This window comes from Pseudomonas aestuarii (assembly GCF_027988105.1).
Taxonomy (GTDB): Bacteria; Pseudomonadota; Gammaproteobacteria; order Pseudomonadales; family Pseudomonadaceae; genus Aquipseudomonas; species Aquipseudomonas aestuarii.
Genome location: NZ_JAQJZJ010000005.1, coordinates 1 through 115343, shown reverse-complemented (window position 1 = coordinate 115343; position 115343 = coordinate 1). Strand labels below are relative to the sequence as shown.

At 62.3% G+C, this 115343-nt stretch carries 98 protein-coding genes, 2 tRNA genes and 2 pseudogenes (1 of these 102 running past the window's edge); 57 read left to right on the top strand and 45 right to left on the bottom strand.

The window, feature by feature from the left end:
* A protein-coding gene (locus PH586_RS12345; RefSeq protein ID WP_271348061.1) for a YebG family protein crosses the window boundary here: on the top strand, positions 1–69 show its final stretch. It extends 192 nt beyond the left edge of the window; only the last 69 of its 261 coding nucleotides appear in the window; the start codon falls outside the window, past its left edge; the stop codon is at positions 67–69.
* Positions 70–407: 338 nt separating this feature from the next.
* Here the strand turns inward: PH586_RS12345 and phaC are convergent, their stop codons facing one another.
* The 7 genes from phaC to PH586_RS12310 all read right to left on the bottom strand — a co-directional run bounded on the left by phaC (position 408) and on the right by PH586_RS12310 (position 8921).
* Positions 408–2093: a class II poly(R)-hydroxyalkanoic acid synthase gene (phaC, locus tag PH586_RS12340; RefSeq protein ID WP_271348060.1), complete on the bottom strand. Its 1686-nt coding sequence runs from the start codon at positions 2091–2093 to the stop codon at positions 408–410.
* A gap of 122 nt (positions 2094–2215) precedes the next feature.
* Positions 2216–3136 (bottom strand): alpha/beta fold hydrolase, encoded by a 921-nt coding sequence (locus tag PH586_RS12335; RefSeq protein ID WP_271348059.1) that lies wholly within the window; start codon positions 3134–3136, stop codon positions 2216–2218.
* 599 nt (positions 3137–3735) lie between these two features.
* Complete coding sequence (locus PH586_RS12330; RefSeq protein ID WP_271348058.1) at positions 3736–4356, bottom strand: DUF1326 domain-containing protein; 621 nt, start codon at positions 4354–4356, stop codon at positions 3736–3738.
* A 154-nt stretch (positions 4357–4510) separates the two neighbouring features.
* On the bottom strand, positions 4511–5620 hold the full coding sequence (locus tag PH586_RS12325; protein ID WP_271348057.1) for a dihydrolipoamide acetyltransferase family protein: 1110 nt from the start codon (positions 5618–5620) through the stop codon (positions 4511–4513).
* 137 nt (positions 5621–5757) lie between these two features.
* Positions 5758–6744, bottom strand: a complete 987-nt coding sequence (locus tag PH586_RS12320; protein WP_271348056.1) for an alpha-ketoacid dehydrogenase subunit beta — start codon at positions 6742–6744, stop codon at positions 5758–5760.
* On the bottom strand, positions 6737–7834 hold the full coding sequence (pdhA, locus tag PH586_RS12315; protein WP_408636858.1) for a pyruvate dehydrogenase (acetyl-transferring) E1 component subunit alpha: 1098 nt from the start codon (positions 7832–7834) through the stop codon (positions 6737–6739). Before pdhA ends, PH586_RS12320 begins: the two co-directional genes overlap by 8 nt.
* Positions 7835–7901: 67 nt before the next feature.
* A complete protein-coding gene (locus PH586_RS12310) occupies positions 7902–8921 on the bottom strand; it encodes a Leu/Phe/Val dehydrogenase (RefSeq protein WP_271348054.1) in 1020 nt (339 codons plus the stop codon).
* 179 nt (positions 8922–9100) lie between these two features.
* Here PH586_RS12310 and PH586_RS12305 point away from each other — a divergent pair, with 179 nt between their 5' ends.
* Positions 9101–9901, top strand: coding sequence for a SirB1 family protein (locus tag PH586_RS12305; protein ID WP_271348053.1), 801 nt, complete (start codon positions 9101–9103; stop codon positions 9899–9901).
* Positions 9902–10256: 355 nt separating this feature from the next.
* Here the strand turns inward: PH586_RS12305 and PH586_RS12300 are convergent, their stop codons facing one another.
* The 3 genes from PH586_RS12300 to PH586_RS12290 all read right to left on the bottom strand — a co-directional run bounded on the left by PH586_RS12300 (position 10257) and on the right by PH586_RS12290 (position 16100).
* A complete protein-coding gene (locus PH586_RS12300) occupies positions 10257–12779 on the bottom strand; it encodes a helix-turn-helix transcriptional regulator (RefSeq protein WP_271348052.1) in 2523 nt (840 codons plus the stop codon).
* A 155-nt stretch (positions 12780–12934) separates the two neighbouring features.
* Positions 12935–14305 carry a DUF1329 domain-containing protein gene (locus PH586_RS12295; RefSeq protein ID WP_271348051.1) on the bottom strand — a complete coding sequence of 457 codons (1371 nt, stop codon included), beginning with the start codon at positions 14303–14305 and terminating at the stop codon, positions 12935–12937.
* 28 nt (positions 14306–14333) lie between these two features.
* Positions 14334–16100, bottom strand: coding sequence for a DUF1302 domain-containing protein (locus PH586_RS12290; RefSeq protein ID WP_271348050.1), 1767 nt, complete (start codon positions 16098–16100; stop codon positions 14334–14336).
* Positions 16101–16363: 263 nt separating this feature from the next.
* On the opposite strand from PH586_RS12290, the gene PH586_RS12285 reads away from it, so the two are divergent.
* The 7 genes from PH586_RS12285 to gcvT all read left to right on the top strand — a co-directional run bounded on the left by PH586_RS12285 (position 16364) and on the right by gcvT (position 27159).
* Positions 16364–17770 carry an NAD(P)/FAD-dependent oxidoreductase gene (locus PH586_RS12285; protein WP_271348049.1) on the top strand — a complete coding sequence of 469 codons (1407 nt, stop codon included), beginning with the start codon at positions 16364–16366 and terminating at the stop codon, positions 17768–17770.
* 430 nt (positions 17771–18200) lie between these two features.
* On the top strand, positions 18201–18584 hold the full coding sequence (gene gcvH, locus PH586_RS12280; protein ID WP_238042242.1) for a glycine cleavage system protein GcvH: 384 nt from the start codon (positions 18201–18203) through the stop codon (positions 18582–18584).
* Between the two features lie 9 nt (positions 18585–18593).
* On the top strand, positions 18594–21449 hold the full coding sequence (gene gcvP, locus PH586_RS12275) for an aminomethyl-transferring glycine dehydrogenase (RefSeq protein WP_271348048.1): 2856 nt from the start codon (positions 18594–18596) through the stop codon (positions 21447–21449).
* Positions 21450–21712: 263 nt separating this feature from the next.
* Positions 21713–23089 carry an alanine/glycine:cation symporter family protein gene (locus PH586_RS12270; protein WP_271348047.1) on the top strand — a complete coding sequence of 459 codons (1377 nt, stop codon included), beginning with the start codon at positions 21713–21715 and terminating at the stop codon, positions 23087–23089.
* A gap of 60 nt (positions 23090–23149) precedes the next feature.
* A complete protein-coding gene (gene glyA, locus PH586_RS12265; RefSeq protein WP_271348046.1) occupies positions 23150–24403 on the top strand; it encodes a serine hydroxymethyltransferase in 1254 nt (417 codons plus the stop codon).
* Positions 24404–24544: 141 nt separating this feature from the next.
* Positions 24545–25921 carry an L-serine ammonia-lyase gene (locus tag PH586_RS12260; RefSeq protein ID WP_271348045.1) on the top strand — a complete coding sequence of 459 codons (1377 nt, stop codon included), beginning with the start codon at positions 24545–24547 and terminating at the stop codon, positions 25919–25921.
* Positions 25922–26037: 116 nt separating this feature from the next.
* Positions 26038–27159 (top strand): glycine cleavage system aminomethyltransferase GcvT, encoded by a 1122-nt coding sequence (gene gcvT / locus PH586_RS12255; protein WP_271348044.1) that lies wholly within the window; start codon positions 26038–26040, stop codon positions 27157–27159.
* Positions 27160–27210: 51 nt separating this feature from the next.
* Here gcvT and PH586_RS12250 read toward each other — a convergent pair whose 3' ends face one another.
* Positions 27211–27576 carry a glyoxalase superfamily protein gene (locus PH586_RS12250; protein WP_271348043.1) on the bottom strand — a complete coding sequence of 122 codons (366 nt, stop codon included), beginning with the start codon at positions 27574–27576 and terminating at the stop codon, positions 27211–27213.
* A 316-nt stretch (positions 27577–27892) separates the two neighbouring features.
* Between PH586_RS12250 and PH586_RS12245 the strand changes: the two genes are divergently transcribed.
* The 4 genes from PH586_RS12245 (at position 27893) to PH586_RS12230 (ending at position 31705) form a co-directional block, all read left to right on the top strand.
* Positions 27893–29146: an OprD family porin gene (locus PH586_RS12245; protein WP_271348042.1), complete on the top strand. Its 1254-nt coding sequence runs from the start codon at positions 27893–27895 to the stop codon at positions 29144–29146.
* A 146-nt stretch (positions 29147–29292) separates the two neighbouring features.
* The gene (locus PH586_RS12240; RefSeq protein WP_271348041.1) at positions 29293–30402 is read left to right on the top strand and encodes an SMP-30/gluconolactonase/LRE family protein; all 1110 of its coding nucleotides are present in this window, start codon (positions 29293–29295) and stop codon (positions 30400–30402) included.
* A 325-nt stretch (positions 30403–30727) separates the two neighbouring features.
* Positions 30728–31180 carry a DUF302 domain-containing protein gene (locus PH586_RS12235; protein ID WP_271348040.1) on the top strand — a complete coding sequence of 151 codons (453 nt, stop codon included), beginning with the start codon at positions 30728–30730 and terminating at the stop codon, positions 31178–31180.
* A gap of 60 nt (positions 31181–31240) precedes the next feature.
* On the top strand, positions 31241–31705 hold the full coding sequence (locus tag PH586_RS12230; RefSeq protein ID WP_271348039.1) for an LIC_13387 family protein: 465 nt from the start codon (positions 31241–31243) through the stop codon (positions 31703–31705).
* Between the two features lie 63 nt (positions 31706–31768).
* Here PH586_RS12230 and PH586_RS12225 read toward each other — a convergent pair whose 3' ends face one another.
* Positions 31769–32899: a M14 family metallopeptidase gene (locus PH586_RS12225; RefSeq protein ID WP_271348038.1), complete on the bottom strand. Its 1131-nt coding sequence runs from the start codon at positions 32897–32899 to the stop codon at positions 31769–31771.
* A gap of 457 nt (positions 32900–33356) precedes the next feature.
* Between PH586_RS12225 and PH586_RS12220 the strand changes: the two genes are divergently transcribed.
* Positions 33357–33794 carry a tetratricopeptide repeat protein gene (locus PH586_RS12220; RefSeq protein ID WP_408636856.1) on the top strand — a complete coding sequence of 146 codons (438 nt, stop codon included), beginning with the start codon at positions 33357–33359 and terminating at the stop codon, positions 33792–33794.
* A gap of 71 nt (positions 33795–33865) precedes the next feature.
* Here the strand turns inward: PH586_RS12220 and PH586_RS12215 are convergent, their stop codons facing one another.
* The gene (locus tag PH586_RS12215; protein ID WP_271348036.1) at positions 33866–34630 is read right to left on the bottom strand and encodes a 3-oxoacyl-ACP reductase family protein; all 765 of its coding nucleotides are present in this window, start codon (positions 34628–34630) and stop codon (positions 33866–33868) included.
* Between the two features lie 120 nt (positions 34631–34750).
* Between PH586_RS12215 and PH586_RS12210 the strand changes: the two genes are divergently transcribed.
* Entirely contained in the window at positions 34751–35671 is a 921-nt protein-coding gene (locus PH586_RS12210) for a LysR family transcriptional regulator (protein WP_271348035.1), read from the top strand.
* 477 nt (positions 35672–36148) lie between these two features.
* Here PH586_RS12210 and PH586_RS12205 read toward each other — a convergent pair.
* Both PH586_RS12205 and PH586_RS12200 read right to left on the bottom strand, forming a co-directional pair.
* A pseudogene (locus PH586_RS12205) lies at positions 36149–36761 on the bottom strand (transposase); the annotation flags it as partial.
* A 24-nt stretch (positions 36762–36785) separates the two neighbouring features.
* Positions 36786–37541: a FadR/GntR family transcriptional regulator gene (locus PH586_RS12200; protein ID WP_271348034.1), complete on the bottom strand. Its 756-nt coding sequence runs from the start codon at positions 37539–37541 to the stop codon at positions 36786–36788.
* 680 nt (positions 37542–38221) lie between these two features.
* Between PH586_RS12200 and PH586_RS12195 the strand changes: the two genes are divergently transcribed.
* Positions 38222–38434: a hypothetical protein gene (locus PH586_RS12195; RefSeq protein ID WP_238042327.1), complete on the top strand. Its 213-nt coding sequence runs from the start codon at positions 38222–38224 to the stop codon at positions 38432–38434.
* A gap of 65 nt (positions 38435–38499) precedes the next feature.
* Here the strand turns inward: PH586_RS12195 and PH586_RS12190 are convergent, their stop codons facing one another.
* On the bottom strand, positions 38500–39975 hold the full coding sequence (locus PH586_RS12190) for a helicase HerA-like domain-containing protein (RefSeq protein ID WP_271348033.1): 1476 nt from the start codon (positions 39973–39975) through the stop codon (positions 38500–38502).
* A 129-nt stretch (positions 39976–40104) separates the two neighbouring features.
* Between PH586_RS12190 and PH586_RS12185 the strand changes: the two genes are divergently transcribed.
* Positions 40105–41982 carry a methyl-accepting chemotaxis protein gene (locus PH586_RS12185; protein WP_271348032.1) on the top strand — a complete coding sequence of 626 codons (1878 nt, stop codon included), beginning with the start codon at positions 40105–40107 and terminating at the stop codon, positions 41980–41982.
* 23 nt (positions 41983–42005) lie between these two features.
* On the opposite strand, the gene PH586_RS12180 is transcribed toward PH586_RS12185, so the two are convergent.
* Positions 42006–42209, bottom strand: a complete 204-nt coding sequence (locus PH586_RS12180; RefSeq protein ID WP_271348031.1) for a hypothetical protein — start codon at positions 42207–42209, stop codon at positions 42006–42008.
* A 104-nt stretch (positions 42210–42313) separates the two neighbouring features.
* Here PH586_RS12180 and PH586_RS12175 point away from each other — a divergent pair, with 104 nt between their 5' ends.
* On the top strand, positions 42314–43027 hold the full coding sequence (locus PH586_RS12175) for a pirin family protein (RefSeq protein ID WP_271348030.1): 714 nt from the start codon (positions 42314–42316) through the stop codon (positions 43025–43027).
* A 56-nt stretch (positions 43028–43083) separates the two neighbouring features.
* On the opposite strand, the gene PH586_RS12170 is transcribed toward PH586_RS12175, so the two are convergent.
* The gene (locus PH586_RS12170; RefSeq protein WP_271348029.1) at positions 43084–43509 is read right to left on the bottom strand and encodes a CBS domain-containing protein; all 426 of its coding nucleotides are present in this window, start codon (positions 43507–43509) and stop codon (positions 43084–43086) included.
* Between the two features lie 46 nt (positions 43510–43555).
* Positions 43556–44407: a formyltetrahydrofolate deformylase gene (gene purU / locus PH586_RS12165; protein ID WP_271348028.1), complete on the bottom strand. Its 852-nt coding sequence runs from the start codon at positions 44405–44407 to the stop codon at positions 43556–43558.
* 341 nt (positions 44408–44748) lie between these two features.
* On the opposite strand from purU, the gene mvaT reads away from it, so the two are divergent.
* Positions 44749–45126: a histone-like nucleoid-structuring protein MvaT gene (gene mvaT / locus PH586_RS12160; RefSeq protein WP_271348027.1), complete on the top strand. Its 378-nt coding sequence runs from the start codon at positions 44749–44751 to the stop codon at positions 45124–45126.
* A gap of 192 nt (positions 45127–45318) precedes the next feature.
* Here the strand turns inward: mvaT and sbcB are convergent, their stop codons facing one another.
* Positions 45319–46749 carry an exodeoxyribonuclease I gene (sbcB, locus tag PH586_RS12155; protein ID WP_271348026.1) on the bottom strand — a complete coding sequence of 477 codons (1431 nt, stop codon included), beginning with the start codon at positions 46747–46749 and terminating at the stop codon, positions 45319–45321.
* Positions 46750–47051: 302 nt separating this feature from the next.
* On the opposite strand from sbcB, the gene PH586_RS12150 reads away from it, so the two are divergent.
* The 6 genes from PH586_RS12150 to PH586_RS12125 are packed head-to-tail and all read left to right on the top strand — an operon-like array spanning position 47052 to position 53914.
* Positions 47052–47798 carry an RDD family protein gene (locus tag PH586_RS12150; protein ID WP_271348025.1) on the top strand — a complete coding sequence of 249 codons (747 nt, stop codon included), beginning with the start codon at positions 47052–47054 and terminating at the stop codon, positions 47796–47798.
* Entirely contained in the window at positions 47795–48775 is a 981-nt protein-coding gene (locus tag PH586_RS12145) for a stage II sporulation protein M (protein ID WP_271348024.1), read from the top strand. The genes PH586_RS12150 and PH586_RS12145 overlap by 4 nt, the downstream gene beginning before the upstream one ends.
* Positions 48762–50339 carry a DUF4129 domain-containing protein gene (locus PH586_RS12140; protein WP_271348023.1) on the top strand — a complete coding sequence of 526 codons (1578 nt, stop codon included), beginning with the start codon at positions 48762–48764 and terminating at the stop codon, positions 50337–50339. Before PH586_RS12145 ends, PH586_RS12140 begins: the two co-directional genes overlap by 14 nt.
* Positions 50336–51529, top strand: a complete 1194-nt coding sequence (locus PH586_RS12135; RefSeq protein WP_271348022.1) for a DUF4350 domain-containing protein — start codon at positions 50336–50338, stop codon at positions 51527–51529. Before PH586_RS12140 ends, PH586_RS12135 begins: the two co-directional genes overlap by 4 nt.
* Complete coding sequence (locus tag PH586_RS12130) at positions 51526–52557, top strand: AAA family ATPase (RefSeq protein ID WP_271348021.1); 1032 nt, start codon at positions 51526–51528, stop codon at positions 52555–52557. Before PH586_RS12135 ends, PH586_RS12130 begins: the two co-directional genes overlap by 4 nt.
* A gap of 25 nt (positions 52558–52582) precedes the next feature.
* Complete coding sequence (locus PH586_RS12125) at positions 52583–53914, top strand: DUF58 domain-containing protein (protein WP_271348020.1); 1332 nt, start codon at positions 52583–52585, stop codon at positions 53912–53914.
* Between the two features lie 52 nt (positions 53915–53966).
* On the opposite strand, the gene PH586_RS12120 is transcribed toward PH586_RS12125, so the two are convergent.
* The 5 genes from PH586_RS12120 to PH586_RS12100 all read right to left on the bottom strand — a co-directional run bounded on the left by PH586_RS12120 (position 53967) and on the right by PH586_RS12100 (position 57484).
* Complete coding sequence (locus tag PH586_RS12120; RefSeq protein ID WP_271348019.1) at positions 53967–54254, bottom strand: PA4642 family protein; 288 nt, start codon at positions 54252–54254, stop codon at positions 53967–53969.
* Positions 54255–54446: 192 nt separating this feature from the next.
* Positions 54447–55145, bottom strand: a complete 699-nt coding sequence (locus PH586_RS12115; RefSeq protein WP_271348018.1) for an anti-sigma factor — start codon at positions 55143–55145, stop codon at positions 54447–54449.
* Entirely contained in the window at positions 55142–55681 is a 540-nt protein-coding gene (locus tag PH586_RS12110) for a sigma-70 family RNA polymerase sigma factor (RefSeq protein WP_271348017.1), read from the bottom strand. Before PH586_RS12110 ends, PH586_RS12115 begins: the two co-directional genes overlap by 4 nt.
* Before the next feature lie 97 nt (positions 55682–55778).
* Complete coding sequence (locus PH586_RS12105) at positions 55779–56321, bottom strand: DUF3455 domain-containing protein (protein ID WP_271348016.1); 543 nt, start codon at positions 56319–56321, stop codon at positions 55779–55781.
* Between the two features lie 179 nt (positions 56322–56500).
* Positions 56501–57484 (bottom strand): DMT family transporter, encoded by a 984-nt coding sequence (locus PH586_RS12100; RefSeq protein ID WP_271348015.1) that lies wholly within the window; start codon positions 57482–57484, stop codon positions 56501–56503.
* 105 nt (positions 57485–57589) lie between these two features.
* On the opposite strand from PH586_RS12100, the gene PH586_RS12095 reads away from it, so the two are divergent.
* The 5 genes from PH586_RS12095 to PH586_RS12075 all read left to right on the top strand — a co-directional run bounded on the left by PH586_RS12095 (position 57590) and on the right by PH586_RS12075 (position 63446).
* Entirely contained in the window at positions 57590–58489 is a 900-nt protein-coding gene (locus tag PH586_RS12095) for a LysR family transcriptional regulator (RefSeq protein WP_271348014.1), read from the top strand.
* A gap of 368 nt (positions 58490–58857) precedes the next feature.
* On the top strand, positions 58858–59319 hold the full coding sequence (locus tag PH586_RS12090) for a hypothetical protein (protein WP_271348013.1): 462 nt from the start codon (positions 58858–58860) through the stop codon (positions 59317–59319).
* Complete coding sequence (locus PH586_RS12085) at positions 59312–59677, top strand: hypothetical protein (RefSeq protein ID WP_271348012.1); 366 nt, start codon at positions 59312–59314, stop codon at positions 59675–59677. The genes PH586_RS12090 and PH586_RS12085 overlap by 8 nt, the downstream gene beginning before the upstream one ends.
* Before the next feature lie 35 nt (positions 59678–59712).
* Positions 59713–61674: a DEAD/DEAH box helicase family protein gene (locus tag PH586_RS12080; RefSeq protein WP_271348011.1), complete on the top strand. Its 1962-nt coding sequence runs from the start codon at positions 59713–59715 to the stop codon at positions 61672–61674.
* A gap of 455 nt (positions 61675–62129) precedes the next feature.
* Positions 62130–63446: an HNH endonuclease gene (locus PH586_RS12075; RefSeq protein ID WP_271348010.1), complete on the top strand. Its 1317-nt coding sequence runs from the start codon at positions 62130–62132 to the stop codon at positions 63444–63446.
* 409 nt (positions 63447–63855) lie between these two features.
* On the opposite strand, the gene PH586_RS12070 is transcribed toward PH586_RS12075, so the two are convergent.
* The 3 genes and pseudogenes from PH586_RS12070 to PH586_RS12060 form a co-directional block, all read right to left on the bottom strand.
* The gene (locus PH586_RS12070) at positions 63856–65751 is read right to left on the bottom strand and encodes an ABCB family ABC transporter ATP-binding protein/permease (protein WP_271348009.1); all 1896 of its coding nucleotides are present in this window, start codon (positions 65749–65751) and stop codon (positions 63856–63858) included.
* Positions 65752–66044: 293 nt separating this feature from the next.
* Positions 66045–66356: pseudogene (locus tag PH586_RS12065) on the bottom strand (Ldh family oxidoreductase); the annotation flags it as partial.
* A gap of 115 nt (positions 66357–66471) precedes the next feature.
* Complete coding sequence (locus PH586_RS12060; RefSeq protein WP_271348008.1) at positions 66472–67029, bottom strand: hypoxanthine-guanine phosphoribosyltransferase; 558 nt, start codon at positions 67027–67029, stop codon at positions 66472–66474.
* A gap of 250 nt (positions 67030–67279) precedes the next feature.
* Between PH586_RS12060 and upp the strand changes: the two genes are divergently transcribed.
* Positions 67280–67918 carry a uracil phosphoribosyltransferase gene (upp, locus tag PH586_RS12055; protein WP_271348007.1) on the top strand — a complete coding sequence of 213 codons (639 nt, stop codon included), beginning with the start codon at positions 67280–67282 and terminating at the stop codon, positions 67916–67918.
* A 2-nt stretch (positions 67919–67920) separates the two neighbouring features.
* Positions 67921–69189 carry a uracil-xanthine permease family protein gene (locus PH586_RS12050; RefSeq protein WP_271348006.1) on the top strand — a complete coding sequence of 423 codons (1269 nt, stop codon included), beginning with the start codon at positions 67921–67923 and terminating at the stop codon, positions 69187–69189.
* A gap of 186 nt (positions 69190–69375) precedes the next feature.
* Here PH586_RS12050 and PH586_RS12045 read toward each other — a convergent pair whose 3' ends face one another.
* The 3 genes from PH586_RS12045 to PH586_RS12035 form a co-directional block, all read right to left on the bottom strand.
* On the bottom strand, positions 69376–70707 hold the full coding sequence (locus PH586_RS12045; RefSeq protein WP_271348005.1) for a spinster family MFS transporter: 1332 nt from the start codon (positions 70705–70707) through the stop codon (positions 69376–69378).
* Between the two features lie 211 nt (positions 70708–70918).
* Complete coding sequence (gene hemH, locus PH586_RS12040) at positions 70919–71941, bottom strand: ferrochelatase (RefSeq protein ID WP_271348004.1); 1023 nt, start codon at positions 71939–71941, stop codon at positions 70919–70921.
* Positions 71942–71957: 16 nt separating this feature from the next.
* Positions 71958–72860 (bottom strand): TIGR01777 family oxidoreductase, encoded by a 903-nt coding sequence (locus PH586_RS12035; RefSeq protein ID WP_271348003.1) that lies wholly within the window; start codon positions 72858–72860, stop codon positions 71958–71960.
* Positions 72861–73060: 200 nt separating this feature from the next.
* Here PH586_RS12035 and PH586_RS12030 point away from each other — a divergent pair, with 200 nt between their 5' ends.
* Both PH586_RS12030 and PH586_RS12025 read left to right on the top strand, forming a co-directional pair.
* Entirely contained in the window at positions 73061–74047 is a 987-nt protein-coding gene (locus PH586_RS12030) for an NAD(P)/FAD-dependent oxidoreductase (RefSeq protein WP_271348002.1), read from the top strand.
* Positions 74044–74298: a TIGR02450 family Trp-rich protein gene (locus PH586_RS12025; protein WP_271348001.1), complete on the top strand. Its 255-nt coding sequence runs from the start codon at positions 74044–74046 to the stop codon at positions 74296–74298. The genes PH586_RS12030 and PH586_RS12025 overlap by 4 nt, the downstream gene beginning before the upstream one ends.
* Before the next feature lie 10 nt (positions 74299–74308).
* On the opposite strand, the gene PH586_RS12020 is transcribed toward PH586_RS12025, so the two are convergent.
* Both PH586_RS12020 and PH586_RS12015 read right to left on the bottom strand, forming a co-directional pair.
* Positions 74309–75217: a ribose-phosphate pyrophosphokinase gene (locus tag PH586_RS12020; protein ID WP_271348000.1), complete on the bottom strand. Its 909-nt coding sequence runs from the start codon at positions 75215–75217 to the stop codon at positions 74309–74311.
* Entirely contained in the window at positions 75217–76791 is a 1575-nt protein-coding gene (locus PH586_RS12015) for a thymidine phosphorylase family protein (RefSeq protein WP_271347999.1), read from the bottom strand. Before PH586_RS12015 ends, PH586_RS12020 begins: the two co-directional genes overlap by 1 nt.
* Positions 76792–77029: 238 nt before the next feature.
* Here PH586_RS12015 and PH586_RS12010 point away from each other — a divergent pair, with 238 nt between their 5' ends.
* The 10 genes from PH586_RS12010 (at position 77030) to PH586_RS11965 (ending at position 85842) form a co-directional block, all read left to right on the top strand.
* Positions 77030–77998 carry a YbgA family protein gene (locus PH586_RS12010; protein ID WP_271347998.1) on the top strand — a complete coding sequence of 323 codons (969 nt, stop codon included), beginning with the start codon at positions 77030–77032 and terminating at the stop codon, positions 77996–77998.
* A 2-nt stretch (positions 77999–78000) separates the two neighbouring features.
* Positions 78001–78951 (top strand): MerR family transcriptional regulator, encoded by a 951-nt coding sequence (locus tag PH586_RS12005; RefSeq protein ID WP_271347997.1) that lies wholly within the window; start codon positions 78001–78003, stop codon positions 78949–78951.
* Positions 78948–80393, top strand: coding sequence for a deoxyribodipyrimidine photo-lyase (gene phrB, locus PH586_RS12000; RefSeq protein ID WP_271347996.1), 1446 nt, complete (start codon positions 78948–78950; stop codon positions 80391–80393). Before PH586_RS12005 ends, phrB begins: the two co-directional genes overlap by 4 nt.
* Positions 80390–80812 carry a nuclear transport factor 2 family protein gene (locus PH586_RS11995; protein ID WP_271347995.1) on the top strand — a complete coding sequence of 141 codons (423 nt, stop codon included), beginning with the start codon at positions 80390–80392 and terminating at the stop codon, positions 80810–80812. Before phrB ends, PH586_RS11995 begins: the two co-directional genes overlap by 4 nt.
* Positions 80809–81567, top strand: a complete 759-nt coding sequence (locus PH586_RS11990; protein ID WP_271347994.1) for an SDR family NAD(P)-dependent oxidoreductase — start codon at positions 80809–80811, stop codon at positions 81565–81567. The genes PH586_RS11995 and PH586_RS11990 overlap by 4 nt, the downstream gene beginning before the upstream one ends.
* The gene (locus PH586_RS11985; protein WP_271347993.1) at positions 81564–82811 is read left to right on the top strand and encodes an NAD(P)/FAD-dependent oxidoreductase; all 1248 of its coding nucleotides are present in this window, start codon (positions 81564–81566) and stop codon (positions 82809–82811) included. The genes PH586_RS11990 and PH586_RS11985 overlap by 4 nt, the downstream gene beginning before the upstream one ends.
* Positions 82811–83623, top strand: a complete 813-nt coding sequence (locus tag PH586_RS11980) for a DUF1365 domain-containing protein (protein WP_271347992.1) — start codon at positions 82811–82813, stop codon at positions 83621–83623. Before PH586_RS11985 ends, PH586_RS11980 begins: the two co-directional genes overlap by 1 nt.
* Entirely contained in the window at positions 83610–84884 is a 1275-nt protein-coding gene (locus PH586_RS11975; RefSeq protein WP_271347991.1) for an SAM-dependent methyltransferase, read from the top strand. Before PH586_RS11980 ends, PH586_RS11975 begins: the two co-directional genes overlap by 14 nt.
* Complete coding sequence (locus tag PH586_RS11970; RefSeq protein WP_271347990.1) at positions 84877–85404, top strand: DUF2878 domain-containing protein; 528 nt, start codon at positions 84877–84879, stop codon at positions 85402–85404. The genes PH586_RS11975 and PH586_RS11970 overlap by 8 nt, the downstream gene beginning before the upstream one ends.
* 120 nt (positions 85405–85524) lie before the next feature.
* A complete protein-coding gene (locus PH586_RS11965; protein WP_238042328.1) occupies positions 85525–85842 on the top strand; it encodes a YkgJ family cysteine cluster protein in 318 nt (105 codons plus the stop codon).
* A 60-nt stretch (positions 85843–85902) separates the two neighbouring features.
* On the opposite strand, the gene PH586_RS11960 is transcribed toward PH586_RS11965, so the two are convergent.
* The 6 genes from PH586_RS11960 to hemA form a co-directional block, all read right to left on the bottom strand.
* Positions 85903–86418, bottom strand: a complete 516-nt coding sequence (locus PH586_RS11960; protein WP_271347989.1) for an acyloxyacyl hydrolase — start codon at positions 86416–86418, stop codon at positions 85903–85905.
* A 114-nt stretch (positions 86419–86532) separates the two neighbouring features.
* Complete coding sequence (gene murI / locus PH586_RS11955; RefSeq protein WP_271347988.1) at positions 86533–87321, bottom strand: glutamate racemase; 789 nt, start codon at positions 87319–87321, stop codon at positions 86533–86535.
* The gene (locus PH586_RS11950; protein ID WP_271348333.1) at positions 87311–88072 is read right to left on the bottom strand and encodes a molybdopterin-synthase adenylyltransferase MoeB; all 762 of its coding nucleotides are present in this window, start codon (positions 88070–88072) and stop codon (positions 87311–87313) included. Before PH586_RS11950 ends, murI begins: the two co-directional genes overlap by 11 nt.
* 7 nt (positions 88073–88079) lie before the next feature.
* Positions 88080–88913 (bottom strand): peptide chain release factor N(5)-glutamine methyltransferase, encoded by an 834-nt coding sequence (gene prmC, locus PH586_RS11945; RefSeq protein WP_271347987.1) that lies wholly within the window; start codon positions 88911–88913, stop codon positions 88080–88082.
* Positions 88914–88995: 82 nt separating this feature from the next.
* Positions 88996–90078 (bottom strand): peptide chain release factor 1, encoded by a 1083-nt coding sequence (gene prfA, locus PH586_RS11940; protein WP_271347986.1) that lies wholly within the window; start codon positions 90076–90078, stop codon positions 88996–88998.
* The gene (gene hemA / locus PH586_RS11935; RefSeq protein ID WP_271347985.1) at positions 90075–91355 is read right to left on the bottom strand and encodes a glutamyl-tRNA reductase; all 1281 of its coding nucleotides are present in this window, start codon (positions 91353–91355) and stop codon (positions 90075–90077) included. The genes prfA and hemA overlap by 4 nt, the downstream gene beginning before the upstream one ends.
* 175 nt (positions 91356–91530) lie before the next feature.
* Here hemA and PH586_RS11930 point away from each other — a divergent pair, with 175 nt between their 5' ends.
* The 10 genes from PH586_RS11930 to PH586_RS11885 all read left to right on the top strand — a co-directional run bounded on the left by PH586_RS11930 (position 91531) and on the right by PH586_RS11885 (position 99929).
* Positions 91531–93261 (top strand): tetratricopeptide repeat protein, encoded by a 1731-nt coding sequence (locus PH586_RS11930; protein ID WP_271347984.1) that lies wholly within the window; start codon positions 91531–91533, stop codon positions 93259–93261.
* Positions 93261–93878 (top strand): lipoprotein insertase outer membrane protein LolB, encoded by a 618-nt coding sequence (gene lolB / locus PH586_RS11925; RefSeq protein ID WP_271347983.1) that lies wholly within the window; start codon positions 93261–93263, stop codon positions 93876–93878. The genes PH586_RS11930 and lolB overlap by 1 nt, the downstream gene beginning before the upstream one ends.
* The gene (gene ispE, locus PH586_RS11920) at positions 93875–94750 is read left to right on the top strand and encodes a 4-(cytidine 5'-diphospho)-2-C-methyl-D-erythritol kinase (RefSeq protein ID WP_271347982.1); all 876 of its coding nucleotides are present in this window, start codon (positions 93875–93877) and stop codon (positions 94748–94750) included. The genes lolB and ispE overlap by 4 nt, the downstream gene beginning before the upstream one ends.
* An 18-nt stretch (positions 94751–94768) precedes the next feature.
* A tRNA-Gln gene (locus PH586_RS11915) sits at positions 94769–94843 on the top strand.
* 55 nt (positions 94844–94898) lie between these two features.
* Positions 94899–94973: transfer RNA gene (locus tag PH586_RS11910), tRNA-Gln, on the top strand.
* A gap of 46 nt (positions 94974–95019) precedes the next feature.
* Positions 95020–95961 carry a ribose-phosphate pyrophosphokinase gene (locus PH586_RS11905; protein ID WP_079204847.1) on the top strand — a complete coding sequence of 314 codons (942 nt, stop codon included), beginning with the start codon at positions 95020–95022 and terminating at the stop codon, positions 95959–95961.
* A gap of 115 nt (positions 95962–96076) precedes the next feature.
* Positions 96077–96706, top strand: coding sequence for a 50S ribosomal protein L25/general stress protein Ctc (locus PH586_RS11900; RefSeq protein ID WP_271347981.1), 630 nt, complete (start codon positions 96077–96079; stop codon positions 96704–96706).
* A gap of 69 nt (positions 96707–96775) precedes the next feature.
* Entirely contained in the window at positions 96776–97366 is a 591-nt protein-coding gene (gene pth, locus PH586_RS11895; protein ID WP_271347980.1) for an aminoacyl-tRNA hydrolase, read from the top strand.
* A gap of 33 nt (positions 97367–97399) precedes the next feature.
* The gene (ychF, locus tag PH586_RS11890) at positions 97400–98500 is read left to right on the top strand and encodes a redox-regulated ATPase YchF (protein ID WP_271347979.1); all 1101 of its coding nucleotides are present in this window, start codon (positions 97400–97402) and stop codon (positions 98498–98500) included.
* A gap of 193 nt (positions 98501–98693) precedes the next feature.
* On the top strand, positions 98694–99929 hold the full coding sequence (locus PH586_RS11885) for a tyrosine-type recombinase/integrase (RefSeq protein WP_271347978.1): 1236 nt from the start codon (positions 98694–98696) through the stop codon (positions 99927–99929).
* Positions 99930–100123: 194 nt separating this feature from the next.
* Here the strand turns inward: PH586_RS11885 and PH586_RS11880 are convergent, their stop codons facing one another.
* The 5 genes from PH586_RS11880 to PH586_RS11860 all read right to left on the bottom strand — a co-directional run bounded on the left by PH586_RS11880 (position 100124) and on the right by PH586_RS11860 (position 109251).
* Positions 100124–101872, bottom strand: coding sequence for a UvrD-helicase domain-containing protein (locus PH586_RS11880; RefSeq protein WP_271347977.1), 1749 nt, complete (start codon positions 101870–101872; stop codon positions 100124–100126).
* Entirely contained in the window at positions 101869–103791 is a 1923-nt protein-coding gene (locus PH586_RS11875; RefSeq protein WP_271347976.1) for an ATP-dependent nuclease, read from the bottom strand. The genes PH586_RS11880 and PH586_RS11875 overlap by 4 nt, the downstream gene beginning before the upstream one ends.
* Positions 103792–104191: 400 nt before the next feature.
* The gene (locus PH586_RS11870; protein ID WP_271347975.1) at positions 104192–106807 is read right to left on the bottom strand and encodes an AAA family ATPase; all 2616 of its coding nucleotides are present in this window, start codon (positions 106805–106807) and stop codon (positions 104192–104194) included.
* Positions 106808–107555: 748 nt separating this feature from the next.
* A complete protein-coding gene (locus PH586_RS11865) occupies positions 107556–108833 on the bottom strand; it encodes a Y-family DNA polymerase (RefSeq protein WP_271347974.1) in 1278 nt (425 codons plus the stop codon).
* Positions 108820–109251, bottom strand: a complete 432-nt coding sequence (locus tag PH586_RS11860) for a LexA family protein (RefSeq protein ID WP_271347973.1) — start codon at positions 109249–109251, stop codon at positions 108820–108822. The genes PH586_RS11865 and PH586_RS11860 overlap by 14 nt, the downstream gene beginning before the upstream one ends.
* A gap of 99 nt (positions 109252–109350) precedes the next feature.
* Between PH586_RS11860 and PH586_RS11855 the strand changes: the two genes are divergently transcribed.
* The 3 genes from PH586_RS11855 (at position 109351) to PH586_RS11845 (ending at position 112101) form a co-directional block, all read left to right on the top strand.
* Positions 109351–110085, top strand: a complete 735-nt coding sequence (locus PH586_RS11855; RefSeq protein ID WP_271347972.1) for an SOS response-associated peptidase family protein — start codon at positions 109351–109353, stop codon at positions 110083–110085.
* A 138-nt stretch (positions 110086–110223) separates the two neighbouring features.
* A complete protein-coding gene (locus tag PH586_RS11850; protein ID WP_271347971.1) occupies positions 110224–111150 on the top strand; it encodes an HNH endonuclease in 927 nt (308 codons plus the stop codon).
* A 225-nt stretch (positions 111151–111375) separates the two neighbouring features.
* Positions 111376–112101, top strand: coding sequence for a hypothetical protein (locus PH586_RS11845; protein WP_271347970.1), 726 nt, complete (start codon positions 111376–111378; stop codon positions 112099–112101).
* 1343 nt (positions 112102–113444) lie between these two features.
* Here the strand turns inward: PH586_RS11845 and PH586_RS11840 are convergent.
* On the bottom strand, positions 113445–115277 hold the full coding sequence (locus PH586_RS11840; protein WP_271347969.1) for a hypothetical protein: 1833 nt from the start codon (positions 115275–115277) through the stop codon (positions 113445–113447).
* Between the last annotated feature and the right edge of the window lie 66 nt (positions 115278–115343).

Below are 115343 nucleotides of genomic sequence, written 5' to 3'. Positions count from 1 at the left end.
GTATTCGCCAAGGCCTTCAAGAATCAACCGGACGCACTGAACGAGCTGGGTCAAGCCGCGGCCGAATAGCCACGGCTCTCGTCGTAGCAGCGGGCCATGCCCGCGAAGCTTTTATTAGCCAGCTTCGCGAGCATCGGTCTGGGCGGCCCCCCGCGCCTACCAATCAGCCAGACCAATAGGTCGCACTGCGTAACCCGGATGCAATCCGGGGAAATTCATCGTCCGCCATAGCGCTCCCGGATTACGCCAAGGCTCGCCTGGGCGAGCGTCGGGTCAACCCTGGAATGTCGCAGCTCAAGGGTGGCCCGGACCGTGCCGGCCAGGCTCACCGGTCCGGGCCTACAGGGCTTGGCCCGCCGTGGCTCGACCTACGCGGCCCGATTTAGCCGGATTCCCGAACAGTCCGCTTAACCCATATGCACATAGGTCCCCGGCGCGGCGTCCAGCGGCGGGTAGTCCTGGTTGCCGAGGGCCGTCAGGGTCTCGCGTTGCGCGCCGGAGCGGGCCTGAATCCACTCCAGCCATTGCGGCCACCAGCTGCCCTCGTGATTCTGCGCCTCGCTGTGCCAGGCGTGCGGGTCGACACTCAGGGTGGCGTGTTCCACGTAAGTGGCCTTGGGGTTGCCCGGCGGGTTGAGGATGGCCTGGATATGCCCGCTGTTGGACAGGATGAAGCGCTTGTCGCCGCCGAGCAGTTGGGCCGAGCGGTAGGCCGTGTCCCAGGGCGTGATGTGATCGTTGACCCCGGCCACGTGGAAGCTGTCGACCGTGACCTTCTTCAGGTCGATCGGCATACCGCAGACCTGCATGCCGCCGGCATGGCTCAGGGCATTGAGCCGGAAGAAGTCGAGGAAGTCGCCGTGCAGGGCGGCCGGCAGGCGGGTGTTGTCGTTGTTCCAGTAGAGAATGTCGAAGGCCGGCGGCTGCTTGCCGAGCAGGTAGTTGTTGACCCAGTAGTTCCAGATCAGGTCGTTGGGACGCATCCAGGCGAACACCCTGGCCATGTCGCGACCGTCCAGCACGCCCGCCTCGCAGGAGCGGCGCTTGGCCGCCGCCAGGGTCTGTTCGTCGACGAACAGCGCCGCGGGACTCTCCACTTGACTGTCCAGCAGGCTGACCATGTAGGTCGCGCTGGCGACCTTGCGCAACTGCCGCTTGGCCTGCAGATGGCCCTGCAAGACGGCCATGGTCAGGCCGCCGGCGCAGGCGCCCAGCAAGTTGACGTCCTTGCTGGCGGTAATCGCCCGACAGGCATCGATGGCCTCCTCGACCGCCTGTACATAATTCGACAGGCCCCACTCGCGGTGGCGAGCGTCCGGGTTACGCCAGCTCACCACGAACACCTGCAGGCCGTTCTTCAGGGCGTACTGGACGAAGCTCTTGCCCGGCGCCAGATCGAAGATGTAGTACTTGTTGATCTGCGGCGGCACGATCAGCAGCGGCCGCGCGTACTGCTGCTCGCTCATCGGCTTGTACTGGATCAGCTCGAGCAAGTCGTTGCGAAACACCACCGAGCCAGGGGTGATCGCCAGGTTGCGGCCAACCTCGAAGGCCTGCTTGCTCACCTGGCTGGGCATGCCGCCGTTGTGCAGCAGGTCGTCGACCAGGTGGCCGATGCCCTTGAGCAAACTGATGCCGCCGGAGTTGAACAGCTCCTTGAGCGCCAACGGGTTGAGCAGGCTGTTGGACGGCGCCAGGGCATCGCCGAGCTGGGCCAGGACGAAGCGCACGCGGGCTTGCTCGTCGGCCGGCAGATCGCTCTCGTCGACCCAGGCCGCGAGTTGCTGTTGCCAGACCAGATAAGCCTGCAAACCGCGGCGATAGAAGGGGTTGAGCTGCCAGGTGGGATCCTGGAAGCGGGCATCGCGGCTGTTGGGCGCGAGCACGGTGTCGCCACGCAGCACGCGCCCCAGTTGCCGGCCGAGGGCCAGGGCATGACGACTACTATGGATCGGCTGCTTGATGCCCTGCGCAGCCAGGGTTCGTAGAGTGGACAACAGGTTACGGCCGCGCAAGCCGCCCAGGGCGCTTTGCCCGGCATTGGCAAAGGACGCGGGTACGGGCAAGGCGCCCGACGCAGGTTTGTCTCGCATGGAAAATCATCCTTCGGTCATTCCGCTATGGAGTCGAACGGCAAGGGCTGAGCGCCAGACGCGGCTGGATACTTCCGCACTACCGCGCCAGGCCTCAACCCGCAGACAGGTACCGCCAGGGCTCAGCCGGCGACGCGCTGCGCAGGCCTGGAGCCAGCGGCGGTATAACGCTGGCCATCCAGTAGCGGCGCGGACGTCGCCATGGCTGGCACAGCGGTCGCCGGCTGGAGGAACCCGAGCAGGGCCTGGCGGGTGTCGTGCCAGGCCGTCTTGTGCTCCATATCGAGGAAGTGTCCGGCATCGGCGATGGTGCGGAACTGGCACTGGCGGACATGCTCGGCAAACAGCCGGGCATCGGCCGCGGTGGTGTATTCGTCGCGCTCGCCGTTGACGAACAGCAGCGGGATCTCGATGGCTTTGGCGCAGTCGAGGTAGCACTGAGCCTCCTCGGCCAGCACCTCGCGGACATGGAAATGCATCTGCAGGTATTCGTGTTCGGCCAGGCTGCTGATATGCCGCTGATTGAAGCGCTTCAACAGCGGCGGTAGGTGCTTGCCGATGGTGCCGTTGATCAGGCGACCGACATTATCGCGGTCACCGGCCAGGAGCAGGTTGACACCTCGCTCCAGGTAATCGCGCATCGGCTGGTTGACCCGCGCGGCGAACGAGCTGATCACCGCCCTCTCGATCCCCCGTGGCCGCTGGGCCAGGGCCAGCAACGTGGCCGCACCGCCCCAGGAGAAGGACAGCACCTGGTTGGCGCGAAAGTGCTCGATGAGTTCCAGGAGTATCTCGGCTTCGTCTTCCTTGCGAATCGGTCGATCGTGGCAATTGTGCGCTTTCGACTGGCCGGCATAGGGCTGATCGTAGAGCAGCACATTGAAGCGTGGCTGCAGGTAACGCACCGTCTGCGCGAAGAACGCGGTGGTTGCCAGTGAGCCGTTGACCAGAATGATGGTCTTGTCGGCCGCAGGGTTGCGGTAATGCTCCGTGTGGATTTGGTACTTCCCGTGAATTTCAACGATGGCAGTTTCCGGCCTCATATCGTGATCCTCATGGCACAGATTGGGCGCTGCTGACAGTCTGTGCACTGTGCGCAGGGCCATGGCGTGGGCAATAAAAAACACCTGTACCCGAGACTTGAGCAAGTCCCGGGCAGCCCAATAAATGACTTGTTTACTTTCACTTAGTTGCAGTGGTTTATCGGATCGATTCCGCGTACCACGGCCGGGGGATCCTCCCCGCTTCAGCCAAGGCGCACTTCACCGCACAGATAGACAACGCGGACGCCCTGGATGCTCGACCTGACCTCATGGTCACCCGTCGATCAGGACTCAGAGTTTAAGCAGGCGATTCACGGGGGTGCAACAGCCCGGGCGGCCTATTCCGACGAGCGTCGGCGCCGTCAGGCGGACGCCTGAATTGAATGGCACGGCGCGGCTGCCCGGTACTGATCACAGACTGCTGATGGCGCCGCCAGCGCCGGCACCAGGGCCTGGAGAAACGCACCGCCGCGCCAGCGGTGACCACGCGATGGTCGCAGGTCAGCGACAGCGGCAGGCTCGGGTGCTCCCAATAGCGGGTTGGCCCCGGGCTGCCAAGCTTCGATTTGCGCCCATGTCGCCGTGGTGATTCGGCCCTGTCAACCGATGCAGCCCTGCTCGCTGAACCTGACCCGGGCCACCGCACCGTACTTGTTCGCGTAGTGCGCCAGCAACTGGTCGTCGCGCCACCACCAGCGCCGGGCGTTGGTCATCAGGCCGTGCTTGTATTCGATGCCGTGGGGCAGGTCGAGGGTCGGGCGGATCACGCTGCCATCCGGATAGCTGAGCAATTCGCTTTGCGCCTCGGCGAAGCCCTCGATAGCGACCCGCCCCTGGCCGTCGGCGAACTCGAACTCGATCGGCGCCACCTTGGTCGGCAGCCACTGGCTGACCAGTTGCGCACCGAACAGATCGAAGATCCCGCCGCCGGCCTTGCCGGTCCCGATCGCCTCCAGGGCCGCGCGCTGTTCGGGGCTCGCACGGCTGTCGATGTAGGCGCAGGCCTGGCCATTGCCTTCCTCAACTGCCCCTGGGAAGCTGTAGTAGAGGGCGAAGCGCAGGCCATCCAGGCTGACCCGAGCGAACTGCCCGTTGATGATGTTCCAGGCACCCCAACCCATGCAGCGCCCTTCGGTCGGCCGCGCATTGAAGTTGCACGGACAACCCCAATCGCAGTTGCAGGCGGTGAAGTAATCCGCCTCGAAATTCCACTGAGTCATCTTGCCTCCTCTCGCCATGGCGCGAGATACACGACAAGGACGCCTCGCCTTCCCGGATCAGGCGCCTTGCCCGAACCGCACCGCCGACTGTCGCCCTGCGCGCTGGGAGCGGTCCGCATAGCCCCTCGAACAAGTATAGGAAGGCTCGACGCATTCAGCCCTCGGCCTGCTCCAGCGCCTGCACCAGGGCCTTGAGAAAGCGCGCCGCCTCGCCACCGGTGACCGCGCGATGATCGAAGGTCAGCGACAGCGGCAGGATCGGGTGCACCACGACCTTGCCGTCCACCGCCACCGGCTCATCGCGAATGCCGCCGGCACCAATGATCGCCACCTGCGGCGGCACCACCACCGGGTTGGCATAGCGGCCGAACAGGGTGCCGAAGTTCGACAGGGTCAGGGTCGCGCCCATCATTTCCCGGGGCGGAATCGAACGCGACTTGACGTCTGCACGCAGCCGATCGATGCCTTGCTTCAGGTCCTCGGCCGAGCGCGCGCCGACATCGCGCAGCACCGGCACGAACAGACCCTCGGCGGTGTCCACGGCGATACCCAGGTCGAGTTGCGCATGCTGTTTGATCGACAGGTTCTTGCCGTCGAACCAGCTGTTGAGCACCGGCTCGACTTCGCAGGCGGCGGCGATGGCCCTGGCCAGGCGTACCAGCGGATCACGCGCCTGGGCCCAGCGGTGCAGGTCGGCGTCACCGGCGATGAACACCGGCACCACCTCGGCATGGGCCCGGGCCATGTTGATCGCCATGCTGCGCCGCACGCCACGCAGCTTGTCGCCACCAAATTTGTCGCGAGCACTCTGGGTGGCGGCCTCTACATCAGTGCGGGTGATCAGGCCGTCCGCCCCTGAGCCGCTCAGGCTGCTCAGGTCGACGCCCAGGCGGCGCGCCAGCTGACGCACCGCCGGGGTCGCACGAGGCGCCAGGTGTTCGCGGCTCGAGGGCGCCGCGCCGACGCAGAAGCTGTCGGCCTGCTCCTCGCCGCCGCCTTCCAGGCGGCCGACCACGGTGCCGCTGTCGGCCTCGCCTTCATAGCCCAGCAGGGGTTCGCCGACATGCAGGATGTCGCCTTCGCTGCCGAAGGTCTTGGCCACCACGCCGTCGTAGGGCGCGGGGATGTCGACCAGGGCCTTGGCGGTTTCCACCGAGACCAGCAACTGGTCGGCCTTGACCTGGTCGCCGGCCTTGACGTGCCACTCGACGATCTCGGCGTCCTGCAGGCCCTCGCCAAGGTCGGGCAGTTTGAAGTATTTCATCTCCACTCTCCCGTTTCAGTTCCCCGTAGGAGCGGGGGCTGACGCCTAGTTCCATGCCCGCGATCCGCCACCCGCATCGCAGGCATGGAACTAGGCGTCGCCTCCGCGCCTAGATGAGCAGCAGTCATACACCCGATTCAGGCGTAGTCCAGTACCGTCTCGCAGGCGGCGAGGATGTCCTCGACCCCGGGCATGTACAACTGTTCCAGACGGTACAGCGGCGGCGGAATGTCCGGCGCGGTGACCCGCTGGATCGGCGCCTGCAGGTCGAGCAAGACGCGCTCGTAGAGGCTGGCGGCGATCTCCGCGCCCACCGCGCAACTCTTCGGCGCCTCGTGCACGATCACGCAGCGCCCGGTCTTGCGCACTGAGGCTTCGAGGGTGTCCAGATCCAGCGGCTTGACGCAGGCGACGTCGATTACCTCGGCGGACACCCCGCGCTCCTGCAGTTGCGCGGCCGCTTGCAGGGTCTCGTGAACGCTGGCGCCCCAACTGATCAGGGTCAGGTCGCTGCCCTCGCGCAGGGTGAAACAGCTGTCCAGCGGCAGGCGCTTGCCGTCGTCCTGCAGAACCTGCGGGTTCATCCGGTACAGACGGGTGGGCTCGAGGAAGATCACCGGATCGGGGTCATCGATGGCCGCCAGCAACAGGCCATAGGCCCGCGCCGGCGACGAGGGGATGACCACGCGCAGGCCGGGAATCTGCGCGAACAGCGCCTCGGTGCTCTCGCTATGGTGCTCGGGGGCTCGGATGCCGGCGCCCATCGGCGTGCGCAGCACCATCGGGCAGCTCAGGCGACCGCGGGTGCGGTTGCGCATCCGACTGGCATGCGACACCAGCTGATCCAGCGCCGGGTAGATGAAGCCCATGAACTGGATTTCCATCACCGGCTTGAGCCCCTGCGCAGCCATGCCAACCGCCAGGCCGGCGATCATGGTCTCGGCCAGCGGGGTGTCGATCACCCGCTTGAAGCCGAAGGCCTCGCGCAGGCCGGCGGTGGCGCGGAACACTCCGCCATTGACGCCGACATCCTCGCCGAGCACCACCACGTTGTCGTCCTCGGTCATCGCCCGGTGCAGGGCGAGGTTGACCGCCTCGAGCAGGCTGATCTTTTCATTACTCATGGTCACTGCCCTCCCCGCGCCGGGCGGCGCGCTCGAGGAACTGTTCGCGCTGCTCGGCCAGCGCCGCAGGCCACTGCGCATAGACGTAATCGAAGACGCTTTCGAGGGGCTGGTTGCCGGCCGCCTCGAAGGCCTCGACCGCCTGCTGCACCTGGGCCTGGCACTCGCCGATCAGGACCTGCTCGCGGCCTTCGTCCCACACGCCCTGGGCGGCGAGGAAGGTCTGCAGGCGCTTGATCGGTTCTTCCTGCCAGGCCTGCTTAAGCTCTTCGGCGCTGCGGTAGCGGGTCGCATCGTCGGCGGTGGTGTGGTCGCCGAGGCGGTAGCTGAGGCATTCCAGCAACACCGGCCCCTTGCCATGGCGGGCGCGTTCCAGGGCAATTTGCATGCGGTCATACACGGCGATGATGTCATTGCCGTCGACCTGTTCACCATGGAAGCCGGCGCCGGTCGCCTTCTGCGCCAGGGTCGGCGCGCCGCACTGGATGCGCCGCGGCACCGAGATCGCCCACTGGTTGTTGTTGACCACGAAGACCACCGGCAACTGCCAGGCACCGGCGACATTGAGCGCCTCGAGGAAGTCGCCCTTGCTGGTGGCACCATCGCCGCAAGTGGTGACGGCCACCCGGTGCTCACCGCGAATCTTCATCGCCGTGGCCACCCCGCAGGCATGCAGGGCCTGGGTGGCGATCGGCACGCACAGCGGAAAATCCTGCGCCGCCGCCGGATCGGCGAAGGCGCTGCCGCGCTCGTCGCCGCCCCAGTAGAGCAGGATCTCCTCCATCTTCACCCCGCGCATGACCTGCGCGGCGGTGTCGCGGTAGTAGGGCACCAGCACATCATCCGCCCGCATCAGGGCGCCGATGGCCACGCTGATCGCTTCCTGGCCCACCGTCGGCGCGTAGGTGCCGATGCGCCCGGTGCGCTGCAGGGCGACCGCCTTCTGGTCGAACACACGGGCCAGGACCATCTGCCGGTACAGCCGGCAGAGCAGGTCGAAGTCATCGGCCCAGGCCGGCAGATCGGCCAGCAGACGGCCATCCGCGGCGAGATAGCGGGTGAAGGGCAGATCGGGGTTGAGTGGGTTCATGGGCAAGTCCTCGCACCTTGTGAGTGCATTGGCCGCCGCCGACGCTTATGGCGCAGGTCTGCGGCTGTCAGTCATACAGCACGGCCTCCGCGAGGGCATCGGCGATCCGCGCCGGCGAGCGATGATCAGCCTCGGCCTGGGCATAGATCTCGGCCAGGCGCTGGCTGATCTTCGCCATGTGCGCGGTGATTGCCACCTGACTGGCCCCCTTGTGGCGCAGGGCCACATAGATCAGCCCGCCGGCATTGATCACGTAGTCCGGCGCGTAGAGAATCCCCCGGCGCTGCAGGGTGTCTGCCACCTCGGTACTGGCCAACTGGTTGTTCGCCGCTCCGGCCACCGCCGAGCATCGCAGCTGGCCGACGCTTTCGGCATTGAGGATGCCGCCCAGGCCGCAGGGCGCGAGAATATCGCAGCGGCTGCCGAGTAGCGCGGCGCTGGGCACCGGCTGGGCCCCCAGTTGCTCCACCGCCAACCTCACGCGACCCGCATCCAGGTCACTGACCAACAGTTCGACACCGGCCGCATGCAACTGCTCGGCCAGGGCGTAACCGACATGGCCGAGGCCTTGAATGGCAACCCGCAGGCCTTCCAGGTCGTCGCTGCCCAGACGAGCCAGGGCGGTGGCGCGGATCCCGGCGAACACGCCCATGGCCGTGTGTGGTGAAGGGTCGCCCTCGCTGGTGGTGCTGGTCACGTGCTGAGTGTGCTGGGCGATGCAGTCCATGTCGGCACTGGAGGTGCCGCTGTCGACAGCGGTGATGTAGCGCCCATTGAGCGTCTCGATAAAGCGCCCGAACGCTTCGAATAGCGCACCGCGATTGTCGACATGCGCCGGGCGGATAATCACCGCCTTGCCCCCACCCTGAGCCAGGCCGGCCAGCGCGGCCTTGTAACTCATGCCCTGGGCCAGGCGCATGGCATCACGGATGGCACTCTGCTCGTCGGGATAAACCAGGTAGCGGCAGCCGCCCAGAGCGGGCCCCAGTCGCGTGTTGTGGATGGCGATAATCGCCTTGAGGCCCGTGACCGGATCCTGAGTGAGGTGCAAGGCCTCAAGCCGGGCGGCTTCCATCATGGCGAACATGCTGAGGCTCCCTTACTGCTGGTTACAGCCAGTATAGGTGCAGCCCCCGAAAATGCCCGGCCAGGCCGGCATAACCACAGCCGTAAGCAAAGCCAGGCTGTATAAACAGCCAATCCAGGCACAACACTGGACGCCGCCCCACCAAGGCGGTTACAACCGAGTCTTGCGCAGAGGTGATCATGAGCCCACGCCAGTGCTGTCTTGCCTGCCTTGAACGAGAACCGCCCGCAGTCTTCGAGGCGGCGCTATGGATTGCCGCCGAACACGATCCGACGCTGCAACCGGCCGACGTGCTGCGCGAGCTCAGCGCGCTGCAGCAGCAAATCAGCCTCGGCTTGCCCGCCTTGCCACCCCGGGAACTCGCACAACCGCTGCTGCGGCGCCTGAATGAGCTGGATTTTCGCGAAGACGACAGCCCGCCACGCCCGCAGAGCGCCTTGCTGCACAAGGTTATCCAGCGCCGCCGCGGCCAACCGCTGTCACTGGCATTGGTTGCCCTGGAGCTGGCACGGCGCCTGGAAATCCCCTTGCAAGGCGTGAATTTTCCCGGGCACTTCCTGCTGCGGGTAACCGCAGCCGATCACCTGCTCGACCCCTGCGGCGGACGGCGCCTGTACACCCGTGACTGTCGCGAGCTGCTGACCCGCTACCAGGGGGCCCAGGCCGAACTCAGTGCCAGTCACATGGGCGCCTGCGATGGTCGCAGCATGCTGCAACGGCTATCGCGCAACCTGCTGCACCTGCACCTGCTGGAAGAGGACTACCTCGCGGCATTGAAAGATGCCGAACGCGTGTTGCTACTGGGCACGCCTACGGCTGCCGACCACCTGGCCCGTGCCGAACTGTATCAGCGCCTGGAGTGCCCCCAGGCTGAGCGTTTCGATGTGCAGCACGCCCTGCTGCTCTGTGACGATCCGGCGCAACGCATGCTGCTCACCGAGCGCCTGCGCCAACTCGCCACGCCGCCGGCGCTGCATTGATTCACCCACGCAGAGGTCCCTTCGGCGCGCAGCGACAACCCGCCGGATTCTGTGTCGCGCCGGTGAGCCATGGCCTACTGCCTGCGGCGAGTAGCGCCCTACGGATCGCGGATTGTTCGAGATCGTAGGGCGGCCTCGGCGCGCAGCGACAACCCGCCGGATTCTGTGCCGCGCCGGTGAGCCATGGCCTACTGCCTGCGGCGAGTAGCGCCCTACGGATCGCGGATTATTCGAGATCGTAGGGCGGCCTCGGAGCGAAGCGACAGCCCGCCAACGGCATTTACACCAACAGCTTCTGGCCTACTGCCTGCGGCGAGTAACCCCCCGGCGCTGTGACGGCGAGCCATTCCCCGACTTACAACAGCCCCAACACCTTGGCCTGCGCCACTGCCTGGGTGCGTCGGGCCACGCCGAGCTTGCCGTTGATCCGCCGCGCATGGGTCTTCACCGTATGCAGGGAAATAAACAGCTGTTCGGCGACCTCCTGATTGGACAGGCCCTCGGCAATCAGGCGCAGCACGGTCAGCTCGCGGCAGCTGAGGCAGGCATCTGCCGCCGGCACCTCGGCCGCCAGGGGGAGTTCGTCGGCGGCGAACCACACGCCCTGGTAATTGAGCCGCTGACGCAGACTTTGCGCGGCCTGACGGGCCTGGTTCGCCGCTGACACATCGGCGCAGGCGCTGCAGGCCTCGGCATAGCTTGACCAGAGTTCACTGGCGAACGCCTGGCGACCCTGGGCCACGGCCTTATCGAGCAACTTCTGCAGCGCCTCGCGGACATCTGCGCCTCGCGCCATGTCGAGGCACAGCAGTAGATGTTCCAGACGCAGGAACAGTTCGGGAAAATTCGGTGGCGGCACGCTGCTCTCTCGTCGGTGGCCCAGCACTCGGGTCAAGGCTTCGCGAGCACGCTCGTGGTGCCCCTGATAGATCCACAGACGACTGCTGGCCAACAACAGCACGCCGCGATACAGGCCGTCGCTAACCCGATGGCGCTGCATCCAGCGCTCGGCCTCGCCCAGGTGAGCGAAAGCGGCGGGAATATCACGCCGGCAGGTGGCCAGTTCGGCCAGGCCCAGATAACCATGAAAGGCCCCCGGATCGGCCTCGGCCAGCGCGCCCTCGAGTCCGGCCTGCAGGTGGCTCGCGGCGTGCTCGATGCAACCCTGGCGCAATGCCAGGCGCCCCAGACGCAGCAGAATCCGGCCGCGCACCGGCGTTTGGGGCAGCGACTGCGCGTCCATCTGCTCAAGTACCCGTTGCAACAGCGCCTCGGCGCGGGCGAATTCGCCACGCGCCTCCAGCAGCAGCGCATGATCAAGCTCCAGCAATGCCTCGAATACGCCACTACCGCAAAGCCGCGCCTGCTTCAGCACCTCGTAGCTGAGGTGTTGCGCCTGCTCCAGGTGACCTTCGCCGATGGCGATCTGGGTCAGCACCGAACGGCACAGGAGGGCCTGGGCCCAGGCGGCATCCGGCAACGCCGGCAGCGCCTCGAGCAAGTGCGCGCGCGCCTCTGCTCCTTTGCCACGACCATAGGCGGCAATCCCGCGAATCGCTTGCCACTGGGCAAACAGCTCAGTCAGGCGTTCGGCATCGGCCCGCGGCTGAAAGCGTGCCAGCTGATCGACACAGACCTGCGCCTCCCCCGGGCGCCCAACCAGCAACAACGCCCAGGCGTGGAGCAGGATCAGCCGTGGCGTGCTGGTCAACAGGCTTTCAGGCAGCTCGTTGCGCCAGTGCAGAATCAACGCCAGATCCTGGCCCTGGAGCAACTGTTCTTCAGTGAACCGCTCGAGAAAACTGGCCGCGACTTCCGGCTGGCCACCCTTGAGCGCATGCTCCACCGCCGCGCGTACTTCACCGCGGGCGGCAAACCATTGGCTGGCCTGCAGGTGCAGGCGGGTGCAAGGCGCGGTTTTCGCTCGCTGCTGCAGCAGATGCGCCAGTGGCGGGAAGACTTCGAGCCAGTCTGCCGCACCTTCTACTTCACTGATGAACAGGCCGCGTGCGCGCAGCGCTTGCAGCCAGGTGGCGCCCTCACCTACGCCCAGCAAATGCTCGCAGAGCTCGTCGTTGAACTGCGGAATCTGTGCCAACTGGCAGAGTGCGTGCTTCAGTTCGGCAGACAGGCCCTGCAGCACCTCATGCTCGATGTAATCGCGCAGCAACGCATTATGTTCCTCACACAGCAGCGACCCCGAACCTTCGCGCTCGCCCTGGGCAGCCAGCAGGCGCAGGGCCGCCGGCCAGCCGCGGGTAAGGCCAAACAGGCTCTCCGCGCGGCTGGAACGCAGCGTATCCACATGTTGTAACCAGGCAGCAACCTCACCCGGGGTGAAGGCCAGATCCGCGCCGCCCAGTTCGAACAACTCGCCCTCCAGCAACAGGCGCGGGAAGTTGCATAGTGGGCGCCGCCGGCTGCCAAGCCACCAGCAGAGGTTGGGCGGCGAAGCGCAGAGCAGACGATCGAGGCAGGCGTCGAGCTCATCATCGAGCTCGCGTGGATAGTCGTTGAGCATGAGCCACAGCGCACGCTCCTCCTGCTGCACCGCAGCCAACAGTTCGGCTTCACTCAAGCTCGACGGATAGCCCAGGGTGACGGCCAGTAGACGACAAAACTCTGCTGGCGAGGCTAGCTGCCCTGCGCAGTTGAGCCACAGCGGTGAGTATTCGGGCGGACAGTCGCGGGCGCAGTCGGCGAGCAGCACCGACTTGCCGAACCCTGCCGGGGCGACCAGCAAACGCAGGCGACAGTCCTGGGCGAGCAAAAGCCGCTGTAGCTGCTCGCGCTGAACATGCCCTGGCGGTTGGCGCGGCAACAGGCCTTTGGCACAGGATGGCAATGCGATAGGCGGAGATGGCGCGTAGGCGGTCATGACGGCTCGTATTGATTTTGTAGGGGAGCTTTGCCCACGAGACTAGACCCGAACGTTGGCATGCAATAGCTATATCAGCCTAACTAATATTCGGCGATAAAAAAAAGGCGGCCCGAAGGCCGCCCAATTTAGGAGGAGCAATGACTCGGCCAGTCTTAGCGCACGCCGGAACTGCGCAAGGCTGCCGGGGTGTAGTCGGCGGCACTGGCCTCGAACCCGAAGACGTAGGAAGACTTCTCCTCGTTCTTCATGCCCAGGGCCAGGTAGCGTCCGGCGATGATGTCGTACAGCGCCTCTAGCGTGTAACCCGTCATCTTGTGGTTGTAGTAGCTCTGGGCATGTCCCTCGGCGACGCGCCACAATTGACCGCGGCCATCGTAGTGATCGACCAGGGCCAACTGCCAGCTGTCCTCGTCGAAGTACATGTGACGCTTGGCATAGATATGCCGCTCGCCGGACTTCAGCGTGGCCTCGACTTCCCAGACCCGGTGCAGCTCGTAGCGGGCCAGGTCCTGGTTGATATGCCCGGCCTTGATCACGTCGTCGTACTTCAGACTGGGCGAATCCAGCTTGTAGCTGTTGTAAGGAATGTACATCTCCTTCTTGCCAACCAGCTTCCAGTCGTAACGGTCCGGCGCGCCGGAGAACAGATCGAAGTTGTCCGCGGTGCGCATGCCGTCCGAGGCGGTACCCGGGCCATCGTAGGCCACCTGCGGGGCGCGGCGTACGCGACGCTGACCGGCGTTGTAGATCCACGCCAGGCGCGGTTCCTTGACCTGGTCGATGGTCTCGTGCACCAGCAGCACGTTACCCGCCAGGCGCGACGGCGCGGTTACCCGCTGCTTGAAATACAGGAGGATGTTCGCCGCCTTGGCCGGGTCGACATCGGGCATGTCGGAGGGAAAGGCGATTTCGTCCTCGAACTTGACCAGGCTGTAGGAGCCGTTGGTTTGTGGCGTGGCCTGAGTGATGTAGCGCTTGACGTTGCCGCCGCGGTAGCGAGTGATGTGGTTCCACACCACCTCGACCCCGGTCTTCGGGATCGGGAAGGCATAGTAGTGGCTGTCGCTGAAGTTCTGCAGGCCATTACCACCGTCCACCGTGGTGGTGTGGAGAGCACTCTGCTTCGCCGCAGCATAGATCTCATCGGGCAGCGCAGCACTGCGATGGGTCGGGTAGACCGGGATCTTGTAGGAGTCGGCATAGCGCTTGAACATCGCCATTTGCCCAGGGGACAGCTTGTCCTTGTACTGCTCGGCATTGGCGGCGGTGATGGTGAACAACGGCTGCTCGCTGGCGAACGGGTCGGCGAGGAAGCCATTGCTGTCGACCGCGGCGGCGTTGGTTGGCAGGCCGCCAGTCCAGGCCGGGATGCTGCCGTCGGCGTTGCCGGCCATTTGCGCACCGATCGGGGTCAGGGTGGTGCCCAGTTGCGCGGCCTCTTGCTCGGAGACGGCGGCCATCACACTACTCGCCAGCAGCGTCAGGGCCAACGCACCGGTTTTCAGGATTCTTGTCGTTTTCATCATGTACGGATCCTTTGCGCGTTGTTGATCAGAAGTTCATACCGAAACTCAGGGCCACGAAGTCACGATCGGTAGTCGTGTTGTAGTCGCCACCGAAGAAATCGGTGTAGCTGAGGCTCGCGTTGTAAGTGTTCTGATAGTCGGCACTCAGACCGAGGCTGACGGCCTTGCTGCCTTCGTTGAAGTTCGGCCCATAGCCATCGACGTCATGCGACCAGGAGACACTTGGGGTCAGGTTAATACCGGCCACCACATTACTGTAGTCGGCACTGGCACGCAGGCGGTAGCCCCAGGAGTTGCTGGTATAGAAACCGTCGCCCTGGCACTCGTCCGGGTTGGCCGAGTTGAACGCGGCGCACACGCCCGGCACGCTGAACTCACCAGCGCCGTAGATCGGGTCACGACCGAAGCGCAGCTCGCCGACCTCGTCCTTGATACCGCTGATGTGGTTGTAAGCGACCTCACCGATCACGGTCAGGCGGCTGGCGCCGAGTACCCGGTCGAAGAACTGCAACGCGGTGATCTGTGCCTGAGTGAACGGCTTGCGCTCGTAACCGTGGATATCGGCGCTGGCAACGTTGCTGGCGTGGCCCGTTTCGAATACCGGGTTGAACGGCAGGCCAAGGGCGGCGAAGGACAGGTCGGTGGAGTTGATCTGCATTGGCATATTCGGCCGGTAGCTGAGTTCACCGGACAATGCGGTGCCGCCGACATTGGTCTGGAAGCTCATGCCATAGAGACGAATGTCTTCCGGGTATTCGACGAAGTAACCCGCGTTCGGCGCACCGGGAATGAAGGAGGCGAAGTTCGGGGTGGTGGTGCGGATAGTGCTGAATACCGGGCTGCGGCTATGATAGTTCATGGCATACAGGCCAAACTCGGTATTGTTCAGCTGCTCGGCGAACCAGCGCAAGGCCAGGCCGTACTGACCGCTGTCACGCGCATCCCGGTCGCCGGCACGCGGAATGTAGGCGTTGTCGACGAACGAGTTGGTCGACTCGCCCGGCGGCAGATCTGGGCCGAGCACCACCAGGCGATCCTCGCAGCCATCGGCGATCACATCGGCGGTGGAGAAGAAGGTGCCACAGTTGTCCGCTACGGTCTGGTCCCACTCCAGTTGGTAGAAGGCCTCCATGCTGACGCTGTCAGTCAGGCTCTGCGACAGGTAGAGCATGTTGACCGGGATCAAGCCTTCCTTGATCTCCGCGCCGGGACGACGGAAAGCGGCCGCATCAACCGGGTTGATCGAGTTGATCGAGTTCTGCACAAAGGTGCTCTCGCCCCAGCTGACCACCTGCTTGCCGACCCGCACGCTACCCGGCTGATCGCCGATGCTGTAGTTGTGGTAGATGAACGCATCGAGAATCTGCGCGCCGGAAGACTGCGCCGCCTCTTTGCGATTGTGGTCCTGGATGTCATAGAACTGTCGGCTTTCGTCCTTGGTCTCGAAGTCGTACCAATACTTGCCGCGGATGAACATCCCGGTGTCGCCGTATGTCACCTGGAGATCATGAATACCCTTGAAGATCTTCGAAAAGGTCTCGCCTTTCTTGAAGTTCAAACGCCCGTCGTCAGAGGTCCGCGAGGAGGCCTTGCCGCCGCTGGCGACCGAGACGAACTCCGGATCGGCATCGCGCACACCCCAGCTAGCGCCGACCGACAGCGAGGAATCGAACTGCGCTTCGAGCTCGCCGACATTAAAAGTAATCGCCTGGACCGGCGCGACACAGCCTAGAGCGACGGCAACTGCCAGTGCGCACGGCTGGAAGATTGCATGCCTTGTTTTTGTTGTCATGCGGCTCTCCTGGAAAGCATGGTTTCGTGTTGAGCCACCAAGCTACCCAGCGCCACCCGTTCGGATAAGCGCCCGAAAGAGTGATTTGCCATGTCAACCGAAAGAGTGAGTACCGCTCTACCACGCAGCATGCCTGCCGCCTTATGAGCCGGCTAGATGGGTTGCCATAGCGCCGGTGAATGGTCTTCGCAAACTGCCGGGGCGGGACAATGCGCCTTGCGCCGGCTAGGCTGGCGGCCAGTGCACACCCAAGGAGAGCCATGATGTCGCCACACCTGCCCATCAGCCTGTGGATGGATCAACTCGACCAGCCCCTGACCCCGCGCCCGGTGCTGCAGGGCCGCCTGGACGTCGACGTGGCGATCATTGGCGCCGGTTACACCGGCTTATGGACCGCCTACTACCTCAAACGCCAGGCGCCCGAACTGCGCATCGCCATAGTCGAAGCCGAGTACGCCGGCTTTGGCGCCTCCGGGCGTAACGGCGGCTGGCTGATGGGCAACTTGCTCGGCGAGGACCGCTTGCTGGCCGGCTTGCCTGCCGAACAGCGGCGGGCTGCCTTCGACCTGCTGCACGGCATCCCCGACGCAGTGGCCGAGGTGCTGCAACGCGAAGGCATCGCCTGCGACTACCGCAAGGGCGGCGTGCTCTATTGCGCGGCGCGTTACCCGGAGCAGGAGCGCCGCCTGCGCACCTGGCTCGACTCGCTGTACGCCGAAGGCCTCAGCGCAGCCGACTACCGCTGGCTGGCGCCGGACGAACTGAACCAACAGTTGCGCATCAACGGCCCGCTCGGTGCCATCCACAGCCCGCACTGCGCGACCATCCAGCCAGCCAGACTGGTGCGCGGCCTGGTCCAGGCGGTCGAACGCCTCGGCGTGCAGCTGTTCGAGCAAAGTCGCGTGATGCATTGGCAGCCGGGCCTGCTGCGCACGGCCCAAGGCGAACTGCACGCCGACTGGGTGGTGCCTGCGGTGGAAGGTTATGCCGCCGAGCTGCCACTGCTACGACGCTATCAGCTGCCGGTGCAAAGCCTGCTGCTGGCCACAGAACCGCTGTCGGCCAGCCAGTGGGACGAGATCGGCCTCGATCGCGGCCAGGCCTTCAGCGAATTCAGCCGCCAGGTCACCTACGGCCAGCGCAGCGCCGACGACCGCCTGGTGTTCGGCGCCCGTGGCGGTTATCGCTTCGCCGGCAAGCTGCGCCAGGACTTCAACCTGAATGCCGAGGAAATCGGCCTGCGCCGCTACCTGTTCGGCGAGCTGTTCCCGCAGTTGCGCAACGTCGAGGTCAGCCATGGCTGGGGCGGCAACCTTGGCATGGCGCGGCGCTTCCAGCCGCACATGCTGCTCGACCGCGACAACCGCATCGCCCTCTCCGGCGGCTACGGCGGTGAGGGGGTCGGTGCCAGCAACCTTGGCGGGCGCACCCTGGCCGACCTGATCCTGGGCCGTAGTAGCCAGTTGACCCAGCAACCCTGGGTGCTCGGCGAACGCCCCCTGTCGGCCCTCAAGGCCTGGGAGCCGGAACCCTGTCGCTGGCTCGGCTACGCCGCCATCATGCGCAGCTTCGCTGCGGAAGACCGGGTACTCGCCAACCCGCACAGCCCAGCCTGGCGCCGCGCCCTGGCCGCCAGGCTGGCGGACGCAATGGAAGGACTGATGCGCTGAGCGGCACCTGCGCGCCGTGCTCGTTTAGCTAGAGGGGCTGGCAGCGATCCGCCTTCAGCCCTCCAAATAGAAACCCGTGCAGGACTGAAACGAATTGCTCGCCGCACCAACTGCCGGAGGCGATGCGCCGTATTCAAACCAATACACCGTACTGAATTCAATACACGAGCGACATAAACCTGCCAACCCGCGACATCAACGGCTTTGTCAGGGTGCTTTTGTCCCCGCCGCCCCCTTTCGTATCGAATTCGATACACGGCTATTTTCACAAACCACCATGAAAATCATGTAAGCCATTGATTTAATTGATAAAAATAACAATGGCACCGCACTTGCTATGATCTCTGGCAAAGCGCTCGCTGCCTGGCACGAGCACCTTGATCATCGCCCAAACAAGAATCGGGCGAGTCTGACTACTTGAGGAATTCACATGAGCGAGTTGCGTTTTACTGTTGAACACGAATGGCTGCGTCAGGATGCCGATGGTCTGGTCACCGTGGGTATCACCGCCTACGCTCAGGAAGCCCTGGGTGATGTGGTGTTCGTGCAACTGCCAGACTTGCAGAGCTACGCCGAAGGCGCAGAAGTCGCAGTACTGGAATCGGTAAAGGCTGCCAGCAACATCGCCATGCCGCTGGACGGCGAAGTGCTTGAGGTCAACGCCGAGCTGGACGCCAGCCCGGAACTGGTCAACGAAGACCCGCTGGGCAAGGGCTGGTTTTTCCGTTTCCGCCCGGCCAATGCCAGCGCCGTGGCTGACCTGCTCGACCAGGCCGCTTATGAGCGCCTGCTCAACGCCAACGCCGACGCCTGAGAGAATCCAATGACCGATCTGACCACCCAGAACGAATTTATCGCCCGGCATATTGGCCCGCGCGACTCCGACACTGCGGCGATGCTCAGCACCCTCGGTTTCGACTCCCTTGATGCCCTGACCGCCAGCGTGATTCCCGAGAGCATCAAGGGCACCAGCGTACTCGGGCAAACCCCGGGCCTCAGCGAAGCCGATGCCCTGGCCAAGATCAAGGCAATTGCCGGCAACAATCAGCAACTCAAGACTTACATCGGCCAGGGTTACTACGGCACCCACACGCCGAGCCCGATCCTGCGCAACCTGCTGGAAAACCCGGCCTGGTACACCGCCTACACCCCCTACCAGCCGGAGATTTCCCAGGGCCGCCTGGAAGCGCTGCTGAATTTCCAGACCCTGATCATCGACCTCACCGGCCTGTCGATCGCCAACGCCTCCCTGCTCGATGAAGCCACCGCCGCCGCCGAGGCCATGACCTTCTGCAAGCGCCTGTCGAAAAATAAGGCCAGCAACGCCTTCTTCGCCTCGCAGCACTGCCACCCGCAGACCCTCGATGTACTGCGCACCCGCGCCGAACCGCTGGGTATCGAGGTAGTGGTCGGCGACGAAAGCACCATCAGCGACGCCAGTGCCTACTTCGGCGCACTGCTGCAATACCCGGCCAGCAATGGCGATATCTACGACTATCGCGAGCTGGTCGAGCGCTTCCACGCCGCCAATGCCCTGGTGGCCGTGGCCGCCGATCTGCTGGCCCTGACCCTGCTCACCCCGCCGGGCGAATTCGGTGCCGACGTGGCCCTGGGCAGTGCCCAGCGCTTTGGTGTGCCACTGGGCTTCGGTGGCCCGCACGCCGCCTACTTCGCCACCCGCGATGCTTTCAAGCGCGACATGCCGGGCCGTCTGGTCGGCGTTTCGGTCGACCGTTTCGGCAAGCCGGCCCTGCGCCTGGCCATGCAGACCCGCGAGCAGCACATCCGCCGCGAGAAGGCCACCAGCAACATCTGCACCGCCCAGGTGCTGCTGGCCAACATCGCCAGCATGTACGCCGTCTATCACGGTCCCGAGGGCCTGAGCCAGATCGCCCAGCGCACCCACCAGCTGACCGCGATTTTCGCCCAGGGCCTGGTCAACCTCGGCCTGGCCGTGGAGCAAGCGCACTTCTTCGACACCCTGAGCGTGGCCAGCGGTGAGCGCACCGCACAACTGCACCAGCAGGCGCGTGCAATGGGCATCAACCTGCGCGAGATCGACGACCAACGTCTGGGGCTGTCCCTGGACGAAACCAGCGACCAGGCTGCCGTCGAGCGCCTGTGGGAAGTCTTCGCCGAGCCGGGGCACAGCCTGCCAAGCTTCGCCGAGCTGTCCGCCAGCGTCGCCTCGCGCCTGCCGCAAGGCCTGCTGCGTCAGTCGGCAATTCTGGCGCACGAAGTGTTCAACCGTTACCACTCGGAAACCGAGCTGATGCGCTACCTGCGCAAGCTCGCCGACAAGGACCTGGCCCTGGACCGCAGCATGATCCCGCTGGGTTCCTGCACCATGAAGCTCAACGCCGCCAGCGAAATGATCCCGGTGACCTGGGCCGAGTTCGGCAACCTGCACCCCTTCGCTCCGGCCGCACAGAGCCAGGGCTACCAGCAGCTGACCGATGAACTCGAGGCCATGCTCTGCGCCGCCACCGGCTACGACGGCATCTCCCTGCAGCCGAACGCCGGCTCCCAGGGCGAATACGCCGGCTTGCTGGCGATCCGCGCCTACCACCAGAGCCGCGGCGACGAGCAGCGCGACATCTGCCTGATCCCCTCCTCGGCCCACGGTACTAACCCGGCAACCGCCAGCATGGCCGGCATGCGCGTGGTGGTGACCGCCTGTGACGCCCGCGGCAACGTCGACATCGCCGACCTCAAGGCCAAGGCCGAAGAGCACAAGGAGCGCCTGGCTGCGCTGATGATCACCTACCCGTCGACCCACGGCGTGTTCGAGGAAGGCATCCGCGAGATCGCCCAGATCGTCCACGACAACGGCGGTCAGGTGTACATCGACGGCGCCAACATGAATGCCATGGTCGGCCTCTGCGCCCCGGGCCAGTTCGGTGGCGACGTCTCGCACCTGAACCTGCACAAGACTTTCTGCATCCCGCACGGCGGTGGCGGCCCGGGCGTCGGTCCGATCGGCGTCAAGGCACACCTGATCCCCTTCCTGCCCGGCCACGCCAACATGGCGCGCAAGACCGGTGCGGTCAGCGCCGCGCCGTTTGGCAGCGCCAGCATCCTGCCGATCACCTGGATGTACATCAGCATGATGGGCGGCGAAGGCCTCAAGCGCGCTTCGCAGGTGGCGATTCTCAACGCCAACTACATCGCTCGCCGCCTGGAAGAACACTACCCGGTGCTCTATAGCGGCGAAGGCGGTCTGGTGGCGCACGAGTGCATCCTGGACATCCGTCCGCTCAAGGACAGCTCCGGCATCAGCGTCGACGACGTGGCCAAGCGCCTGATCGACTTCGGTTTCCACGCCCCGACCATGTCCTTCCCGGTCGCCGGCACCCTGATGATCGAGCCGACCGAAAGCGAATCCAAGGAAGAACTGGATCGCTTCTGCGACGCCATGATCGCCATCCGCGAGGAAATCCGCGCGGTCGAACGGGGCGAACTGGATGCCAACGACAACCCGCTGAAGAACGCGCCGCACACCGCCCTGGAACTGGTCGGCGAGTGGAGCCACGCCTACAGCCGCGAGCAGGCGGTCTACCCGGTCGCCAGCTTGGTCGATGGCAAGTACTGGCCGCCGGTCGGCCGGGTCGACAACGTGTTCGGCGACCGCAACCTGATCTGCGCCTGCCCGTCGATCGAGGCGTATCAGGAAGCCTAAGGCGATGGCCTTGGCCCGGATGCAATCCGGGCCAAGGAATAAAGGTCGCTGAGCCTTGTCGGCGACCGCCTAAGTGTTCGCAGGGGAGCGGCGTGTTTCTTGTGTCGGCAAAACCATGATGCATACCGCTTCCTTGCAACAACCTCATTGCGCCCACGCGTGAACCACTAACGATCCGAATATCCCCATAGCAGCAAACCGCCAAAGCCCTTATCCGGTACGGGTCACCCCCGTGCCCATACAATAAAAAACAGGTGCTATTCATGGAATTCATCAACAACCTAACCAATCAAATCAACGGCCTGGTCTGGGGTCCACCTATGCTGGTGGCGATCCTCGGCACTGGTCTGTTCCTCATGCTGCGCCTCAAGTTCATGCCTCTGGCGAAGATCGGTGCGGGCTTTCGCCTGTTGTGGCAAGGGCGCAAGAAAGACGACGAAGGCAGCGGCGAAATCAGCCCGTTCCAGGCGCTGATGACCTGTCTCGCCGCGACCGTCGGCACCGGTAATATCGCCGGCGTCGCTACCGCCATTTTCCTCGGCGGCCCCGGTGCACTGTTCTGGATGTGGTGCACGGCCCTGGTTGGCATGGCCACTAAATACTGTGAAGTGGTGCTGGCGGTGCATTACCGCGAGACCGATGAGCGCAAGGAACACGTCGGCGGACCGATGTATGCGATCAAAAATGGCCTGGGCAAGAAGTGGCTCTGGCTCGGTACCGCCTTCGCCATCTTCGGCGGTTTCGCCGGCTTCGGCATCGGCAACATGGTCCAGGTCAACAGCATGGCCCATGCCCTGACGGACACCTTCGGCATACCGTCCTGGGTTACCGGCGTGGTGGCTATGGTCTTCGTCGGCCTGGTGATCCTCGGTGGTATCAAGCGCATCGGTAAAGTAGCCGCGACGCTAGTGCCGGCCATGTGCGTGATCTATGTCGCCGCCGCCATCGTGGTCTTAATCGTTAACGTCGACGCCATTCCGGGTGCCTTCGAACTGATCTTCACCCATGCCTTCAGCCCAACCGCTGCCACCGGTGGGTTTGCCGGTGCAGCAGTAATGGCGGCGATTCGCTTCGGCGTCGCGCGTGGCATCTTCTCCAACGAGGCGGGGCTCGGCACCGCCGGTATCGCCCAGGCCGCCGGCACCACCCACAGCTCGGTACGCTCGGGCCTGATTGGCATGCTCGGGACCTTTATCGATACCCTGGTCATCTGCACCCTGACCGGCCTGGCGATCATCGCCTCCGGCGCCTGGACCAGCGGTGCCAGCGGTGCCGGCCTGTCGGCGGCGGCCTTCGAGTCGGCCATGCCCGGCTTCGGCGGCGCCATCCTCAGCATTGCCCTGGTGGTCTTCGCCTTCACCACCATCCTCGGCTGGAGCTACTACGGCGAGAAGTGCTGGGAGTACTTAGTCGGCACCAAGTCGATCCTGCCATTCCGCATCGTCTGGGTGCTGGCCGTGCCGTTCGGCGCCATCGCCCAGCTGGACTTCGCCTGGCTGGTCGCTGACACCCTCAACGGCCTGATGGCACTGCCCAACCTGCTATCGCTGCTGCTGCTTAGCCCGGTGGTGGTCAAGCTGACCAAGGAATATTTCGCCCGCGAAGGCCGTGTGACCGGCAACGCCCCGGCACAAAAGTAAACCATACCCTTATCAACGCGACCGCTGGACGGTCGCGCCCTTAGTACAGGACCGATCCCGATGTTCCATAAAAGCCTGAACCTGAACAACTACGACCCGGCCCTGGCCGACGCCATAGCGGCAGAAGAGCGCCGCCAGGAAGACCATATCGAGCTGATCGCCTCGGAAAACTACACCAGCCCGGCGGTGATGCAGGCCCAGGGCACCGGCCTGACCAACAAGTATGCCGAAGGCTACCCGGGCAAACGCTATTACGGCGGCTGCGAGCACGTCGATGTGGTCGAGCAGCTGGCCATCGATCGGGCCAAGCAGCTGTTCGGCGCCGACTACGCCAACGTCCAGCCGCACTCCGGCTCATCCGCCAACAGCGCGGTCTACCTGGCCCTGCTCAATGCTGGCGATACCCTGCTCGGCATGAGCCTGGCCCACGGTGGTCACCTGACCCATGGCGCTAAGGTCAGTTCTTCCGGCAAGCTGTACAACGCCGTGCAATATGGCATCGATGGCAATGGCCTGATCGATTACGACGAAGTCGAGCGCCTGGCCGTCGAGTGCCAGCCGAAGATGATCGTGGCCGGCTTCTCCGCCTACTCCAAGACCCTGGATTTCCCGCGTTTCCGCGCCATCGCCGACAAGGTCGGTGCCCTGCTGTTCGTCGACATGGCCCACGTCGCCGGTCTGGTCGCCGCCGGCCTGTACCCCAACCCGCTGCCCTACGCCGACGTGGTCACCACCACCACCCACAAGACCCTGCGCGGTCCGCGTGGCGGCCTGATCCTGGCCAAGAGCAATCCCGAGATCGAGAAGAAGCTCAACTCCGCGGTGTTCCCCGGCGCCCAGGGCGGCCCGCTGATGCATGTGATCGCCGGCAAGGCGGTGTGTTTCAAGGAAGCCCTGGAGCCGGGCTTCAAGGACTACCAGGCGCAGGTGATCAAGAACGCTCAGGCCATGGCGGCAGTCTTCATCGGCCGCGGCTATGACGTAGTGTCCGGCGGCACCGACAACCACCTGTTCCTGCTCAGCCTGATCAAGCAGGGCCTGACCGGCAAGGCCGCCGACGCCGCCCTCGGCGCCGCGCATATCACGGTCAACAAGAACGCCGTGCCGAACGATCCGCAGTCGCCGTTCGTCACCTCCGGCCTGCGCATCGGCACGCCGGCAGTGACCACTCGCGGCTTCAAGGAAGGCGAGTGCCAGGAACTGGCCGGCTGGATCTGCGACATCCTCGGTGATCTGGACAACCCCGCAGTGATCGAGCGGGTTCGTGGTCAGGTCAGCGACCTTTGCGCGACTTTCCCGGTCTACTCTGCATAAGTAACGCACTGGTTCAGTACCGACTGTAGGAGCGGGGCGGACGCCAAGTGCCATGCCCGCGAGTATCACGGCATAGCGCGGGCATGGCCCCGCTCCTGCAGAAACGTCTTACCGCGACCTGACCAGAAGCTGGAGATCCACATGTCACTCAGCGTTTTCGATCTATTCAAAATCGGCATCGGCCCGTCCAGCTCGCACACGGTCGGGCCCATGCGCGCCGCCGCCCGTTTCGCCGAAGGCTTGCGCCGCGACGACCTGCTGGCGAACACCGAATCGGTAAGAGTCGAGCTGTACGGCTCGCTCGGCGCCACCGGCAAAGGCCACGGTAGCGACAAGGCGGTGATTCTCGGTCTGCAAGGCGAGCAGCCGGACAGCGTCGACATCGACAGCATCCCCGGACGCCTGGAAGCCCTGCGCAAAACCGGTGAACTGCAATTGCTCGGCGAAAAACCGATCCGCTTCGTCGAGAAAGAACACCTGGCGATGATCCGCAAACCGCTGGAGTTCCACCCCAACGGCATGATCTTCCGCGCCTTCGACACCGCCGGCCTGCAGATCCGGGCGCGCGAGTACTATTCGGTGGGCGGCGGTTTTGTGGTCGATGACGATGCCGCTGGCGCCGACCGCATTGTCGAAGACCAGACGGTCCTGGCCTACCCCTTCACCACCGGCAAGCAATTGCTCGCCCACTGCGCCGAACACCAGCTGTCGATCAGCCAGGTGATGCTGGCCAACGAAGCGGCCTGGCGCCCGGAAGCCGAGACCCGCGCACGCCTGTTGCAAATCTGGCAAGTGATGCAGGATTGCGTCACCGCCGGCTGTCGCAACGAAGGCATCATGCCCGGCGGCCTCAAGGTCAGGCGCCGCGCCGCCGCCCTGCACCGGCAACTGTGCCAGCACCCGGAGGCCGCCCTGCGCGACTCACTGAGCGTGCTCGACTGGGTCAACCTCTACGCCCTGGCGGTGAACGAGGAAAACGCCAGCGGCGGCCGCGTGGTCACCGCCCCGACCAATGGCGCGGCCGGCATCGTGCCGGCGGTGTTGCACTACTACATGCGCTTCATTCACGGCGCCAACGAAGACGGCGTGGTGCGTTTCCTGCTGACCGCCGCCGCCATCGGTATTCTGTACAAGGAAAATGCCTCGATCTCCGGCGCCGAAGTCGGCTGCCAGGGCGAAGTCGGCGTGGCCTGCTCGATGGCCGCCGGCGCCCTGTGCGAAGTGCTCGGCGGCAGCGTCAACCAGGTGGAGAATGCCGCGGAAATCGGCATGGAACACAACCTCGGCCTGACCTGCGACCCGATCGGCGGCCTGGTTCAGGTTCCCTGCATCGAACGCAATGCCATGGGCTCGGTGAAGGCAATCAACGCCGCGCGCATGGCCCTGCGCGGTGACGGCCAGCACTTCGTCTCGCTCGACAAGGTGATCCGCACCATGCGCCAGACCGGCGCCGACATGAAGAGCAAATACAAGGAAACCTCGCGCGGCGGCCTGGCGGTGAACATCATCGAATGCTGACCGCTCGTGCGGCATACACATATTTCTAGGCGCGAGCCTGCATCGCGATGCGCCTCATGGCTGATCGCCAGCAAGCCCGTTCCTGCAACGACCCTCTACCTAACTGGAGCTAATCGATGACCAGCGAAACCCTGGCGAAAACCCCGCTACACGCCCTGCATCTGGAACTTGGCGCGCGCATGGTGCCCTTCGCCGGCTACGACATGCCGGTGCAATACCCGCTCGGCGTGATGAAGGAACACCAACACACCCGCGAAGCAGCCGGGCTGTTCGACGTCTCGCACATGGGCCAGATCATCCTGCGTGGCCCGAATGCGGCCAAAGCCCTGGAAAGCCTGGTGCCGGTCGACATCATCGACCTGCCAGTGGGCATGCAGCGCTACGCCATGTTCACCGATGACCAGGGCTGCATTCTCGACGACCTGATGGTCGCCAACCTGGGCGACGACACCCTGTTCCTGGTGGTCAACGCCGCCTGCAAGCACCAGGACCTGATGCACCTGCAACTGCAGATCGCCAGCCAGTGCCAGATCGAGCCCTGCTTCGACCGCGCCCTGCTCGCCCTGCAAGGCCCGCAAGCGGTCGACGTGCTGGCGCGCCTGGCCCCGGAAGTCAGCAAGATGACCTTCATGCAGTTCGCCCCGGTGCGCCTGCTCGGCGTCGACTGCTTCGTCAGCCGCTCCGGCTACACCGGCGAAGACGGCTTCGAAATCTCGGTCCCCGCCGATCACGCCGAAGCCCTGGCCCGCAGCCTGCTGGCCGAGCCGGAAGTCGCGGCCATCGGCCTCGGCGCGCGCGATTCGCTGCGCCTGGAAGCCGGCCTGTGCCTGTACGGCCACGACATGAGCACCAGCACCACGCCGATCGAGGCCAGCCTGCTGTGGGCCATCTCCAAGGTCCGCCGCGCCGATGGCGCGCGTGCCGGCGGCTTCCCCGGTGCCGAGCGGATCTTCGCCCAGCAGCGCGACGGCGTCGCCAGCAAGCGCGTCGGCCTGCTGCCGCAGGAGCGCGTACCGGTGCGCGAAGGCGCGGAAATCGTCGATGCCGACGGCAACGTGATCGGCTCGGTGTGCAGCGGCGGCTTCGGCCCGACGCTGGGCGGCCCGGTGGCCATGGGTTATGTGCAGAGCAGCCACATCGCCCTCGACACTCCAGTCTGGGCCATGGTGCGCGGCAAGCGCGTGGCCATGAAAGTCGCCAAGACCCCGTTCGTGCCGCAGCGCTACTACCGCGGCTGACGATTGCCTGACTGCGCCGGCCGCCCGGCTGGCGCAGCACGATTCGTGCGGTTAAGCCGCACGAATATCAGTAAAAATCAGGCGATTGCCAAACGGATCGGTCACCGCCATATCACGCCCCCAGGGCTGGTTGGTGATACCCGGCCGCGCATTGCCACAGGCCCGTGCCGTCAGCTCGGCGTGCAGGGCATCCAGATCATCGACACTGATGCGCAGCGCAGCACCGGGGCAGCAATCGCCATGGTGTTCGGACAGGTGCAACACGCAGTCGCCCCGGGACAGTTGCACATACAGCGGCAAGCCCGCCTCGAAGCGGTGCGCCCAATCTTCGCTGAACCCCAGAAACTCGCAGTAGAAGGCCCGCGCCTTGGCCTCATCGAAGCTGCGCAGGATGGGAATCGGTGCCGTCAGCTGCATATATGCCTCTCCCTGGATAAGTGCACGGCACTCTATTTCAGCATCGCCCCCCTGTCATCCAGGGCGTTGCTCTCGCCGCATCGGCTCGCTTCTCGCCCCTCCCGGCCAGCCCCGCTTCGCTGCGCGCCAGCAGGGTGCCCCGGCGACACCCGCACACACCCACCGAATTCGCCGACGGCTAAGCCCGACGCAGAGGTGTGCCCTGTGGACACACCTATCGCCCTGTACGGGGCAACTCACACGCTCCCTTCGTACGACGCTGACCTATCAGGGCCAGCCAGGGAGCGGCTTGTTCAAAAATGGGAGCACAACAACAATGACAGCACGCAACGCCCTCTCACTGGCCCTGATCGGTGCCGGCAGCATGGCCCTCGCCCTACCGCTCAGTAGCCAGGCCGCCGGCTTCGTCGAAGACACCAAGGTCGATCTCAACCTGCGCAACTACTACATCAACCGCAACTTCGTCGACTCGAGCAACGCCCAAAGCAGGGCTGAAGAGTGGGCCCAGAGCTTTATTCTCAACCTCCAATCGGGCTATACCGAAGGCACCGTAGGCTTCGGTCTGGATGCCCTGGCCATGAGCGCATTCAAACTGGACAGCGGTCGCGGTACCAACGGCACCCAGTTGTTGCCAATTCATGATGACGGCCAAGCAGCGGACAACTTCGGCCGCCTGGCGATTGCTGCCAAAGCCAAGCTGTCGAAGACCGAGCTGAAAGTCGGCGAATTAGCACCGGCGTTACCGATCTTGCGCAGTGACGATGGCCGTGCGTTGCCGCAAACCTTTCAGGGCGGGTTAATCACCGCCAAGGAAATCGCCGGCCTGACTCTCTATGGCGGACAAATGCGCGCTACCAGCCTGCGCAATGACGCCAGCATGGAAGACATGGCAATGAACGGTCGCGCCAGCATTACCAGCGACCGCTTCAACTTTGTCGGCGGCGAATACCGCTTCAACCAGGATCGCACCCTGGTCGGCCTGTGGAGTGCCGAACTGAAGGACATCTACAACCAGCAGTACCTGCAACTGACACACAGCCAGCCGATGGGCGATTGGACCCTGGGCGCCAACCTCGGCTATTTCGTCGGCAGCGAAGACGGCAACCAGCTGGCTGGCGAACTGGATAACAAAGCTTACTCGGGCCTGTTTTCCGCCAAGACTGGCGTCCATGCCTTCTATGTCGGCCTGCAAAAACTCAGCGGCGACGACAAGTGGATCCGCGTCAACGGCACCAGCGGCGGCATGCTGGCCAACGACGGCTTCAACTCCAGCTTCGACAACGCCCAGGAACGCTCCTGGCAAGTGCGCTATGACTTCAACTTCTCTGGCGTTGGCATTCCCGGGCTGACCCTGATGAACCGCTACACCAGCGGCGACAACATTCATGCTGGCAGCACCACCGACGGCAAGGAATGGGGCCGCGACAGCGAACTGGCCTATGTAATTCAGAGCGGCACCTTCAAGAACCTCTCAATGAAATGGCGCAACGCGAGCATTCGCCGCGACTACAACAACGCCGACTTCGACGAGAACCGCCTGATCATCAACTACCCGCTGTCGATCCTCTGATTCAAGGCGCTACCCGCACCTGATTACGCCATGTGTTACGGCACCTTCAGCCCGCCCCCGCGGCGGGCTTTTTTTCCGACGGCAGAACCTGATAGGGCACGAACAAACTCGGAAAATTTTCTTTCTGAAGACCCCGGAGAAACTCAATGAGCACAATCAAGAATCATCCAGCAGAAGAGCACAACGCAGAATCTTCCCGGCGCAAGTTCCTGAAAAAATCACTGGTAGTGTCGGCCGGAGTTGCCTCTCTTGGCAGCCTGGGCCTTCCCCGGCTGGTTGATGCCGAACCCCTGACGCAACGCTACCCGGATGCACTGGTCGAGATTCTCGATGAGAGTTTCAGCAAATACCGCCTGTTCAACGCCAGTGTGGAGAGACTTGCCACGGGCATGCGCTGGGCCGAAGGCCCTGTCTGGGTTGGCGATGGCAGGTATCTCCTGGTCAGTGACATTCCCAACAACCGGATTATGCGCTGGGATGAAATCAGCGACACCTTGAGCACCTTCCGGGATGCCTCGAACCACTCGAATGGCCTGACCCGTGATCGCCAAGGCCGATTGATTAGCTGCGAAGGCTCGACCACCAACGACCTGGGGCGTCGGGTCACCCGCACCGAATATGACGGAAGCATCACGGTCCTGGCCGATCGCTATGACGGCAAGCGCTTCAACTCGCCCAACGATGTGGTGGTCAAGCGCGACGGTTCGATCTGGTTTACCGACCCCCCGTTCCAAACCGGAAATTATTACGAAGGCCATAAAGTGGTCCCCGCCCTACCCGATGCGGTGTATCGCATTGATGGCAACAGCGGCAAAGTCACCCGTGTCGTCGATACGATTTCAGGCCCCAACGGCTTGTGTTTCTCACCTGACGAAAAAGTCCTGTATGTGGTCGAAGGTCGGGCCAAGCCGAATCGGCTGATCTGGGCTTACAAGGTCAATGATGACGGCACCCTGGGTGAACGGCGCAAACATATCGAAGCCCTGGAATACGGCGCGATCGACGGCATCAAGTGCGACGAAGACGGCAACCTGTGGTGCGGCTGGGGCAGCAGCGGCGCTGCGGCGGCCAAGCCGGAGAACCTCGACGGGGTGATGATTTTTGATCCCCAAGGCAAGGCCATAGGTCACATCAAGTTGCCCGAACGATGCGCGAATCTGTGTTTCGGCGGCACTAAAGGCAACCGCCTGTTTATGGCTGGCAGCCATTCGCTGTATGCGCTTTACGTCAATACGCGCGACGCCACCTTTGCCTGAATAATCCCTGCCCAGAACCCGGAGCGCACCCTCAACGGCCATTGAGGGTGGCGCACCACGCCGCGACGCGATCAACATTTGCTGGCGGACAACGTCCACGTCCCTGATCGGCAAACGCATCCCCCATCAAGCGTATGCGCAAGCCATACAGCAGACTGCCAACCAGCCAAAGCGGACCCATGAGTACTGCCAACACCTGGCGAGCCTCGGCGCTGCTCAACACCACCGCTAAACGCACAGGCATCCTCGCCCGGCCGATTTTCCCGAGCCACGGCCGATCCAGCGTCATACTGCACTCTATGGATAACGCCAAGGAGTCTCGTTTATGAAAGTTGTGCCGGTAGTCGCCGCCATACTGTTCGCAAGTATCTCAACGCTCTGCGCAGCCGCAGACGGCCTGATCCAAATCAAGAGCCCGTATTCCGTCAAAGCCACCGCCGACAAATTTGAGGCGCTCGCCAAGCAGCGTGGCCTGAGCGTTTTCGCGCGCATCGATCACGCTGCCGGCGCGGTGAAGGTTGGCCAGTCGCTGCGACCAACCGAGCTGCTCATCTTCGGCAGCCCACAGGCTGGCACGCCATTCATCGAGTGCGCGCAAACGGTCGCAATCGACCTGCCGCTAAAGGCACTGTTCTGGGAAGACGCCAACGCTCAGGTCTGGCTTGGCTACAACGATCCGGCCTACCTTGGCCAGCGTCATGCCACTGTTCAGTGCCCCGTGATCGAGAACATGGGTAAAGCCCTGAGTGACCTGGCCGAGGCGGCAACTGCCCAGTAGCGCGACAACCAGCAGATCACCCTCGGCACTGTGCTTCTTGAGCCGCAGGGTGATGGCCGCGTGTCGTTTACCCCCACCTTTGAGGAGTTCGCCTTGTCATCGATAGCTCTTACCCTGGCCCAGTGCCTGCTCACTGCAAGCGCGCTGATTATCTTCGCCTTGGGCGCACTGCATCTGCTGTTCACCTTCGCGGGTAGCTCCTTGCAACCGCGGGATGAGGCGCTGATGGCTCGCATGCATGAGATTGCACCGAAGATCAGCCGCGAAACCAGCATGTGGAAGGCCTGGGTTGGCTTCAATGCCAGCCATAGCTTCGGTGCGCTTCTGTTTGGTTCGGTCTATGCCTACCTGGCTCTCGTGCATGGCCGCCTATTGTTTGCCTCGCCTTACCTCTTGAGCGTTGGGCTTGTGCTGCTGTGTGGCTACGTCTTTCTCGGCAAACGCTACTGGTTCAGCGTGCCTTACCGCGGCATCCTTCTGGCAACGGCTCTGTATGTCGCCGCGCTCATCGCAACTGGGTTCTGACCCGGCTAAGCAGACAACCGGCTGGCCTCCCCACCAGCCGGACGCCAACAAGACTGGCTTTGCCTAACGCAACGCCCCTACCATCGCCGCCGCGACACTGAGTACATCCTTGCCCAACTGCATCGAGCGCTTGCCGTCCCAGCCGGTATGCGGGTTGGGGTTGTCGTCGTGGTCCTTGAACGGCATTTCGATGGTGAAAGCCAGGCAATCGAACTCCATGCCGACGGCGTTGCAGGCCAGGCTGGTGTTGGCCTGGCCGAACTGATCGGGCGTGTAACCGAACGTGGTCTGGAATTCGGCACCGAGACTGAGCAGACGGCTACGGAAGTCCTCCTCCAGTGTTTCCAGACGTGGACTGAAGCCAGGGTTGCCTGCACAGCCGGCGCTGAACACGTGGGGGATTTCCTCGTCACCGTGGATGTCGAGGAACAGGTCGACGCCGACCCTGCGCATCTGCTCCTGGACGAAATGCACCTCCGGGGTTTCCGCCGCGCTGGCCGATTGCCAGGCACGGTTGAGATCCTTGCCGGCGGCATTGGTGCGCAGGTGGCCACGGACGGCGCCATCCGGATTCATGTTCGGTACCAGGTAGAGGTCGGCCTGTTGCAGCAGGGCATTGAGTTCGGCGTCGTCGCGCTGCTGCAGACGCTCGATCACGCCCTCCATGAACCATTCGGCCATGTGCTCGCCGGGGTGTTGCTGGGCGATGATCCAGATCTTGCGCGGCGCCTGGGGGTTGCGGCTGACGCGCAGCAGCTGGATATCGCGGCCCTCGATGCTCTTGCCGCAGGCGAACAGTTCGGCGCCGGCCCGGTTCAGCGCCTGCTCGATCAGCCAGTCATGCCGCGCCCGGCTGTAGGGCTCGAAGTAGGCGAACCAGACCTGGGACTCGCTGGGTTCGAGGGCGAAGTTGAGCGCGCCATCCTCGAAACGGCTGGGCACGCGGAACCAGTTGCGCTGGTCGTAGGAAGCGACCGCGTGGTAGCCGGTCCAGGCATCCCGGTAGGCGGACTCGCCCGCATTGGTCAGGCTGAAACCGTAGCGCTGGCCCGGGGTGAGGCCGTCGACCTTGAAGTGGAACCACTGGAAGTGATGGCTGTTGAGATCGGGACGCATGGCCAGCAGCACCTGCTGCGGGTTGCTGGCGTCGAGCACCTCGATATTACCGCTGTCGAAATTGCAGCTGATGTTCATGGATACCTCGCGGGCCGAATGGTGCGCTGCACCTGTGTCCGCAAGAATCGCAGGTCTGCCCGCCGGAAGAAACGCCAGAGGCGACATACAGATATGCATTGCCTGCCTTGGGCACGTCCGCGTGCCGATTCGAAATCCGCATAGCGATGCAGCACAGTACCGCGCAACTTGCTGACGCTGGCGGGGTCTTCTAGTCTGCAGCAGTCGGGCTTCGCCCCGGCCCCCAACGTGGCACCGGCAGACACCGGAGCGACCATAGGCAGCAGGCCGAGGCTGTCAGTTCATGAACAGACGGGTGCAGCCACCCGCATCCACTCTCTATAAGAAGTGACCACGCATGAACGTTAACCAACGGCTTCGCACGATACTCCCGGCACTGGCCTGTGCACTCCTCCTGCTAGGCGGTTGCGCCAACCAGCCAGCGAACACCAGCAGCTCACCGCAGACAGGATCAACCGTGGCCGGCGCCGCACCGGTTGAGGACGCCGCGGCCACCCTGGCAAGACTGCGCAGCCAAGCCAACAGCGGCGACCTCGAGAGTCAGTTCCAGCTGGGCAGTTTCTACTTCGTCGGCAAGCCGATGAAAGACCTCAAGCTAGCCGAATACTGGTGGAAGCAGGCCGCCGATAAGGGCCATGCGATGGCGGCGGTCAGCCTGGCCTACCTCTATACCGGCCGCGACAATCCCGACTTCGCCAACCCGCAGAGCATGCTCAAGTACCTCAACCAGTCGGCCGCCGCCGGCAATCCGATGGCCCAGCATATTCTCGGCAACCTCTACCTCAAGGGCCAACAGGGCGTGCCGCGCGATCCCGGCCAGGCCAAACGCCTGTTCCAGAGCGCCTGCGCGCAGGGTTATCCGATCAGTTGCGAGGCTTTGAGCAAGCTGCCCTGAAAGCAGCCACCCGTCCAAACGAGAAAAAGCCCCGCGGGTGAAACGCCACGGGGCTTTTTGATTACGCTGGTTTAAGCGGCAAAGCCACCGTCGATGGTCAGGCTGGCTCCGGTGACGTAACCCGCTTCAGGCCCGGCGAGGTAGGCGACGAAGGCGGCGATTTCTTCGGCGCGGCCGTAGCGCCCAACGGCCATCAGGCTCTTGAGACTGTCGGCGAACTCACTGTTCTCCGGGTTCATGTCGGTGTCCACCGGCCCCGGCTGCACATTGTTCACGGTGATGCCGCGCGGACCTAGATCGCGCGCCATGCCGCGGGTCAGTCCGACAATCGCCGATTTACTCATGGCATAAACACTGCCCCCGGCAAAGGGCATGCGCTCGGCATTGGTGCTGCCGATGGTGATGATGCGGCCACCGGCGGTCATGTGCCGCGCGGCTTCCTGACTGGCAACGAACACGCTGCGTACGTTGACGGCCAGGGTGCGGTCGAAATCTTCCAGGCTGAATTCTTCGATCGGCGCAATCGCCAGCACACCGGCATTGTTCACCAGGATGTCGATACGCCCGAAGTGGCTCAGCGTCTGGCTGACCGCGCCGCGTACGGCAGCGGCGTCGGCGCTGTCGGCCTTGACGGCCAGGGCACGGCCGCCTGCCGCTTCGATGTTTCGTACCAACTCCGCGGCTTTGTCCGCCGAGCTTACATAGGTGATGACCACAGCCGCACCTTCGTGGGCCAGGCGCTCGGCAATGGCGGCGCCGATGCCCCGCGAGCCGCCTTGGATCAGGGCGACTTTGCCAGTGAGATTGTTACTGCTGGGAGTGGTGATGCTCGACATGCTCGTTGCTCCGATTGAACGGGCGACTTGCCCGGATGAAACGAGTATCTACCGCCGATTGCATACCGATAAGCCATCAATCACTCTATTCACTCGATCCAAATGGTTTATGGAGACGCTATGGAAACGCTCGCGGGACTCGACTGTTTCGTGCGCAGCGCCGAGGCCGGTAGTTTTGCCGAAGCCGCGCGCCGCCTGGGGATAACGCCCGCCGCAGTGGGCAAGAACGTGGCCAAACTGGAGGCTGGCCTCGGGGTGCGCCTGTTTCAGCGCAGCACCCGCAGCTTGACCCTGACCGAAGCCGGCGAACGCTTTCTGCGCGAAGTCCGTGGCGGCCTGAGCAGCATTCAGCGCGCGGTAGCCAATTTGGCCAGCGCCGCCGGGCAGCCCGCCGGGGTACTCAAGGTCAGCATGGGCGTGACCTTTGGCCGCGATTACGTGGTGCCGATGCTGGGTGACTTTCTGCAGCGCTATCCGGCGATAACGCCCGATTGGCATTTCGATAACAGCCCGGTCGACCTGATCGCGCAAGGCTTCGATGCCGCCATCAGCGGCGCGATGGAGCTCTCACCCGGAGTGGTGGCGCGCAAGTTGGCGCCGGCGCGCCGGGTGCTGGTGGCCTCTGCCGGTTATCTGGATGCCCATCCGCTTGCGGCGGTGCCGAGCGACCTGACGCAACATACCGGCATCCTGGTTCGCTCGCCACAGACGGGACGAGTCCGGCCCTGGACGCTACGCAATCGTAGCAACGCAGAGGCGGCTATCGAGCTGCCGGTACGCCTGACCATGACCGACCCGGATGCCGCCTGCCGCGCGGCGGAAATGGGCCTGGGCATCGCCCTGGTCAGTTTGCCGCACGCCCTTCCCTACCTGGACCAGGGCAGCCTGTTACGGGTGCTGCCAGATTGGTATGTGGATGCAGGGCATATAGCGGTGTACTTCTCCGCGCACACCTTGCTGCCGGCGAAAACCCGCGCCTTTGTGGATTGCCTGGTCGAGCATTTCAAGGCGCAGAACCTGGCTGAGCGGTTCTCCTGCTGAGCCTGATCCGGCAGCGCTGCTCTACTGCCTAGGTACCTGGCGCTTCGGCGACTGCCTTGAGTTGCGCCAGGCCCAGTTCGAAATCGCCGCCGCACAGTTTGTCCATGACCAGGTGCACGGCCGGCTTTCGATGATGGTGCTGCTGCCCTCACCGACGTCCTGATTACCATGCCAGCGCTAGACTGCGCCGACTCCAGCCACCGGCCCCTGGTAGTCCCTGCACATGGCCGGCTCGCGCTTGGCCCAGGGCGGCCATTGCTCCCCGTTGTGCAGGTCGTTGACCTGAGCGACTACCGCGTCCGGCGGCGCCGCTCAGGGCGAATGACAGAGCGGGCTGGGTTGTGTTGCCCAGGCCGCCCCGTCTAAGCCGCCTAGCTAACTGACACGAGCTCAAGCGCCCCGTCCGTGTGCCTGAACGGCGGTTTAGGCACACGCTCGGGGCGTACTTTTCGGCCGAGTTACATCGCCCACCACACAGGCTTCGCCGCAGGCGCTCACGTTGGCCTGGCTGAAGAACCCGTTGTCCGCAATCAGGCTTTTCACCCCACCTAACTCGGCGGGCAAGTTAGCTATGCGCTAGCGTGGGAGCCACTTCGCGCTTGGCCGTCTTGGCATCGAACTCCTGCTGCTCGATGGCTTGCCATTCAGCCGCACGCGGCTCGATCTTCGCCTTGGCCTGGGTGACTGCGCTGAGCCGATCTTCACGCTGGGAAATCTCCCGGCACATCCATGCCATCGGGCACGGCGACAGGGTCACAGCTCCATCTCGTGCGCCAGCATCAGCACCTGGACGAACAAGGATTAGAGCTGTTGCGGGCAACCCCGGCGGAACGTGGCCAGGGTGTCGTGAGCGGAATGAGTGCTGGCCGCCACATAGCGAAACGCCACCGAGTCGTAGGCAGCGCACTCGATCTTGCAACTGGAGTACACGCTATTGGCACAGCCGTAGATCAGAAGCCCCAGGAGCACGGCAGGATGGTGCGCGGCCGAACCCCGGCCAGCTCGCTCAGATCGAGTTGTTCGATGAACTCGACGACGAACCGCGCCAAGTGATCAATTGGCAACCATCCCCCACCGAAGACGGTAGCAGGTACGCCTTGAACCATCGCCACCATCAACCGTGCAGGGCCTGCGCTTCCGCCGCCTCATGGGCCTGACGCAGGCGTTCGCGGCTGTTGGTCAGGTGCAGGCGCATGGCCGCACGGGCTGCATCGGAGTCCTGGCGGGCGATGGCCTCGAAGATCTGCTCGTGCTCGCGGCTCAGGCGCGCCATGTAGTGTTCCTGGTCGTCCTGGGCGATCCGCGCCGAATTCAGGCGGGTGCGCGGAATGATGCTGGTGCCCAGGTGGCTCATGATGTCGGTGAAGTAGCGGTTGCCGGTGGCCTCGGCGATCAGCAGGTGAAACTGGAAGTCGGAAGCCACTGCATCGCCGGAGCGCGTGGCACTCTGGCTCAAGGCATCCAGGGCCTCGCGCATGGCCGTCAGTTGCTCGGCACTGCGCCGTTGCGCGGCCAGCCCCGCCGACTCGACCTCGAGGCTGATGCGCAATTCGAGAATTGCCAACACATCGCGCAGGGTGACGATGGTCGCCGGGTCGATGCGAAAACCGCTGGGGCTCGGCGTGTCCAACACGAAGGTGCCGATGCCGTGGCGGGTCTCCACCAGGCCCGCCGCCTGCAAGCGTGACAAGGCCTCGCGCACCACAGTGCGACTGACGCCCTGCTCTTCCATGATCGCCGACTCGGTCGGCAACTTGTCGCCGCGTTTGATCTCGCCGTCGCGAATCCGCTGGGACAACTCGGTGACCAATTCCTGGGCCAGGCTGCGATGCTTTCTGCGCACGCGCGGTGGGCTGTTCTGAGTGTCCATATCGGAAAGAGTTCTCGGCTGACGGCTAGGCTGCCATCATATCCCAGCAGTTGTACGATGACACCCCTGGTCGCGCATCGGCCGTGTGCGATAACGACCTTATGACTTTTCCAGCGGCGTATCACCAAGGCAGGACCAGCCTGGAACTTCGAGCAGGCTGCCACTTACCCATACGGCAGCGGTGATAACGGTGAATGCCAGATCATTCAGGAATGATGGCGGTCAGCAACGCTGATTGTTGCGGCGATAGCACACATTACTTGCTCTATTTATTGTCCAATCGAACAGAACTTGTTCTTTAGAACCGCTCACCCACCCTGAAGATGCCCATCACCCGCCCGACGCTCTAGCGAGCCGCCATTGAACGGAACCGTCTTATACACAGTCAGACGAAATTGTTATTGCTCACCCACCTCCCCGGTACGAGTTAACCCCCTAGACTTTTAAATGACATTGACCATAATTGTATTCAACTGCACGCAACGGATAACTTCAGAGAGCAACTGCTTAATCAATTCAGGTGGTTGTTTCAAGAGAGTACTCAGCCTCTGGCAGATCAATTCAGGCCTGTCCGACAGCTGTATCTGCCATTGCCACAGTCACTAGAGTGATCACCGCAGCAGTAGGGCCATTGCCCTACGCTGTTATCACACTACTTGTTCAACACCATGGAAAATCACGTGACGAAAGACGAACTGCGCGCCGAACTCGAGCGCCAGGCGCAGCGTTACATGGATGTACAAGGCGGAGAAATCATTACTTACGCCGCTCAACCGGATCCCGAGCGCAAGCCCTGGCGCAAGAAGGCCAACCTTCTTGATCAAGCATTTGAAAAAGAAATCGAGAAGATCGAGAAAGACCTGCAAGCCAAACCCGACGAGCACAGTGGCTGACGAACCCCTGCAGCACGGCGCTGCAGGAGTATCGCTCGATAACCGCGGTTATTGACGGCATGACGTTATCGCCGCTTGCTGCCCAGCAATGAGCCCAGCAGACCGCGCACCAACTGCCGACCAAGCTGATTGGCGGCTTGGCGGACGGCGCTCTTCATCACCTGGCCGGCCAGGCCACCCAGCAGGTCACCGATTCCGCCTGCGGGACTCGCCTTGCTTTGCTGCTGCGCCGCTGCCTCGACACTGGCTTGTGCGATGCGGGCGGTGAGCAGTTCGTAGGCCGACTCGCGGTCGATCGGCTTGTCGTAGCGCCCGGCCAGCGGCGACTGGCGAATCAAGGCCGCGCGCTCGCCCTCGTTCAACGGGCCGATGCGCGACTGTGGCGGTGCAATGGCCACACGCCGGACCATGGCCGGCGTGCCCTTGTCTTCCAGGGTGCCGACCAGGGCCTCGCCGATACCCAGTTCGGTCAGGGTTGCCAGGGTATCGATCGAGGGATTGGGGCGAAAACCATCCGCCACTGCGCGCAGGGATTTCTGCTCCCGGGTGGTGAAGGCGCGCAAGCCGTGCTGAATGCGCAGACCGAGTTGAGCCAGCACGTCATCGGGCAGGTCACTGGGCGATTGGGTGACGAAGTAGACGCCGACACCTTTCGAGCGAATCAACCGCACTACCTGCTCCAGCCGCTCCTGCAGGGCTTTCGGGGTATCGGCGAACAGCAGGTGCGCCTCATCGAAGAACAGCGCCAGCAGCGGCTTGTCGGCATCGCCGCGTTCCGGCAACTGCTCGAACAACTCGGCCAGCAGCCACAGCAGGAAGGTCGCGTAGACCTTCGGTGCCTCATGCACCAGGCGGCTGGCGTCGAGCAGATGAATGCGCCCGCGACCGTCGCGATCGGGCTGCAGAATATCCTCCAGTTGCAGCGCCGGCTCGCCGAACAAAGCTTCGGCGCCTTGCTGCTCGAGGCTCGACAGCCGGCGCAACAGGGCCTGGGCAGAAGCCGTGGTGAACAGTGCAGCGTCATCGCCGAGCACCGCCGGATTGCTCTTCAGGTAGGCCAGCAGGGCTTTGAGGTCTTTCAGGTCGAGCAACAGCAGCCCTTCGCGGTCCGCCACCTTGAACGCCGCATAGAGGGCGGCCTGCTGGCTGTCGGTCAACTCCAGCAGAGCACCGAGCAACAGCGGCCCCATCTCGCTGAGGGTGGTACGCAGCGGATGACCGCTCTGGCCATGGATATCCCATAAGGTAACCGGGTAGGCCGTCGGCCGATGTTCGAGCCAGGGCATGCTGGCGATGCGTTCGGCCACCTTGCCCTGCGGCGCCCCGGCGGCACCGAGCCCGCACAGGTCGCCCTTCACATCCGCGGCGAACACCGCCACACCGGCATCGCTGAATTCCTCCACCAGGCGCTGCAGGGTCACCGTCTTGCCGGTGCCGGTCGCCCCGGCCACCAGGCCATGGCGATTGGCCAGACGCAAAAGCTGGCCGACGGGTTGACCACCGCGATCGGCGCCAAGAACCAACTGGGTTGCTGCAGGCATCTATATGTCCCCTGAGTTAAAGCTTTGCTCCCGCCATGCCGACATAATTGCTGACGCCGATTTACCGGCGCTGCCTGTGCCGTGCACCTGCCCAAGACTGGTTCCAGACCTTACCGGACGCAAGAAGCCATGAATAATAATTTGAAATTCAGCCACAAGATTCTTCTGGCCGCCTCGCTGGTGGTAATCGCCGCCTTCTCCCTGTTCACCCTGTACAACGACTACCTGCAACGCAAGGCGATCCGCGCAGATCTGGAAAACTACATGCAGGAAATGGGCAACGTAACCGCCAGCAATATCCAGAACTGGCTGTCGGGGCGCATCCTGCTGGTGGAAAGCGCCGCCCAGTCGATTGCCAGGAACAGCGAGCCCGAGCAGGTCGCCGGCCTGCTCGAGCAGCAAGCCATGACCTCGTCCTTCGCCTTCAGTTACCTGGGCAGCGCAGACGGCGCTTTCACCATGCGCCCGGACGAGAAGATGCCGGACGACTACGACCCGCGTAGCCGCCCCTGGTACAAGGATGCCATGGCTGCCGGCACCACCACCCTCACCGAACCCTACGTGGATGCCGCCACCGGCCAGCTGATCATCACCATCGCCACGCCGGCCAAACCTGCCGGCGTAGTCGGCGGCGACCTGAGCCTGAATACCCTGGTCGACATCATCAACTCGCTGGAATTCGACGGCCTGGGTTATGCCTTTCTGGTCAGCGCCGACGGCAAGATTCTGGTTCACCCGGACAAGAGCCTGGTGATGAAAAGCCTCGGCGATGTCTTCCCCGAGAACACCCCGCGCATTGGCAGCGAACTCAGCGAGGCGGCCGCGAATGGCCAGACCCGCATCCTCACCTTCGCCCCGGTCAAGGGCCTGCCCTCGGTCACCTGGTACGTCGGCCTGTCCATCGACAAGGACAAGGCCTATGCGGCGCTCAGTGACTTCCGCGCCTCGGCCATAGTCGCCACGCTGGTCGCGGTGGTGCTGATCATCCTCCTGTTGAGCATGCTGATCCGCCTGCTGATGCAACCGCTGACCGTGATGGGTAAAACCATGCAGGACATCGCCCAGGGCGACGGTGACCTGACCAAACGTATAGATATCCAGTCCAACGACGAGTTCGGCGCCCTGGGCAAAGCCTTCAACCAGTTTGTCGAGCGGATTCACGGTTCGATCCGCGAAGTGTCCTCGGCCACCCACCAGGTCAACGAGGTAGCCAAATTGGTGGTCAACGCCTCCAACTCCTCGATGATCAACTCCGACGAACAGGCCAGCCGCACCAACAGCGTGGCCGCCGCCATCAACGAGTTGGGCGCAGCCGCCCAGGAAATCGCGCGCAACGCCGCGGACGCCTCGACCCAGGCCTCCGATGCGCGGGAGCAGGCCGAAGATGGTCGCCAAGTGGTGGAAAAAACTATCCTGGCGATGAATCAATTGTCCGGCAAGATCCGCACCTCTTGTGGCCACATCGAAACACTCAACGGCAAGACGGTGAACATCGGGCAGATTCTCGAAGTAATCAAGAGCATCTCCCAGCAAACCAACCTGCTCGCGCTCAACGCCGCCATCGAGGCGGCCCGGGCCGGTGAGGCGGGTCGCGGGTTTGCCGTGGTCGCCGACGAGGTGCGCAACCTGGCGCACCGCACCCAGGAGTCGGCGCAGGAAATCGAGAAGATGATCGAAGAACTGCAGGTCGGCTCGCGCGAGTCGGTCACCACCATGACCGAGAGCCAACGCTACAGCGAAGAAAGCGTGCTGATTGCCAACCAGGCCGGCGAGCGCCTGAGCAGCGTGACCCTGCGCATCGGCGAGATTGACGGCATGAACCAGTCGGTGGCCACCGCCACCGAGGAGCAGACCTCGGTGATCGAGTCGCTGAACATGGACATCACCGAGATCAACACCCTCAACCAGGATGGCGTGGAAAACCTGCAGTCCACTCTGCGCGCCTGCGGCGACTTGGAACAACAGGCCTCACGCCTGAAGTTGCTGGTCGACAGTTTCCGCATCTGAAATCGTCGGCAGCAAGGGGGCGCCTATTCGGCGCCTTTTTTTATGTCCCGATGCGCTGGTTGCGGCTGCTCGCCAGCCTGCTCCTGCAGCTTGCGCCACAACTCGGCGGCATCGGCAAATTCAGTACCGCTCTGCGGGCTCAAGGCATCCGGGTCATAACGCCTGACGCAGCCCTCACCCAGGGTCGGTGGTGGCTGCGAAGCGGCGCGGTCGAGGGGGTCTTGCATGGGGTGCTTCTCCGTGAGCGCTCGCATCAGCGCCAAATGCATCATTTAATTCGATCAATATCAGCGCAAATTTACGCTTTTTATCGATCCTTCCATTTCCCACAATGACCACCTCGACCCACTTCCCCGAGGTGATCATGCACCAGGTCCGCCCCGCTGCCGAACGCGGCCATTCGCAACTGAGCTGGCTGAACAGTTACCACAGTTTTTCCTTCGGCAATTATTACGACCCACGCTTTCAGGGTTTCTCGCACCTGCGGGTGATCAACGAAGATCAGGTCGTGGCCGCTGCCGGGTTTGCCACGCACGGGCACCGGGACATGGAAATCATCAGCTATGTTCGCCAAGGCACCCTGGCGCACCAGGATTCGCTGGGCACCCGTGAAAAAATCCAGGCCGGGGAATTCCAGCTGATGCGCGCCGGCTCCGGTATCCGCCACAGCGAGTTCAATGCCTCGGCGAGCGAGCCGGTGCACTTCATGCAAATTTGGATAGAGCCGGCGCAACGCGGCTTGACGCCGGGCTATCAGCAGCGCGCCTTTGCCACGCAGGAAGGCCTGCAAGTCATTGCCACCCCGGACGGCGCCGATGGCAGCCTACAGGTCGCCCAGGACATGACCCTCTACCGCTGGCAGGGTGGCCCGCTCGACTATGTGCTGGCCCCAGGCCGCTGGCTCTACCTGCAGCTACTGACGGGCCAGCTGAATGGCCCAGGCGTACATCTGGCCGCTGGCGATGGCCTGCAAGTGCGCGAATCCGGCCCCTTCAACCTGCAGGGTCAGGGCGAAGCACTGCTGTTCGACTTGCCTGCGGCCTGATACCTCAGCGCCAAGCGGGATCAGGACCAGCCCGATCCCGCTGGCGCCTGACAACCTCATTGCGTGCGGACTTTACCCTGATCGTGCTGGGCGAACTCCTTGACCGCGCGCAGCACATCGCTGCGACTGATCTGCCCAACCAGACGCCCGCCCTCTACCACCGGGATGCGCCCCAGGCGACCGCGCAAAAAGCGCTCGGAGACCTCGATAATGTCGGTTTCTGGAGAAATGGTTTCAATCTCGGTATTCATATAGGAACTGACCACCCCCCCGATCGCTTCGTAGTAAGCCCCCGAGAGGATGCCACGCAGGCAATCGCCCTCGGATAACAGGCCAATCAGATGTCCCTGGGAGTCAACCACCGGGGCGCCAGCAATGCGATGCTCCAACAGCCTGTTAATGGCGGTGAACAGATCGGTGTCAGACCGAAACGTCACCAGATGGCGAGTCATGTAATCGCGCACCTTAATCGATTTGAGCATTAGCGAACTCCTTCAGCCTGCACATGGTCAATGCACGACAAGGCAATCAGTCGAACACTACCGTCTTGTTATCGTGAACCAATACACGATCTTCTAAGTGATAGCGTAGCCCACGGGACAACACCATTTTTTCCACATCCTTACCCAGACGAACCATTTCTTCGATGCTCTCGCGGTGACTGACGCGCACCACATCCTGTTCGATAATAGGGCCTGCATCCAACTCCTCGGTCACATAGTGCGAAGTCGCCCCGATCAGCTTGACGCCACGTAACGAAGCCTGGTGATAAGGCTTGGCACCGACGAACGACGGCAGAAAGCTGTGGTGGATATTGATCACCCGCTGGGTGAAGTCACGACACAGTTGCGCCGGGAGAATCTGCATATAACGCGCCAGCACTATGACGTCGGCGGCATGCGCGTTGACCAGTCGCTCCACTTCATCGAAGGCCAACTGTTTGTTCTGTGGCTCGACCGGCACATGAAAATAGGGAATGCCGTGCCACTCGACCATGCTGCGTAATTCGTCATGGTTGGAAATCACACAGGCGATATCGCAGTCCAATTCATCGCTGTGCCAACGGTGCAGCAAGTCAGCCAGGCAATGCGACTCGCGACTGGCCATCAACACCACGCGTTTTTTCTGTGCCGAATCGGTGACCCGCCACTCCATGGAAAACTCACGGGCGATGGGTGCAAAGGCTTGATGAAACCCTGGCAAGTCGAACGGCAAGGAATCGGCACGAATCTCATGGCGCATGAAGAACCAACCGCTGTGGTTATCCGAGTGATGACTCGCCTCGGTGATCCAGCCGTTGTAGGTGGCCAGAAAGTTACTGACCTTGGCCACGATACCAACGCGGTCCGGACAGGCTATGACCAGCCGAAAAGTACGCATGGGACACTCCAGAGAAATCGCAAAGTCGGTCATTCTAGCCACAGTGCGAAAAAACTGCAGTAATCCTGAAATCCAGCCAGGGCGGGACCTGCTGGACAACCGAACCACCTCGAGGTGACAGCGAGCGGTTATGGGATGTAGTTGAAGTCCGTGGCCTGGCGCGGACCTTGAGGGGCAATGGGCAAACACTGGCTGGCGGACTAATTGAGTTACGCGCCAGCACATTTGAAACTTTGTTTGATAAAACATGGCAAATTCTTGCAAAGCGGTTTACTTGTCAAAAGTGCCTGACTATTATTACTGACACTTAGTAACCACCTACTCAGATCAAGGTAAGCCGCATGTCGCTGATCAACGAATACCGCGCCACAGAAGAAGCCATCAAAGAGCTCCAAGAACGCCTGAAAAATATGTCGCAAGACGACAAACTGAAAAAAGAACTGGAGTTCGAAGGCAAACTGCGCACGCTGATGGGCGAATATCAGAAGTCCCTGCGTGACATCATTGCCATGCTCGACCCGGACGCCAAAATCAGCAAGGCACCGCGCGCCGGCGCCAAGACCACCGGGGTCAAGCGTGCTCGCAAAGTTAAGCAGTACAAGAACCCGAACACCGGTGAAGTGATCGAAACCAAAGGTGGCAACCACAAGACTCTGAAAGAGTGGAAAGCCAAGTGGGGCAGCGATGTTGTTGAAAGCTGGGCCACCCTGCTGGATTAAGCCCGCCGCTTGAGCCATCGATTTCAGCGCATAAAAAACGCCAGCCTTGCTGGCGTTTTTTTGTTCTGAAAATTATTTATGTTGATGGCAAACCCAGGGGTGGATCAGGCCGCGTAGGCCAGACGGCGAGGCAACCGACAGAATCGACCGACGACAGCCCCCTGCTATATAGCAGCTGAAGCCTGCCCCCATTTAAAGGGCATAACGAAGGCGCAACTGCTGCGCATAGTCACGCCACTCAGTCAGTACCGTCCGTTGCTTGGGCGTGGCCTGGGCGAATATTTCATCGAGCGTCACCTCAAAATTCGCCAAGGTATTAGGCGCGCCGCACTCGGCCTGGGTTAACCGCTGCTGACAAAACATCACCCAGCGCTGCTGTTCTGCGGCGTCCAGGCTGGCGGGAAAGTTGCGCGCGCGATAACGAAATAATAATTCAGGTAAGCGTGCATCATCGAACGGCCAGGCATTCTGGGCCAACTGCGCGGGCTCGGCACTGCGCACGCGCTCGCATAAACGCCGGTCGCGATCACCGATAAAACCCTCATATAGCTGTTGCTCGGGATCCTCGCTGGGCGCAAAAGCTTCTTCGCCATATATCAGCGCGAGCTTGTCCCGCCACTGCCCTTGAGCCGCCACCAATTGATCGGCGTGCAACAGGGGCGCGCTCGTGTCCAACTGCAAACGCTGAATATCTTCGTCACGCAGTACATTCAGCGGCGCCAGCACCGGACAACGGTTGATGTGCACTAACTTCAAGGGTACCGGCAACTCGCCCTCGCCCAGTTGCTCGCGCCGGGTATATAGGCGCCGACGCAAAGACTCGCCATCCTCCTCGAGCAATGGCGCCGGATCGGCGTGCAAGTCGCAAACGATAAGCGCATTGCGATTACGCGGATGCCAGGCCAGCGGCAACACCAACCCCAGGTAATGTCGCGTACCGGCAAAGCGCCCGGAAATATGCACCAGGGGCTGTAACAAACGAATCTGGTCGAGTACCCGTTGCTTGCTGCGCAGTTGATAGAGGTAGTTGTACAGCTTGGGCTGTTTACTGCGAATCAGCCGAGCCAGCGCGATGGTTGCCCGCACATCGGCCAGGGCGTCATGGGCCTGGCCATGTTCGATACCGTTGGCCGCGGTCAGGCGCTCCAACTTGAGGCTGACGCGGCCTTCTTCCTGCGGCCAGACAATGCCATCCGGGCGCAAGGCATAGGCCGCGCGCACCAGGTCGATCAGGTCCCAGCGGCTGTTGCCCCCTTGCCACTCGCGGGCATAGGGGTCGAAGAAATTGCGGTACAGGCTGTAGCGGGTCACTTCATCATCGAAGCGCAAGCTGTTGTAGCCCACGCTACAGGTGCCCGGTTGCACCATCTCGGCATGCACGCGGGCCATGAATTCGGCCTCGCTCAAACCTTTGTCCGCCAACTGACTGGGTGTGATGCCGGTTATCAGGCAGGCAGCCGGATGCGGCAGGATGTCGTCGCTGGGCTGGCAGTAGATGTTCAGCGGCTCGCCGATTTCATTGAGGTCTTCGTCGGTGCGAATCCCGGCGACTTGCAGCGGCCGGTCGCGGCGCGGATCGATACCGGTGGTTTCGTAGTCGTACCAGAACAGGCTGGAGGTCACGGCGGCTTCCTATAGGCAGTGGGCGGGGCCAGTCTAGCAGGCCGTTGAAAAACTACTGCGCTCGGCTATGCCGCGTTGAATTCAGCCTCAAAATGCTCATGTACAGCTCGTACACTGCGCTTTTTCGACTGATTTCGCCTTGCCTAGCCATCGCTCGCTACATTTTTCAACGGCCTGCGAGCATTGCCCGCGCGGCCGTCAGGCAGGCACGGATTGCCGCCGCAAGCTCAGTTTGCATGCAGATCGGTTGCTTCGCCGCCTGCCGCTGGCTAGCATCGGGGTTTATTCAGCGCAGACCGCCGATGCCGCATTCCGCCACCTCGCCTCCTCCGCGCGCTCCTCGTCGACCCGTTCGCCGGCCAACCGCGCTGCTGGACACCCGCTACCAGGTGGAAACCCCGGAAGGCATCGATCTGCTCCTGCGCCCCGCGGGCCTGGTATCGCGCGCCCTGGCCTTCTCCATCGACCTGCTGATTCGCGGCCTGCTGTTGCTGGTGACGTACGTCGTCCTCGGGCTGCTCGGCAAGTTCGGCATGGGCCTGGCGACCATCCTGCTGTTTCTGGTGACCTGGTGGTACATGGTGTTGTTCGAGGTACTCAACCAGGGCCGCTCACCCGGCAAGCAGATGCTCGGCCTGCGCGTGGTGCACGATGACGGCACCCCGGTCGGCTGGGCGGCTTCGCTGACCCGCAACCTGCTGCGCTTCGTCGATATCCTGCCGTTCGGCTACACCCTGGGCATTCTCAGCTGCCTCAATCACCCGGCGTTCAAGCGCCTCGGCGATATCGCCGCCGGCACCCTGGTGGTCTACCGCGACACCCTGCCCGCGCAGCCGAGCCTGCCGCAGGCCGAACCGCTGGTCGCGCCCTTCGCCCTCGACCTGGCCGAGCAACGGGCCCTGCTCGGCTTTGCCGAGCGCGGCGCCAGCCTGTCCGCTGAACGCCGCGCCGAGCTGGCGGCCATCCTGGCCGAGCCACTGCAGGTCCCGCACGAGCAGGCGGAGCAGCGGATCAATGGCATCGCCCGCGGCCTGCTGGGGCCGACATGAAACAGAGCCTGTTCGAAAGCCGCCACCAAGCCGACTGGCAAGCCTTCGCCGGACAACTCGACGCGCTCGAACGCGGCAAGGCCGACCGCCAGCAGTGCAAGGGCTTCGCCGCCAACTACCGACGCCTCTGTCAGCAATTGGCCCTGGCCCAGGCGCGCGGCTACAGCAACCACCTGGTCGAGCAGTTGCAGCAACTGGTGCTGCGTGGCCACCAGCAGTTCTATCGCCATCGCAGCCCGCTGGGCGCGCAATTGATCGGCTTCCTGCTGGCCGGCTTCCCTCGCCTGGTGCGGGCCGAATGGCGCTGCGTGCTAATCGCCAGCCTGGTATTTTTCGGCAGCCTGTTGACCATGGGCGTACTGGTCTATCTGTTCCCCGAGCTGATCTACAGCCTGGTCGATCCCGAGCAGGTCGCGAGCATGGAGCAGATGTACGACCCCGATGCCCGGCGCCTCGGCCGCTTCGGCGAACGCCATTCGGCCGACGACTGGCTGATGTTCGGCTTCTACATCATGAACAACATCGGCATCGCCTTTCAGACCTTCGCCAGCGGCCTGCTGCTGGGCCTGGGCAGCCTGTTCTTCCTGCTGTTCAACGGCCTGATGATCGGCGCGGTGGCCGGCCACCTGAGCCAGATCGGCTACGGCGAGACCTTCTGGTCGTTCGTCATCGGCCACGGCGCCTTCGAGTTGACCGCCATCGCCCTGGCTGGCGGTGCCGGCCTCAAGCTCGGCTGGGCACTGCTCGCGCCCGGTCGCCTGCCGCGTAGCGAAGCCTTGCGCCTGGCCGCCGGCCGCAGCGTGCGCTTGGTCGGCGGGGTCATCGTATTTCTGCTGCTGGCCGCGTTCATCGAGGCCTACTGGTCGTCGATGACCTTCGCCGCGCCAACCGTCAAATATGCGGTTGGCGCCGGCCTCTGGCTGCTGGTGCTGAGCTATCTGCTGCTGGCTGGCCGAGGTGCCCATGCGCTTGACTGATGCCAGCGTAGCGATCCGCCCGCGCAGCCCCTGGGAAGCACTGGACCTCGGCGTGCTCCTGGCGCGCCAGCATGCCGGCCTGCTGATGGCCAGCTGGGCACTGGTCAGCCTGCCGATCTTCGCCCTGCTCTGCCTGTTGCTGTGGGACTACCCGGGCTGGGCGGTATTCGCCTTCTGGTGGTTGAAGCCGGCCTACGAACGCCTGCCACTGCATATCCTCGCGCGCGCCCTGTTCGGTGACACGCCAAGCCTCAAGCAGGCGCTTAAGGCCCTGCCGGGCCTGCTCAGGCCGCAACTGCTGGCCAGCCTAACCTGGCGCCGCTTCGCCCTCACACGCAGCTTCGATCTGCCGGTCATGCAGCTGGAAGGACTGTCCGGCCAGGCGCGCAGCCAGCGCCTGGTGGTGCTGGGGCAACGCGATGCAGGCGCCGCGACCTGGTTGACGGTGGTCGGCATGCACCTAGAAATGGCCCTGTGGCTGGGCCTGGTCAGCCTGTTCTACCTGCTGTTGCCGGCGCAGATCGAGCTGGACTGGAGCTGGCAGAGCCTGGCCAATGCGGCGGCCGGCGAATGGCTGTGGCTGGAACACCTGTCCAACCTGCTGTATGTGCTGGTGCTGATCGTCTGGGAACCGGTGTACGTCGCCTGCGGCTTTACCCTCTACCTGAATCGACGCACCGCCCTGGAGGCCTGGGATATCGAACTGGTATTCCGCCGGCTGCGTCAGCGCCTGGGCGGTGTGGCCTATGGCCTATTGCTCGGCTGCTGCCTGTTGTTGCTGCAGGCGCCAACGCCGGTCATGGCTGCCGAGGTCGGCAATCACCCGCTGCCGGTGACGGACCCCATCGGTCCCGAGGCCGCACGCCTGCTCAAACAACCGCTGAGCAGCCAGGCCGCTCAAGACAGCATCGAGCAACTGCTGGATCGCCCCCCCTTTGAGCACCGCGAAACCGTCACGCGCTGGCGCTTCGGCGAAGACGAGGCCGCCCACGCGGGCGAAGAGCCGATCAGCGGCTTGCAGGAATGGCTGCAGAAGCTCTTCAAGCTGGCCGAACTCTGGACCGGCAACGCCAGCCTCGCGCTGTTATTCGAGGCCCTGCTCTGGGCAGCCCTGCTCGGCCTGGTGGCCGTGCTGGTCTGGCGCTACCGGCAATGGCTCGACGCCTTCGTCGGGCGTATTGGCTTGGCGCAACGCATCGCGACGCCGCCCAGCCGCCAGCTGTTCGGCCTGGAAGTGGCGCCCGAAAGCTTGCCCGCGGACGTCGCCGGCACGGTCGAACAGCTCTGGGCCGAACAACCGCGCGCGGCCCTCGGCCTGTTCTATCGCGCCTTGCTCAGCCGCCTGCTGCACGATTATCGCCTGCCCCTGCACGGCGCCCACACCGAGAGCGAAGTACTGCGCCTGATTCAGGACCTGGATCAGAGCGAACTGAGCAGCTTCAGCCAGACCCTGACCCTGCACTGGGAGAACCTCGCCTACGGCCATCGCCTGCCGCCAGAGGATCTGTGCCAGACCCTGTGTCACGACTGGCGGCGCCTGCTCGAACAGGGTGTGCGGACATGAACCAACGCCGCCAGTTGCTCCTCGGCAGCGCGCTGGCGCTTGGCCTGGGCCTGCTCGCGCTCTACCTGCTGAGTCGCGTCCAGCCCTATGAGGAAACCGTCGAGCACGGCCCGGCACCCGAAGCGCAGGCCAACCCGTACCTGGCTGCCGAACATTTTCTCCGTCAGCAGGGCCTGCAGGTGCAGCGCGCCGATGACCTGCAGCTGCTCTCGACGTTGCCCAGCGCCGGGCAGACCCTGTTGCTGCTTGGTGATCGGCAAGGCATGCGCCCGCGACAAGCCGAGCGTCTGCTGGCCTGGGCGGCCAAGGGCGGGCATCTGGTGTTCGTTGCCGAACGCCTGTGGGATGAGGATGAGGGCAAGAGCGGTGATCTGCTGCTCGACAGCCTGGACCTACAGCAGTACCAGAGCGACGACCTCGACGAGCCTGAGGCCGCGCTCGAGGCCCCCACGCCCGAGGCAGGCGATACCACGGCCAAGGCCTACCCCGAACTGACCCAGCTTTACCTGGAAAACGAGCAGGCGCCGGCCTACTTCAGTTTCGATACCGGCTTTCATCTCTACGATGCGGCAAATCGCGCGCATGCCTGGGCCAATAGCGCGGCGGCGACCCACCTGGTCCAGCTCTATCATGGCGACGGCCTGGTCAGCGTACTGAGCGACAGCTGGATCTGGCAGAACGACAGGATCGCCGAGTACGACAATGCCTGGCTGCTCTGGTACCTGAGTCAGGACAGCGCCGTGACCCTGCTCTACCACGCCGATCGTGACAACCTGCTCAGCCTGCTCTGGCACTACTTCCCCCAGGCCCTGCTGGCCCTGGCCCTGCTGCTCGGCCTCGGCCTGTGGCGCGCCGGCAGGCGTCAGGGGCCGCTGCAAGCACCGGCCAGCCCGAGTCGCCGGCAATTGCAAGAGCACTTGCGCGGCAGTGCCGACTTCTTGCTCCGGCGCAGTGGCCAGCACTGCCTGCTGCAGGGCTTGCAAGCGGATATCCAGCGCCGTGCGCGACGCCGTCATCCCGGCTTCGAACGCCTCGGCGTGACCGAACAATGGCAGGTGCTGGCACGCCTGACCCGCCTGCCCAGCCGTGCCATCAGTCAAGCCATGCGGCCGCTGCCCGAGCAGCGTCTGTCCGCCGTCGATTTCACCCGCCAGGTCGCCCACCTGCAAACACTCAGGAATGCCCTATGAGCGAACACCCGTCCGAACAGCTGAGCCCAGCCGTTGCCGTCCCGGCCCCGGCCCCGAGCGGCCAGATGCCGCAGCGCCAGCGCGCCAGCCAACTGGCCCAGGCCCTGCGCCTGGAATTGCACAAGGCGCTGATCGGCCAGAACGCCGTGGTCGACGATGTGCTGACCGCGCTGATCGCTGGCGGCCACGTGCTCATCGAGGGCGTGCCCGGCCTGGGCAAGACCCTGCTGGTACGCGCCCTGGCGCGCTGCTTCGGCGGCGAATTCGCGCGCATCCAGTTCACCCCGGACCTGATGCCCAGCGACGTCACCGGCCACGCCGTGTACGACCTGCAAAGCGAGCAGTTCAAGCTACGCAAGGGCCCGGTGTTCACCAACCTGCTGCTGGCCGATGAGATCAATCGCGCGCCGGCCAAGACCCAGGCGGCCCTGCTGGAAGTCATGCAGGAGCGCCAGGTCACTCTCGAAGGGCGCCCCCTGGCGGTGCCGCTGCCGTTTATGGTGCTGGCCACGCAGAATCCGATCGAGCAGGAAGGCACCTACCCACTGCCCGAAGCCGAACTCGACCGTTTCATGCTCAAGCTGCGCATGGACTACCCCGAGCAGGATGAAGAACTGAACATGGTGCGCCAGGTCACCCGTTCGACCCGCGCCGACATGCTCGACGTCACCCCCTTGCGCGCCCTGCTGCAGGCCAAGGATCTGCTGGCCATACAGAAGATCGCCAGCGACCTGCCGCTCGACGAACAGGTGCTCGACTATGCCGTGCGCCTGGCGCGTGCCACCCGCAGCTGGCCAGGGCTGATTCTCGGCGCCGGGCCACGCGCCTCGATCGCCCTGGTGCGTGGCGGCCGCGCCCGCGCCCTGCTGCGCGGCGGCGACTTCGTCCTGCCGGATGACATCAAGCGCTGCGCCCTGGCCGTTCTGCGCCACCGTGTACGCCTGGCACCGGAGCTGGATATCGAAGGACTGGAAGTCGATCAGGTGCTCCAGCAATTGCTCGACCAGGTCCCGGCGCCGCGTCTATGAACCGCTTACCCCAGGGTGCTGGCGCATGAAGCCCGCACGCGCGCTGCTGATCCTACTCGGCGTCCTGCTCGGCCTGGCCATTGTGCTTGGCGCCTTGCAGGCTCTGGCGGTCGAGGTGCCGCAAAGCCTGCAGGCGCTCTGGTGGGGGCTGCTGCTGGCGCTGACCGGCGCCGCGCTGGTCGACGCCCTGCGCGTGGGCAAATTGCCCGCGCCGCGCCTGGAGCGTCTGTTGCCGGGCAATTTGCCGCTGGGCCGCTGGCACGAGGTGCAGCTGACCCTGCACCACGCCTACGCCCAGCCCTTGGCGCTGGAGGTGTTCGACCATGTGGCCGACGGCATGGCGTTCGAGCACCTGCCGCAAACCGTGCAACTGCGCCCCGGCGAGCAGACTCGCATTACCTACCGCGTGCGGCCGCTGCTGCGTGGGCACTTCCATTTCGACCAATGTGAAATCAACCTGCCCAGCCCGCTGCGCCTGTGGAGTGCGCGCCGCTACCTGGCGCTGCCCGGAGAAACCCGGGTCTACCCGGATTTCGCCCGTCTGTATGGCGCGCAACTGATGGCGGTCGACGACTGGCTCAGCCAGCTGGGCGTGCGCCAGCACCCCCGGCGCGGCCTCGGCCTGGAATTTCACCAGTTGCGCGACTTTCGTGACGGCGACAGCCTGCGCCAGATCGACTGGAAAGCCACCGCCCGCAAGCGCACACCGATCGCCCGGGAGTTCCAGGACGAGCGCGGCCAGCAGATCATCTTCCTGCTCGACTGCGGCCGGCGCATGCGCAGCCAGGATGGCGACCTGGCGCACTTCGACCACGCCCTCAATGCCTGCCTGTTGCTCAGTTATGTGGCGCTGCGCCAGGGCGATGCTGTGGGCCTGGCCACCTTTGCCGGGGAACAGCAGCGCTTCCTCGCGCCGGTCAAAGGCCCGGCGCAACTCAATGTGCTGCTCAATGCCGTGTACGACCTGCGCAGCACCCTGCAGCCGGCCGACTTCGCCGCCGCGGCCGACGCCCTGCTCGCCCGCCAGCGCCGCCGCGCCCTGGTGGTGCTGGTCACCAACCTGCGCGACGAGGACGATCAGGAGTTGCTTGCAGCCGTCAAACGCATCGGCCGCCAGCACCGCGTGCTGATCGCCAGCCTGCGCGAAGAGGTGCTCGACAACCTGCGCCACAGCCCGGTGCAGGACTTCGACGGCGCGCTGGCCTACTGCGGCGCGGTCGACTACCTCAACGCCCGCGCCAGCCTGCACGAGCGCCTGACCGCGCACAACGTGCCGGTGCTGGATGCCCGCCCCGGCGAGCTGGGCCCGCAACTGGTCAGCCGCTACCTGGCCTGGAAGAAGGCCGGAGTGCTGTAACCCGCGCACAAAAAAGCCCGCTGTCGAGCGGGCTTTTTTGTGTTCGGGATGATCAGCCGCGGGCGGCCTTGATCACCTCGATATAGGGTTCGGCAAAGCGCTGGTCCTGGATCAGGGCGATGAAATCGTTGCCCTGGGCATCCTTGGCCTCGAGGTCATAGCCGGCCGCGACGAAGAAACCCACGAAACGCTCGAAGTCGTCGACCCGCAGGCCGCGGTAGGCCTTGATCAGCTTGTGCAACGACGGCGGCGTGGCATCGGCCGGCTCCACGGCGAGGAACAGCTTGATCGGCTCATCACCAATCTCTTCGCCAATCACCTGTTTCTTGTCTTTACGCATCGTTCACTCCAGCTAACCAGGCCACACGGGGCCGGCAGTGTACCTCCGTGGCGGCCCACGGCTCAACGCATCGCTGCCAGCCCCGGCTCTCAACGTCAGCAAGATCACCCTGCGCGAGGCGCTCAAGCGCGTGAAGGTTAAAGGCCTGGCGCGCCAGCTTGAGGGCACCCTCAAGCTGGTAGTGCCGCGGCCTCAGATAACCTTGACCGCCCTGCCGATGAACTGCACCGGCCCCGTGGGCTTGCCAGTCCGCGACCCTGTCGGCGCCTCGAGCGTCAGCTCGAAAAGCTGGTTGGGCTGCAGCGGCGGCAGGTCTTCGAGCTTGATCGACAGGGTCTCGCCCGGCTGGATCAGGCCCAGGGAGACCGGGCCGGCCCAGTCGTCGGCCTTGGTCCAGAACTCCAGCGCTTGGTCGGCCGGGACCTGGGTGATGCCCAGGGGAATCAGCTGTATCTCCCGGGTGTTGCTGGCCTGGATGACCCAGCCAGGCGCGCGGTCGTCCGGCGCGACCAGCACGACCCAATAAGGACTGGGCGCAGCCGGCAGCAGCAACAGGCTGCCCAGCACCAGCGTCGCCGCCAGCCCGGCGCCGGCAAGCAGCCGCCAGAGTGCCAGCAGATCCCACCAGGACGTGGCCGCTGGCGCCGCCGGCTTGTGCCGCGCCAGGCTATTCAGGCTGCGCTCGATACGCGTCCACAGCTGCGGCTTGGGCGAGTACGGCGGTGCCAGCTCGGTCAACGCGTGAAGGCGCTGCTCCCAGGCATCGACCGCGGCCCGCAATCGGCCGTCATGAGCCAGTCGCCGCTGCACCTCCAGGCGCTGCTCGGCCGGCAAGGTACCCAGCACATACTCGCTTGCGAGCGCCTCGATATCGTCCGGACTCGAGTTCATCCCATGCACTCCCGCAGCGCCACCAGGCTGCGTTTGATCCAGGCCTTGACCGTACCCAGCGGAGTTCCCAGCTTTCGGGAAATCTCCGCGTGCGAGTAACCGTCGATGTAGGCATACAGGATGCAACTGCGGCGCGCCGGTTCCAGCTGCGCGAGGCATCCATGGATACGCCCCGAGCCGTCATGCAAATCGAATGTGGACACTGACTCTCCTGCATCGGCTATGTTCGGTTCGTCGAGGGGCATTTCCCTCGCGGTATCGCGCATGAAGTTGAGCGCCAGGTGCCTGGTCACGCTGAAGATCCAACCGCGCGCGGAGCCTCGCGCCGGGTCGAAACTGCCCGCGCGGGTCCATATCTTGATGAAGGCATCGTGCACGATGTCCTCGGCCAGCGCGTCATCGCGCACGATACGCCTGGCCACCCCGAGCAGGCGGCCGCTTTCCTGCTCGTACAGGCTCAACAGGGCTTGCCGCTCGTCACGGGCACAGGCTCGCAAACAGGCTTCATAGTCGAAGAACGATTCGGGTAGGGACAATGCGTTCAACCGTCTGGGAGAATAAATGCCCCAGCCATAACGGCAGGGGCTTGCGTTACTGCAGCTTATACAACTTTGTGCATCAGCCCAGGCTTGCTCAGCCGGCGACCCAGAAAATGTAGTCGGCCTGGTATTTCACCGTCTCGCGCTGGCCCTTGGTCGCGGCAGAGCAGCCGCTGGCCGGGGCGACGCCGCCCTGGATGGCAACCCGCTGGATGTAACTGATGCCGCTCATCGCCCCCTCGCCGTCGGCTGGATTGGCCTTGACCAGCTGATAGGGCAGATTGCCGGCCCCGGCGGGTGCCACCGCCAATTGCGCGCCGGTGATGCTGGAGCCGTCGATCGCCTTCCAGGTGGCCGGCGGGCCGAAGTAGGTGCCGACCTGCTTGCCGCTGCGGTCATTGAGCACCGCATCAGGCCCGGCGAACACCCACTCCGCCTCGCCGGCATTGTCGACCTTGGCACGGCACTCGTAGGTCACCTCGCCCACGCCCAGGGTTTCCAGCGCCACCTTGTTGCCCTGCGGCACCTTGATGCTGTCAGGCAGTTCCATCTGTGCATGGACCATCGGCATGGCGGCCAACAGGCAGGCGCTGGCGAGTGTAGTAGCGGTGCGGCGGATCAGTCGTTTTGCGTTCATGCGTATGTCTCCGGAAAGGTGGACAGCTGAGCAACTGTCGTAGCTGCTACCTGTACTACCCGCGAAACAGCGCATTGGATGCAGCCGATGAAAAATAAAATTTCGCCCGGCCTGCCGCTCGCCTTCTGCTTGCAGCCCTGCGCCCGCTTCGGTGCCAACCGACACCGCCGGCGCACGGCTTAGCCCCGGGGGCTGCCGAGCGGCTGGGCCGGTTCAGTCGCCACCAGCGATTCGGCACCAGGCCGCGGCCGATCGGGCAGGCGCTTGCGGGCGGAGACCAGCAACACTCCGGCCAGCACCAGGCCGGCGCCCGCCAGCTGCGCCAGCGACACCGGTTCGGCGAGCAGCCCCCAGGCGAAGAAGATGGTCAGCACCGGACCCAGGGTGCCGATCAGCACGGTGCGCGCCGCGCCGATATGGCGCAGCGCCGCCGACTGCCAGAACACCGGCAGCAGGGTCGAGAACACGGCCATCGCGACGCCATACAGGTACACCTCCACGGGCTGCTGCAGCGTGGAGAACGGCTGGGTGGCGAGGAAGTGCAGCTGGGTGGCGAGGCTCGAGACGATGATCGCCAGGGCGGCGAAGCGGATGCTGCCCAGGCGCCGGATGGCGATCTCCGCCCCGGAGCTATAGAAGGCATAGGACAGCGCCGAACCGAACACCAGGGCCGCGCCGATCAGCACCTGATCGATGTCGTCGGCCACCTGCAGGTCATGGGCGAAGGCCAGCGCGATGCCGGCGTAGGACAGCAGCAGCGCGCCGACCTGGCGCCGCTCCAGGCGCTGGCCGAGGAACAGCACGCCGATCAGCACGGTGATGGTCGGGTAGATGAACAGAATCAGCCGCTCGAGCGCCGCCGAAATGTACTGCAGGCCGAGAAAATCGAGGATGCTCGCGCCGTAGTAGCCCAGCAGGCCCAGTGCAATCAGCAGGCCCCAGTCCCTGCGCGTCAGCGGCGGCGCCGAGCGGCACAGCCAGAGGCTAGCCCAGAGCGCGATCGGCAGGGCGAAGGTCATGCGCAGGGTCAGCAGGGTGACCGCATCCACCGGCGCGGCGGCGTAGGCCAGCTTGACGAAGATCGCCTTGAACGAAAAACCGAAGGCGGCCAGAACCGCAAGCGCGATACCCAGGCGCTCGCTCGACCAGGATTTCCATGGCATGACAGGTTCAAACCTCAAGAGTTGTCTTGAGACGAATGATCATCGGGGTAAGATCCAATGAAAAATGGCTTTTGCACAACCTAGCGTTCGGATTTGACCAAGCCTATGCAATACGACCTGATCGACCTGCGGCTGTTTATCGCGATAGCCGAAGCCAGGAACCTGACCCGCGGCGCCGAGCGCGTGCACCTGGCGCCCTCCTCGGCCAGCCACCGTATGCGCCTGCTGGAAGCGGCGATCGGCACGCCGCTGCTGATCCGCGAACCGCGCGGCGTGCGCCCGACCCGCGCCGGCGAGGCGCTATTGCGCCATGCGCGCCAGGTGTTCGCCCAGCTCGAACAGCTGCATGCCGACCTCGCGCCCTATGCCAAGGGCGTACGCGGCCACGTCAGCCTGTGGGCCAACACCCACGCCACCCATGCCTTCCTGCCGGACAGCCTGGCGACCTTCCTGCAGCGCCATCCGCAAGTCAGCATCTCCCTGGAGGAACACACCAGCCCAGAGGTGGTCATGGCGGTGGCGCGCGGCGAGGTGGAAGTCGGCGTGGTGGCCGATATGGTCGACGGCGCCGAGGTCGAACTGATCCCCTACCGCGCGGACCGGCTGGTGCTGATCGCCCCGGCCGACCACCCGCTCGCCCGGCAGCCCAGCACGGCCTTCGCCGCGGTGCTCGACTACCCCTTCGTGATGCTGCATTCCGGCTCGGCCATCCACACCTTCACCATGAACGCCGCAGCCGCCCTCGGCCGCCACCTGGAAGTGCGCATCCAGGTGCGCAGCTTCGAAGCCGTGTGCCGCATGGTCAGCGCCGGCGTCGGCATCGGCCTGGTGCCACGCAGCGCAGTGGCCGAGGCAAGCGCGCGCCAGCCGCTGGCGGTGATCGAACTGCAAGAACCCTGGGCCCGCCGCGACCTGCAGGTGTGCGTGCGCAAGCGCGAACTGCTGTCCCGCTTCGCCGCCGACCTAGTCGCCTGCCTGACCGACAGCGAAGAGGAGCGCGGATAGGCTGGCTGTTCGTTGCACAGATACGGCGGTGCGAACAAAGGCAGGGCTCTGCTAACGGAGGCGACCCAAACCGGATAGTCGCAACAGGCAGGAATCGGCCAAAAGCGGACCCTCAAAGGGTGTCTAATAAACGAGGGGCGATCCAGTGTGCTGGTCAAGTTGAATGCAATTGACTGGTCATTGGTTGTGCAAATAGGCGGTCAAGTGCAGTGCCATTACGTAACTGACCAGCCAAGGCGGCAAACAAGACAGGTACGCCAGGGTATTTGAGAGAGAAATCGACGATGCCCCGGGTTTTACGCTTGGCCACTCAGTCCAAGGGGTTGAGGAGTGGCATACTTCACACTTGGTATCGAGAGGACGCGGTAGTGGGCGAAATTGACAACCTGACCAGAGAAATGATTCGGGAGTGGCAGATCCGTCGTTTGGAGATCAAGGACCGGATGCAATTGCATCCCGAGAAGACTCTGGAGCTTTCGAAGGTGCTGGACCTCATGGATGAGGAGCATGCCGAAATCCTTAGTGGCTCGAAGGGAGACCAAGCTGAGGGTGAACACCAGCAAGGCGCGACACTTGATCGAACGGCACCTGTCGAACACTCACCGCGCCCTATTGCTGCCAAGTTTGATCTGCAGCTACATGTGGCTGCACATAGTCCTGAGGACCTGTGCAGACTGCTCGAAATGGCAGTCTATGAGTTGCAGGGGCAGATCGACGCGAATGGGGCTGTGGTAATGGGCGAACACAGGAAATACCCCGGAGGCATGTCGGGCACCTTGGGTAATTATCATTTCGAGCTTGGTGTCAAAGGTGAGGGCAGCCATGGGTGACTCAAACTGGGCAAAAGTTGCGGAGTGGATGACGGCCGAAACGCTGGCAGAACATCTGGCTCCGTTGCTTGAGCATTATGATGTCAAGTGGCGTGGGCACGGGCTCATCTACGTCGACCACGAGCAATACAACATCGTGACCGCTCAAAGAATTCTCGCGGACTTGAGTGCCTGCCTAGGCGTTTCAATTGAATTGGTTCGCTCTAGGTTGATCGAATTGGGTTGGCTCACCGATGCCCGTAGTACCTTACGAGTACGGGATTATGTCGCGCGCGTCATTGACAAGCAGGAGCCCTGGTCGACGTATGTTCCAGAGGTGGACGACCCCGAAATGGATGAAGAGCATGAACGGGCTTGACCCTGTGTCGTGTCTTTCCTTAGTAGCGAGGCTGTATGCACCCGGAACACTTTGATTTATCCAACGCTCTATTCCTACCCGTCACGAGTGATACCTGTGCGAGTTTGTTGGGTGCTAATGGCGCAAAAGTTCTCCCTGGCCTTACAAATCCCGAGCTGGCTGCAATTTTGGTCATCCAGAATCTGGCGGGAGCACCAGAAGAGCAGCTCACCTCCAATGGTGCAGAGAGTGTTCTGGCCAAGCTCATTGCGTGGGCCGTGGATGCCCAGCATTCAGCAACTTCAGGATTGTTGTCAGAGGCGCAACGTCTGTTCGATCCAACGAAGTTCTACTCTGGTTGCAAAGTAGTTAAACGTTTGAACCTGCGATTTCTCCTCGCCGATGAAGTATCGGCACGAGACTACCTGTTGCCCAACGGCAAATGGGATATCGCATTCAAGGCCCGTCACCACAGAAGTAAAAACCCGTTCAGCGAGCAGGTGGTGACGCCCTGGCACCGCGAACGATGGTTGAGCCCGGCGCAGAACAAGTTGATCAGGACCTTCCGAGCCAATCTTGACGAGCACCTCCATGTTCAAGGTTATGCAGGGATAGGCAAGAGCCACCTGTTAGGCGCCTTGAGGGAGTGCCTACGCCCAGGAGGGACGTTAGTGCTGGCGCACACAGAGGGAAAACTGGAAGCCCTTCGCAAGCGCATGGGGGGAGCCCACGCCAAAGAAACGGGCTTTACCTTCAAGCAGTTTGCACAGAGATTGCTGCCCGGATACAGGCCTCAACTCGCGAGCACACCAGCCAGGATCCCAAGCAAGCTGGCACTAACCCAGGAGCTGAACATCCTCGGCATGTCTAACCACGATGCACTGGCGACCTTAAACATCTGCTTGATGGTGATTGAGCGCTATTGCCGGTCTAAAGACGGCACGCTATCGGCCAAGCACCTGCCTGAGTTCCAGCACCCCCTGCCTGACTTGGATGCAAGGGTGCTTCTGCAGTATTCGAGCCGCCTATGGACCTACGTTGAGGCAAACCCCGCTTGGGACAAACAGGTTGGACTCGAAACATTGCTACCGATAAAACGCGCAAGCCTCGCGGGCTGTGTGGTGCCGAAGCATTATTCACACGTCCTCATCGACGAAAGTCAGGACCTCCCTGAGTCGCTGCTTCAGATCGTTGGGCGCGGCCGCCAAGTACTAATCACCCTGGGGGATGAGTATCAGAAAGCCGGTGGTACATTGGTCAACAGAAGACGTGACGTCCGGCGAAGCGATGTCAGCTATTCCGTCCGCTCGGGCCGCAATGTCGAAAGCCTGGTCAACCCACTGATCTATCGGCACTCGAAGAAAGGCAAAATCCCATTCGAAGGCGCGAGCGATGCCGATGTCAGTATCAAACATTACCCTCCTGGCTTCCTGCCGCCTGACGGCTGTGTGGTGCTGACTGCGTCCCACTGGGACACGATGAAATGGATCATCCAGATGAATGCCGGCGAGCGCGCATTGTGCCTCCCGAACGTAACAGCGCTGCAGGACATCAAGCAGTTCATGACCACGGCCATCGCACTGTTCAAACCTGACTTTTACAGGATTGACCAAAGCAGTGATGGGCCGCACTTGGATTTTAGTGAGATGTTTACCTGGCAACAGGTGCGTGAGGCCAACCGGTACGATGGGGCATTTCTTTGGGTGGAGGCTGAGTTTGAAAAAGGCTTCAACATTGCCGATATGAACCGGCTGAAAGGGATTCTCGGACAGTCCAATAAGAACTGCACGGTAATGATGGCAGAAGAGGCGGGAGGGATGGAGTTCGACAGCGTCTTGCTGACCCCGGAGCTGCTCACAGATGAAACATTCAAAAACCGCGAGGAATTCGATCAACGAATCTGTGCCGTGTACATCGCGATATCTCGGGCAAAACGACAGCTTTACGTTCCCTCCCCGGTGGTCGAATGGGTCGAGAACCACAGCGCCCGGCCATTCCGCGAGCTGAGTGGCTACTGATTGATTTGATCCTTACTTACGGCCTCCTGATTGTTGTTTTAAGGACAGAAAAATGGGTCGATATATTTTCCCGATGTAAGAAGAGTCTGCGGAACGGGAAATCCACCGAGATAGTAAAGAAGGTAAGTGGACGTGATTTGTAGTCGTTTCTGCTGGTAGTAAGGGGCAGCCACCGACCCTAAGCTGCCGATTATGATGGGAAGCAGTCGGCAGAAGCGGTCATTGCGGGTCTACAAACACAGTGTTATTTACTGACTGGATTCGACTAACAGAATGAATCGCCTACAGTTGCTAAAGCCACGTCAGGGGGGTGACGTATGAGACGATTTATCGACGAGACTAGCAGGTTGTCAGTTGCGCTTCTGAGGAATCCTAAGTAGATCGTTGTCATCACCTAGCGTGCCAACGGGGCATCGCTCTATCATTTGGGCACAAAGAGCCAAGGAACAGGCCTCATGCCTACCTGCCGTATCTGCCAGCACACATTCAAGTCGCTCAAGTTTCAAACCGAGCACATCGATATCTGTACTCGATGCGTAAATACCCTCAACGAGTCCCCTGAGCCAGCCAAAAACGCTGAAGCGCGATTTGCCGAAAAGCTGGCCCGCGGCATGCTGCGTAATGCCGAGCATGATCTGAAATCCGACGAAGAGTGGAAGCGGCGGAAAGCACAGCAGACGCTGGCAAACATTGATGCCGCTGTTGCTGCCAAGCTTCACGATTGGATTACTCAACTATTGGCAAAGTCCAGCAACAGTACGCGAGACTTTAAAATCATGCGCGCCCACCGTCGTGCCCTGTTGCGCATGGAGGGGCGCTCTGATTATCGGGATCGAAACTGGAAAGAAGTGGCGCAGCGAATCCGTCGACGTGATGGCTTCAAGTGCATGGAGTGTGGCGCGACGAACACCACATTGGATGTGCATCACATCATCTACCTGTCTCATCATGGCACCAATCAGCAAAATAACCTGATCACACTTTGCAGGAAGTGCCACGAAACCGAGCACGACCGCCTCTTCGATTGGCCAGAGTCGCAAGATCCGGAGTCCGCATCGCCCATCCAGCCTCGGCATAACGGCCAGGCGCAGCAGTCAGAGCCACCTCTAACTGTAAGGTCATCAACACTGTTACCCGTACCTGAGTCAGCACATCAGTTTCAAGCCCTGCTGACTCCAGTGGATGACAATGACGCAGCAGTGGAAAAACAGAATGCAGAAACTCTACCGACCGAACAACTCCCCGATGCCAGCCAGAGCAGCACCGAAGCAAATGCTCCGGCTGCCAATGGAAATCGCCAATCGCTGGATGATGGGCTGGCCCAAACCGGTGGAGGCCCTGCCGTAGGCGACCGAGTACCTGTCGGCGCTGCGAGCCTAGGAGGAAACGAAGCGGGAGGGATGCAGTCAGTCGAGCAATCGGCACTTGGCACGCTGAGTGATTGGGGAAAAGCACGGACTCAGAAGTCCCCCGCCGCCCCTGTAGCAGTCCCGGGCACGGCCGAGACGTCACCCAAGTCCACGATTGATATTTACCAAGGCATAAAGGTCGCCGACATGGGTAACGGCTCAGTATCAACATCTGCGCAAGCACTCTGTCGCCAAGTTAATGACAGACAGCCAAGTGGGCCAGCATTCAACTCGCCAACGGCATCTTGGGTGCAAGAACCAGCTGTTACTGCACTGAACAGCAGACCGCCAAATTGGGGTGTGATGATAGGCGGCATTATTTTTTGGGTTGCTGTGGCCTTATTGGTGATCAATATCCTGTAATTCTAGGCGCGCGCAAGGACTCAAGCCAGATCAACAGAAACTTGTCGTTAAGGGTAGATCAGCCACATAGCATCTGTTCGCAGATGGCTGTAAACGACCGACTCTGTTGAGAAAGTCGGCTTCGGCTTCCAGGGCAGAAAAGTACGCGCCCAAGATTGAAATCCGCGTATTGAGTGCAGGGTTCAGAACTCAGATATGACCTAGGAGCGTGCAAAAATGGCGCTCCCCCCTAAATGTAAGGCTGGACGAGCAGGGTCTACTTTTTCAACACAATAGACCCGAAGCTGCCGGTCATTAAGATGCAAAAAGGGAGATATATCTTCCTCTCTCCCATGCCCAGCCGCTGCACGCCTGATCCAACAACCACCTACACCGCGTCCCGTCATCGCGTTCGCCGCGTGCTACTGAGCTAGCCGGGCAGCTCGGGGCGCGGCGATTGCTCGGCAGGCGGTGCTTGCTGCTGCAGTGCCCACATCTGCGCGTAGCTGCCGCCGGCCGCCAGCAACTCGCGGTGGCTGCCGCTTTCGATGATGCGCCCGGCGTCCAGCACCAGGATGCGGTCGGCATTCATCACCGTGGACAGGCGATGGGCGATCACCAGGGTGGTGCGGCCGACCTGGATGCGCTCGAGCGCGGCCTGGATGGCCTTCTCCGACTTGGAGTCCAGCGCCGAGGTGGCCTCGTCGAAGATCAGGATGGCCGGGTTCTTCAGCAGCGCGCGGGCGATCGCCACACGCTGCTTCTCGCCGCCGGAGAGCTTGAGGCCGCGTTCGCCGACCGGGGTCTGGTAGCCGTCCGGCAGGCGCTCGATGAACGCGTGGATATGCGCGGCGCGGGCGGCGGCCTCGACCTCGGCGCGACTGGCCTCGGGGCGGCCATAGGCGATGTTGTAGTAGATGCTGTCGTTGAACAGCACCGTGTCCTGCGGAACGATGGCGATGGTCGCGCGCAGCGAGGCCTGGGTCAGCTCGCGCAGGTCCTGGCCGTCGATGCGGATATGCCCGCCATCGACGTCGTAGAAGCGGTACAGCAGGCGCGCCAGGGTCGACTTGCCCGAGCCCGAATGGCCGACCACCGCCACCGTACCGCCGGGCGGCACCTCGAAGCTCACGCCATGCAGAATCTCGCGGCGCGGGTCGTAGCCAAAGTGCACCCCCTCGAAGCTCAGGCGCGGACGGCTGGCTACGAGCGGCTGGGCGGTCGGCGCGTCCTGCACATCCTGGCGCTGGCCGAGCAGGCCGAACAGCCGCTCCATATTGGTCAGCGCCTGCTTGACCTGGCGGTACATCATGCCGAGCACGAACAACGGGGCCGATAGCTGCAGCAGGTAGGCATTGACCAGCACCAGGTCGCCGATGCTCAGCTCGCCGGCCACCACCCCCGCGGCGGCCCGCCACATCATGGCCGTGACGCCACTGGCGATGACCACGGACTGGCCGAGATTGAGCAGCGCCAGCGACTGGATCGCCCTGACCTTGGCGTTCTCCAGGTGCCGCAGGCTCTGGTCGTAGCGCCCGCGCTCGTGGGCCTCGTTGTTGAAGTACTTGACCGTCTCGTAGTTGAGCAGCGAGTCCACCGCGCGCTCGTTGGCGCGGGTATCGGCCTCCACCGCGGCGCGGTAGAAGCGCGTGCGCCACTCGGTCACCGCCAGGGTCCACAGGCTGTAGGCCAGCAGCGTGCCCAGGGTGATCAGGGCGAAGCCCCAGTCATAGGCCCAGACCAGCACGGCCGTCACCAGCAGCACCTCGAGCAGGGTCGGCACTATGCTGTAGAGCGTCCAGTCGAGCAGCTCGGAGATCGCGCTGCCGCCGCGCTCCACATCGCGGGCCACGCCGCCGGTGCGACGGTCCAGGTGGAACTTCAGGCTGAGGCCGAGCAGGTGATCGAACACCTTCAGGGTGACCTGACGCGAGGTGCGTGCCATCACCCGGGCGAACACCACCTGGCGCAGTTCGTTGAACAGGGTCACGCCGATGCGCGCCGCGCCATAGGCCAGCAGCAGGCCGACCGGCAGCAGCAACAGGCTGGGTTCGATATTCAGGCCGTCGACTATCTGCTTGAGGGCGACCGGTACATAGAGGTTGACCAGCTTGGCGGCGACGATCAGCGCCAGCGCCAGGGCGATGCGCCCGACATAGGGGCGCAGGTAGGGCAACAGCTCGGCGACCACCGCGAAGTCGCCGCGGGCACTGGCCGCGCGTTCGACCGCCGCGGCGCCACTGGCCGTGTCCTCGCCCGCGCGGCTGGCGCCAGGCCCTGGTGAAGGGCTAGGCGGCGCAACCGGCGACTCGTCGGGGCGGCTCATGGGCTCACCTGGCCAGCAACCGGCCGGCGGTTGGCCACGGCCGGGCGGCCACGGGGCTTCGCTGTTCGGCCCAGTTCGATCGCTGCATCACTGCTCTCCCGCGTTGAAAGGAGCCCTCACAACGACCTTAGCCCACTTGGGGGTGGTGCTGGAATCTCGGCAGCGGCGGATCGCCTGCCGGCGCTGGCCAGCGCGCGGTGTTCACGCCTGACGCTGTGCCGGTTGCCTCATCGTCCGCCGGTAAAACCCTCAAGCCACCGGGTGTTCAACGGCAGCCGCCGCCGGGGCGGTCATCACCGCTTAACCAGCGCCCTGAGCTCGTCATAGTGCGCCCGGGGTAGCTGCACGCCCCGCTCGGCGCTGCCCGCCCGCGCCTGGTAGCGGCGCTGCGAGGGCAGGCGCGCGCCCTGGCCCTGGATGCTGGCGAACAGGGTCTCGGCCCGCGCCAGGTGCTGCGCGGCCGCCTCGCCTAGAAAGCGCCGCGGGTCCATGACGATGATCAGTTCGCCGTGGTAGGGCGCCGCCTGGCTGCCGGCGTCGAAGGCCAGGGATTCGGCGCTGGTCAGGTCGCCGATCAGCGGCCCGGCGATCAACTCGACCATGGCCGGGCTCCTCTGCCGAACACCGGCTGGCCCGAGCATTCTGGCCGCCAGCGGATTGAGCTGTCTAACCGACCAGATCAACCAAATAGCCGCGGACCGGGGCGCAGTGCCCCGCGGGTTACAGGCCCTTGACCGCGTAGATGCCCGGGGCGTTGCGCCAGTAGCCTTTGTAGTCCATGCCATAGCCGAAGATGTAGCGGTCGATGCACGGCAGGCCGACGTAATCGGCCTTGAGCTCGGGGCGGGCCTTGCGGTTGTGGTCCTTGTCGATCAGTACCGCGGTGTGCACGGCGCTGGCGCCGGCGTGGTGGCAGAAGTCGATGATCGCACCCAGGGTGTGTCCTTCGTCGAGGATGTCGTCGATGATCAGCACGTCGCGGTCGATGAAGGAGATTTCCGGCTTGGCCTTCCAGAACAGTTCGCCGCCGCTGGTTTCGTTGCGATAACGGGTGGCATGCAGGTAGGACAGTTCCAACGGGAAGTTGAGCTTGGGCAGCAACTTGCCGGAGAAGATCAGGCCACCGTTCATCACGCAGAACACCACCGGGTTGCGCTCGGCCAACTGGCCATTGATCGCGGCGGCAACCTGGTCGATAGCCGCTTCCACTTCGGTTTCGCTGTACAGGCAATCGGCTTCCAGCATGACTTGGCGGATGTGCGCGAGATCGACGGGCATGGTCTTTCCTCTAGGGGTGAGCGAACATTGAAAAACACAAAGTTGATCAATGCGTCAAAATAAAAGTCGGCAAAGGTACCCACCTGTTTCAGGCGGAGCAAGCCCTCGCCGATCAACCGCAGGAAATACGCGCAATCGCCGACATTACACACTAGATTTCAGCAAGCCGCCTGCATCTGCGCGGCAGCAGCGCAATGCCAATGCTAATCTAGCGCAATTTTTTTTTACCAGCCCCGCCGGAGAACCCGCCATGCCCGTCCTCGAGATCCGCCACCCGTTGATTCGCCACAAGCTCGGCCTGATGCGACGCGCCGACATCAGCACGAAGAATTTCCGCGAACTGGCTCAGGAAGTCGGCGCCCTGCTGACCTACGAAGCGACCAAGGATCTGCCCCTGGAAAATTACGAGATCCAGGGTTGGGCTGGCGCCGTGCAGGTGGAAAAGATCTCCGGCAAGAAGATCACCGTGGTGCCGATCCTGCGTGCCGGCATCGGCATGCTCGACGGCGTGCTCAGTCTAATTCCCGGGGCCAAGGTCAGCGCCGTGGGCGTGGCACGCAACGAGAAGACCCTGCAGGCGCACACCTACCTGGAAAAACTGGTGCCGGAAATCGACGAGCGCCTGGCCATGATCATCGACCCGATGCTCGCCACCGGCGGCTCCATGGTTGCCACCATCGACCTGCTGAAGAAGGCCGGCTGCAAGGAAATCCGCGCCATGGTGCTGGTCGCCGCGCCCGAGGGCATCAAGGCAGTGGCCGAGGCCCATCCCGAGGTGATGATCTACACCGCCTCGATCGATGAGCGCCTCAACGAGCACGGCTACATCATTCCCGGCCTGGGCGATGCCGGCGACAAGATCTTCGGCACCAAGCAGAAGGACGCCTGAGCATGCAGGAGCACATGCAGGACGCCACCTGGCGACAAATCCTGGCGGGTTCGCAGATGCTCTTCGTGGCCTTCGGCGCGCTGGTGCTGATGCCGCTGATCACCGGCATGGACCCCAACGTGGCGCTGTTCACCGCGGGGCTCGGCACCCTGATCTTCCAGCTGGTGACCAAGAACCAGGTACCGGTGTTTCTCGCCTCGAGCTTCGCCTTTATCGCGCCGATTCTCGCCGCCAAAGCCGATTTCGGCCTGCCGGCGACCCTCGGCGGCCTGGTCGCCGCCGGCGTCGCCTACATGCTGCTGGCCGGCGCGGTGAAGCTCAAGGGCACCGGTTTTGTCGACCGCCTGTTGCCGCCGGTGGTAATCGGCCCGGTGATCATGGCCATCGGCCTGGGCCTGGCGCCCGTGGCGGCCAACATGGCGATGGGCAAGGCCGGTGATGCCAGCGCCCAACTGGTGCCCTATGACGTGGCGCTGATGATCTCGCTGCCGGCGCTGCTCACCACCCTGATCGTCGCCGTGGTCGGCCGCGGAATCTTCCGCCTGATCCCGATTCTTTGCGGGATTGCCGTCGGCTATACGCTGGCCTGGTTGTTCGGCGTGATCGACTTCAGCGCGGTGGCCGCTGCGCCTTGGCTGGCCATGCCCAACTTCGTCGCGCCCGAGCTGCACTGGGGGGCGATCCTGTTCATCCTGCCGGTGGCCATTGCGCCGGCCATCGAGCATATCGGCGACGTGCTGGCGATCGGCACCGTGACCGGCAAGAACTACCTGAAAGAACCCGGCCTGCACCGCACCCTGCTCGGCGACGGCCTGGCCACCTCGGCCGCCGGCCTGCTCGGCGGCCCGCCCAACACCACTTACTCGGAAGTCACCGGCGCGGTGATGCTGACCAAGAACTTCAACCCCAGGGTGATGCTCTGGGCAGCGCTGATCGCCATGGTGCTGGCCTTCATCGGCAAGTTCGGCGCCGTGCTGCAGAGCATTCCGGTGCCGGTGATGGGCGGCATTCTCTGCCTGCTGTTCGGCTCCATCGCGGTGGTCGGCCTGAATACCCTGATCCGTCACCAGGTCGACCTGGGCGAGCCACGCAACCTGGTGATAGTGGCGGTGACCCTGGTGTTCGGCATCGGCGGCATGGTGATTGGTGCGGGCGATATCAGCCTCAAAGGCATTTCGCTGTGCGGCATCATCGCCATTGCACTCAACCTGCTGCTGCCCGGCGGCAAGGGCTGGCGCAGCAAGGCGCTGAAAGAAGAGCAGACCCCGTAGTTTGGTCCCGGGGTAAAGCGCAACACGCCGTGCAATCCGCGAGGCTATCGCCGATTGCACCGGCGTTTATCCGGGCTTGAGGACTGCGCCGAGGGATGACGCCTTGCGCGACGGATCAATACAGCGTCGTCCACGAGGCGCAGACCTTGTCCATGCACCTGGCAGCTACCCGGCCAGGCGCCCTCTTCAGGCCGACCTGGCCGCCCACTGCTGCAGGTGCAGCAAGCTGCCCCGGTAGGGCTTGAGGCTCATGCTCAACAGGACGATGGAGCTGAACACGGCAATGCTGCTGACGATCAGCAGCGAGTAGCGCAGCGCCTGGTCATCGGCGAAGACATAGTCGGTCACCAGCGCGACGGCGGTCGGGCCGATGCCCAGGCCGATCAGGGTGATGACGAACAAATAGATCGCCGAGGCCTGGCCGCGCATCGAGTTGGGCATGATTTCCTGGATCGCCGCCGGCGCTACGCCGAACGGCATGCTCAGGAAGAACACCGTCGGCGCCATCAGCACCGCCGCCAACAGCCCGCTGTCCATCAACGGAAAGCTCAGCACACAAGGCGCGGCGCCGATTGCGGCGTACAGGCCGACGCGCATATTGGCGTCGCTGCTACCGCGCTTGGCCATCCAGTCGGCCAGGCGCCCACCGAAGAGGATGCCCAGGCAACCGAACACCGCCACGATGCTGCCGTAGATGATGCCAACCTGGCCGGCGTCCCAGCCGTAGGTGCGGATAAAGAAGCTTGGCACCCAGGCCGCGCTGCCGTAGCCGGCGAACGCCAGGCCGGCGAAGCCGAAGTTGTGACAGAGCACGGTGCGTTTGTTGGCGCGGATATAGCGGCCGACCTCGGCCAGCGGCACCGCGACCCCGGCACCGACGCCGCGCCGGGCCGGCTCCCTGACCGCCAGCATCAGCAGGGTGAAGAGCACCCCGGCGGCGCCCAGCGCGAGAAATATCAGCTGCCAGGGCCGCACTTCGCCCAGCACCGGCAGCAACACATCGCCCTGGGCCGAGGCCAGCTTGATGACCAGGCCGCCAAACAGAAAGGCCAGGCCCGAGCCCAGGTAGACGCCCATCGAATAGACGCTGATGGCGGTGGCGCGACGCTCTGCGGGAAAGCTGTCGGCGATCAGCGAATAGGCCGCCGGCGACAGCGCCGCCTCGCCTACGCCGACACCGATTCGGCAGATCAGGAACTGCCAGTACAGTCTGGCCAGGCCGCATGCGGCGGTGGCCGCACTCCAGAACAGGATGCCAATGGCCACCAGCCCGCGCCGGTTTTTGCTATCGGCCAGGCGTCCCAGGGGAATCCCACAAACGGTATAGAACAGGGCGAAGGACAAGCCCATCAGCAGGCTCATCTGGGTGTCGCTGATCATCAGGTCGCGGCGGATGGGCGCGACCAGCAGGTTGAGAATCTGCCGGTCGATAAACGATAGCACGTAAGCCACCATCAGAATGGCGACGGTGGCCCAGGCGCGTGAATTGGAGGGATAGCCGTTATTGTTGTTGGACACTGGCGGTCTCCTCGGCACCGCTTACGCGATGCGCGACGGTTGAAAGTGCTGCCAGCTTAGGCCGATATAGACAACGGTGAGTATGGTTACCTGGCGTTATCAAGCAGGCGAATGCAGTAGCTCCCGTCGAACTGATAACCGCCCCGGCATTCCTGGCGCCACTGGCCGACCCAGCGCAAAACGCGGCGAACAACCGCGGCGCCATGGTCGTTCAACGCATCGACGGCGCCCGCTCGCAGAGGGCATTGAGCGCCACCGCCCAGCTTGGGTGATCGTTGAGGCAGGGCACCAGTTGCAGGCTTTCACCACCGGCTGCCTGGAACTGCTCGAGGCCGCGGTCGCCGATTTCCTCCAGGGTTTCGATGCAGTCGGCGACGAATGCCGGGCACATCACCAGCAGCTTCTTCACCCCCTGCCCGGCCAACTCCTCGAGACGGTTTTCGGTATAGGGCTCGATCCACTTATCCCGGCCCAGGCGCGACTGGAAGGCCACCGACCACTGATCTGGGCGCAGGCCCATGCGTTCGGCGAAGGCTGCGGCGCTGCGCATGCATTGCGCGCGGTAGCAGGTCGCAAGCACCTCAGGCGGCGCCGTACGACAGCAATCGGGCCCCTGCAGGCAGTGCTTGCCGGGATCGAGCTTGCGCAGATGGCGTTCCGGCAGACCGTGAAAACTCAACAACAGGTGATCGAAGTCCTGCTCCAGGTAAGGTCGGGCGCTGTCGACCAGGGCCTCGAGGTATTCCGGCTGGTCATAGAACGGCGCCAGTAGGGCGAAGTGCATGTCCAGGTTGCCCGCGCGCACCACCCGCTTGGCTTCCTCGATCACCGTGGTGGTGGTGCTGTCGGCAAACTGCGGATACAGCGGCGCCAAGGTCACCTGCTTGATGCCTTGCGCCGCCAGCCGATTGAGTACCGTCTCGATCGACGGCTCGCCGTAGCGCATCGCCAGCTCGACCGGGCCCTGGCGCCACTGCGCCTGCATCGCCTGCTGCAGGCGCTTGCTCAGCACCACCAGGGGCGAGCCGTCCTCCCACCAGATTGACGCATAGGCATGGGCCGAAGCCGCAGGCCGCTTGATCAGAATCAGCGACACCAGCAAACGCCGCAGCGGCCAGGGCAGATCGACCACATAGGGGTCCATCAGAAATTGATTGAGGTAGCGCCGTACATCAGCCACTTCGGTCGACGCCGGGGAGCCCAGGTTGACCAGCAGCAAGGCGTGATTACTCATGCAGAATCCTTATCAGTCAGTGTCGACCCAGCAAATCCGCCAGGGCTAGATCCAGATCGGTGAAACGAAAACGAAACCCGGCTTCCTGCAGGCGCACCGGCAATGCCCGCTGTCCGCCCAGCAGCAGCCCCGCCAGTTCGCCGAAGGCCATGCGCAGGAGGAACGCCGGGGCCGGCAGCAGCGCCGGGCGATGCAACACGCGGCCCAGCGCCCGGGCAAAGTCGGCGTTGCGCACCGGCTCCGGAGCGCAGGCATTATAAGGACCGCTGGCCTGCTCCTGCTGCAAGAGAAAATCGATCAGGGCGATTTGATCGGCGATATGGATCCACGGCATCCACTGCCGGCCATCGCCGACCGGGCCACCCAGGCCGAAACGGAAGGGGGGCAGCAGGCGCGCCAGGAAGCCGCCGTCCGCAGCCAGCACCAGACCGGTGCGCACCAGCACCACCCTGATGCCCATGGCTTCGGCACGCTGCGCCGTCTCCTCCCAGGCACCGCACAGCTGGGCGCCGAAATCGTCGGTAATCTGCGGGCTATCCTCACTCAACTCGCGCTCACCGCCATCGCCATACCAGCCCACCGCCGAGCCGGACAGCAGCACCCGCGGCTTCTGCTGGCGCTGCTGCAACCAGGCCAGCAGCTGCTCGGTGAGGGTGATCCGGCTGGCCCAGAGCAGGGCCTTGCGCTTGCGCGTCCAGGGTCGGTCGGCAATGGGGGCGCCGGCCAGGTTGATCACCGCGTCCACCGCCTGGTCGCCGACTTCGTCAAGCCAGCCAATGCCGCGGACCTGCGCCCCGCACAGCGCCGCGACCCGCTGTGGGGTGCGACTCCACACCGTCAGCTGATGGCCCTGCTGCGTCCACTGTCGACACAGGGCGCGTCCAATCAGCCCGGTTCCGCCGGTGAGCAATATGTGCATGGCATCCTCCTCGCATGGCATGAGCCAACCTTGATAGCCACCAGTCTGGTTTATGACGGGGCAGCGTGCCTTTAATCCGGCTCAGGATTGTCTTTAATATAGGAAGGCACGATTGAACCCGATAAGCCCTGTACATACAATGGATATTGTATAGGTTTTGTCTAAAGCGTAGCCTAGCGCTCTAAAGCAAGAGGTAGATCATGACCGCACCCATCGCCATCATCGGCACCGGCATCGCCGGACTGTCTGCAGCCCAAGCCCTCCACGCCGCCGGACATGAGGTTCACCTGTTCGAAAAAAGCCGTGGCAGTGGCGGCCGCATGGCCAGCAAGCGCAGCGATGTCGGCGCCCTGGATCTGGGCGCACAGTACTTCACCGCGCGCGATCGCCGCTTCGTCGATGTGGTGCAGCAATGGCAGGCGCGCGGCTGGGTCGCCGAATGGACGCCGAACCTCTATCACAGCCGCAACGGTCAGCTCAGCGCCTCGCCAGACGAGCAGGTGCGCTGGGTCGGCAACCCGCGTATGAGCGCCATCACCCGCGCCATGCTCGGCGCCTTGCCGGTGCACTTCTCCTGCCGGATCACCGAGGTCTTTCGCGGTGCGCAGCACTGGCACCTGCAAGACGCCGAAGGGCAAAGCCACGGCCCCTTCAGCCATGTGGTGATCGCCGCGCCCGCATCGCAAGCCAGCGCCCTGCTGGCGGCCGCCCCTAAACTCGCCGGCGCGGCTTCCAGCGTGGTCATGGAGCCGACCTGGGCCGTCGCCCTGGCCTTCGCCCAGCCACTGGACACCAAGGTCGACGGCTGCTTCGTGCAGGACAATCCGCTCGACTGGCTGACGCGCAACCGCAGCAAACCCGGCCGTGACGGCAACCCGGACACCTGGGTGCTGCATGCCAGCAGCAGCTGGAGCAAAGAGCACCTGGACCTGCCCAAGGAAGCGGTAATCGAACTCTTGCACGGTGCCTTCGCCGAGCTGATCGACTGCGCCCTTCCTGCGCCCATCTTCAGCCTGGCGCACCGCTGGCTCTACGCCCGCCCGGCCAGCGCCCACCAGTGGGGCTCGCTGGCTGACGCTGGCCTGGGCCTGTACGCCTGCGGCGACTGGTGCCTGTCCGGGCGAGTCGAAGGCGCCTGGCTGAGCGGTCAGGACGCGGCGCGCAAACTGCTCGAGCACCGGCAATGAACACGCGCGCAACCGTGGCGGCCAGGCACCGCCTCAACCCAGGCAAACTGCTGCTGTCCAAATGGACGGCAGTGTCGGCGCAGAACCGCGAAAAACATTTCCTGGTCACAGAACTATTGTGCGACGCGGACGGCCAGGTGCTGCAGGTCGAACTGCAAGCGGTGCTCAGCCGACGCAACCAGTACATCGACTGGCGCGACCTGCAGGACCGCGACCGCTGGCGCATGGGCTGGCAGCCCGCCAGCCGCTGACCCACCCTCTTCAACCCGGCGGCGCACCGAGTAATGGCTGCAGCGCCTTGGCCAGCAGGGGCGCCATGGCCACCGCGTTGCTCGGATGGGCGATGCAATCGCTACTCCACACCTCGCCCACCCCGGCGGCCTCAATTACTGCCAGGGCATCGCCGGCGAACAGCGCATGGGTCACCGCCACGTCCACCGAAGTGGCGCCCGCCGCCAACAATTGCTCGGCGGCCCGCGCCAGGGTCCGACCGGAGCTGGCCACATCATCCAGCAGCACCACCTGACGACCGCGCACATCCAGCGCCGGCAGGATGATCTCGACATCGCGATCGCCATGGCGAAGCTTGCTGCACACCCCGTGCTCGAAACCGAACAGCGCCGCGGCGGACGCGATCCACTGCGTCGATTCGGCATCCGGACCGATCAGCAGCGGCCGCTGGCGCTTCTCAGCCACCAACTGCGCCAGCAAGGGCGCGGCCGACAAGACAATCACCGCCGGCAGCGGTATCGCCTGCTCGAGACGTTTGATCCGGTGCAGGTGCGGATCAACCGTCACCAACGCATCGAAGTGCTGCGCCAGGAAACGCCCGATCGCCCGCTGGCTGACCACCTCGCCTGGGGCAAAGGCGATGTCCTGACGCATATAGGCCAGGTAAGGTGCCACCAGCAGCAAGCGCTGCGCCCCCAGGGCTCGGGCTTCGTCGGCCACCAGCAGCAACTCGACCAGTTTATCGTTGGGCCGGTCCAAGCTGCGATAGATCAGCAATTGCCCGGGCAACGCCTGCCCCGCCGCCAGCGGCAGACGCAGGCGCAACTCCTCATCGGGGAAGCGGTGACACTCGATACACGCCGCAGCCACCCCCAGCGCCCGCGCCAGCCCCAGGGCCGGCACGCGCTCATCCTCGAAATACAGCAGCAAGGTATCCATCAAAACTCCACGAACAACGGCGCGAGTTCTTCAGCCAGCCCCAGACTGAAGCCACAGTGGCGGGCGCAGGCCTGGCGGGCGAATTCCAGGTCGGCCGGATAGGCCGCATACACCCGGTACAGCGGCTCGCCAGCCTGCACCGGCTCGCCCAGCTTGCGCAGCAGATCGACGCCGGCGCCCTGCACCTTCGGCGCGCCGGCCAGGCGGGCGATACGCGCCAGCTGCAAGTTGTCGATGCCGATCACTAGCGCCGTGCGCGGCGCCGCGATGTCGAAACTCAGGGGCGCCAATTGCGGCTGCTGCGGGTCGAACGCGCTGGCACCCTGGGCGGTGATGATCGCGCGCATCTTGCTCAGGGCACGACCGGAATCGAGGATATCGCGAGCGATGGCAAAGCCGTCGCCACCGCGTACATCCGGATCGAACTCGAGCATGCGGCCGGCCAGGCGTAGCGCCTTCTGGCGCAGATCATTGGGCGCCGTCGGGTCGTTGCGCAGTACCGCCATCACATCGCGCGCTTCCAGCGCAGGACCGATACCCTGGCCGATGGGCTGGCGACCGTCACTGATCACCACCTCGATGGTCAGCCCCAAGCGCCCGGCCACGTACTCGAACAGCTTGCGCAGCTTGTTCGCCTCCGGCATCGAGTGCACCTTGGCCGTGGGCCCGATAGGGATGTCCAGCAGCAGGTGGGTCGAGCCGGCGGCGACCTTCTTCGACAGGATCGAAGCAACCATCTGCCCTGGCGAGTCGATCGACAATGGCCGTTCCACGGCGATCAGCACATCGTCGGCTGGCGACAGTTCGCTGGCGCCGCCCCAGACCAGGCAACCACGGTGCTCGCGGACAATTTCCTCGAGACGCTCGAACGGCAATTCGACATTGGCCAGCACCTCCATGGTGTCGGCGGTACCCGCAGGCGAAGTGATCGCCCGCGAGGAGGTCTTCGGGCAGAGCATGCCATGGGCCGCCACAATCGGGATCACCAGCATCGAGGTGCGGTTACCGGGAATCCCGCCAATGCAATGCTTGTCCACCACCGGGTGCTCGTGCCAGTCCAGGCGGCGGCCAACCGTGGCCATTGCATCGGTGAGAAAGTACACCTCCTCACGATCCAGCTCGCCCTGGTTGCAGGCCACCACAAAGGCCGTCAGTTCGATCTTCGAATAACGATGATCGGCAATGTCGCGCACGATCGCGCGAAAGTCATCGCGCTCCAGCCGTTCGCCGGCGATCTTGCGGTGCAGCGCGGGAATCGAGCCGGGCGGCTCCGCCTGGGAGATGCTCGCCGGGTGGCCATCCTCGACATCCAGCTGGGCGAAGGCGTCCTCGGACAGGCCCAGTTCGCCCACCCCGACGATGCAGCCGTCATCCACCACATTGAGGCTGGCGAGAATCCGCCGGCCATTGGCGCTGACTTCGACCTTGGCCAATGCCTGGAAGCCCTCGGCGCGATAGAGCGCGCAGTCGCGGTGCAGGTAGGCGACGTTCTCGCGGTAGGTGTCGATGGCCACGCGGCGCAACTGCAGCGGCGCGGCCAGGTCAGGAGATTGCTTGGGCGACTGATCGTTCATGGTGCTCGCCGACGGGGAACGGGAACCTTCTATGTACGGCCCCGATGTGCGACCTGCCAAGCCCCACAAGCCGATTTGTGTCGATGGCTTGCTCTGGATCAGCTGGATGGCTACGAGCGCCAAATAAACCTATACATAAACTTGTACAAAAAGTTTGACTCGTACAGATATAGCCCTATGATGAACACAAGTTGTACACGCCGACACATATGTACAAGTTCATCTGGAGGTTGCCAGTATGCCGCGCCCTGTACCGAACAGCCCGAATATCCGCGTCGCCATCAGCGCCTGCCTGCTCGGCGCCGAAGTACGCTACAACGGCGGCCACAAGGAATCACGGCTGTGCAGCCGCACCCTCACCGAATATTTCGATTTCGTCCCGCTGTGCCCGGAAGTGGCGATTGGTCTGGGTACCCCGCGCGAGCCCATCCGCCTGGTCGGTGACCCCGCCGCCCCGCGCGCAGTCGGGACCGTGCAGCGCGAGCGCGACGTCACTGAACCGCTGGCGGCCTACGGCGCGCAGATGGCGGGAGCACTGGATGACATCTGCGGCTACATCTTCATGCAGCAATCGCCGTCCTGTGGCCTGGAGCGGGTCAAGGTCTACCAGGACAACGGCCGCCCCAGTGAACCCAAGGGCCGCGGCATCTTCGCCGAGGCATTCTGCGCCCTCCGCCCGGACTTGCCGGTGGAGGAAGACGGTCGGCTCAATGATCCCATCCTGCGCGAGAACTTCATCACCCGCGTCTACGCCTACGCGCAATGGCAGCAACTGCTGCGCGACGGCCTGACCCGCAAGTCCCTGCTGGACTTCCACTCGCGCTACAAGTACCTGTTGATGGCCACCCATCCGCTGCAATACAAGGTGCTCGGTCGCCTGCTCGGCAACTTGCACCTGCATGATCTGCAGGAATTGGCGCCGCGTTACTTCAGCGAGCTGATGAGCGCGCTGAAAAAGTGCGCGACCCGGCGCACCCACAGCAACACGCTGCAGCACCTCAGCGGCTACTTCAAGCTCGCCCTGAGCAGCGCAGACCGGCAGGAAATGCAGCAGCTGATTGGCCAGTACCGCAACGGCATAGTGCCGCTGGTCGTGCCCCTGACCTTGCTCAAGCACCACCTGCGCCGCCATCCGGACGACTACCTGGCCACGCAGGTTTACCTGCAACCCCACCCAGAAAACCTCAGCCTGCGTAATGCGCTCTGATCATGGATGACCTCACTCAGCGCGATACCGCCGCGGCCGCCGGCGATGACTACCAGCACGCACTGGCCAAGGGTTTTCGGCCAATTCGCGAGGTTGCCCGACTTACCGGGGTGAACGCCGTGACCCTGCGGGCCTGGGAACGCCGCTATGGCCTGATCGTGCCGCACCGCACGCCCAAGGGCCACCGGCTCTACTCGGACGAGCATGTGGCCCAGATCCAGACCATCCTCACCTGGCTCAACCGCGGCGTCTCGGTGGGCCAGGTCAAGGGTCTGCTGCGCGCCAACCAGCCGGCGTTTGCCGAAGCCACCTCGCAGTGGGACGAGAAGTGCCAGCGCCTGCAGGGAGCCATCTGCAACCTGGCCGAACGGCGCCTGGACGAGTGTTTCAATAGCGAGCTGGCACTCTACCCGCCGCATACCCTGTGCCAGCAGCTGCTGCTGCCCCTGCTCGAAGCCCTTGAGCTGCGCTGGCGCGGCCAGTTCGGCGCCCAGGCCGAGAAGGTATTTTTCTACTCCTGGCTGCGCAGCAAGCTCGGCGCGCGGATCTACCACAACAACCGCCAGCAGGGCGGCGCGCCCCTGCTGCTGGTCAATCTTTCCGACCTGCCGATGGAGCCGGGACTGTGGCTCACCGCCTGGCTGGCCAGCAGCGCCGGCGCGGCCGTCGACGTGTTCGACTGGCCAGTGCCGCCGGCGGAGCTGGCCATGGCCGCGGAGCACATCCAGCCCAAGGCACTGCTGCTGTATTCCAGCCAGGCATTGAACAGCGCGCACTGGCCGCGCTTGCAGGCGGGTTACGCCTGCCCGTGCCTGGTCATCGGCCCGGCGGTGCATATCCATCAGCAGGAGTTGCAGGCCCTGACTCGGCACAACAGCGCGCTGGGCATGGCGCACGACCCGCTGAGCGCCCTGCAAATCCTCTCCGACCTCAACCTGCTGGACAGCCCATGACCATCCCCCAACTGCTATGGCTGCGCACCGATCTGCGTGTGCAAGACAACAGCGCCCTGGCCGCGGCCATGGCGGCTGGCCCGACGGTCGCGCTGTTCCTGATCAGCCCCGCGCAATGGCAAGCCCATGACGATGCGCCGAGCAAGGTCGATTTCTGGCTGCGCAACCTGGCCGAACTGAGGCGCGAGCTGGCCGCACTCAACGTGCCCCTGCTGGTGCGTCAGGCCGACGACTGGAGCGCCGCACCGCGGGTAATCGCCGAGCTGTGCCAGCAACTGCGGATTGCCGCGGTGCAGGTCAACGAGGAATATGGCGTCCACGAAAGTCGTCGCGACCAGGCGGTGGCCCAGGCCCTGGATGCGCTCGGCATCGATTTCCACAGCCACCTCGATCAGCTGTTGTTCCGCCCCGGCAGCGTGCTGACCCAGTCCGGCAGCTACTTCCAGGTCTACAGCCAATTCCGCAAGGTCTGCTACCAGCGCCTGCACAGCGCCCTGCCCGCGCTGATCAGGCGCCCGGCCGCGCAAGCGCCACTGGATATCGTCAGTGACCCCATTCCCGACGCGGTAGCGGGCTTTGCGTCACCCACCGCCAGCCTGCGCCTGCTCTGGCCGGCCGGCGAGCAGGAGGCCAACAGACGCCTGCTGGATTTCACCGACGAGCAGATCAGCCACTACCAGAACGAGCGCGACTTCCCGGCCAAACCCGGTACCAGCCGCTTGTCCGCCTACCTCGCCGCCGGTGTGCTGTCGCCACGCCAGTGCCTGCACGCCGCCCTGCAAGCCAATCAGGGCGAGTTCGACAGCGGCAACAGCGGCATCGTCACCTGGATCAACGAACTGCTCTGGCGCGAGTTTTATAAACACATCCTGGTCGGCTACCCGCGCGTCTCCATGCACCGCGCCTTTCGCCCGGAAACCGACGCCCTGGCCTGGCGCCAGGCGCCGAACGAACTGGCCGCCTGGCAACAAGGTCGCACCGGCTTCCCAATCATCGATGCGGCGATGCGCCAACTGCTCGCCACCGGCTGGATGCACAACCGCCTGCGCATGGTCGTGGCGATGTTCCTGACCAAGAATCTGCTGATCGACTGGCGCGAAGGCGAGCGCTTCTTCATGCGCCACCTGATCGACGGCGACCTGGCGGCCAACAATGGCGGCTGGCAGTGGAGTTCGTCGACCGGTACCGACTCCACCCCCTACTTCCGCCTCTTCAACCCACTCAGCCAATCGCAGCGCTTCGACCCGGACGGCCGCTTTATCCGCCACTGGCTGCCGGAATTGACCGGCTTGAATAACAAGGACATCCACCACCCGGCGACCATGGGCGGCTTGTTCGGCGTGGCGGACTACCCGCGGCCGATGGTCGACCTCGCCAGCAGCCGCACCCGCGCCCTGGCCGCCTTCCGGCGCCTGCCGCACCTGGCGAAGGAGCCGACATGAGCGACTTCCTGCGCCAGTTCGCCCGGGTCTTCGAGACCCTGGACAAGGACAACCTCGAGCGCCTCGGCGAGCTGTACAGCGACGATGTGCTGTTCCGCGACCCCCTGCATGAGGTGCGCGGGCTGGCCGACATGCAGCGCTATTTCGCCGAGCTGTACGCCAACATCAGCGAACTGCGCTTCGACTTCTACGGCTTCGATCAGGTGCGTCCGGGCGAAGGCTACCTGCGCTGGACCATGAGCTACCGCCACCCGCGCCTGGCCGCCGGCCAACTGATCCGCGTGGAAGGCTGCTCGCACCTGCTGTGGACCGACAAGGTCCACCACCACCGCGATTTCTTCGATGCCGGCAGCCTGCTCTACGAGCACCTGCCATTACTCGGCCAGCTCATCCGCTGGCTGAAGAGGAGACTGGCATGAGACGCATCTGGCTCACCGGCGCCAGCAGCGGCATAGGCGCGGCGCTGGCCGAACTGCTGCTGCAACGCGGCCATCACCTGGCGCTCAGTGCGCGCACGATCGAACCGCTGAACGCACTGGCCGAGCGCTATCCAGAGCAGGTCCTGGTCGTCGCCGGCGATCTCAGCGACGCCAGCCAGGTTCGGGCGATTGGCCAACGCATCACTCAGGCATGGGGCGCACTGGACACCGTGATCCTGAATGCCGGCACCTGCGAATACGTCGAGGTGCACAGCTTCGAGGCCGCGATGATCGAACGGGTGGTACGCGCCAACCTGTTCTCTGCCAGCTACTGCATCGAAGCGGCGCTGCCACTGCTACGCCTGGGAAATGAACCACACCTGGTCGGGGTCGGCAGCTCGGTCACCTACCTGGCGCTGCCGCGTGCCGAGGCCTACGGTGCCTCGAAGGCCGGCATGCGCTACCTGCTGGAAGCGCTGCGCATCGACCTGGCGGCCGAGGGCATCGCCGTCACCCTGGTCAGCCCAGGCTTCGTCGACACGCCGCTGACGCAGAAAAATGACTTTGCCATGCCGATGCGCTGGCCGGTGGACAAGGCCGCCCGCCATATCGCCGAGCGGCTGGATAAGCGCCCCTACGAGATCGCCTTTCCCGGACCATTCATAGCCATCCTTGTGCTCCTGGCTCACCTGCCCAAACGCCTGCAAGTGGCCATCGGCAAGCGCATGGCGCGTACTTCCAAGGACAGCGCATGAAAATCGCCATCATCGGCAGTGGTATCGCCGGCTTGACCAGCGCATACCTGCTCAATCGTAACCATGAAATCACCCTGTTCGAGGCGGGCGACTGGGTGGGCGGCCATACCCATACGCTAAACGTCACTGTCGATGGCAACAGCTATGCGGTGGACACTGGCTTTATTGTATTCAACGACTGGACCTACCCGAACTTCATCCGCCTGCTCGACCAGCTCGGCGTCGGCTTCAAACCCACCGAAATGAGCTTCTCGGTGACGGATCCACTCAGCGGCGTGGAGTACAACGGCAATAACCTCAACAGCCTGTTCGCCCAGCGCAGCAACCTGCTGTCACCAAAGTTCATCGGCATGGTGCGCGACATCCTGCGTTTCAACCGCGAGGCGCTGGACGACCTGCAGCACAACCGGATAGATGCCGTCACCACCCTCGGTGACTACCTCAAGCAACGCGGCTATGGCGAACGTTTCACCCAGCACTACATAGTGCCGATGGGGGCGGCGATCTGGTCGATGTCGCTGGCCGACATGCTCGATTTCCCCCTGCAGTTCTTCGTGCGCTTCTTCAAGAACCACGGCCTGCTGTCGGTCAGCAACCGCCCGCAGTGGTGCGTGGTCGAAGGCGGTTCGAGCAGTTATGTGGCGCCCTTGAGCGCGCCCTTCCAGCAGCATATTCGCCTGAACTGCCCGGTGCAGCGGGTCGAGCGCGATGCGGCCGGCGTGACCCTGCACAGCACCGCCGGCAGCGAACGCTTCGACAAGGTGGTGTTCGCCTGCCACAGCGACCAGGCCCTCAAGCTGCTCGCCCAACCCTCGCAGGCCGAGCAGGAAATACTGGGTGCCCTGCCCTATGCCGACAACGATGTGGTGCTGCACAGCGACACCCGCCTGCTGCCCAAGCGCCCCCTGGCCTGGGCCAGCTGGAACTATCGCCTGGGCGGGCCGGCCAGCCAATCGGCGGCGGTGACTTACAACATGAACATCCTCCAGGGCATTCAGAGCGACACCACCTTCTGCGTCAGCCTGAATCAGACGGCGCTGATCGACCCGACCAAGATCCTCGCGCGCTACTGCTACGCTCACCCGCAATACAGCCTGGCCGGCATGGCCGCACAGGCGCGCTGGGAAGAATTGCTCGGCGCCCAGCACAGTTATTTCTGCGGCGCCTACTGGGCCAACGGCTTCCATGAAGACGGCGTGGTCAGCGCCCTGCGCGTGGCGCACGCCTTCGGCGAGGTGCTCTGATGAACAGCGCCCTGTACAGCGGCTGGGTAGAGCACCGGCGCTTCGCCCCCAGGACACACGCCTTCCGCTACCGCATGGGCCTGCTCTACCTGGACCTGGACGAGCAGCAGCAACTGTTCGCCCTCTCGCCCCTGGCCGGCAATGGCCGCTGGGCGCCTTTCGCCTTCCGCGAGACCGACTACCTGCCGCAATTCACCCGCGCCGGGGTCAGCCTCAGCGATGCCGTGCGCCAGCGGGTCGGCGCCGCCCTGGGCCATACGCCGCAAGGCTCGATCTGCCTGCTGACCCAGCCGCGCAGCTGGGGCCTGGCCTTCAATCCGGCGAGCTTCTTCTACTGCCATGACACCAACGGCCGCCTGGCCGCGATCCTCTGCGAGGTGAGCAATACGCCCTGGCACGAGCGCTACCACTATGTGCTGCCGGCCGACGGCGAAGGCCACCAACACTTCGCCGTGGCCAAGGCCTTTCATGTCTCGCCCTTTCTGCCGCGCGAACTGGAATACCGCATGGCCTTCAGCCCACCAGGCGAACGCCTGGGTATCCACATGGCCGACTGGACGGCCAACGGCCAGGACGCCACCAAGGTGTTCGAAGCCAGCCTCAGCCTGCAGCGCAGTGAGCTCGACCGGGCCAGCCTGCATGCCTACCTGCGCAGTTTTCCCTGGATGACCGGCAAGACCGTCGCGGCCATCTACTGGCAAGCCCTGCGCCTGCTGTTCAAGCGCCTGCCCTTATTCAGTCATCGAGCCGCGCAAGGTGAATTCCGTGTCGCTCGCCCAGTATCGAAGGAGGTGCCCCATGAAGAGCCCTAGCCTGTCATCCGCGAAAACCTCGGTGCGTGCCGGCAGCGGCATTGGCGCCAGCCTGCTGCGCCGCGCCGTACTGCGCCAACTGGGCCAGTTGCGCCATGGCCACCTGCGGCTCATCGATGGCGACGATTACCTGGAGTTCGGCGATGCCGACGCCAGCCTGCGCGCCGAAATCAGAGTACTGGACGGTGCACTCTGGGGCCTGGTTGCAGGTAACGGCTCGATCGGCGCGGGCGAGGCCTACATCCACGGCTACTGGAGTTCCCCCGATCTGACCGCGGTGATCCGCGTGTTCGTCAGCAACCTGGACCTGCTGGACGCCATGGAGCGCGGCCTGGCCCAGTTCGGCCGGCCGTTCGTGCAGGGCCTGCACTGGCTTAACCGCAACACCCGCAAGGGCTCACGCCAGAACATCGCCGCCCACTACGACCTCGGCAACGAGTTGTTCGAGCAGTTACTCGATCCGAGCATGATGTACTCCGCCGCCATGTTCGCCAGCCCGCAAGACAGCCTGGAGCAGGCGCAGCTGAACAAGCTTGAGCGCATCTGCCAGAAACTGGCGCTCAAGCCCAGCGACCACCTGCTGGAAATCGGTACCGGCTGGGGCAGCATGGCGATCCATGCCGCCACCCATTACGGCTGCAAAGTGACCACCACCACCTTGTCCAAGGAGCAATACGCCTACACGCAGCGGCGTATCGCCGAACTCGGCCTGGGCGAGCAAATCACCCTGTTGCTGGAGGACTACCGCGACCTTCGCGGCCAGTATGACAAGCTGGTGTCGATCGAGATGATCGAAGCGGTCGGCCACCGCTTCCTGCCGACCTATTTCAAGCAGTGTGCGCAGCTGCTCAAAGCTGACGGGCTGATGCTGCTGCAAGCCATCACCATCCGCGACCAGCGCTACGAGCAGGCCAAGCACAGTGTCGACTTCATCCAGCGCTACATCTTCCCCGGCGGCGCGCTGCCCTCGGTGCAGAAAATGCTCGAGATCATCACCGCCAAGACCGATATGAACCTGCATCACATGGAAGACTTCGGCCTGCATTACGCGCGCACCCTGCACCTGTGGCACGCCAACCTGCAGCAGGCCCGCCATAAGCTCGAGCAACTCGGCTACGACGAACATTTCTATCGGCTCTGGGAGTTCTACCTGTGCTATTGCGAGGGCGGCTTCATCGAGCGCACCATCGGCACCGCGCAACTGCTGCTGGCCAAGCCGGCGGCGCAACCGCAACCCCTGCTAGGAAAATTCGATGCCTAAACTGATCGCCAACGCCATCCTCTTCCAGCTCGGCTGGTTCGCCTGCGTATTCGGCGGCGACGGCCCATGGCTGCTGCTGGTCGGGGTGGCAGTGGCGGTGCATCTGCTCTGGGTCAGCAACTGGGCCGCCGAGGGCAAACTGCTGCTCAGCGTGTTTCTCGCCGGCAGCGCCCTGGACAGCTTCTTGCTCAACCTCGGGGTGTTCGACTTCGGCGAGCCACGCAACCTGATTCCACTCTGGCTGGCCCTGCTCTGGCTGCTGCTGGCGACCACACTCAACCAGTGCCTGGCCTGGACGGCCCGGCCCTGGTGGCGTGCCAGCCTGCTCGGCGCCTGCGCCGGACCGCTGTCCTACTATGCCGGGGCGCAGATCGCAGGGGTCGGCCTGCCTTATGGCACCTGGCAAACCCTGCTGTTGCTCGCCCTGATCTGGGCCCTGCTGCTGCCCGTACTGCATGGATTCGCCAAACTCTACCGCAGCCAATATGAGCAAAGCGTGCGCACGCGCCAATCGACCTAGGATGGAAAGCCCGCCGCAAGCAGGCGAGGCCCGCCTGGCGCAGCCCCGAAAGCCAGAACGCCACCCACCCTACGTCGACAGCCGAGCAACCGCGAGGCCGAGATGGCGTACACTGCCGTCATGACCGACAGCCGCCAGATCCCCCTCACCCAGTTGCCCAACGAAGTCGCCGTCAGTTGCTCCAACTGCGCCGCCTGCTGCTGCCAGCTGGAAGTCATGCTGATCACCGACACCGGCGTGCCGCCGCGCTTTATCGCCGCCGACGACTGGGGCGGCGAAGTCATGCATCGGCTGGATGACGGTTGGTGTGCGGCGCTGGATCGCGACACCATGCGCTGCACCATCTACGAGGTGCGCCCGCTGATTTGCCGCGAATTCGAGACCGCCTCCCCCGAGTGCCTCGACGAGCGCCGCGGCATGACCAGCATCTATCGCTGAGGCGGGCTTGTTGCAGAAACAAAAAAATCGGCCCGCAGGCCGATTTTTTGTTTCCGAGCGCTAGAAACTCAAGCGGTAATGCAGGGTATAGGCCTCGATGCCATTGTTCGGCTCCTTCAACCCGGCATTGGAGTAGTGCAGCGCGCGCAGGCCGACTTCCTGCGCGGCGAAGCGCAGGCCCACGCCGAGGCGATCCTCGAACTGGAAGGACGAGCCCAGGTCGCTGCCTTCCAGCTCGGTGTTGGAGAAGAAGGCCACACCGACGCCAGCCTCGATATAAGGCCGCACGTTGCTGCCGCTGAACTCATAGACGAACACCGGACTGAACGACAGGCTGTGGTTGTTGGCCGCCTTGTCGCCTTCCCAGTAGGTATAGCCGGCATCCCAGTAGCCACCCAGGTGGCCGGTAGCGCTGTCCATCCAGCGGTGATTGAAGTCGAATTGAGCACCGACCCGGTAAACCATGGTCGACTCGTCGGTGCTGCCCACAGCGAAAGTCACATCGGCCGCGTACGCAGCGCTAACCGAGCCTAGCGCCGAGGCCGCCAGCACAACCGCAGAAAACAGCTTGTTCATGGGAGTATCCTTTTTCACCCGGTGGAGGAAGTTCCACCCTTCGCTGCTGGGAGTATAGAAATGTTTGCTCTTAGCGAAAGGCTGACAATGCATAAACGTGCCGTCCTGGCACAATCACAGCGCCCTCACCTGCGCCGGCTCGCCCCATAAGCCGGGCAATACCGCCTGCATGCGCAGCGGCTCGGCACTCGACCAGAAGCGCGCCACCTGCGCTGGCCCACTGGCCAACAGCTCGCGCTCGGCGAGCAGACGCTGCAGGTGCCGCGCTACCGCCGCACCGGTGTCGATCAGGCTGACTGACGCGGGCAGCAACTCGCGCAGCAATGGCTTGATAAAGGGGTAATGGGTACAGCCGAGGATCAAGGTATCGCAGCCCTCGGCCAGCAGTGGCTGCACCCAGCCGCGCAGCATGGCGCGGGTCTGCGTGCCATCCAGCTCACCGGCTTCGATGCACTCGACCAGGCCTGGACAAGGCTGGGTAATCACCCGCACATCGCTGGCGAAGCGGTCGAGCAAGGCGGCAAATTTGGCGCTTTTCAGGGTGCCGGTGGTGGCCAGCACACCGACCACCCCGGAACGGGTCGCGGCGGCGGCCGGCTTGACCGCGGGCTCCATGCCGACGATCGGCAGCTGCGGGTACAGCTCGCGCAATTCGGCAATCCCGGCCGCGGTGGCGGTGTTGCAGGCCAGCACCAGCGCCTTGGCGCCTTGTTTGAGGAGAAAATCGGCCAGCAGCCGGCAGCGCTCGCGGATGAATTCCGGGCTCTTCTCGCCATAAGGCACGTGGCCGCTGTCGGCCACATACAGCAGCGACTCCCTGGGCAGCAGTTCGCGAATCTCGCGTAGCACCGACAAACCACCGACGCCGGAATCGAATACGCCGATTGGCGCGTTATGACTCACTGCCAGCCCCGCCACAGACGCTGCAGGCCGGATCACGCTTGACCCGCAGCTCACGAAAACGCGAGCCCAGTGCATCGATCAGGAGCAAGCGACCGACCAGCGGCTCACCGAACTGGGCCAGCAGCTTCAGGGCTTCCAAGGCCTGCAAGCTGCCGACCAGGCCCACCAGCGGACCGACCACGCCGGCCTCGCTGCAGGTCAGTTCGGCTTCGCTGCCATGGCCGTACAGGCAGTGATAACAGGGGCTGTCGCCACGCCGTGGGTCGAACACCGAGAGCTGCCCTTCCAGGCGAATCGCCGCGCCACTGACCAGTGGCACCTTGGCCGCCACACAGGCGGCGTTGACCGCCAGGCGGGTGGCGAAGTTGTCCGAACAGTCCAGCACCAGATCCACCGCGCCGACCGCCGCCGCCAGCGAGTCGCCGTCCAGCGCCTGGCGATGGCTGTGCAGGCGCAGCTGCGGGTTGATCGCCAACAGGCGCCGCGAGGCCGAGTCGACCTTGCTCTGGCCGATACTCTGGCTGTCATGCACGATCTGCCGCTGCAGGTTGCTCAGGTCGACCGTGTCGAAGTCCGCCAGGTGCAGTTCGCCAACCCCGGCCGCGGCCAAATACAGCGCCACCGGCGAGCCCAGCCCGCCCAGGCCGACGATCAGCGCACGGCTGTGCTTGAGGCGCAACTGGCCGTCGATATCGATCTGTTGCACCAGGATCTGCCGGCTGTAACGCAGCAGTTCGTCATCGTTCAGCATGTTCTGCTCACTCATGGTGGTAACGTCCGAGGCTGATGCGTTCGTGGCCGCCCAGGTCTCGCCGGCTCTGCACCGCGCTGAAACCGCGCGCAGCCAGCAGCCCGCGCACCGCAGCGGCCTGGTCGAAGCCATGTTCCAGCAGCAGCCAGCCGCCGCTGTCGAGATAGGCCGGCGCCTGTTCGATGATCAGGCGGATATCGTCCAGCCCATCGACCCCGGCCACCAGCGCACTGCTCGGCTCGAAGCGCAGATCGCCCTCGCCCAGGTGATGATCACCGGCGGCAATATACGGCGGGTTGCTGACGATCAGCTGATAACGCTGGCCGGCCAGCGCCGCAAACCAGTGACTCTCGCAGAAATGCGCATTGGCCAACTTGAGCCGCGCGCGGTTGCGCTCGGCCAGGGCCACCGCCTCCGCCACCCGATCGACCCCGCTCACCTGCCAGGCCGGCCGTTCACTGGCCAGGGCCAGGGCGATCGCTCCGGTGCCGGTGCCCAGGTCGAGCACCGCCGCGGGCGTGGCCGCAATCAGCGCCAACGCGCTTTCCACCAGCAACTCGGTGTCCGGGCGGGGAATCAGGGTGTGCGCCGCAACGTCCAGCTCCAGGCTCCAGAAACCCTGGCGGCCGAGGATATGCGCCACCGGCTCGCCGGCCTGGCGCCGCGTCAGGTCGGCGGCAAACCGCGCGCCTGGTTCGGCGGCGACTTCACGCTCGGGCCAGGTGTGCAGGTAGCTGCGCGACTTGCCCAGGGCGTGGGCGAGCAACAGCTCGGCATCCAGCCGCGGCGTCGGCGAGTCGGGCAGTTCGGCAGTGTTGAGCAGGGCTTCGATGGTGGCCATGACATTCGTCTGGTGGAGAGTCGTAGGATGGACAACCGCGCGGCGTTTGCCACCCTACAAGGTATCGGTTATCCGCAGCAGATCAATCGCCCAACGCCGCCAACTGGTCGGCCTGGTATTCGGCGAGCAGCGGCTCGATCACCGCCTCGACGCCACCGGCCATCACTTCATTGAGCGAATACAGGGTCAGGTTGATGCGGTGGTCGGTGACCCGGCCCTGGGGGAAGTTGTAGGTACGAATCCGCTCGGAGCGGTCACCGGAGCCCACCAGCAATTTGCGCGTGTCGGAAATTTCCTTGTGCGCGGCAGCGTCCTGCTGATCCTTCAACTTGGCCGACAACCAGGCCATGGCCCGCGCACGGTTCTTGTGCTGGGAACGCTCTTCCTGACATTCGACCACGGTGCCGGTGGGAATGTGGGTGATGCGGATCGCCGAGTCGGTGGTGTTGACGTGCTGACCACCGGCACCGGAAGAACGGTAGGTGTCGATGCGCAAGTCGGCCGGATTGATGTCGATGGCGGCCTGCTCATCCGGCTCGGGCAACACCGCCACGGTGCAGGCCGAGGTGTGGATGCGGCCCTGGGATTCGGTTTCCGGAACCCGCTGGACGCGGTGGGCGCCGGACTCGAACTTGAGCTTGCCGTAGACATTGTCGCCTTCGACCCGGGCGATCACTTCCTTGTAGCCGCCGTGCTCACCTTCGCTGGCGGAAAGAATCTCGACCCGCCAGCCACGCCGCTCGGCGTAGCGCGAATACATGCGGAACAGGTCGCCGGAAAAGATCGCCGCCTCGTCGCCGCCGGTGCCGGCGCGCACCTCGAGAAACACGTTGCGGCCATCGCGGGGGTCTTTCGGCAACAGCATGCGCTGCAGGCTGTCCTCCAGTTCGATCAGCTTCTCTTTGGCCTCGCTGGCTTCTTCCTCGGCCATTTCGCGCATGTCCGGGTCGCTGTCTTTGAGCAGCGCCTGGGCACTTTCCAGATCGCCCTGCACTTTGCGAAACGCGCGAAACGCGCTATTAACCGGCTCGATCTCGGCATATTCCCGGGAATAAGCCCGGAACTGGTTCTGATTGCCGATCACTTCGGCATCGCCAAGCAACGCAGTCAGCTCTTCGAAGCGATCCTGCAGCATGTCGAGTTTGTTGATCAGGGACGCTTTCATTGCAAGCCTTTGTTGGACGGCGCGCCCTCATCGAGGGCAAAGAGTTCTTGGGCCACACCGAGCGCATCGACACGCCCGTCGGCAGAGAGTTTTTTCAGCTGCACGCTGGGCGCATGCAACAGCTTGTTGGTCAGCCCGCGCGCCAGCTGGACCAGCACATCCTCGGGCGCTCCGCCGTTACCGAGCAGGCGCAGGGCCTTGGCCAGCTCCTCGTCACGCAGGCGCTCGCCTTGTTGGCGATAAGCCTTGAGCACATCCACCGCGGCCAACTCGCGCAGACGCAGCATGAACGTCTCGGCACCGACGGCAACCAGTTCTTCGGCCGCCTCCGCCGCACCCTGGCGGCTCTTCAGGTTCTCCGCAATCACCTCGTGCAGGTCGTCGACGGTGTACAGGTAGACATCGTCGAGTTCGCCGACCTCGGCCTCGATATCCCGCGGCACAGCGATATCGACCATAAAGATCGGCTTGTGCCGGCGCTGCTTCAGCGCACTTTCAACCGCGCCCTTGCCGAGAATCGGCAACTGGCTGGCCGTCGAGCTGATGACGATGTCGCTGTGCACCAACTCCTGCGGGATGTCCGAGAGCAGCACCGCATGCGCACCGAACTGCTCGGCCAGGCTGCTGGCGCGTTCCAGGGTGCGGTTGGCCACCACGATGCGTTTGACGCCCTGCTCGTGCAGATGCCGCGCCACCAGGCTGATGGTCTCGCCGGCACCAATCAGCAGTGCCTGGCTACGGTGCAGGTCGCTGAAGATCTGCTTGGCCAGGCTCACCGCGGCAAACGCCACCGACACCGGATTCTCGCCGATCGCGGTATCGGTGCGCACTGTCTTGGCAGTGCTGAAAGTGGCCTGAAACAAACGCCCGAGCAGAGGCCCGACGGTACCGGCCTCGCGCGCCACGGCATAGGCGGATTTCATCTGCCCGAGAATCTGCGGTTCGCCCAGCACCATCGAGTCCAGCCCCGAGGCCACGCGCATCATATGGCACACCGCAGCATCGTCCTCGAGCACATAGGCGCAGGCGCGCAGTTCGTCGAGGCTGAGCTGGTGGTACTCGGCCAGCCAGACCAGTACCCCGTCGACGCTCAGCGCGTCCTGCTCGAGGTACAGCTCGCTGCGGTTGCAGGTCGACAGAATAGCCGCCTCGCGGCTGGCCGTGCACCGGCACAGCTGCTGCAGGGCCTCGACCAACTGCTCCGGGGAAAAAGCCACGCGCTCGCGTACGGCCACCGAAGCGGTTTTATGGTTGATACCGAGGGCAATAAAGGCCATGCAAAGTCGCTGAGAGGAAGGTAAGCGCGCAATTGTCCTACTTCGACAGAGTGAGAACAACTACCGCCGAATATTGTCTTATCTGGCACCAATCAGCTATCGAGCCTCGCCCCATGGGCTTGCCCTATGGCTTGTGTCATGATGACCCGACCGCAGGTAAGTCGCCATTCTCCCTATGAATAGATCATTCGCACTGCTGGCCGCCCTTGCCTTGCTAGGTGGCTGCCAGACATTTAGCTCCTCCTCGCCAGACGGCACACCGCCAGTGGAAGAGGCCTCTCCTGTAGCAGAAGCGCCGAAGCCCGAGGCCTATGGGTCGTTCAGCAAGGAAACCCTGTTTGCCTTGCTGACTGCCGAACTGGCCGGGCAGCGCAATCGCTTCGATATCGCCATCGGCAACTACGTGGAGCAGGCCCGGATCACCCAGGATGCCGGCGTGGCCGAGCGCGGCTTCCGGATTGCCGAATACCTCGGCGCCGAGCAGGCGGCGCTGGATACCGCACTGATCTGGGCGAAAAACGCCCCCGACAGCCTCGAAGCCCAGCGCGCCGCCGCTATTCAGCTGGCCCGCGCCGGCCGTTATGACGAATCCATGGCCTATATGGAGCAGGTGCTGCAACGCAAAGGCAGTACCCACTTCGACTTCCTCGCCCTGTCCGCCATCGAAACCGATCCGGATACCCGCGCCGGGCTGCTGCAAAGCTTCGATCGCCTGCAGAGCAAGTACCCACACAACGGCCAGCTGCTGTTCGGCAAGGCCCTGCTCCTGCAGCAGGACGACCGCCCGCAGGAAGCCCTCGCGCTGCTCGAAACACAATCGGCCAACCAGGACGACATTCCTCCGCTGCTGCTCCATGCACGGCTACTGCAAAGCCTCAAGCGTGGCGATGAAGCCCTGCCACTGCTGCAAAAAGGCATCCGCCTGCACCCTGACGACAAACGCCTGCGCCTGACTTATGCCCGCCTGCTGGTCGAGCAGGACCGCCTGGAAGACGCTAAAGGCGAGTTCGCCTCGCTGCTGCAACAGTTTCCCCAGGACGATGACCTGCGCTTCTCGCTCGCCCTGGTCTGCCTGGAAGCCGAAGCCTGGCGCGAGGCCATCGTCTACCTCGAAGAGCTGGTCGAACGTGACAGCCATGTCGATGCCGCCCACTACAACCTGGCCCGCGCCTACGAAGCCCTCGGCGAAGAGGACAGCGCCCTGATCGAATATTCGCTGGTCGGCCCCGGCAATGATTTTCTCCCGGCCCAAGCGCGCCAGGCGCAACTGCTGTTCGACAGCAAGCGCTGGACAGAAGCCTCGAGACTCCTGAGCCAGGCCCGTACAGCGCAGCCTGATTATGCCATTCAGCTCTACCTGATCGAGTCTGAAGCCCTGGCCAGCCGCGACCAGGACGATCAAGCCTGGCAAGTGGTGCAGCAGGCGCTGGAGCAATTCCCCGATGACCTTAACCTGCTCTACACCCGTGCCATGCTCGCCGAGAAACGCGACGACCTGAAACTGCTGGAGCAGGATCTGCGTTTTATTCTCGAACGTGAGCCGGACAACAGCATGGCGCTTAACGCCCTGGGTTACACCCTGGCCGATCGCACCACGCGCTATGACGAAGCTAAGGCGCTGATCGAACAAGCCCTGCGACTCAACCCGCAAGACCCGGCGATTCTCGACAGCCTCGGCTGGGTCAACTATCGCCTGGGCCACCTCGACGAAGCCGAACGCCTGCTGCGCGAGGCGCTGGCGCGCTTCCCCGATCACGAAGTCGCCGCCCACCTCGGCGAGGTGCTGTGGGCCCAGGGCAAGCAGCGTGAGGCGCGCAAAGTCTGGGCCAACGCCCTCAAGCAACAACCTGACAGCATTTTATTGCGCAGCACCCTGCTGCGCCTGACCGGATCAGAGACATTTTGATGCTTGCTCGCCCGCTCCTCGTGCTCAGCTTGATAGCCCTGCTCGCCGGCTGTACCGGCCTGACCTCCCGCGAGTCTCTCGAAGGAGAAGGCAGCCCGGCGCTCTGGCAAAGCCATAAACAACAGATTGGCAGACTCGACGCCTGGCAAATCAGCGGCAAGGTCGGCATTCGCGCGCCACAGGATTCCGGCAGCGGCACCCTGTTCTGGCTGCAACGCCAGGACTATTACGACATTCGCCTGTCCGGCCCGCTCGGCAGCGGCGCCGCTCGACTGACCGGGCGCCCCGGCGACCTCCAGCTGGAAGTCGCCAACCAGGGCCGCTACCAGGCCGCCACACCCGAACAACTGCTGCAGCAACAGCTGGGCCTCAATCTGCCGGTCTCGCACCTGCTGTGGTGGATTCGCGGCCTGCCAGCACCCGACAGCAAAAGTCGCCTGACCCTCGACCGCGACAGCCGCCTGGCACACCTGAGCCAGGACGGCTGGCAGGTCGAGTACCTGCGCTACGCCGAACAGGATGGTTACTGGCTACCCGAGCGCCTCAAGCTGAGCGGTCACGATTTACAAGTCACCCTGGTGATCAAGGACTGGCAACCGCGCCAGCTCGGCCAATGACCCCGCCGGCAATACCCGCCGCAGCCCAACTGAGGCTGCCGGCACCGGCCAAACTCAATCTGATGCTGCATATCCTCGGCCGCCGCCACGACGGCTATCACGAGCTGCAGACCCTGTTCCAATTTCTCGACTTCGGCGACGAACTGGGTTTTGCCGTGCGTGCCGATGGCGCAATCCGCCTGCACAGCGACATCCCCGGCGTGGCGCACGACAGCAACCTGATAGTGCGCGCCGCCCGCGCCCTGCAACAGCAGGCGGGCTGCGTGCTGGGGGCCGACATCTGGCTGAACAAGCGCCTGCCCATGGGCGGCGGCATCGGCGGCGGCAGCTCGGATGCGGCGACCACCCTGCTCGGCCTTAACCGCCTCTGGCACCTGCACTGGGACGAAGAGCGCCTGGCTGGCCTAGGCCTGACCCTGGGTGCCGACGTACCGGTTTTCGTTCGAGGCCGTGCCGCCTTCGCCGAAGGCATCGGCGAAAAACTCACCCCGGTGACCCTCAGCGAGCCCTGGTTTCTCGTGGCAATTCCGCAAGTGCTTGTCAGTACAGTGGAAGTTTTCTCCGACCCTGAGTTGACACGGGATACGCCGCCCATTAAAGTTCGCAGCCTTCTTGAGGGGGGTAGTCGTAATGACTGCCAGCCAGTCGTCGAGAAGCGTTATCCAGAAGTACATAACGCGCTGATCTTATTGAATAAATTTGTATCGGCAAAATTGACTGGCACTGGAGCTTGTGTGTTTGGGAGCTTCCCAAACAGGGTCGATGCTGATAAAGTCGCCCGCCAACTTCCAGTCACTCTGCCAAGTTTTGTGGCACAAGGTCGTAACATCTCGATGTTGCACCGCGAGCTTGAAGTATTGGCGAAGAAGTGAATGCGTAGCATCAGTTACAGGGGCGTCGCCAAGCGGTAAGGCAGCAGGTTTTGATCCTGCCATGCGTTGGTTCGAATCCAGCCGCCCCTGCCATTACTGCCCTAGGGCAGCGATAAACTGACAAGCAGCATTGGGTTACACACGATACAGGGGCGTCGCCAAGCGGTAAGGCAGCAGGTTTTGATCCTGCCATGCGTTGGTTCGAATCCAGCCGCCCCTGCCATTTTCTATACTCATCCAGGTATACCCTCAGCCGGCAGGTACTGCGCGTGTCCAAGATGATGGTCTTTACGGGGAACGCTAACCCCGATCTGGCGCGACGTATCGTACGTCAGCTGCACATCCCCCTCGGCGATGCCTCTGTCGGAAAATTCTCCGACGGCGAAATCATGATTGAAATCAACGAAAACGTTCGCGGCAAAGACGTTTTCCTGATTCAGCCGACGTGCGCGCCAACCAACGACAACCTGATGGAACTGGTAGTGATGGCCGATGCCTTCCGCCGCTCCTCAGCCACCCGAATCACTGCTGTCATCCCCTACTTCGGCTATGCCCGCCAGGATCGCCGACCGCGCTCCGCCCGCGTGGCAATCAGCGCCAAAGTCGTGGCCGACATGCTCACCGTAGTAGGCATCGACCGGGTTCTTACCGTCGACCTGCACGCGGATCAGATTCAGGGCTTCTTCGATATCCCGGTAGATAACATCTACGGTTCGCCAGTACTGGTGGACGATATCGAAGACCAACGCTTCGAAAACATGATGATTGTCTCCCCCGACATCGGCGGTGTGGTGCGTGCCCGTGCGGTCGCCAAATCCCTGGGTGTTGACCTGGCGATCATCGACAAGCGGCGCGAGAAAGCCAACCAGTCCGAAGTGATGCACATCATCGGCGACGTGGAAGGCCGTACCTGCATCCTGGTCGATGACATGGTGGATACCGCCGGCACCCTGTGCCACGCGGCCAAAGCGCTGAAAGAACATGGCGCCGCCAAGGTCTTCGCCTACTGCACCCACCCGGTACTCTCGGGTCGTGCAATCGAGAACATCGAAAACTCCGTACTCGACGAGCTGGTGGTGACCAACACCATCCCGCTGTCCGCTGCCGCGCAATCCTGTTCGCGTATTCGCCAACTGGATATTGCCCCGGTAGTCGCTGAAGCGGTTCGCCGTATCAGCAATGAAGAATCGATCAGCGCGATGTTCCGCTAACCCGGAAGTCGCCCTGAACGCGAAACGCCCTGCTGTATTGGCAGGGCTTATTACCTAACCGTCCGGTCGCTGGTCGCAAGCGTGAAGGGCGGTTTGGTTATTTTGGAGAAGTGAAATGACCGTTGAATTTGCCCTGAATGCTGTAGTGCGTTCCGACCTGGGGAAAGGTGCGAGCCGCCGCCTACGTCGTAACGTTGCCATGGTGCCTGCCGTAATCTACGGTGGCGAAACCGCCCCGCAGTCGATCAGCCTGCTGGCCAAAGAACTGGCCAAGCTGCTGGAAAACGAAGCCTCGTTCAGCCACGTGCTGAACCTGACCGTCGACGGCAAGAAAGAAGACGTACTGATCAAAGCCCTGCAGCGCCACCCGGCCAAAGGCCACGTGATGCACGCCGACTTCATCCGCGTCGTCGCCGGCCAGAAACTGCACGCCCACGTCCCCCTGCACTTCCTTAACCAGGAAACTGCGGTTGGCGTGAAGACCCAAGGTGGCGAAGTTTCCCACACCCTGGCTGAAGTTGAAGTTTCCTGCCTGCCGAAAGACCTGCCGGAATTCATCGAAGTCGACATGGCTGCCGTTGAAATCGGTCAGATCGTTCACCTGTCCGACCTGGCTCTGCCGAAAGGCGTGGAACTGATTGCACTGGCTCATGGCAACGACCTGGCAGTGGCCAACATCCACGCTTCGCGCGTAGCCAAAGAAGTAGATGCAGTAGAAGGCGAAGGCGAAAGCGCTGCCGAGTAACCTGCGCACCACCGGAAAACAGCTCAGGCGCAACAGTGCCTGGGCTATTTCCACGAAAGGGCTCCTGACATGACTGCCGTACAACTGATCGTCGGCCTGGGTAATCCCGGCCCCGAATACGACCAGACCCGGCATAATGCAGGGGCCCTTTTCGTTGCGCGCCTGGCAGACAGCCAGCGCATAAACCTGAGCTTCGACAAAAAGTATTTTGGCCTGACTGGTAAATTCAGCCATCAAGGTCGCGACGTTCGCCTGTTGATCCCCACCACCTTCATGAACCGCAGCGGTCAGTCCGTGGCGGCCTTGGCGAATTTCTTCCGCATCCCGCCGGAAGCCATTCTGGTGGCCCACGACGAACTCGACATGCCCCCCGGCGTCGCCAAACTCAAACAGGGTGGCGGGCACGGTGGACATAACGGGCTGCGCGACATCATCGCCCAGCTCGGCAACCAGAATAATTTTTATCGCCTGCGGCTTGGCATCGGCCATCCCGGGCACAGCAGCATGGTCTCCAACTTCGTCCTCAGCCGCGCCCCGCGCAGCGAGCAGGAGCTGCTGGACACCAGCATCGACTTCGCCCTCGGCGTATTGCCGGAAATCCTCGCTGGGGATTGGAGCAAAGCCATGCTCAAGCTGCACAGCCAGAAAGCCTCCTCTTAACTCTTTACCGCCATTTCGCGCGAGGGACACACCATGGGATTCAACTGCGGCATCGTCGGCCTGCCCAACGTCGGCAAGTCCACCCTGTTCAACGCCCTCACCAAATCCGGTATCGCGGCGGAGAACTTCCCCTTCTGCACCATCGAGCCGAACAGCGGCATAGTGCCGATGCCCGACCCGCGCCTGCAGGCGCTGGCCGAGATCGTCAACCCCGAGCGGGTACTGCCTACCACCATGGAGTTCGTCGATATCGCCGGCCTGGTCGAAGGCGCCTCCAAAGGCGAAGGCCTGGGCAACAAGTTCCTGGCCAACATCCGCGAAACCGACGCCATCGCCCACGTGGTGCGCTGCTTCGAGGATGACAATGTGATCCACGTGTCCAACAGCGTCGACCCCAAGCGCGATATCGAGATCATCGACCTCGAGCTGATCTTCGCCGACCTCGACAGCTGCGAAAAGCAGCTGCAGAAAGTCACCCGCAACGCCAAAGGCGGCGACAAGGAAGCAGTCGCGCAGAAGGCCCTGCTGGAGAAGCTGATTCCGCACTTCACCGAAGGCAAACCGGCGCGCACCCTGCTCAAGACCCTGGGCGATGACGAAAAGCAACTGGTACGCGGCTTCCACCTGCTCACCAGCAAGCCGGTGATGTACATCGCCAACGTCGCCGAGGACGGTTTCGAGAACAACCCGCTGCTCGACGTGGTCCAGGCCATTGCCGATGCCGAGGGCGCGCCCGTGGTGCCGGTGTGCAACAAGATCGAAGCGGAAATCGCCGAGCTGGACGACGGTGAAGAAAAGGACATGTTCCTCGAAGCCCTGGGCCTCGAAGAGCCGGGTCTCAACCGCGTGATCCGTGCAGGCTACGAGCTGCTCAACCTGCAGACCTACTTCACCGCCGGGGTCAAGGAAGTCCGCGCCTGGACCGTACGCATCGGGGCTACCGCGCCCCAGGCCGCCGCAGTGATCCACACCGACTTCGAAAAAGGCTTTATCCGCGCCGAAGTCATCGCCTACAACGACTTCATCCAGTACAAGGGCGAGGCCGGCGCCAAGGAAGCGGGCAAATGGCGCCTGGAAGGCAAGGAATACATCGTCAAGGATGGCGATGTCATGCACTTCCGCTTCAACGTCTAAGCCGGACGCCGGATGCCGGCGGACGCTGACGGACCCCGAACCCCCGTACTCACCTAGTGATACGGGGGTTTTCTTATCCCGTAACGTCCGCGACGATTCGTTGTGATCCGAATTTTAACCGGGTACGCTACCGGGTACGAGACCTGAACCGGGTACAAAAAACCGGGTACGGCTCAGAAGCCGGAGATAGAGCATGCTGACCGACACCCAATGCCGCACCGCCAAGCCCAAGGACAAACCCTACAAGCTCACCGACGACAAGGGGCTGTACCTTGAAATCAAACCCAACGGGGTGAAGGCATGGCGCTACCGCTTCGAACTACGGGAAGGCGAGACAAGGAAAGAAAGCCTTTTTGCAATTGGCGACTACGCTATCGCACCCAAGGGCGAATCCCAGGAGGATGCACAGGCCCGCCGCCATGGCCGGCGCTTTACCCTGGCTGAAGCACGCGACGAGCGCACCAAAGCCAGGGCACTGGTCATGCAAGGCATCAACCCGGCCCACAATCGGCAGCTAGCGCTCATCAAGCGGGGACAGGAAAACGCCACCACATTCGAAAGCATTGCAAAGGAATGGCTGGCCCTGAAGGATTGGGAGGAAGTGACCAAGACCAGGCGGTTGGACATGCTCACCCGCGTAGTGTTTCCAAAGATTGGATCGCTTCCAGTCAAGAGCATTACCTCAGCGCATATCTTGGACGTCCTGACCACCTCAGCGAAGAAGAATGGTCTGACAGTCGCAGCAGAAGCCAAGCGCAGCATGTCAGGCATATTCGAACTTGCCGTCTCTACCCTGCGCGCAGATAAAGACCCGGTTTATCCCGTGCGCAAAGCATTACCAGCCAACAAAACCCAGCACAAGCGCCCTTTGACGGCGACGGAAATAGGTCAACTTTTGCGTGACCTGGAAGGACACGGCGGCCGCCATGAAACAACCACCGCATTCAGACTGATGTGGCTGACCCTCTGTCGTCCGAGCGAAGCGGTAGAGGCGCAATGGTCTGAGTTCGATCTAGACGCAGCTATCTGGCGCATTCCCGCCGAGCGAATGAAGAAACGCAAAGAGCATACGGTCCCCCTACCCACCCAAGCCTTGGAAATGCTGCGGGGATTGCATGGCATTACTGGCCGGTATGTACATCTGTTCCCCCATCGCGACGAGCGAACACGCCCGATGGTAGCGGCATCATTCCGGCAAATGCTTAACGTACTGGGCTGGAGCGGAAAATACAGCCCACATGCCACCAGGACAACCGGAAGCACCCGACTTAATGAGATGGGTTTTTCCGCGGACTGGATTGAGCGACAACTGGCTCACACCGAACCTAATGCAGTACGCCGCACCTACAACCATGCGGAGCACATGACCGAGCGCGCAAAAATGATGCAGCAATGGGCAGATATGCTGGACACATGGGTAAAGGGTTGAAAAAGTGGCGAGTAAAATAGCGGAATAAATTATGGGGCTACAAATCCAATAGGTTCACCCGCCTCATGAACAGCCCCCACTTTCACAGACAGGGGTGACCGCTCGCTTCTGGCCCATATCTGCCGCTGATAAATTTCAGCTATCGGCCAAAAGCGGTCAGTCAGATGAGACTACGAAGCCAGCACCGATTCACGCTATAGAATTTCGAACCCCAAGTCCGATAACGTTTTTGATTCATCATCCTTGAGCTTCTTAACCGCCCAGATCAGCAAGTGGCTGGGCCTTGAGCTCGCTACATATGCAAAACGTGCGGCTTCAGAAGCCGGGTCTGCCAGCCAGTCTTTCCAGTTCGACTGGTGAGGGCCAGACTGCAGCGAAGAGACCACAACCGTTGCCTCATGCGTCTCCCCTTTAACCTGGTGAATGGTCGCAAATCGAATGCGCGTTCCAGTGTCCTGATGACGAGCAACCAGACGGCTCTGCAAGGTTGTTTTTCCCAAGGCGGCGGGAGCGGAGAGATGCGCTTCTCGCAGGCCCTCCAGTTTCCCTGCAAGCACATCCGGCACAAAGGGCTGGTCGGGTATCGACCGTATCGTATTCTTGGTCAAGAAGGCCCAGCTCTTCCAGGTCAGATCTACATTCGCCGAACCGCAGGTCGAGAGGTAGATTAGGCAGTTGGACACGAACAACCTCCAGGTCAGGCTGGACTCGACATCATGGGGGCAACTCATTGCGGACGTCCTGACCTGCGTTCCTAACTTAGCGGCCAGCCAGGCGGCAAACGTTTCCATAGCCTGACGTACCTCGCTCATGTCGTCGCTGCGAAACTGTATGCAGGCCAAGGCCAACTCCTCCAGCGGTTTCAGGGCGCTCCCCACACTGAATCGCTGAAGCGTGCTATGCCCGCGCGCAACGACGACGATGTGCTGATAGGGCCTGGTCAGTTCTAGGACTGTCGCTACGATCTCCGAAGGACATTTGGCGTACTGAATCAATTTCGGCCGGATGACCTCTATCGCTGGATTGCCTGACAGGCGATCCAGCTTCATTAAACTGCAGCACAGATCCACAACACCCTGCCCGCTTCGCCAATTGGCGGTCAGATCGCATGATGTGAAGGCGAGCTCTTCGATGAATTGTTTCACCAGTGCCGGCTCCGATCGGCGAAAGCCATAGATTGACTGGTTCAGATCGCCCACGAAGTGAAACCGCATCCCAAACTGATGAAGGCTCTTGATGATCCTCAGTTGGGCAGTGGACAAATCCTGGCACTCATCGACAAAGACTACTGGGTAACGACGTGCCAGACGCTCGAAATAATCCGACAGTATCTTGAGCCCGAGCGCTTTGATCGCAATCATTTCCACGTCACCATACGTGGTAAATCCCGCCTTCCACAGTCGCTTTTTGGTCTTGACCAAGTCTTCTACAAGCGCCGGTGTCTGTTCCACTTTGTTGAGCTGTTTGTCGAGCGTTAGCTCACCTGTATGGAACACGAAGCTTTTGCTTGTCAGATCGTAATCGTATCTGCACGCCGATATTCTCTGATTTGAAACCTTGCTTGAGGTCAGGAACAGATTCGAAGTGTTATCCACTACACGAATCCGAAAGTCGCCTTCTCGACCTGGGAATTCGGTGATCACACTCGCTACGCCGGCCACGATCTGGGACAGCAGGAAGCTGTCGAACGTAGACACGCAGTGAGGATATGCCACCGACTCACCGAGGTGCCTGGACAGACGCTTGGTTAGTTCATCAGTCGCACTGTTCGAAAACGTCAGAACAGCCATCCCTGCAGGAAATCGAGTCCAATCTCGGATCGCATTGGACACCATTGCGGCAATGACCTCGGTCTTCCCGCTGCCCGGACAGGCCCTCAGGTATACGTTCTTCTCCAGGGAGGTGCTCATGTACGCTTGCTGCTCTTCGGTCGGAAAGATCATGACGCATCTCTAGCCGCCAGCTGCGTGTCGAGCCCACAGGCCCACAAGATGGCGTCCTGAATGTATTGAGGCACGCTGAATCCTGTCGCATCCCGAGCAAGCTCATCTGCCAACACCTGGGCGTACAATCCCTTGCCTATCTCCGTACATTCGACCCGGTACAGCAATTCTCCTGCATGCGCGGCCTTATCTGCGTTTCCCATCTGCGCGAAGTCGAGTTTTGCAGCCTTCTCCAAGGCTGGTTTGACCGTCCCTCTCTCGCTCTCGGGCCACAATGTTGCCGCCACGGAAAGCATCCGCCCTAGGTTTGAACCCTCCAGCGCAAGGTCATATTCAAGCGTCTTGAAGGGGCTACCAAAGAGGCGGGCATGACTAGACTTTGCGATCTCAGGAATTAGTGCGAGCGCGTGGTTCTCACCGGGAATACACGACTCAGCATGAGGCAAATACGAAACATCCCTTTCCTTGCCATTCTCGTCATTGACCTTCTCGATCGACTTTGGCGGGTCGTTGTCAGTAAGACCTGCACAACGTACAGGCACGTTTAGGCTTCTGTCCTGCCCATCTACATCACAAAACAGCTGCATGAAATAGTTGAAGTAGATGCCGTTCAGATTGATGACTGATACGCCGTAGTCATCCAGGCAGTCTTTCCCCTCCCCCAATCGCTGCAGAACGACCCTGGCGAGCTCGGGCACAACGATCGCCTCGGCGATACCCTCTACAAGCACCACACCTTTAGCGAACAACAGGTTCGACTTAGTCACGTCGAGCCATCGGTCGACGAATTTGCGGCAGGGTTCAGACAGGCCGCACAGCCTAAGCGGCACCGCTATTGGCTTTTTTACCCGCGACACATGGATCACATTGTTGATTGAGACAGCGGATGAAATGACTGTTGAGTGCGTAGTCACGATCACCTGCATTCCCCTTGCCTTTGAAACGCTTTCGAGATGTCGTAGCAGCCGAATTTGCAGTTGGGGATGTAGGTGAGCCTCAGGCTCCTCGATCAAAAGCAACCGCAGGTAGGTCTTCTCCCCTCGATCATCATCGGTTTCCAGGATCAGTTCCGCTAGGATCGACGCTATGTAGAGCAGATTGTTGTAGCCAAGGCTGTTTTCTTCCAGAGATCGAAACTGCGTCGCTTCAGCTTGGGACAAATCCGGGAAGAATAGCAGCCGTAAACCTTCGACAATCTTTGAAAAATTGACTTCCGAAAACTGAATCACAGTGCTCTGCGAAAGCTGTTGTCCTAAGGCTTTCTTCAAACTTCCCCCGATCCGTTCGTTGGCGGCTTTGATGGCAAACTCTTCGCTCTCAGCCAGCTCCTTGTTGAAGTCGCCCACACGTTTTTCCAGGGGATGCATCTCTCCAGCCTTTCGGCTTTGCTCAAGTTCTTTGCGGCAAAGCGTCTTCAGCAGACGAGCAAGACGCGACTGCCTCCCATCCCGCAGTTTCACCTCGGCGTCCCGCAGGGGGGGAAGATAAACGCAGTGGATAAGGTCGAGGGTCTCCACTTCCAGATTCTTGGTACGTTCTGGCCCTCCCCACATCTCGTGCCGAAACCGCCCCCGTGACTCCCGATTGCTCGCAGTAAACGTCAGCTTCGCCTCAGGCTCCCGACCACACCAATCGGTAAACGCCGTCAGCTCATCCCCTTGAAGATCACTGAAGATGGCCTCGATCCCTATCGACTCCGCCGGCACCGCGCCAGGCTCAAACCCACGATAGAAGTCACGCTCATGGATAAATCGCTTACCTGACTCAGAGTCGTTAAAGAGCTGGCGAATGGCGCTGACGATACCTGTTTTGCCAGCTCCGTTTTCACCTACCAGCACGTTCAGCCCGTCATGCAGCTCAACGGAGAAATCACGTTCAAAGCACTTGAAACCACCGATGGCCAACGTCTTCAGGTACATAGAAATCCTTTCGTCACAACTAGGGAAAAGGGGAAGCGGGGCAGATTTATTATTCCTACTCTAATCAATGGCCGCTACGGGGTCGTTAGCTGCCGGCCACGAACGGCCGGAAAAACGACCCTAACCGGCCGGTCGCAGTGCCGAACAAGGGGTCTTGCCTTTTGCGTATTGCTCTCGTGAAGGCAAAAGGCAAGACCTGCCCCCATGACCGTTGTGACCGTTGTGACCCCATGACCGTTGACCCCATGACCGTTTCGGTTGAAGCCAGACCGTCGCTACCCGGCCAGAAACAGCAGCTCGCGTCAGGCTGCTTCTGACCCTAATCCGCTTCCTCATGGATGTATCCTTGCGGGGGAGGGCTAGTAGTGGAGTGACAACTACCTCTGTCTCGTGGGTCAACTCAACCTCTGCGCCGGCGGATAACTTGGAACAAGGTGTTGACGGCCTCGATATCCTGCAGAAGCTCGTCCGGTTGTGTAACAGCACGCTGCTGGCCGGCCGCATGTGAATGCGCACGCACATTGCGACAGCACTTATCATGCAAGCGCTGTACTTCGCGGAATTCAGCGTCCTGTACGATCATCACACCATCAAGCCGGCCCACAGAGATACCGTCGCGGAACCGCACTACGGTTCCATTAAGTATTGTGTCTTCGATACCAACTTCGATCGTAACGCGAAGGTCATCGTAAGCATTGCGGACCGCAAGCCGCTCATCATCCCCGGGCGGGTTGTGGAAGTTGGCTGCAATTTGTTGCTGGTCGACGCGGTGTTGTGCAATGCGATCGGCGAGCCTTCGCATGTCATAAGGCAACCCGGCATCGATATAGCCAGGCCCTTCTGCCCGATAGTTGATCGACCTCACTTCAGGGACCAGTTGGGCATCTTGGCAAAGCGTGACCAACTCTCCGAAGAACACCGCATCGTGGGTGAACACAATGACTTGCCGGTTGACGGACTCCTGAACGATCCGTCGCGCGACGGCGGTTCGATGGTTGTGGTCAAGGCTGGAAACCGGATCGTCAAATACGATCCCGGAGGTGGACCCCGACTGGTGCAGCTCCGCGAAGAAGTAGGCGAGCGCACATATGCGTTGCTCCGCCTCGCTTAGGACGAGATGCGGATCAAGCTGGCATTCTTGGAGTTGGATTCCAAGGCGCACTGCCCCCGCATCACCGGTTGAACTGACACCGGCCCGAATGTGGTAAAGATCCAGCCTGTTGAGTTCATCGTTCATCCTTCCGGCCAACGCGTCGCTGACGTACGTCCTGGCCAGCTGGCCCGCGAGCACGCTAATCGAGCGCGTACTGCCGATGTCATCATGGCAGCTCTGAAGCTTTGCCCTGTGGGCGAGACTCTCAATCACCCGGGCGATGGCTTCGATATGCTCGGAAAGCAGCCGCCGTGCTTCCAACTCCTTCAGGCGCAACCTTTTGGCTGCTAAGGCTGCCGCATCGAGGTTCGCGTGCAATCGGGCCGCCTCGACGCGAAGGGCATCCGCGATTTGGTGGAGAGAACCAGTCGGGTTCGCGCCGCGATACGCTGGACGGTCCTGCCATTCGCCACTGGGAACGGCAGTTCTGAGCCACTGAATTCGAACGGCCACGTCTTCTTGGAAGATCCGGATTTCGTCCGGTAGCGTTGCTACGCGCGCCCCTAAGCTCTCCAACATGATTGGGGAAACGGTAAAGGTAACGGTCGCCTGGCCGACGTTGCGTACGATCTGCTGCCAAGCGTTGCGCGCAACTTGGGCGGCTTCGGCCGCCCTGTCCCGGATGTAGCGATCGAACCGCCCCAGGCGACCTTTAGCTTCCGGAGTCAGCTCCTGCTGGCAAAGCACGCAGACTGCACCTTCGTCGGTGACCGGGAAGGCTTGTCCGGGATATGCAGTGCTGGTCGAGTACTCGCGTGCGGCGTTGAACAGCAATGCCCATGGGCCTTGCCCCGTTCCGGAAAGCAGCTGCGTGGCGTCTTCCGCCTGCAGCAGGACAGATGCGGCGCGCTCAGCCGCCTCGGCTTCCACCAGGTTTCGATGCGCCGATTGCATGGCATCCATCGCATCATCAGACACGATGTTGGCGGCCGCAGCGATGTTGTTGGCCAACTCATCGACTCTCGTTGCGGCGTTGTCGAGGTTCGTCGCCTTGGCGGTAGGGTCCGACTCGCTGATCTCCTGCGGCAGTCGCGCGAGTTCTGCTTGCTCATCCGGAGTGAGCGTGGCTAGTGCACGTGCCCGTGTCAGATCCGTGGCCGGACCAATCGGATGCACGGCCTGCCCGGCCTCGGTATCGGCGGGGATGACATTGAACGGCGTAACGTCTGTAGCGAGACCCGCGATTTCTGCCTGAAGCCGTGGACGCAGAGCCTGATTGAGACCATTGGCCAACTGCTGGAGATAGGTCAGAGCAGACGGCTGAAAGGTGGCGGACTCTCTCGACTGGAGGTAGTGGCGTGCGCAATCGCCATCGAAGACCGAGATGCCCCTGAGTTCGGGCCGCGGGATATGACCGCGTTGACCGCTCCAGATCGCCTGCTCGGGGGCACCGTCCAACTCGAAGTCGATAGTGGCGCTCGGTGTGAGCTGCTGGTAGTCCGGGGCATAGGCGTTGGCGTAGACGGTGCCCGGGCTCCTGGCTCGGCACGCCTGCTTCAAAACGCGCGCATAGCCGGACTTACCGGTGCCATTGCCGCCGTATACGATGGTGAGTCCCTGCGCCTGAAACTCCAGAGCCTGGTTACTGGGGATTTTTCCCACATTGGTCAACGTATGCAGGGACCTGAGAACGACAGTCCGGTCCTGATTCGCCTCGGCGGGAAAATGCTCCGCAGCGAACCTGATCGGTTGTGGAGCAGGCTGGAGTGCACTGGTGATTCCATGATGCAGCTTGGCGAGCTCAAGAATTTCTCCAAGATCCGCTTCGCTCCAGGCTCCCTGAACACACAGGCGACGCAGGGCGTCGTGGCGCCACGGTGGCAGCCTGTCCGCCCATGCCAATACTTCCTCGTAAATGGCCATATCCATGCTCCGTATCCCAAAAGGGGATTAGTACAGAAATTATCACTGTGCCATCAGTTGAGTGACCGCACGTGACGGTCTAGTCGTTCGTGGCTAGCTCGGGACTTACCATCAATTTTTTAGGAGTCATATCGGCGAAGTGGGCGGAGCAGACTGAATGCGCGCCGATGTCCGCTCCTGGCGGATTTCTGCCTGTCGCGGCTGGCCGGGTCGCAATGATCACTACAGGCTGGGTTGGCCAGCTTAAAAGTGCTCAAAAATACAGTGGAGATACCCAGCGATGGGTTGAGCATAACAGCACGACTCCTCGCTACAATGGCGTCACCCGCAATCGCTCTAGGGATCTCGCTTGACTGACACAACACTCACTGAAGTCGAGATGCGGCGCGCACTCGGTCTTGACCCCGCTCCCTCGAAATCGAAGCAACCGATACCCAAACAGCACTCCACCTTCACACTCGTTGAATTGAGCGTGCGCAAGAACGGTGGCTCGCCATTCCGCTTCGAGCACCGCTCCCGCTCCATTAGTACACTCGCGGCCCAACTCGAGGCCGAGAAAGCAGCTCGGGAGAAAGGGTATGAGGTATGGGTCGTGTTGGATATCAGGCAGGTTTCATCGTAGAGCCGCAACAGCCGCCAGTCAGTCCAGTCTCGCTAATTGCTCTGGGGCAATGAACGCCTGAATCAAATAGAGCGAGTCAGTTCGTACTCGAGCAGCTCTTGGCCGGTACCCGTCTCCTCCAAGGCCTTACGTCACCCGCCATAACTGATCGATCCGTGTCGTATAGCTCGGGCTCATCATCTCCCGCCGCATCCCCCAGTCCGGTTTCGCTGGCACGCCTGCAGGCCGCATCGTTCCCCGTCCCCAGCGCGCATTGATCGCATCCATCACCTCCATCACCCGCTCGGCAGCCACCGGCGGTGTCGCGACGAACAGGTCGTCGGTGAACTCACCACGCTGGCGCAGATCGAGCAGCAGGATCTCCGCCTTACTGAATGCAAAGCCGGCCCGGTAGATCAGTTCCAGCCCCTCGGAGGCAGCCTTGGTAATCAGTCGGGTATCGTCGGTCGGATAGGGCAACTCACAGATAATGCCCCTGACGAACTTCGGCTCGTCCGGGTTGAACATGCCGGTGCGGATGCTGATCCGCACCTTCTTGCACAGGGAGTGCTGCGCGCGGAGCTTTTCACAGGCCCGCGCGGCGTAGGTGGCCACCGCTTCGCGGATCGGCGGCAGCTCATGCAGGCGTTTGCCGAACATCCGGCTGCAACAGATCTCTTGCTTCGGTGGTGCTTGCTCCTCGAGCGCCAGGCAGGATGTGCCGCGCAGCTCACGGGCCGTCTTCTCCACCACCACCGAGAACTTGCTGCGCAGTGTCCAGGCGTCGGCCTGGGCAAGATCCCAGGCCGTACGAATGTTCATGTCGGCCAGGTGGGCGGTCATCTGCCGGCCGATGCCCCAGACCTCGCTGACATCCATCACCTTCAGCAGCTTGTCGCGCTTTTCGGACTGGCGGATATCCACGACCCCACCGGTCTGCCGCTGCCATAACTTCGACGCACGATTGGCCAGCTTGGCCAAGGTCTTGGTCTGGGCAATGCCCACCCCCACCGGGATGCCAGTGCAGCGCAGCACCCGTGCACGCATTTCTCGCCCCAGCCTCTCTAGGCTGCCGGGCATACCGGTCAGGTCGGCAAACGCCTCATCGATGCTGTACACCTCGAGCACCGGGACCATCCCCTCGAGGATGGTCATCACCCGCTGACTCATATCGCCGTAAAGCGCGTAGTTGCTGGAGAACGCCAAAATGCCGAACTGCCGCAGCTTTTGCCTGATCTGAAAATACGGCTCGCCCATCTTGATGCCCAGCGCCTTGGCCTCGGCCGAGCGGGCGATCACGCAGCCGTCATTGTTCGACAGCACGACGATAGGTGTACGCAGCAGATCCGGGCGGAAGACCCGCTCGCAACTGGCGTAGAACGAGTTGCAGTCGATCAGGGCAATTGCCGACTCAGCCTGGGGCATGGCAGTGCACGCTGTGAGTGACCACGCCCCAGATCAGTAGCTCATCCCCTTCGAGTACATAGCGCGGCGCGTAGGCCTCGTTCTCGGCCCGCAGAATGATCTGTTCGCCTTCCTTGGCCAAGCGCTTGACCAAGGTATCGCCGTTGAGCGCGGCGATGACGATTAGTCCAGGCCGCCCCTCTAGCGCTTTATTGACGATTGCCAGGTCGCCATCGAACAGCCCCGCGTCGATCATACTGTCGCCGCTGATGCGCACCAGGTACATATGCGGCGCGCGGAGGTCGAGCAGTTCGTCGAGGGATATCTCGGCTTCGATGTGATCTTGCGCCGGCGAGGGAAACCCGGCCGGAACGCGGAAGGAATAGAAAGGCAGGCTCACGGAGCTGCTGCTCAGTGGCCCGAGGATCGTGCAGGACATGGTGCACCTGTAATTATACTGGCTATATATACAGCACAGTACAGAACAAGCCAGCCCGCCTACAATCGAAATGAGCAAGGCGATGACGAGCGGACGACCATGTGCGGACGATTTGCCCAGTATCAGGGGATGGCGGATTACCTGCGCGAGCTGAACAGCGAGCAGGAGGTGATCGGCGGCTACGACAACCTGCCGATCGAGCGCTACAACGTGGCACCACAGACCAACGTGCAGTTGCTGCACGCGGAGGGAGGCGGCCTGACGATCGCCGCAGTGAGATGGGGGTGGGCACCGCACTGGGCGAAGAAGGGGAAAATGCCGGCGCCGATCAACGCCCGTGTCGAGACGGTGGCGAGCGGCAAGTTCTTCAGGCAGATATGGTCGCACCGCGCGTTGGTCGCCGCTGACGGCTGGTATGAGTGGGTGAAGGACGAGAGCGATCCGAAGCACAAGCAGCCCTACTTCATCCGTTTGCGTAGCGGCGGACCGATGTTCTTAGCCGCCATCGGCCAGCTCCCCAACCCCGGCAGCGAGGTTCGCGAGGACGACGGCTTCGTGATCATCACTGCTGACGCCCAGGGCGGCATGCTGGATATCCACGATCGCCGGCCAGTGGTGCTACCAGCGGACTTGGCCCGCGAGTGGATAGACCCGAATACAACTTCGCAGCGTGCCGAGCAGATCGTGCGGGAGCTTGGCCTTCCGTCCGAGGCGTTCGAGTGGTACCAGGTCGACAAGGCGGTAGGTAACGTGAAAAACACTGGGGCAGCTCTGATTTCCCCCTTGATTCCAGGGAGCCACCCGATCGGCCCTGATTGGCCGGAGGCGACCTGAACCAGTTAGCTGCGACCGGCGGGAAGCGGCCAAGAGCGGTCGGTGGACAAGCCGCTGGCATGGCTGCAGCGTTGTTTGATTTTCCGCCTACACTGATCTAGCAGATTAGGTTTACCATTCCGTGAAAAGGTTCCTCAAATGCAAACAAATCAATGGCTCAATACACCCGAGTTCCTTGCTGTGTGGAAAGCAGCCTTTCGCGATGCAAAGAGTACCTTTGTCGGCCTGTCCGAGTGCGTCCGCGCCTCATCGAGGCGAGAGAAGACTGGAGGCCTATGGACACAAATCAATCATCCATCGCCCGGCATTCATCTACTCGCTATTGAGTTGCAACCCAATGTTTCCCCCCTGAGCATTCGACTCAAAATCTGGATCGACCAGAACTTCCCATCTCTGTATGACAAACTGCGCAGCGCTAAAGCGCCCGAACTTCTGGGGCAGCACACAGTGCTTAACCCTGATCAGAAGCCTAGGCCCAGCTGGGAGTCGCAGCTCAGCGCCGCAGGGGTCTCTTTGCGCGGTCTTAGCTACAGGCTTCCCGATCTTTCCTTTCTTAGCGACAAGGCTACTGCGGGCGTTGACCTCCGAAGGATGGGCACTGAATTTTTTGAATGGCTGATTGATACCATTGCCTCCACCGAACTTCCCTCTGCTTCAAGCGAAACGACGAGCGAAGCGTTAGAGGGAGACCAGAGTTCTCCGTTACCTGTCGATGCAACCTATCCGGATGAAGTTCAACCAAGCGACCAGTACACAGAGGGCGCAACCAAGTCTGTCACGGTCAACGCTTATGAGAGAAGTGTACGCGCCCGCCAGGCCTGTATCGACCACTATGGATTCGACTGCGTAGTTTGCGGCTTAAACTTCGAAGAGCGATACGGTGAGGTCGGACGGGGCTTCATACATGTTCATCATGAAGTTCCGCTTCATGAAATTGGACGCGAGTATCTCGTTAGTCCAGTAGAACATCTTAAGCCAGTCTGCCCGAATTGCCATGCGATGCTTCATAGACTCGACCCGCCGCATTCCATACCTGAGTTGAGGGCGCGCCTGAAGCGAACCTAACCCTTACAACGAACAGACGTCTTCCAGCGGGCTTCCAGAAAGAGGGCGGTCGTTTCGAGTCGACTGCTACCGGTCGTGACTGGCCGAAGCCCCCCTAAGCAGCAGGTCGTAGAAGTTGCAGGACAAATCAAAGCTGCCCGCTATATATGTCAAGGGCTTGACCTCTCAATGAGGATTTGAGGGGGCCGGTTAACAATCGAGGATATCAGGAGGGGGTAGAAGAAAATGGAATACTTCAGAGAGCGAGATAACAGAATACAGGCGGACTTTGCATTGCATGCAGGGAAACTGCTGGTCCAATATTGTGAGATTTCTTCTGGGAGTAAACTTGAATGCAAGTATGACGCCACCTTGACCATCTGCATATTTCAGTCGATTCTAACTAATTGCGACGAGCTATTAATGGCGATGAGCCGTGCTCAAAAAAGAATATGGGATGAAGAAATTGTCGACATCCCTAATAGGTGGGGCATTAAACGTAACTTTATAGTTAAGAATACATTCATAGAAAATAAAACCTATAGAAATTTTCTCACGCATCTTCGGAATGCATTGAGCCACCCCACATCACCTGACAGGTCCCCGCATTACGAATCCTCTGGCTACACAACATTGTCTGACAGTTCCGGAGTTATTTCAAAGTTTCTATTTATTGATTCGCCGTGGGTTCGTCGTGGTAAGCTTAAAAGAGATGTGTCATCAGAGATCGAAATGGATGTTAAAGAAGCGCTCGGAAAATTGCCAGAAAAAATGAAATCCATCCTTCGTGTTGCTAAAAGCCAAAATGGAAACTACGAAATATACAGAAAAGATAGAGTGTATTATCCAGCCTTCAAGGCGGAGATCACGCTACCTGACCTTGTGAATGCAGTTCTTGAACTGGCTAATTTTCTTGCTCAGCCTGTCAGAGATGACTGGGATGGAAGGACTGTTAGTCGTCTAATAGGATAGTCTTAGGATGCGGGGCAGAAGGTTATTGGAGGGTTTGAATGGATATTCAAGTGTCTGACATAAGTATCTATATACAAAGCGTGTAATGACAGAAGCAATTCCTCCTAAGTAGAATACTTGACTGGCTGCGCCGACATTTCCATAATTATATTAAATGGCATGTACCCTGCGAACACTCCAAACGCCCACCGGCTTTCTTCCTTGATACCTGTCTAAAGTGCAGATATATGTGAATGTACGATTCAAATACTGGAAACTGTCTCCGATACATGCATGCGAAAATGGTGGGAGTCTCATGAACCGATTCCAAGGGGCAATAATGTCTAAATCGAAATCCGTATAACCACAGTTAGAGCCATCGGTAACGATCAGTCCCCCATCATAGAGACGCGACAGGACATAGTGGAATAGCACAGGCTTCAGCCACAACTGGTTACTACCTCCTTCGCCAGTGCTGTCTCCGCGGTAATAAAAGATAGATAGGTCAGGGATGTGGTGACGCAAAGCTAAGAGGCCATCTGAAGCATGAACAATTGCGGACTTGCCACTGAGCGTACATCTCACGGGATTTGACAGTAATCCAACTACCGTACCGACATAAGGTACATCGATGAACTCGGCGACTCTAGTGCTTGAGCGTGGCAATCCAGGCGGATTGAAGGGATCTGCGAAATGGAACGACTCGACGCAGTTAGCGAATTCAGAAATGGGTACTTCGACATCAGAGCCACAGCAGGGGTAAAAAAGCGCTCCTTTCGGAAGGTCGAGGCCTGCCGCTGTGTACCGTCTGGTTTCGTGATGCTGCCGCGTCTCTAAAAATTGCATAGAGACCTCAAAGCCAAAGCGCGGTCTCAGAACTTCGTTTGCCTCTGAGGCCCAGCTTTGCACTTGTACAAAATCGAGCACAGAATACTCGACTTCTGCCGCGTCTTCCTCCATTTCAAACTCCTTGTGGGATCAAGTCCTTCTGCTTATCTGTGATCAAGATAACAGAGCCTCGGCCAGTCGCCAACGGCAGCATAGGGGGCGGCTTCCGCCGTTAGTGACTGGCAGCAGCCGGCCAAAACCGGCCAGAAGTGGCCAGAAGTGGCCACTCGGGTGGGGCCAACCGGTTTTCGGATGAGCTGAGCAGATCAGCTTTTGCAAGGCGAGCACCATTGTTTGGAATGGCTTAGCCAGATAAATACTAACGTGCTACATTGGCCGACACATGGCTCAGAGATCCATGCTGCAGCAGGTGACTCCCTATGGATGCTGCCAGAAGTGCTTTGCACGCGCTCCGCTGATACATTTTCGGTTGCATCTCCAGACCACCATGTCACCTGGTATCTCTGGAGATATTTTTATCGTTCTTCGCTCAACGCCTGTGCTTTGTTCGATATAAATTGAAAGAGCTTGACTTTATCTTTCATAGAGCGCATTTGCTCACGAGCTTCTGCCAGGTTTGCAGAGTTCAGGTCTTTTATTTCCTCATACTGAAATCGGACAAAACGAGATTCTTTACTTGTCAGGTTTTCGAGACGCTTACGGTAGGTGAATGAATTTTCTATCTTCATTATGTGGGTTCTAAGGTGCGCAAATGTAGGTGCTTCGATAAAGTTGTTAATTTTGCGACGACATACAAATGGTTCAGTCGCAGCCTTATGATTAAACCCCTTGTTTTTGAATAGCACTACCTCGTCATTTTTCTTTAGCCAATATCGACCAACATCGAACCAGTAACCTTGATCGGCGATTGCTTCTACTTTCAGGGCACCCAGTTCGTCTGAAATTAAATCATGGTTCTGCTGGAGAAAGCCGTCAACTTCATCCCGCTTCATGGATAAGTGGATCGAATCGACATTTGCATAGCATAACTCGACGGTCTTATATCTCATGAATTGCTCGATCGTCTTGATCATTTTTAACCTTGCAGTAGCCACCACTTGCGCGGAAAGGCTGAAGATTGTGTCACTGGCACCGGCGTTTAGATAGGATAACTGATATCCTTGGGGGGTGAGAGTAAGCCCAAAATATTTATGGCGCATCAAAAAGTCGACAATTTCGTCTACGCTGATTATATCGAGATTCATTGCAAACTCAGTCGATAGAAAATGCCGAACCTTATCCATGCTATCAAAAGTTTTTTTAGAGAAGCGATTCTGATTCGTGGCGCTGTGCATATGCTGTATGGATGCCTTGCACAAGTTCTCCTTAACTCGATCCCCGCGCCGTCGATGATACATTCTCTGAGAGTACAAGCTGAGCCCCGTGCGAAGCAGGGGATGCTCAATCGTATCTTCACTGAATAGGCCTTCGAGAATTTCAATGCTTTCGAAGAACGCAGTATAGTAATCTATTTCATCTTTATGAAGTAGCGTTTCTATGGTATCGCCACAGTTCAGCTCAAAGAGATAAGAGCGACCAAGCCGTTTATATCGAAAAGGATGGTGTTCGAGTAGAAAGCTTTGTTTAGCCCCTCGAAGACGAACCCGGTAAAAACCATTCGCCAAATTACTTTGTTTGGCCGACTGCCCCTGAAAATTTTTATACTCTATCGAGGCTGGATTGCAAAATTCACCTTTCATGCAATCGAGGTACATCGAGTTAAAATCGAGCGCGACGATAACTCGATCTGACCTCTCTTCCTTAAATTTAAAAACTTCTTGGTATCCATCCTTGTATGCAAATAGCAAGTTGCGATCATAGCTGTTTTTGAAGCGGATTTTTTTTAAGATCGCGAGCAGATGGCGTTGGGACAGGTGCTTGCTGAGGCTAGCAGAGCGTATCCCAAGCTGACCCAGTTTTCGTAAATATTTCGTGAGCACCTCATGATTGACGCGAAGAGAGGGACTGAATTTGATATTCGAAAAAATCGGGAAATTTTTCTCGAATATATCAACCCGCATGCCGTACATTGAAGCAAGCTCTACAATATAGAGATACTCTCTACTTGTGAGAACGCACAAACGTTGAATACCTTTTGAGGCTGCCATCGCCAAGAAGGCTTTCGAATCCCAGGGCCGTCCGTCGAACCAGACACTAGACTCTCCGGCTGATATCGGCAGAGTCGCCGTCTGCCGCACGTTACCCAGGCGCTCTCCGCGCACCCTGACTTTTGCAGTAGCGTGCTTTGAAAAGATGCCGAAATCTGACCGATTATCTAGCTTTCCACAAATAATGTAATTATGCGACATCATTGTTTACATAGAGAGATATGGCATTGTGGATGAATTCTTCCGAAGCTGTTTTCTCATCAAGCT

What these genes read in the sequence shown, in the direction of transcription:
- phaC (WP_271348060.1), bottom strand. Translation starts at nt 2,093, where the DNA reads ATGCGAGACAAACCTGCGTCGGGCGCCTTGCCCGTACCCGCGTCCTTT.
- PH586_RS12335 (WP_271348059.1), bottom strand. Translation starts at nt 3,136, where the DNA reads ATGAGGCCGGAAACTGCCATCGTTGAAATTCACGGGAAGTACCAAATC.
- PH586_RS12330 (WP_271348058.1), bottom strand. Translation starts at nt 4,356, where the DNA reads ATGACTCAGTGGAATTTCGAGGCGGATTACTTCACCGCCTGCAACTGC.
- PH586_RS12325 (WP_271348057.1), bottom strand. Translation starts at nt 5,620, where the DNA reads ATGAAATACTTCAAACTGCCCGACCTTGGCGAGGGCCTGCAGGACGCC.
- PH586_RS12320 (WP_271348056.1), bottom strand. Translation starts at nt 6,744, where the DNA reads ATGAGTAATGAAAAGATCAGCCTGCTCGAGGCGGTCAACCTCGCCCTG.
- pdhA (WP_408636858.1), bottom strand. Translation starts at nt 7,834, where the DNA reads ATGAACCCACTCAACCCCGATCTGCCCTTCACCCGCTATCTCGCCGCG.
- PH586_RS12310 (WP_271348054.1), bottom strand. Translation starts at nt 8,921, where the DNA reads ATGTTCGCCATGATGGAAGCCGCCCGGCTTGAGGCCTTGCACCTCACT.
- PH586_RS12305 (WP_271348053.1), top strand. Translation starts at nt 9,101, where the DNA reads ATGAGCCCACGCCAGTGCTGTCTTGCCTGCCTTGAACGAGAACCGCCC.
- PH586_RS12300 (WP_271348052.1), bottom strand. Translation starts at nt 12,779, where the DNA reads ATGACCGCCTACGCGCCATCTCCGCCTATCGCATTGCCATCCTGTGCC.
- PH586_RS12295 (WP_271348051.1), bottom strand. Translation starts at nt 14,305, where the DNA reads ATGAAAACGACAAGAATCCTGAAAACCGGTGCGTTGGCCCTGACGCTG.
- PH586_RS12290 (WP_271348050.1), bottom strand. Translation starts at nt 16,100, where the DNA reads ATGACAACAAAAACAAGGCATGCAATCTTCCAGCCGTGCGCACTGGCA.
- PH586_RS12285 (WP_271348049.1), top strand. Translation starts at nt 16,364, where the DNA reads ATGTCGCCACACCTGCCCATCAGCCTGTGGATGGATCAACTCGACCAG.
- gcvH (WP_238042242.1), top strand. Translation starts at nt 18,201, where the DNA reads ATGAGCGAGTTGCGTTTTACTGTTGAACACGAATGGCTGCGTCAGGAT.
- gcvP (WP_271348048.1), top strand. Translation starts at nt 18,594, where the DNA reads ATGACCGATCTGACCACCCAGAACGAATTTATCGCCCGGCATATTGGC.
- PH586_RS12270 (WP_271348047.1), top strand. Translation starts at nt 21,713, where the DNA reads ATGGAATTCATCAACAACCTAACCAATCAAATCAACGGCCTGGTCTGG.
- glyA (WP_271348046.1), top strand. Translation starts at nt 23,150, where the DNA reads ATGTTCCATAAAAGCCTGAACCTGAACAACTACGACCCGGCCCTGGCC.
- PH586_RS12260 (WP_271348045.1), top strand. Translation starts at nt 24,545, where the DNA reads ATGTCACTCAGCGTTTTCGATCTATTCAAAATCGGCATCGGCCCGTCC.
- gcvT (WP_271348044.1), top strand. Translation starts at nt 26,038, where the DNA reads ATGACCAGCGAAACCCTGGCGAAAACCCCGCTACACGCCCTGCATCTG.
- PH586_RS12250 (WP_271348043.1), bottom strand. Translation starts at nt 27,576, where the DNA reads ATGCAGCTGACGGCACCGATTCCCATCCTGCGCAGCTTCGATGAGGCC.
- PH586_RS12245 (WP_271348042.1), top strand. Translation starts at nt 27,893, where the DNA reads ATGACAGCACGCAACGCCCTCTCACTGGCCCTGATCGGTGCCGGCAGC.
- PH586_RS12240 (WP_271348041.1), top strand. Translation starts at nt 29,293, where the DNA reads ATGAGCACAATCAAGAATCATCCAGCAGAAGAGCACAACGCAGAATCT.
- PH586_RS12235 (WP_271348040.1), top strand. Translation starts at nt 30,728, where the DNA reads ATGAAAGTTGTGCCGGTAGTCGCCGCCATACTGTTCGCAAGTATCTCA.
- PH586_RS12225 (WP_271348038.1), bottom strand. Translation starts at nt 32,899, where the DNA reads ATGAACATCAGCTGCAATTTCGACAGCGGTAATATCGAGGTGCTCGAC.
- PH586_RS12215 (WP_271348036.1), bottom strand. Translation starts at nt 34,630, where the DNA reads ATGTCGAGCATCACCACTCCCAGCAGTAACAATCTCACTGGCAAAGTC.
- PH586_RS12210 (WP_271348035.1), top strand. Translation starts at nt 34,751, where the DNA reads ATGGAAACGCTCGCGGGACTCGACTGTTTCGTGCGCAGCGCCGAGGCC.
- PH586_RS12200 (WP_271348034.1), bottom strand. Translation starts at nt 37,541, where the DNA reads ATGGACACTCAGAACAGCCCACCGCGCGTGCGCAGAAAGCATCGCAGC.
- PH586_RS12190 (WP_271348033.1), bottom strand. Translation starts at nt 39,975, where the DNA reads ATGCCTGCAGCAACCCAGTTGGTTCTTGGCGCCGATCGCGGTGGTCAA.
- PH586_RS12185 (WP_271348032.1), top strand. Translation starts at nt 40,105, where the DNA reads ATGAATAATAATTTGAAATTCAGCCACAAGATTCTTCTGGCCGCCTCG.
- PH586_RS12180 (WP_271348031.1), bottom strand. Translation starts at nt 42,209, where the DNA reads ATGCAAGACCCCCTCGACCGCGCCGCTTCGCAGCCACCACCGACCCTG.
- PH586_RS12175 (WP_271348030.1), top strand. Translation starts at nt 42,314, where the DNA reads ATGACCACCTCGACCCACTTCCCCGAGGTGATCATGCACCAGGTCCGC.
- PH586_RS12170 (WP_271348029.1), bottom strand. Translation starts at nt 43,509, where the DNA reads ATGCTCAAATCGATTAAGGTGCGCGATTACATGACTCGCCATCTGGTG.
- purU (WP_271348028.1), bottom strand. Translation starts at nt 44,407, where the DNA reads ATGCGTACTTTTCGGCTGGTCATAGCCTGTCCGGACCGCGTTGGTATC.
- mvaT (WP_271348027.1), top strand. Translation starts at nt 44,749, where the DNA reads ATGTCGCTGATCAACGAATACCGCGCCACAGAAGAAGCCATCAAAGAG.
- PH586_RS12150 (WP_271348025.1), top strand. Translation starts at nt 47,052, where the DNA reads ATGCCGCATTCCGCCACCTCGCCTCCTCCGCGCGCTCCTCGTCGACCC.
- PH586_RS12145 (WP_271348024.1), top strand. Translation starts at nt 47,795, where the DNA reads ATGAAACAGAGCCTGTTCGAAAGCCGCCACCAAGCCGACTGGCAAGCC.
- PH586_RS12140 (WP_271348023.1), top strand. Translation starts at nt 48,762, where the DNA reads ATGCGCTTGACTGATGCCAGCGTAGCGATCCGCCCGCGCAGCCCCTGG.
- PH586_RS12135 (WP_271348022.1), top strand. Translation starts at nt 50,336, where the DNA reads ATGAACCAACGCCGCCAGTTGCTCCTCGGCAGCGCGCTGGCGCTTGGC.
- PH586_RS12130 (WP_271348021.1), top strand. Translation starts at nt 51,526, where the DNA reads ATGAGCGAACACCCGTCCGAACAGCTGAGCCCAGCCGTTGCCGTCCCG.
- PH586_RS12125 (WP_271348020.1), top strand. Translation starts at nt 52,583, where the DNA reads ATGAAGCCCGCACGCGCGCTGCTGATCCTACTCGGCGTCCTGCTCGGC.
- PH586_RS12120 (WP_271348019.1), bottom strand. Translation starts at nt 54,254, where the DNA reads ATGCGTAAAGACAAGAAACAGGTGATTGGCGAAGAGATTGGTGATGAG.
- PH586_RS12115 (WP_271348018.1), bottom strand. Translation starts at nt 55,145, where the DNA reads ATGAACTCGAGTCCGGACGATATCGAGGCGCTCGCAAGCGAGTATGTG.
- PH586_RS12105 (WP_271348016.1), bottom strand. Translation starts at nt 56,321, where the DNA reads ATGAACGCAAAACGACTGATCCGCCGCACCGCTACTACACTCGCCAGC.
- PH586_RS12100 (WP_271348015.1), bottom strand. Translation starts at nt 57,484, where the DNA reads ATGCCATGGAAATCCTGGTCGAGCGAGCGCCTGGGTATCGCGCTTGCG.
- PH586_RS12095 (WP_271348014.1), top strand. Translation starts at nt 57,590, where the DNA reads ATGCAATACGACCTGATCGACCTGCGGCTGTTTATCGCGATAGCCGAA.
- PH586_RS12085 (WP_271348012.1), top strand. Translation starts at nt 59,312, where the DNA reads ATGGGTGACTCAAACTGGGCAAAAGTTGCGGAGTGGATGACGGCCGAA.
- PH586_RS12080 (WP_271348011.1), top strand. Translation starts at nt 59,713, where the DNA reads ATGCACCCGGAACACTTTGATTTATCCAACGCTCTATTCCTACCCGTC.
- PH586_RS12075 (WP_271348010.1), top strand. Translation starts at nt 62,130, where the DNA reads ATGCCTACCTGCCGTATCTGCCAGCACACATTCAAGTCGCTCAAGTTT.
- PH586_RS12070 (WP_271348009.1), bottom strand. Translation starts at nt 65,751, where the DNA reads ATGAGCCGCCCCGACGAGTCGCCGGTTGCGCCGCCTAGCCCTTCACCA.
- PH586_RS12060 (WP_271348008.1), bottom strand. Translation starts at nt 67,029, where the DNA reads ATGCCCGTCGATCTCGCGCACATCCGCCAAGTCATGCTGGAAGCCGAT.
- upp (WP_271348007.1), top strand. Translation starts at nt 67,280, where the DNA reads ATGCCCGTCCTCGAGATCCGCCACCCGTTGATTCGCCACAAGCTCGGC.
- PH586_RS12050 (WP_271348006.1), top strand. Translation starts at nt 67,921, where the DNA reads ATGCAGGAGCACATGCAGGACGCCACCTGGCGACAAATCCTGGCGGGT.
- hemH (WP_271348004.1), bottom strand. Translation starts at nt 71,941, where the DNA reads ATGAGTAATCACGCCTTGCTGCTGGTCAACCTGGGCTCCCCGGCGTCG.
- PH586_RS12035 (WP_271348003.1), bottom strand. Translation starts at nt 72,860, where the DNA reads ATGCACATATTGCTCACCGGCGGAACCGGGCTGATTGGACGCGCCCTG.
- PH586_RS12030 (WP_271348002.1), top strand. Translation starts at nt 73,061, where the DNA reads ATGACCGCACCCATCGCCATCATCGGCACCGGCATCGCCGGACTGTCT.
- PH586_RS12025 (WP_271348001.1), top strand. Translation starts at nt 74,044, where the DNA reads ATGAACACGCGCGCAACCGTGGCGGCCAGGCACCGCCTCAACCCAGGC.
- PH586_RS12020 (WP_271348000.1), bottom strand. Translation starts at nt 75,217, where the DNA reads ATGGATACCTTGCTGCTGTATTTCGAGGATGAGCGCGTGCCGGCCCTG.
- PH586_RS12015 (WP_271347999.1), bottom strand. Translation starts at nt 76,791, where the DNA reads ATGAACGATCAGTCGCCCAAGCAATCTCCTGACCTGGCCGCGCCGCTG.
- PH586_RS12010 (WP_271347998.1), top strand. Translation starts at nt 77,030, where the DNA reads ATGCCGCGCCCTGTACCGAACAGCCCGAATATCCGCGTCGCCATCAGC.
- PH586_RS12005 (WP_271347997.1), top strand. Translation starts at nt 78,001, where the DNA reads ATGGATGACCTCACTCAGCGCGATACCGCCGCGGCCGCCGGCGATGAC.
- phrB (WP_271347996.1), top strand. Translation starts at nt 78,948, where the DNA reads ATGACCATCCCCCAACTGCTATGGCTGCGCACCGATCTGCGTGTGCAA.
- PH586_RS11995 (WP_271347995.1), top strand. Translation starts at nt 80,390, where the DNA reads ATGAGCGACTTCCTGCGCCAGTTCGCCCGGGTCTTCGAGACCCTGGAC.
- PH586_RS11990 (WP_271347994.1), top strand. Translation starts at nt 80,809, where the DNA reads ATGAGACGCATCTGGCTCACCGGCGCCAGCAGCGGCATAGGCGCGGCG.
- PH586_RS11985 (WP_271347993.1), top strand. Translation starts at nt 81,564, where the DNA reads ATGAAAATCGCCATCATCGGCAGTGGTATCGCCGGCTTGACCAGCGCA.
- PH586_RS11980 (WP_271347992.1), top strand. Translation starts at nt 82,811, where the DNA reads ATGAACAGCGCCCTGTACAGCGGCTGGGTAGAGCACCGGCGCTTCGCC.
- PH586_RS11975 (WP_271347991.1), top strand. Translation starts at nt 83,610, where the DNA reads ATGAAGAGCCCTAGCCTGTCATCCGCGAAAACCTCGGTGCGTGCCGGC.
- PH586_RS11970 (WP_271347990.1), top strand. Translation starts at nt 84,877, where the DNA reads ATGCCTAAACTGATCGCCAACGCCATCCTCTTCCAGCTCGGCTGGTTC.
- PH586_RS11965 (WP_238042328.1), top strand. Translation starts at nt 85,525, where the DNA reads ATGACCGACAGCCGCCAGATCCCCCTCACCCAGTTGCCCAACGAAGTC.
- PH586_RS11960 (WP_271347989.1), bottom strand. Translation starts at nt 86,418, where the DNA reads ATGAACAAGCTGTTTTCTGCGGTTGTGCTGGCGGCCTCGGCGCTAGGC.
- PH586_RS11950 (WP_271348333.1), bottom strand. Translation starts at nt 88,072, where the DNA reads ATGCTGAACGATGACGAACTGCTGCGTTACAGCCGGCAGATCCTGGTG.
- prmC (WP_271347987.1), bottom strand. Translation starts at nt 88,913, where the DNA reads ATGGCCACCATCGAAGCCCTGCTCAACACTGCCGAACTGCCCGACTCG.
- prfA (WP_271347986.1), bottom strand. Translation starts at nt 90,078, where the DNA reads ATGAAAGCGTCCCTGATCAACAAACTCGACATGCTGCAGGATCGCTTC.
- hemA (WP_271347985.1), bottom strand. Translation starts at nt 91,355, where the DNA reads ATGGCCTTTATTGCCCTCGGTATCAACCATAAAACCGCTTCGGTGGCC.
- PH586_RS11930 (WP_271347984.1), top strand. Translation starts at nt 91,531, where the DNA reads ATGAATAGATCATTCGCACTGCTGGCCGCCCTTGCCTTGCTAGGTGGC.
- lolB (WP_271347983.1), top strand. Translation starts at nt 93,261, where the DNA reads ATGCTTGCTCGCCCGCTCCTCGTGCTCAGCTTGATAGCCCTGCTCGCC.
- ispE (WP_271347982.1), top strand. Translation starts at nt 93,875, where the DNA reads ATGACCCCGCCGGCAATACCCGCCGCAGCCCAACTGAGGCTGCCGGCA.
- PH586_RS11900 (WP_271347981.1), top strand. Translation starts at nt 96,077, where the DNA reads ATGACCGTTGAATTTGCCCTGAATGCTGTAGTGCGTTCCGACCTGGGG.
- pth (WP_271347980.1), top strand. Translation starts at nt 96,776, where the DNA reads ATGACTGCCGTACAACTGATCGTCGGCCTGGGTAATCCCGGCCCCGAA.
- ychF (WP_271347979.1), top strand. Translation starts at nt 97,400, where the DNA reads ATGGGATTCAACTGCGGCATCGTCGGCCTGCCCAACGTCGGCAAGTCC.
- PH586_RS11885 (WP_271347978.1), top strand. Translation starts at nt 98,694, where the DNA reads ATGCTGACCGACACCCAATGCCGCACCGCCAAGCCCAAGGACAAACCC.
- PH586_RS11880 (WP_271347977.1), bottom strand. Translation starts at nt 101,872, where the DNA reads ATGATCTTTCCGACCGAAGAGCAGCAAGCGTACATGAGCACCTCCCTG.
- PH586_RS11875 (WP_271347976.1), bottom strand. Translation starts at nt 103,791, where the DNA reads ATGTACCTGAAGACGTTGGCCATCGGTGGTTTCAAGTGCTTTGAACGT.
- PH586_RS11870 (WP_271347975.1), bottom strand. Translation starts at nt 106,807, where the DNA reads ATGGCCATTTACGAGGAAGTATTGGCATGGGCGGACAGGCTGCCACCG.
- PH586_RS11865 (WP_271347974.1), bottom strand. Translation starts at nt 108,833, where the DNA reads ATGCCCCAGGCTGAGTCGGCAATTGCCCTGATCGACTGCAACTCGTTC.
- PH586_RS11860 (WP_271347973.1), bottom strand. Translation starts at nt 109,251, where the DNA reads ATGTCCTGCACGATCCTCGGGCCACTGAGCAGCAGCTCCGTGAGCCTG.
- PH586_RS11855 (WP_271347972.1), top strand. Translation starts at nt 109,351, where the DNA reads ATGTGCGGACGATTTGCCCAGTATCAGGGGATGGCGGATTACCTGCGC.
- PH586_RS11850 (WP_271347971.1), top strand. Translation starts at nt 110,224, where the DNA reads ATGCAAACAAATCAATGGCTCAATACACCCGAGTTCCTTGCTGTGTGG.
- PH586_RS11845 (WP_271347970.1), top strand. Translation starts at nt 111,376, where the DNA reads ATGGAATACTTCAGAGAGCGAGATAACAGAATACAGGCGGACTTTGCA.
- PH586_RS11840 (WP_271347969.1), bottom strand. Translation starts at nt 115,277, where the DNA reads ATGTCGCATAATTACATTATTTGTGGAAAGCTAGATAATCGGTCAGAT.